Origin of the sequence: Paenibacillus kribbensis (assembly GCF_002240415.1) — a bacterium.
Classification (GTDB): domain Bacteria; phylum Bacillota; class Bacilli; order Paenibacillales; family Paenibacillaceae; genus Paenibacillus; species Paenibacillus kribbensis.
In genome coordinates this window covers 5,322,844-5,438,186 of the sequence record NZ_CP020028.1, presented here as the reverse complement: position 1 = coordinate 5,438,186, position 115,343 = coordinate 5,322,844, and the positions used below count along the sequence as shown (strand labels likewise).

Below are 115,343 nucleotides of genomic sequence, written 5' to 3'. Positions count from 1 at the left end.
ATTATTATGGACGGATTCGGACTGCGCGACAACGTGGAAGGCAATGCGGTTGCACAGGCCAACAAACCGAATTACGACCGGTATTTAAAACAATATCCTCATGCAACGCTGACCGCTTCTGGTGAAGCGGTGGGTCTGCCGGAAGGACAAATGGGCAACTCCGAAGTAGGTCACTTGAACATCGGCGCAGGCCGCACTGTGTATCAAGACTTGACTCGTATTTCGAAGTCCATTCGCGAGGGTGAATTCTTCAATAACGAAACATTGGTTAAAGCCGTTCAGCATGCCAAGAAGAACAACGCCAAGCTTCACCTGTACGGACTTCTGTCCGACGGCGGCGTGCATAGCCATATCAGCCATCTGTTCGCTATGCTGGACCTGGCGAAAAAAGAAGGATTAACCGAAGTGTACATTCATGCTTTCATGGATGGACGCGACGTTATGCCTGACAGCGGCGTAGGCTTCATGCAACAGCTGATCGCTAAAATTCAGGAAGTGGGCATTGGCCAAATTGCGACCGTACAAGGACGTTATTACGCAATGGACCGCGACAAACGTTGGGAACGTGTTGAGAAGTCTTACCGTGCAATCGTATACGGGGAAGGTCCTCAATATACTGACCCACTGGAAGCATTAAAGGAATCGTATGAAAAATCAGTGTTCGATGAATTTGTGGAGCCAACTGTTATTGTGAAGGCCGACGGAAGTCCTGTAGGGCTGGTCGAAAGCAATGACTCTGTTGTATTCCTGAATTTCCGTCCTGACCGTGCGATTCAACTGTCTCAAGTATTTACCAATGAGGATTTCCGTGGTTTTGACCGTGGGCCCAAATGGCCTAAGGATCTGCACTTTGTTTGCCTAACTTTGTTCAGTGAAACGGTTGGAGGCTTTGTAGCCTATGAACCGAAAAACCTGGATAATACGTTTGGCGAAGTGCTGGTACAAAACAACAAAAAGCAATTGCGTATTGCTGAGACAGAAAAGTATCCGCACGTTACTTTCTTTTTCAGTGGCGGACGCGATGTAGAACTGCCTGGCGAAACTCGTATTTTGATCAATTCGCCAAAAGTAGCTACGTATGATCTGAAGCCTGAAATGAGTGCGTATGAGGTTGCGGATGCAGCAGTGAAGGAAATCGAAGCTGACAAGCATGACGCAATCATCCTGAACTTTGCCAATCCCGATATGGTTGGACACTCCGGCATGCTGGAACCAACTATTAAGGCGGTAGAGGTGACGGATGAATGTGTTGGACGTGTTGTTGACGCGGTTAAAGCCAAAGGCGGCGTGGTTATTATCATTGCCGACCATGGTAACGCGGATATGGAAATTGATGAGCAGGGACGCCCGTTCACAGCTCATACGACGAATCCGGTTCCGTTCATTTTGACTGACGAAAATATCGTTTTGCGTGAGCATGGAATTCTGGCTGACGTAGCTCCAACGCTTCTGGATTTAATGCAACTTCCGCAACCTGCGGAAATGACAGGAAAATCTATGATTGCATCCCGCAAGTAAGCTTGATTTAATAAATATAGGCTTGACCAATAAATTATGATTCACAAAGGAGATTAAGTACAAATGACTATTATTTCTGACGTGTACGCTCGCGAAGTCCTCGACTCCCGTGGTAACCCTACGGTTGAAGTTGAAGTATATCTGGAATCCGGCGCTATCGGTAGTGCCATCGTTCCTTCCGGTGCCTCCACTGGTGCTCACGAAGCTGTAGAGCTTCGCGATAACGACAAATCCCGTTACCTGGGTAAAGGTGTTCTGCAAGCTGTTAAAAACGTGAACGAAATCATCGCTCCTGAAGTGATCGGCTTGGATGCTTTGAACCAAGTAGAAATCGACACTTTGATGATCAAATTGGATGGTACACATAACAAAGGTAAATTGGGTGCAAACGCAATTCTGGCTGTATCCATGGCTGTTGCTCGCGCTGCTGCTGAAGCTCTGGGCTTGCCGCTGTACACTTACCTGGGTGGATTCAACGCTAAACAATTGCCAGTACCAATGATGAACATCGTTAACGGTGGCGCTCATGCCGACAACAACGTTGACGTTCAAGAGTTCATGGTTCTGCCTGTAGGCGCTCCTACTTTCAAAGAAGCTCTGCGTATTGGTGCGGAAATCTTCCACAACCTGAAATCTGTACTTAACTCTAAAGGTTTGAACACAGCTGTTGGTGATGAAGGCGGTTTTGCTCCTAACTTCAAATCCAACGAAGAAGCTCTGTCCACGATTATCGAAGCAATCGAAAAAGCCGGTTACAAACCAGGCGTTGACGTATTCCTCGGTATGGACGTTGCTTCCACTGAGTTCTACAAAGATGGAAAGTACACACTGGAAGGCGAAGGCAAATCCTTCACTTCTGCTGAGTTCGTTGACCTGCTTGCTTCTTGGGTTGATAAATACCCAATCGTTACCATCGAAGATGGTTGCTCCGAAGATGACTGGGAAGGTTGGAAATTGCTCACTGAGAAACTGGGCAGCAAAATCCAATTGGTTGGTGACGACCTGTTCGTAACGAACACAGAACGTCTGGCTAAAGGTATCGAAGAAAACATCGGTAACTCCATCCTGATCAAAGTAAACCAAATCGGTACGCTGACTGAAACATTCGACGCTATCGAATTGGCTAAACGCGCAGGATACACAGCTGTAATCTCTCACCGTTCCGGTGAATCCGAAGACAGCACAATCGCTGATATCGCTGTTGCAACAAATGCAGGCCAAATCAAAACAGGTGCTCCTTCCCGTACTGACCGTATTGCGAAGTACAACCAATTGCTCCGCATTGAGGATCAACTGGGTGAACTGGCTCAATACCACGGCCTGAAATCTTTCTACAACCTGAAAAAATAATATTGCGCCAACATGCTGACGGTGTTTCAAGCTTTGTGGTTGATGATCACGAGGCTTGGACGCACGAAGCTTTTACGCAATGATCCAACAGACCTGCTCGCTACTGTGAGCAGGTCTGTTTTTGTTAATTGTCTGTGTATACGTGTATATAAGTAGATGAGCATGCAGATGTATCTTTGTAAAGGTTTGATCGGAGTCAATCGTCATAGCTGGTTGTTATCTACTGGAAGTTGTGGTAAAATGAAAGTAGTGTTTTGCGTTAATTTCCGGCTATTCATAACATGATATGGACATGTTTTCATAAAAGAGGCTGTGTTGTTTTGCAAAACAGATGTATACGCTCAGGGAGGTGGGATTTTTCATGGAAATCTTTTTGAAAGTGCTGCTCATTGTGTTCTCGATTGCTGTTATTGCGGTTGTTTTACTGCAAAAAGGGAAAAGTGCAGGTTTGTCCGGTGCCATCTCTGGCGGTGCTGAGCATCTGTTCGGCAAGACAAAAGCTCGCGGTATGGATTTGATTTTGCAACGCGCAACTGCCGTTTTGGGTGCGTGTTTTATGATTGTTGCCGTTCTGGTTGCATTTTTTGCAAAATAAGATAAATATCTACATTAAGCCTTCGTTTCACTGGAAACGGGGGCTTTTTTGGATTTTAGACAGGCAGGGATGCCGTCGATTAAATTCGTGTATACTAGGGTATGAGTATATAAGAGCCTTGTAACAGGAACAAGGAACATGCGGATTATTACTGAAAATTAAAGGTTGCCCGAGGTGGACAAAATTATGATAACAGAGCAACAACTACTTGATTTTATGCGAGAGACCGCATACAAGCCTATGACATACCAGGAGCTGGAGCAGCATTTTGACATTAAGGACGCAGAAGAGTTTCGCGAATTCCTTAAGCTCTTGAACGCACTGGAGGAAGATGGGAAAATTTTACTGACCCGCACAAACCGTTATGGTGTGCCGGAACGGATGGATTTGCAGCGCGGGCGCTTGCAGGCTCATGCCAAGGGCTTTGCTTTTTTGATTCCAGAGGACCGGGAGCACCCGGATGTATACATTCATGCTAACGATTTAAAGAGCGCGATGAATGGAGACACGGTGCTGGTAAGAGTGACGTCAAAGGGACCTGCGGGTGGCCGATTGGAAGGCGAAGTCGTGCGGATCGTGAAGCGCGCTGTGCTTCAAGTGGTGGGTGTGTTTCAGAGCCACGAAGCATACGGTTTTGTTTTGCCGGATGATAAGCGCATTAACCGGGATATTTTTATTCCAAAGGACAGCTTCAACGGAGCTGTGAACGGGCAAAAGGTCGTTGTGCGTATTGTGAGCTACCCGGAGGGACGGGCGGCAGCGGAAGGCGAAGTGCTGGAGGTGCTGGGTCACAAGGACGATCCAGGCGTCGACATTTTGTCGGTGATTCGCAAGCATCAGCTTCCGGAGGCTTTCCCCGATGAAGTGACAGCGGAAGCGGATCAGGCTCCCGACGCGATTACGGAGGAAGAAATTGTACGTCAGGGACGTCGCGATTTGCGTGATAAGATCATTGTTACGATTGATGGCGAGGATGCCAAAGACCTGGATGATGCGGTTAATGTAGAGCGTCTGCCGAACGGAAACTACCGTCTGGGCGTTCATATTGCCGACGTAGGGTATTATGTGCGTGAGAACTCCAAGCTGGATCAGGAGGCTTATAACCGCGGCTGTAGCGTTTATTTGGTCGACCGTGTCATTCCTATGCTTCCACACCGGCTTTCCAACGGGATTTGTTCTTTGAATCCGCAGGTGGATCGCTTGACTTTGTCCTGTGAAATGGAATTCAACGAGCATATGAAGGTTGTAAAGCATGATATTTTCACCAGTGTGATTAAGACGAAGGAACGAATGACATACACCAACGTTCGCAAAATCCTCGAAGAGGAAGATGCCGAATTGATGGAACGGTACAAAGATCTGGTAGAAGTATTCCGTACGATGAAGGAACTGGCATTGAAGCTGCGTGCTAACCGGATGCGCCGGGGTGCGGTTGATTTCGATTTTGATGAAGCGAAAGTGATTGTGGACGATGAAGGTAAAGCTGTCGATATCGTAAAAAGAGATCGTACGATAGCCGAGCAAATTATCGAGGAATTTATGCTGGCAGCCAATGAAACCGTGGCCGAGCATTTCCACTGGCTCAAGGTGCCTTTCCTCTACCGGATTCATGAGGACCCGGACCCGGAGAAGCTGCAAAATTTCATGGCGTTTGCCGCTAATTTTGGACACCAGATCAAAGGCCGTGGGAATTCCATTCACCCGCGTGCGTTGCAAACGTTGCTGGAGGACATTCAGGGCACGAAGGAGCAGACGGTGCTTAGTACCATGATGCTGCGTTCGATGAAGCAGGCGAAGTATGATGCAGAGTCTACAGGGCATTTTGGACTGGCTGCGGAGTATTATTCTCATTTTACATCGCCAATTCGCCGTTATCCTGATTTGGTGATTCACCGTGTCATTCGTGAGGTATTGGAGAATGGCGGGGCTTTGACAGATGAGCGTCAGGAATATCTGACTGCACGCATGCCAGATATTGCGCAGCAATCCTCCGAGCGAGAACGTGTGGCTGTGGATGCAGAGCGCGACACAGAGCAAATGAAAAAGGCTGAATACATGCTGGACAAGGTTGGCGAGGAGTTCGAGGGCATCATCAGCAGCGTAACCAGCTTCGGTATGTTCATCGAGTTGGACAATACGGTGGAGGGTCTGACGCGCTTGAGTGCGCTTACGGATGACTATTACCATTTTGACGAGCAGCATATGGCGCTAATCGGTGAACGCACCTCTAAGGTATTCCGCATCGGAGATGAGGTCAAGGTTCGTGTCGCCCGCGTCAATATGGAGGATTACACAATTGACTTCGAGCTTGTCGATATGAAGCAGCGGCAACGCCGTGAGCGGACGGGCGGCTCGGGACAAGGCGGAGGCTTTGCGCGTGGCGAGGGCCGCGGTAAAGGCCGCGATGGACGTGACCGCAAGGGCGGCAAGGACAAGGCTGGCAGAGAGCGTAAAGGCGGTCGTGAAGCGGCTGGGAAGCCTAAAGAGGCCGGCAGCGGAGGCATTAGCACCACAGGTCGCGCAGGCCGCGGTGGTGGAAACGGAGCCGGCTCGGCAGGCAGCTTTGGCTTTGGTAGTGGCAAGGGCGGATACAATTCGCCAATCGCCGGTACAAGCAAACGCCGGAAGAAGAAGACATCTGCTAGCGGTATTTTTATCGGCAGTGCAGCTACACCAGGCAGTGACGCCGGATCAAGCGGTGAAGGTGCCGGGCGTCGCAAACGGAAGAATAAAGGCGGTAGTGGAGGTAACGGCACCGCTGCATTTGTACGAAAAAAGAAGAAGTAATCAGGATAGACCGCTTATTGCTGGCTGAATTGATTGTTTCAGCGTGTAAAGCTGATTCTAGGGTATGTACGAGAGTGGCTTCCGTCTGCTGTGATAGATGGAGGCCACTTTGTTTTTGAAGTATGTAAATCATATGAATCGCGAGTGCAGGAGTGAGAGCTTGTCTTTCTTGCTTTTACCATCTGAATTTTGTTACAATATGTTTCTAGGTGGAGCTTGGTAGCCATCAGATGAAATGCTTGGATTTAGAAGTTGATTACGTTATTCAAAGGAGTGGTATTCATGGGTAAGAAGGCAGACGGGAAAGTGCTCGCCCAGAACAAAAAAGCTTCCCATGACTATTTTATTGAGGACACCTACGAGGCGGGCATGGTGTTAACGGGAACGGAGATCAAGTCCTTGCGGAATGGTCGATCCAACATCAGTGATGCTTTTGCTACGATCCGTAATGGCGAGATTCATATTCACAATATGCACATCAGTCCCTTTGAGCAAGGTAATCGCAACAATCCAACCGATCCGACGCGTACGCGTAAGCTACTGCTGCACAAAGAGCAGATTCGTAAGCTTATCGGTCTGTCCAAACAGGAAGGCTATACGATCGTACCGCTCAAGATTTACGTGCGCAACGGCTATGCCAAACTGCTGCTTGGATTGGGCAGAGGTAAAAAGCAGTATGACAAGCGGGAAACGGCTGCCAAACGCGATGCACAGCGTGATATCCAACGCGCTCTGCGTGAGAAGCAAAAAATTGCGAGATAGGTTGCTGCATTATCATGTATGGTACAAATTACGTGGATAAGCTACTTGTTCCTGTAATGGTGCTATTTTATCGAGCTGAAATGGCTTCATTCCGTTTCGTTATGACATGTAATATGGTATACTAACGAAGTAGTAAGTTTTCAAATGTATTTTGTGTTCAACTTGGTTCGACTGTTGAATCTCAGGATTCAGCTTCCGATATTATGCATGCTTATGCTCCGGTATTTCCGGATTAATCCGTGGAGCCCTTTTTTAATGAGGGGGCGTTTATGGATTCGACGGGGATAGTTCGAGCATGGGTAGCGGGTAGTGGGGACGCGTCCGCTTCATCAACGCTAAAGCCTATTAAACGGCAAACAACAAAACAACTACGCTTTCGCAGCTTAATAACCTGTGAGCGTGCTCCTCTCCTGCATCGCCCATGTGCCGGATGTAGGGGCTAACCTATAGTGGGATACGCTGTCACATCTCCGCCTGGGGTGTGCTGAAGAAGACAATCAGGCTGACCCAACGTACAGCCGGTTACGGGGCGGTACTCGGGTGACATCAAAACTGTGACTACACCCGTAGAAGCTTATGTGTCGTTATCTTCGGACAGGGGTTCGACTCCCCTCGCCTCCATATGGAAATTACAGCAAAACCCGCTGACCTGATGGTTAGCGGGTTTTGCTGTCTACGGAGACGCAGCGGGTTGACTCGTAGAATAAGCATCGGTGGTAAAGTCAACCGGAGTGCAACTTTATGTAGTTAGTAATAAGGAATATACCTCTCAAAATACTCTCTTAGGTTATCGTCACAAACATAGATGTATGTTCCTCTGATACCACGAGTTAGAAAAACCGCATATGTATTAAGAATGTAAGCTTTCAGTTCTTCAACAGTTATTCCATTCTTTACTTTGTTGTCGAAAAAATTATCCTTATTTATTTTTATCATATTGTCCAATTTATCAAAAACGAGATCTGGACCAATAATAACTCCGGCATAGTTTAAATCAAGTCCAGGCAATGTATAAATACTACCCATCTCTTTTTTAGCATTTAAATTGCTTAACCAACCGCCTGTCTGACTGTTCCATTTAATGTTAACACCGTCAATACAGATATCTACTAATTTGTTGTCTTCTTTACCTTTCCATTCCCAAGCATATCCTGTACAAAGCCTGCATAGCCCCATGTCTTTTTCCTTTACATCAAGGGCGTTCACCATATCGGAAAACGAGGTGAAAAGTTTAAAATCATAGTTTTCAAATGCAAGATTGTTAGTAGTTTTTTGATAAAGCACATCGTAGATGTAAGGGACATAGCTATCGCCAGCTTTTATTCGCATCTGTTCATCTAGCTCTATAGGACGAATCCCCCGCTTTCTTTCATACAGTCTTTCTTCAAATTGTTCGCGTGTTATGTCGGAAGGACTTGTACTTTGTTTTCCGTCATAGAATAGAATCTGGCAGTTGGAATTAGCCATAATCCAATCCAATTCATCGTGTGTTTTATCGAATCCGAGTCGGACATTCCCTGTTTTAAAATGTACGTAATACATTCCGAGATTTTTACCTCTTCTCAGTCGTTGGGCTTCATCGCAAATAATAATGTCGTAGTGTTGTTTGGTGACTTCCACTGGGCTGATAACGTCTTTTTTGCTCAACCCCTCCGTATTCTTAAAAACTTCTTGAATTTCGCTGCGAGTGCAGGGATTTGCATACACCAATGCGATTTTTTTATCTCTATAACGCTCATTGCTTTTTAAATAATGGAACAGTGAAGTGGCTACAACAGTTTTCCCGGTTCCCGCATCACCTCTTATGAGAATTGGCCTTGTATTGAAAGTCGGTTCATGTGGTAGAGTCTCACCTGAATCAATGGTGTGAACAATACTTGTTAAGGTCTTGTGTTGTTCTTCGGTTAGGGTAGTATGAGGAGAGTACTTATATGCATTTGAGTTAATGATCGTATTAAATTCTTTCGTTTTTACCAGCCCTTTTTCTTCAAGCTGGAACCATAGCTTATCAAAATGCCGTTCAAAATCATTCTTTCTTTGGTAATGCGGCTTTTGGCCGTCACTTCCATTTACAATATGAAACTTTTTATCAACCTTCATTAGTTTTATTAGCAGGTTTTCATAATGCTTGGCTGGTGTTTCCTCCATTGGTGATCCAGTAATTATATGCATTTTGTTAAAAAGGTATTTTTTATTCTTATTTTTTTGGGAGTTGCTAGCGTGTTCCTTCGCTCTTCTGATGGAGTTGTTGGTTTCACCAATGTAGGCCTCTTTACCATTTTCTAATATGTAGACGCAGTGATAGTCAAAAGGGATGTCCCATTCATCAAAGTTTTTATTGGTATAATCATAGGTTTCTATCTTAAACATAATTCCTCCTACTGGGGGTTAATTTGGGGTTCACGGTTCTTGTAAAATTATCTTTGCAAAATATTGTGTTGTTGTCAAAGTGAATGCTGGCAGTTATCCATATAAAGGGAGTGATTATACTAGCTGTATCCAAGTGCAGTTCTCGGTGCCTCCAATAGTTGGCTCGGACGATCATCCCCAGCCGAAAAGATTAGTAGTAGGTTAAGGCAAGTAAACGAGCTATACAACGAACCCTTGCTAGGGTGACATCAAAACCGTGACTACACCCGTAGAAGCCTGTGTGGCGATATTTTTGGGCAGGGTTCGACTCCCCTTTCCTCCATTTATACCACTAGAAAAAGCGACCTGCCTCGGTCGCTTTTTTGCATCTCCGTATGATTTAATTACCACACAATACTTCTTAATTATTTCGGCCAATTCCTCAAATACGTATTTGTGATTGACCATGTCTACCGTGAAGTCTTCGGCATATTTGGTTCGGCTGACTTTCCCTCCTGCCTCCAGATTCCCAAACACTTTTTTAGCAGTTCGTTTTCCCGCCGGAGCTGTTAAACGTAGCGGTTCTGATTCGCATATTGGGCTCGTCTTCCCCGCTGATCCAGCAGGCCCAATTCACCCATTCTCGCGATTTACACATTCAACGCTCCATCCGAACCTTATCTTGTATTCCCAAGTGAGCGTAATCTGTCGGTACGTCCAGTTTTCCTTAACGTGCGGGCGGATCGCCTCCATCTTTAGCTCCTCTGCACACGTCTTAAGCTTTTGACCTTTTATCGCCATGAAAAATGCACTGGTTAGTGTCAAATTTCTACCCGTAGGGATATTCATCCAATTAATTTCTAGCAAAAATGAACCAGGAAATATCTCCTAATATACACCGCAATTTAGGACGTTGAAAGGAGGGGGATATTGACGAATGATGACGAATTAGTTCGAAATTATGGGAAAGAGTCTTATATAATACTAATTTCTCCCCCTTGAAGATTATGGATAGACGCTGTAGTTTGAATGTAAGTCGCATTAGTTTGACTCATGTATTGTGACTTTTTTCTCATTATAAAGTTTGGATGTGTTTCATTAATATGATTACACGAGGGGAGGTGGATCGAGAAACTTGTCGGTATTTTGATAACGGTTCAATGGTGTATGCAACAAATCAAATTTGGGAGGATTGGAAATGAAAAAGAGGATTACAAATGTAATGAGTATTGTTTTATTGTTTTCTCTTGTAATATCTTTAATAGGATTGCAAGGTACTAAAATTTATGCTGCTGGTCTTTCGATCATCGACGGTGGAGGCTGGAATGAAACTGCGTATGTAGAATGGTCACCTGAAAGCAATGCGGAGGGATATAATGTATATGTTAAACCTGTAAACGCGTCAGATTCTTACTATCAACAAATTGATAGTGAATTAATCCGAAAATACCCTTCCTATTGGAGAGCTGATGCCGTAGGTCTTGCAGCTGGAGATTATGTAATGAAGGTTGAAGCCAGGCTGCCAGGCGGATCAACGGTAAGTGCTGTTTCAAAAAAGCTATCCGTAGCGTCATATGATAGATCCGGATTTGCTTTCTCATCAAAATCGCAATATGGCACGGGCTCGGGTGCTTATAATGAAGACGGAACACTTAAGAATGGTGCCCAGGTTCTTTATGTAACATCCAAGACTGCACAAACATTGACCCTCGATGTGAAAATCAATAGCTCAGGTCGTGTTCAAAAAGGTGTTGGTCTGGGCGAGATTTTGGCATTAAGACAAAAAGGCTATGATACAACACCACTTGCAATCAGATTTATTGGGAAAGTTACAGAAGATGACATGAAAGGACAACTGAATAGCAGTGGATATCTTCAAGTAAAAGGCAAAAAAAATTATTCGGAAATGAATATGACGGTTGAAGGTATCGGAGACGATGCTTATGCTTACGGATGGGGAATACTTCTTAGATATGTCGGAAATGTGGAAGTGAGAAATCTGGGTCTGATGTTGTTCCCTGATGACGGTATTTCAATGGATACAGGAAATGCGAATGTTTGGGTGCATAATAATGATATATTCTATGGATCTGCAGGAGGAGATGCTGACCAAGCAAAGGGAGATGGTTCCACAGACGTTAAAAATGGATCGACGTATATTACAATCTCTTATAATCACTACTGGGATTCAGGAAAATCAGCTTTGGTCGGCTTAAGTGAATCGTCAGAATTCTTTGTCACCTTCCACCATAACTGGTTTGATCATTCAGACTCCCGTCATCCACGTATAAGAGTGGCATCTGTTCATATATATAATAACTTCTTTGATGGAGTTTCAAAATATGGTGTCGGTGCTACAATGGGAGCTTCAGCCTTTGTAGAATCTAATTATTTTAGACATGCTAAATATCCAATGCTGAGCTCTTTGCAAGGTACGGATGCTTTAGGGGAAGGTACATTTTCGGGCGAAAACGGAGGTGTGATTAAGGCCTACAACAATAGTATAGTTGATGCTGCCAGTCTGATTTATGCAAACTCCAATAACGGGACAGCTCCGGCAAATAAAAGCTCATTTGATGCGTACTTAGCTTCGTCGAGAAATGAGACCGTACCAAGCTCATACAAAGCATTAAAAGGAGGGACAGCGTATAACAACTTTGATACAAGCGTTGATACTGGAGTAAATGGTGCTGACATTGATAATGTAAGCGATGTTGAACAAATTGTTACTGCAAAAGCTGGACGCCTAAATAACGGAGACTTTACATGGGAATTTGATAATTCCGTTGATGACACGTCGTATGCACTCAATTCAGCTCTAATGGCTAAAATAAGAAGCTACACAACTCAACTTGTGTCTGTAGGGGGGGATTCAATCCCAACGGAGCCAACGCCGACTCCTATTTCAGAACCAACTCCGGAACCAACACCAACGCCTATTCCGGAACCGACACCGGGGCCAACTCCAGAACCAACCCCAGAACCGACACCGACTCCTGTTCCGGTACCAACACCTGGAGAACGGGTTCATAACTTTACTATATCTGGAACTAATAGTTACTTATTTGATATTAAAGGGAATCTTTCGGCAAACAAGGGAACTGTAGAGTATAATGGTTTGACTCTAACTCAATGCTTAAAAATCGAGAGCTCAACCAGTATTGGGTTTACCACTACGGAAGCTTCAACATTAACATTGGTGTTTAGTTCAGCAGACGGAACAAAAATCAAGGTTGATGGAACCAGTTATCCAATAACTGATGGTATTGTCAGCGTATCACTTGCTCCTGGCGCACATACCATTACAAAAGATAGTCCTACAAATCTTTATTACATGGAATTGAAATAGATTATCTGATGAGATAGGGACCAAAACACCGAATTGATTTGCACATGTTTATGATTAATTTTGTGCCTTAACTTGCTCTAACTCTGATGAATGCTCAGGTCCTTTTCCGTAGCTGTATTGTTTACCGACAGACGCTCTATCGCTACTTGAACGAACGTATAATAGCCCGACCGTGTGAGGTCGGGCTATTGTTGTATAACTCTATTTTGCATGCTCATCTGGCTGATGAATACCAAAAATATTTCCTTCTGTGTCCATGTAATACCCTTGCCACGCCATTCCAGGCAGTGCATGCTTTGGCAGTGCAAGTTTGCCTCCAAGATTAAGAATTTTTGTTTCAGTAGAATCGTAATCTTCCACTCCCATAGTGCATGCATAACCATTCATAGCCTGACTAGGTTGGGGGGAAGCACCTTGACGCTGCATCAAAGCCCCGTTGATTCCGGGTTCATTTGCATCGCCTGTCACAGCTCCAAAATAAGGCGTTCCAGCATAGTCACTCCAATCCTCAAATGTCCATCCAAATACCTCGCCATAAAACTTCTTGGCACGTTCCATGTCATCTACATGAATTTCGAAATGAACGAGTCGGCCCATGATTTCCTCCTAGTTTTGACATCCTGCATTTTTCTAATATTATACTTCCCTATTTCGCTAAATATATAAAATTTAACTGATTTTTTTGTAGTTTGTACTAATAAGAGCCATGAACTCACCTTTCCCAGATGTACAGGACTCCATGCCTCGGTTTGGCTGAGATATTGGATATACGAATCGCCTTTGCCTTCCCCTTTTTTAAATATGGGCCTCAATAGAAGAAAGAGTACGAAAACCAGCATCTCTGCTTTTTACTCGATGTTTCAGATTACAGCATCCGTGTCGCGAAGTGAATGAGGCCAGTCGCCTTCCCAACGGTATTTATCTTTTAAAATTTTGGCACTCAATTCTAAACAAATATGCACTACCAGGTCTGGATAAAGTTGTTCCATTCTAGCTATTAGGTTGGCAGAATCTGTTGATTCTGTGAGATGATGCATAAAATCTTTCAAATAACATCGTGTAAATTTGATACCATTTGGATTGTAAGGTCTGTCATTTGGAGCATGCCCAGGGATGATGACTTCTGGTTTCAATGCTTCTAATGTGTCGAGATTATCAAGCCATGCCTGTCGATCCTCTGGGAATCGAGCATCAGCTACCCAAACATGTGCATCGGAGAAAACCAAATCACCAGCGACTAGCGTTTTAATGGATGGAATCCACAAAATGGCTTCATGCTCAGCGTCGCCTCGCATTAACCCCAGGATGTCTATTTGTTCACCATCAACTGTGAGATGCGGTTCTTCTATGCGTTCAATATTTACCACGGTTTTAGAGCCGTTATTACCCAGGACCTCAGTTCCCCAGTAATCGATTTTGAAGCTGAAAGCCGCATTAGCTTCTTCAGCTACTTCTTTGTATGCCATTACGCGTGCGTTTGGAAATGCTTCCTTGATTACACCCAATCCTAGATAATGGTCTGGGTGAAAATGACTGATAAAGATTTGTTTTAGTTCACGACCTGTTTCGAGTATTTCGGCCACTAAACGAAGTGCGTTGGAACGGCTAAATTGAGCATCGAAGAGTAACGCTTCAGTAGGACCATATATAATAGTCGAGCTTACACCGAACCCATCATGTTGATCGCTACTAATAAATACTTTTGTTTGTAACTGGCTTGTCATGTTGTATGCCCCTTTCTTTCGGTTAATAGTTTGTAAGAAAAAAATTCTTGGTGATTTCTTCTGGCCTTCCTGCACGTCCCATTGATTGTAACTTCTGCCCATTTTTGCGAGTTGTTACTCATAATATTACACCTTTTCCCAACAGAAATGTTTGAAGATTCTCATATTGGTGTGTGAAGCAATCCAAGGTTAATCTTTTTTTTGAAAAAGTATTGACACGGATAGAAAAATATTATATCTTTATATCAAGATAAATAAATTAAAGATATAACTGATCAGAACATTTTGAATATGGAGGTATACACATGCTTACAATTTTAAACAGAATTAATCAGCTTGCAAAAAAAGCACAAGAAGTCGGATTAACTGAAATTGAAAAGACTGAACAAACCGATCTTCGCAAAGAATACCTTCAAATTTTTCGGGGTTCTGTAAAAAGCATTCTCTTGAATGCTACGATCTATGATCCAAATGGAGATGATGTTACTCCTCAAAAACTAAGAAGAGAGCAGGCACAATTAGTTAAAGAATGAATTTAATTTTTGCCTAATATCTTTAATTAAGCAATCTTAAAACAAGTATAATTGGAGGATGATTTTATGTTGGCAAGTGGATTGTTACTGGTACGTTTGGTGGTTGGATTGTTATTGGTGGGGCACGGAGCTCAGAAACTTTTTGGCTGGTTTGGCGGCTATGGTCCAAAGGGTACCGGCGGTTGGATGGAATCGATCGGAATTAAGCCCGGAGTATTCATGGCAGTGTCCGCTGGGCTGATGGAATTGCTGGGAGGAGCTCTATTTGCTTTAGGACTGCTCACTCCGCTGGCTGCACTCTTAATTACGGTAACTATGCTCGGAGCGATTGTCAAAGTACATGGACCAAATGGAATCTGGTCAACAGCTAACGGCTATGAATATCCGCTAGTTCTTATTGCCATCGTAATCGGTATTGCGTTGACAGGAGCAGGTTCATATTCCATCGATGCAATACTTAAATAAAGCGTGAATGCAGGCTATTAAAAATTACCAAGCACGAAAAACAAAGGTTTCTACTATTAGAGGAGGGTTTCATATGTCACTTCAAACTACAGGTATCCATCATATTACAGCTTTTGCGGGTAATCCGCAGGCAAATGTCGACTTCTATGCCGGCATCCTTGGACTTCGGTTATTGAAGAAAACAATCAACTTCGATGCTCCTGAAGTTTACCACTTATACTTTGGTAACGAGGCAGGAAGCCCTGGAACCATCATTACTTTTTTCCCTGCACCAGGAACCCCCAAAGGGCGAATCGGAGGTGGCCAGGTGGGCATTACCTCGTATGTGGTACCGCCAGGTTCACTTGATTTTTGGCAGCAGCGTTTGGAAAGCTTTGATATTCAAGTTACGAAAACAAGCCGTTTTTCTGAACAATATCTTCAATTCGAGGATAATGAGGGCTTACGTCTTGAGCTTGTCGAACGTGAAGCGGGAGCGAACAGTACTTGGTCTTACGGTGGTATTTCGGCCGATAAAGCAATTAAGGGGTTTGGAGGTGCCGTGCTATTTAGCGTCAACCCACAGAAAACGATGGATGTATTGGAAAGCATACTCGGATTTACGAAAATCGGTGAAGACGCCGAATATGCCCGTTATCAGTCCGTAGGAGAAATCGGCAACATCGTGGATGTTCCGCTTGCCAAAATGGGTTTAGGCATTGGTGGAGCAGGCACGGTACATCACATTGCATGGCGTGCACAAGATTTCGAACAACATGAAGACTGGAGAAACACAGTCCAGAATTATGGCTATCACACGACTCCAATCATAGACCGCCAATATTTTAATGCTATATATTTCAGAGAAGCGGGCGGTATACTCTTTGAAATTGCTACAGATCCACCGGGATTTGCCAACGATGAACCTGCTGAAGCTTTGGGGCAAAAATTAATGCTGCCAGAGTGGTATGAACCAGAGCGGGCTCAAATCGAGGCGAACTTGCTTCCTATTGAAGTGAGAACATTAACAGGAAAATAAAGAGCACTCTTATGAAAAACACCCTTATGGGTGTTTTTTCCTTTGGTCATATTACACTGTGCTTAAGTTATTAGGTTGTTACTGTATTAATGCTCCTCCCACCTTTAAGAAGTGCTGAGCCTCTTGTGTTATCGTGTAAAGTTTTGCTTGATAGCCTTAATTTTCTCCTCCGTAAATACCCCTGAATCCAGCAAGTCCAGAATGGAGAGGACACCGCCGCGGGAACCCCAACTGCCTTCTTCAATGACCTGGAAAGATACCCACCAAGTCGGGGATGGTTCCGGTAAACCAAGTACTTTTGTCAAACTGCCAAGAATATTCTCAAGCACTTTTTTGCGGACGTCGTTAGGCCAGTCACCATCCATCACCAGAACATTGACGGTGATTACATCACGTTCAGGCTGATCCGACAGCAATTGCCCGCCAATTGCCATGTAATCTCTTGGACGTTCGGTGAAATGGACCTGGAACCCTTCTCTTGCTGGCGGACAATATTGACCTACCTCTGGAACGAGCACTGCATCCGTCAAGCCTTCTGCCAAAAGTCGACGCTGTTCAAGCGTTATGCGGCCTGCTGGATAATTTACATTGATTATGGTCATGATCGGATATCTCCTTATTGAGGTTTAACCAAGGGATGTCTTGAAACCTTTATGATATATGTACCCAAGGCATCATCTTGGCAAGCCCATTGATATTTTGTTGATATCGTTAATATAAAACGGTGCAAAACCCCTGTCAACACTAATTATTATAATAATATATATTTTTATAATATATAGATTGAGTGTGAAGCTGCTTCAAATGGGCTATAATTATGTCTAGTCTAATGAAAACATGACATACTACGGAGATTTGCTAGAGGTACTAGGAGGCATAATATATAATGGCGAGACAGTCAGGGAAAACCAATACAATGTTTGCGGTATTAGGAATTCTGAGTCTGGGTCCTCATACCGGTTATGATATAAAACAACATATGGAACAAAGTACTAGCTACTTTTGGAATGAGAACTACGGCCAGATCTATCCCAGCCTGGCAGAGCTACTGGATCGAAAGGACATTACGGTCGAGGTTATTCGTCAAAAAGGGAAGCCTGACAAGAAGCTCTACAGCATTACCGATCAGGGAAGGCAGACGTTGTCCAACTGGCTTTCTCAGCCCATGGAGCATGTGGTGATGCTCAAAAAAAATGAGCTGTTATTGAGGGTGTTTTTTGGCGGCAATTCTTCGCCTGAAACGATTATAAAGCACATACAGGAGTATAAAGAAAAGCTAATGGAAAGCCTGCATATTTTTGAAGAACTTGAACGTTGGCTTATCAACGTAGAGCATAAAGACCATAATCACAAATATTGGATGATCACAATGAGCTATGGTAAAAGTCAGTTCAGCAGCTTAATCAGCTGGTGCGATGAAAGCATTAAAGTATTGAGTTCTTAGCGCTGGTAAAATCCATATGTAATGAATAATCAGAAAGCATGCTGGAGTTTCCTGAGGAATAGTAAACTAATAGCGACATTTTTGTCGTTATCCTCGGACAGGGCCCCGACTGCCCCTCCATAAAGCTGCTTGCCAAGTTGGGCTCGCATCCTTATGGAGGAGGCTTTTCATCCCCGTAAGGAAGATTTAATACACACCATTTTGTACGCTGTAAATGAGTAGCTATTATTCCACCAGCTTTTCAGACTTCAGCAGCATTTCTCGCAACACGTGAGCGACTCGGCTTTTTCGGTTCGCTGCTTTCCTTTTGATCAGGTTCAATGATTTTTGGTATGCTGGATTATTTTTTTGATAAAAGAACTGCTTGGCTGCCAAACGCAGCGTCCTTCTTAACAGCAGGGCTGATGAGCGTGTCAGCTTGGAACGGAATCCCCTGTGTAATACTCGCAGTGTACTTTTGTAGACTTCCAAATCCGCGGATGGGGGGACAAGGGCGAGCAGATTTAAGGAGGAATCATTGAATCCGTAGGTTTCAAACATGATTTTCAGATTTTCCGTATTTAAAACGTTCCCTCTAAGGTAGGTTGGGTGTTCCTGATGATATCCGACAACTTCTTTGATGGAATAGAAAGGAACCCTTAGTCGATGCAGCCGGTAGCCAAGGTCCCAGTCTTCGAGTCCATAGAGTACAAATCGTTCATTAAAGCCGTCAATACGGATCAATTGGCTGCGCCTGATGGATACACAACGTGTAATCAGGAGCAGCCAGGGAGCTACATCTGTAGTGGCAAATTGCTTTTTAATATTGGGGGGAACTCTTGTGGGACTAACTACTTTTGACAATGCACCTGTATGATGAAGGATATCCTCTGTCGTTATGATCGGAATGATTTCATTCGCTGCTTCAAAGTCGGAATTCCATAGGCCTGATTGTGTAAGTATCCTCCGACAATGCTCTTTTTCTTCCGGAGAAAAGTCTGGGTGATAATGGGTAAAAGCATCGTCCCACGAGTGAGGAATGCCTGAAAGCACGGATTTGGGATATTTGCGGTGATAACGGCTCACGATTCTAATGAAATCAGGCAACACCAAAAAGTCAGCGTCACAGAAAATGATGTATAGCCCTTTTGCACGGCGCAGTCCCAAATTTCGAACGGCAGACCGACCGCGTTGTTCCGGATGGGACACATAGATAAGAGGATAGGATGCTTTGAAGCCTTCGACCATTTCTTTCGTTCCGTCTGTAGAACCGTCATCAGCTACAATCACTTCGAATAGGTGCTTTGGATAGGTTTGTGTTTCAAATGAGGCGAGTGTGAGCAGCAACTGCTGGACTCGATTATAGGTTGGAATGATGACGCTGTAGCGGATAGCCAATGTGATCTCCCCCTCCACCATTGATTATAAAAGCCCTTGGATAACATGAATAATAACAATATACTCAATGGATTTAGCGTGGTCTGGTCAAACACCTCCCAAGGTTCGAAATAGGCTTGGTCTTATTGCGGATGTGTCCTTCGAGCGTCACAAGAAAATGAACTACATGATTTGTTCATGCGATGCAAAGTGCCTGACCCCGTGTCTGAACGTATGATTTCGACAGGGCTCAGGCATTTTTTTTGATTTCTGCGTAGTGAGGATGGATGGCTAAATGGGATTAGCTTTTGGAATTTAGCTATGATGAACAAATTTTACCGGATTTGATGTATGATATGGTGGGATGTAGTCCTTTCGAAGGGGGTCATCATGGGAATTTTGTCGAGGTTTAGGGATATTATGAAGGTGAATGTCAACGCCATATTGGATAAGGTGGAAGATCCAGAGAAGGCCATTGACGATTATATGCGGAATTTGAGCAGTGATCTGGGCAAGGTGAGAGCGGAAACTACCTCGGTATTAGCCGATGAGGGAAGGGCGAAAAGAGCATGGGATGAATGCAGAGCCGAGATTAATAAGCTCCAGCATTATGCCAGTAAGTCCGTGAAAGCTGGAAATGAAGAGGAAGCTCGAAAGTTTCTGGAGAGAAAAGCTTTGCAGGCGCAGAAGCTGGAACAATTGCAAGCCTCCTATGACTTAGCTTCGGCAAACGCCGCAGGTATGAAACAAATGCAGGATAAATTGTTGTTCGATATGGGGCAGCTGGAGGCGCGGCGTGCCGAGCTTAAAGGGAAAATGGTGGTTGCCAAAGTACAGCAAGCCTTGAACTCCATGAGCAGCCAGGATTCTGTTTTCGAAGCGATGGAAGAGAAGGTGAGCAGGGCGTATGATGAAGCGATGGCGATAGCCGAGCTTCGGGCAGAATCGAAGGACAATTTGGATGACTTATTTGCGCAATATGAGAAGAGTACGAACGCTGAAGATGAACTGGCTGCAATCAAAAAGAAAATAAACAACAAGGAATCATAACAGTTTCTACAGGATAGAGGTGAGCAGATGCCGGTTATTGAATACAAATGCCCCAACTGCGGTAGTGGCATGGTCTTTGACGGTGAGACAGGGATGTTATCCTGTCATAGTTGCGGGAGAGAGGACAATATTGAATCCATTCCCGATCCTCTGATGAATCGTATTTTTTCAGAAAATGAGGTTCAGGAGTATCATTGCAATAACTGCGGAGCAGTGATTATGACTGAAATGGAGACGAGTGCAACGGTGTGCAGCTTCTGCGGTTCAGCCGTGGTTCTCGGTGATCGACTGACCGGGGAACTGGCTCCGGCGCAGGTGATTCCTTTTTCGATCAGCAAGGAAGAAGCGATAGATGCTTTCAAAAAATGGTGCAAGAATGGTCGGCTGACGCCAAACCGGTTCATGACAGCAGATCGGATCAAGGGGATAACCGGGATGTATGTGCCCTTCTGGTTATATGATTTACATAATAAAATTGAGGCTTATGGCGAGGGTATGAAAGTACGAACCTATACGAGCGGGGATTACGAGTATAAGGAAACGCAGCATTTTGATGTATATCGGAAAATCCGCCTGAATTATGTGAAGGTTCCGATTGATGCTGCGGAGAAAATGAATGACGAGCTGATGGATAAATTGGAGCCGTTTCCTTACGATCAGCTAAAACCCTTTAAAACTCCATATCTGGCGGGCTATATTGCGGAGAAGTACAGCTATAACGAAGAGGAGCTTTTCCCGCGAGTGAAAGACAAAGTGAAGGAATATATTGATTCTTATATTCAATCTACGGTGTCAGAGTATACGTCCGTGAACTACACGGAAAAGCAAATTGATACGACATTACAGCAAGCGGATTATGTCCTGCTCCCGGTATGGGTCATACACTATGATTACAACCAATTGGAGCATACGTTTGCGATGAACGGCCAGACGGGTAAAGTAGTTGGTAAGCCTCCGATTAGCAAGTTCAAGGTGACGGCCTGGTTTGCAGGTATCTTCGGCATTACTCTCTTTTCATTGAGGCTAATCACTTGGCTGATCATGGGAGGGGGATCTTAGTGAAAAGACTTAGAGCGATTGTTATCATTGCGTTGTTCTTCACTGTTTTTCTGGCTGTTCCGATGGAAATGAAGGGCGAAGCAGCTACGACAGACATGAAGCCGCTGATTTATGATGAAGCAGGACTGCTTAATCAGGAAGAGTATGACGTGTTGAACGCTATGGCTAATCAATACGGAGCCGAAAGAGAAACGGACATTATTATTGTTACTACTATGAATCCCGACAATATGGATGTTATGAAAATGACGCAGGATTTTTATGATGATCATGGACCGGGGTATGACAGGTCACATGGTAATGCGGTCATTTTAACGATGGATATGAGAAATAGAGAGGTGTACCTGGCCGGATTTTATAAGGCAGAACGGTATCTGGATGACGATAGGCTAGATAAAATACGCTATGAGATTACCCCGGATCTGACGAACGGCAACTATGGACTGGCATTTCAAAAGTATATTTTGAGCGCGCACAGATATTTGGCCATCCGCCCAGGGGTGAATCCGGACAGTATATTTTTTAAAGGCTGGCTTCATTTGGCGATTGCACTGGGATTGGCGTCTATTATCGTGGGCAAGATGGTTTCCAATTCTGGCGGTCGGGTTACGGTAAATAGGCAGACCTACGAGGATGCAAGCACTTCAGGGGTTCTGGAGCATCGGGATATGTACCTTCACACAACGACAACGAAACGGAAGATTGAAAAGAGCAGCAGTAGCAGCAGCTCAGGCGGTGGTGGCGGAACCACCAGTGGCGGTCATTCGCATAGCGGCAGCAGGGGATCATTTTAACTGAAGGGATGGATGCAGCATGGGGTTCTTTAGAAATCAATTTGCGAATGTTGTAGAGTGGGAAGAATTCAGAGATGATATGATTTTTTGGAAGTGGAGCAATCGTGAGATTAAAAAAGGCAGCAAGCTGGTTATCCGCTCCGGCCAAGACGCGATTTTTGTAAATAACGGCAAGATTGAGGGCATTTTTGAGAATGAGGGGTCGTATAGCATTGACTCTGACATTATCCCGTTTCTGTCTACATTAAAAGGGTTCAAGTTTGGATTTAACAGCGGCATGAGGGTGGAGGTTTTGTTCGTTAATACGAAGGAGTTCACTGTCAAATGGGGGACGCAGAATCCAGTGCTGATCCCGACTCCCCAGCTTCCGGGCGGTATGCCTGTTCGTGCCAATGGCACATTTAATTTTAAAGTGAACGATTATGTTACACTCATCGATAAGATCGCCGGGGTGAAAGAGAGCTATCTGGTTGAGGATGTGAAGATTCGGATTACTTCTGTGCTGGATCAGCTGTTAATGAAGTGGATCAGCAGAGAAGGGAAGGACATGTTTAATTTGCAAGCGAACGCTTCCGATATCTCGAAGGGTATTCAAGAAGACCTGGACATGCAAGTGATGGACAACGGTATGACGATTACCGGCTTCCATGTGATGAGCTTCAATTATCCGCAAGAGATCCAGGATATGATTACGAAGACAGCTTCTCATGAAATGATCGGTAATCTGCAAAAGTATCAGCAGGTGACAATGACGGATGGGATTGCATCTGGCAACGTAAAAGGCGGCGGAGCAGCTGCGGATATGGCGAGTATGATGATGGAGATGAATATAGCGAATGAAATGATGAAAAATGTGAACCTTGGCCAACAGCCACCGGCTGAGACTGGGCCTGTATCTGAAGCCCCCACTCCTTCTGGCGACCATAAAAAGCCTAATTTTTGCCCAAATTGCGGTACCAAAAACGAAGGAGCTAACTTCTGTCCGAATTGTGGGCAGAAATTGAGCGTGTAACTGATCATTTTTCGTGAAGAAAAGAGTGAGTTTCGAGGTTTGGATTGGCCCCGAAGCTCACTCTTTTTGCTGTCTGTTCTCCGTGTCTGCTTTTTAGTCTACGCATTTTCGTAAAATGCACCATTCCGCAGCTGGTCTACGAATTTCTGCAACCACATGTAGTACCGCTCTGCATGCTGGAGTTTATGCAGGTCCTGCAAAGCTTTCTCCCTCTCTTCAGGCAGGGTTGCTTCCGCCAGAATGATTTTGGATAGTCCTGGGATAGCTTCTTGAAGACTTTCCTCCATCACGTCAATTTCCCTTTGCAGCTTCGCTCCGAAGAAGTTCTGAAAGGTGCGAAAAAAGTCGGTCTCCGCCCAATAAAGGTCCTTTCGTTCCTGCTTTTCCTCCAATTTATATATCATTTGCGATTCGGTAAGAGAACGTACAGCGTAACTCATATTACTCTTGCTCATGTTCATAGACGTCTTCATCTCTTCCAGCGTCATAGGCCTATCTTCGAAATACATAATGCCATACAACTGGCCAAATGAATGATTGACCCCGTACAAATCCATCGTATTGGCAATTGCATCAATCACTTTCTCCCTCAATTCATTCCGGCAAGGCAACGCTGATTGATTCTGATCCTCCATAACCTCTTTACCCACAATCTCACCTCTACTATAAGGATGGGGTTTCCTTTTAATTCTTCATATTTTACATGACTCCCGTTATTTTAACATAACCAGGAATTAAATTTTTCAAATGTGCTGTACAATTATTTTTGTACATAAGAGAAAAAACGAACGTTTTGAAGTATTTTCGCATCAATGTAAAACAAAATTTGAACAACAAGGAGTGTGCGAAGTGCGTGTGAGACTATGGAGGGAGACAGAAGCGATTCTTTTCACCCTACCTGCTTTGATCCCACTACTGGTTTTTTGGCTGGGACCATTAGGATACATTGTTTATCTGAGTTTTACAGATTGGGATTTTATGAGTCCGGAAAAACGGTTTGTTGGTTTGGAGAATTACACCTATCTGTTAACGAATTCTGAATTTTATCAGTCTCTGAAAGTGACTCTGTTATTTGGCCTTGGGAGTGTTATACCAACGATTGTTGGTGGACTGGCGCTGGCCCTTTTAATGAACAGAAATATTAAATCGTCTGGTCTGTTTCGGACATTGCTGTTCTCACCCTGGGTCACGCCAACCGTAGCCGTCTCCATTGCATGGTCATGGATTTTCGAGCCCCGGGTAGGCCTCGCGAATCTTTTGCTCGGCTGGCTCGGAATTTCCCCGATTGGCTGGCTTCAAGATCCGAATTGGGCACTTGTAGCTGTCCTGATCGTTACGCTGTGGAAATCAATTGGTTGGTCAATGGTATTTTACCTGGTAGCCTTGCGTAACCTGCCATCCGATTTGCTGGAAGCGGCGTCGATTGACGGGGCAGGCAGCTGGGACAAATTCAGGAGTATCACCTTACCGTTGATTTCGCCAACAACATTCTTCTTGTCCATCATCCTTACGATTCAGTCGCTTCAGGCCTACGACCAGATTAATGTGATGACACAGGGAGGGCCGGCTGGGGCAACAAGGACACTGCTTTACATGTATTATCAGTCTGCGTTTGAATCATTCAATGTAGGCGAAGCTTCTGGCATTGCCGTCGTTATTATTCTGATTTGCGTATTGCTATCAGGGATATCCTTCCTGCTTGGCCGACGCCTGGTGCACTATTGATGAATATGACAGCTCTAAGTAAAGTAATCCGTTACCTGCTGCTTGGCATGATCAGTCTGACTGTGGCATTTCCTTTCTATTGGATGGCCATCAGCGGTTTCAAGACCAATGACGAGATATGGCAGTTCCCGCCAACGTTCTGGCCAGAAGCGTTCCGCTGGAGCAATTATATGGATGCATGGAATTCTGCCCCATTTGCTCGCTACATGCTGAACAGTACGTTTGTAGCAGCGGCGATCTGTCTGTTGCAGATTGTTAATTCCAGCATGATGGCCTATGCACTCACCCATATGCGTTTTCGCATGAAAGGTATACTCACTGGACTGATTCTGGTAGGCTACATGATTCCGAGTACAGCCGTCTATCTGCCTGGCTATCTGGTTCTCAGCGAGCTTAAACTGCTGGATTCCTATACGGGATTGATCGTAACCAACTGTGTCAGTGTTTTCTCCATTTTCCTGATCCGGCAGGCATTCCTGCAGGTGTCTCACGAACTGGTGGAAGCTGGACAATTGGATGGAGCTTCTCACTTCCGTATTTTGTGGACCATTATAGCGCCGCTGGTTCGCTCGACCTTTGCCGTGATGGTATTGATTACGTTCATCGACCAGTACAACAACTACTTCTGGCCGATGCTCATTACCAAGGACCCGAATCTGCAATTAGTATCGGCCGGTCTGCGCAGCTTTTTTGTGGAAGGAGGGGCCTATGGACTGGCGTGGCCGCAGATTATGGCTGCCAGTGCATTCACCATCGCACCGCTGCTTGTTATATTCATGTTTACCCAGAAAACGATCATGCAGAGTGTGAACATGACTGCTGGCGTAAACAAGAATTGATTTTTATAACCATTATATAGGAGGAATCACAATGGAGTTAGGCCAAGCACGTATGAAATGGAAGGAAAAAATAAGGCTCGGATGGAGAGGCGGCATGTCACTGGTGCTGGCTGCAAGTTTTGCCTTAATTACAGCGTGTGGTCCCTCAACCGCTGGTGGTCCAACCCATTCAGGTTCGGCTGCGAATGGAGCTGATTCCGCATCAAAGGGTCCAGTCGAGATTGAGTTCTGGTATGGCCTGGGCGGGAAACTGGGAGATAACATGAAGGAAAAAATCGACGCCTTCAATAAGTCCCAGAGCGAAGTCATTGTCAAAGGAATTGTACAAGCTGATTACACCGAGACGGAAAGGAAGCTGCAGGCGGCAATTGCATCCAAAAAGGTACCTGCGGCTGTACTGAGCTCTAATATCGAATGGGCTCACAAAGGCTATTATGCTCCAATGGATGAGATGATCGCAGCCGATCAAAGCTTCAACAAAGAGGATTTTGTTGAGACCTTTCTGAAACAGGGGCAGGTAGATGGGAAGCAATATTTCTTGCCGATGTACGGAACGACGCAGATCATGTATTACCGCAAGGACGCGCTGAAGCAGCATGGTATTGATCCAGCCAGTCTGACGACTTGGGAAGCCCTGGCCGATGCAGCAGCAAAGATGAGCAAACGTGAGAATGGCCAGACAACCTTCTATGGCTGGGAGCCGATGTGGGGCAGTGATAACATGGTCGACGCCGTGCTTAGCAAGGGCGGGAAAATCCTGAGTGATGACGGCAAGACGGTGATGATTGATTCACCGGAATGGATTGAGACTTGGGATCTGTTCAGCAAATGGATTCATGAGGACAAGATCATGGGTATTCACTCTGGTGGTCAAGGTTGGGAGTACTGGTACAAAACGATTGATGATGTCATGAAAAATAAGGCAGCAGGTTACACCGGCTCCAGTGGTGACCAGGGCGACCTGGACTTTAATGTCGTAGCAGCCATGGAACAGCCGGGCTGGAAGGGCATTGGTCAAGGTAAACCTGTAGCAAGTGCATTAATGGCAGGTATCCCCGCTGAAGCAAGCCCGGAACAGCAAAAAGCAGCGTATAAGTGGCTGACATATTTCTCTAAAACGTCGAATACAGCTTCCTGGTCCATGAATACGGGTTATATTGCGGTTCGTAAGTCTGCCCAGGAAGACCCTGATTTCAAAAAGTTCAGTGAGAAGAACCCGCAGATCAAAATTCCGCTCCAGCAGGCTTCTCATGCTTCTGCTCCGTTCCAGGATCCGACCGGAGGCAAGATCAATGATGCGCTGAAGGATGCGGCTGATCAAGTACAGATCAATAAAGTTCCTGCTGAGCAGGCTCTGAAGGAAGCCAAGGAGAAGGCCCAGAAGGAACTGGATCGGATAAAATAAGATCACCTCGGGAGAGCGGTGCAGACATGTACCGCTTTTCTGATCCAGTACGACAGCAGACAAGGAGTGTAAAATATGCCTGAATTAAACTTTGGGAACCGGTCTACCCCAATAGAGGCCATTCTGTTTGACAAGGATGGGACCTTGCTTGATTTTACAGCCATGTGGGGTTTCTGGACCGTTTGTGTGATGGAGAACTTCAGGGAGCGGCTTGTTGCTCGTGGGCTTCGATTCGCTAAAGATGAAATCCCTCATATATGGGGAACGTTCCATGATGAGCAAGGTGGAATGACAGGCTATGATGTACGGGGACCACTCGCCATGGGGACCATGGAAGAGGTTCGTGCGGTGCTGACATGGCATGGGTATCATGCAGGCTTGAGCTGGGCGGAAGCCAAAATCAACGTAAATGAATGTTTTTTACAAGCAGAATATGCAATCAGCAAGGAACGTCCTGTTCGGCCGCTGCCCGGAGTACGTATGTTTCTTGAGCTATGTCGCAGCCACGGAATGAAGATGGGGGTTGTGACGGCGGATGAGACGGATAGTGCGCTGCGCCATCTGGAATGGATGGGGATTGAATCTTTTTTTACGGTGGTTGTGGGTACGGATCAGGTTAAACGGGGAAAGCCGTTTCCTGATATGCTCCTGCTGGCTTGTGAGCGTCTCGGTATTCCAGCTGCACGATCTATGGTCATCGGAGATACAGATGGCGATATGGAGATGGCGCGCTCAGCGGGAGCGGCTTGGAAGGTCGCCGTCGGGAGCCCTGAACATATACAACTTGCCGATCTTACGGTGCGTTCGTTCCATGAACTGCTGGAAGCCGGGGTGAGCCGATGACGAGTCATTCTTATGTAGGAGGGGTTCTGCTTGCGCTAGCGATTGGATTGGAACTGAGTGGCACCATTTTAATGAAAGTATCGGGTGGTTTTGCTCGGTTGTGGCCTTCTATCCTCATGTTTGCCTGTTACGGAGCGAGCTTTACCCTGCTGAATTTTGCAGTAAAATATATGCCTCTTGGTGTCGCTTATGCAATCTGGTCAGGGGTAGGAATTACGCTGATTACTCTCGCAGGGCATTTCTTTTTCGGAGAGACTATGAAGGCGATCTCGCTCGTCTGGATGGGCTTCATCCTGATCGGTATTATTGGACTGAAATGGAGTTGATTTTGGATGGAAAATATAATTAAACCTGAACAACCGCTTGCCTGCTTTCAGGTCATTACCGATACGCATGTTACGGATCGTGTGGATCATATCCACAACCGTCATCTGGAGAAAGCACTGGCGGATATTACCATGTATAGCAGTGGCAGCAGCGGGATTATGCATGTGGGCGATTTGACGGATCGCGGGCTACCGGAGGAATACAGGCAGTTGCACCGAATACTGAGTATTTATCAGGAATCTTTGCCCGAGATACGATATACCGTAGGCAATCACGATATTGGGGATACCCTGTGGCAAGATCCGCCATTGGATTTGACCACAATGACCGAAGATGAAGTAGAGCGGGTTCTGGAGCATTCGGCAGCTACGGCTAAAGGAGAACCCGGCAGCACCGGGGAATCTATTTTACCTTTCACGTTATGGGAGAAACGATTGAACCAATTTGCAGTAGCCACAGGCATGAGAGGATCGTATCATGATCACTGGATTAACGGTTATCATTATATCTTTTTGGGGACAGAGCAGCCTCATCCCAAAAATTGTGATATGTCTGCTGAACAACTGGAATGGTTGGCAACGAAGCTGTCCGAAGATGCATCCCCTGATCGACCGATCTTTGTATTTCTGCATCAACCGCTGATAGATACAGTGGCAGGCTCGATGAAGGAGCAAGGCTGGTATGGAGTGACTCAGGATGCAGAGTTGAAGGCCATCCTGAGTCATTATCCTCAAGTGTTCCTGTTCTCAGGGCATACCCACTGGCAACTGGAGGCGAAGCGTACAATGTACGATGGTGGCGATCAGATGCCAACGATGTTTAATGCCGCTTCCGTAGGTTACCTGTGGACGGATCAGGATGAACCTCTTGAGGGTAGCCAGGGTCTGCATGTCGACGTGTATCATGATCGGGTTGTCGTTAAGGGGCGTGATTTTGTGACGGGAACGTGGATTGAGAATGCAGAGTATGTAGTTCAATTGCCCAAAATAAAGAAAACAGTCACCAATCATTTACAAAGTGACGATTCACTCTAAACAAGGATTGATCCATCTGAAAACCGCTCACTGAGCGGTTTTTTTGTCACATCTGACTGCTTATTGGAGCTTCATGTTCATTTTCAACTAACCGTAGATTGAAAAAGGTGTGCAGGATAAGGTACTATAGCTATATAGTATGCATTTATATTAATCAATTAGTTATTACATTAATAAAATATGGATATAGGAGCGACGAAGATGATCAAATTCCAGGATCAAATCATTGCGCGGTACAAGTTTGACGATGCAGGGAACGTCGGCAAGGATAGCGCAGGACAAGGCAATGACGGGGTTGCCTCCGGCACGAGTACACCTACGATTTCCAATGTTAGCGGAAGAGCGGCCTTGACGCTTGCAGGAGGTCCCAACGGCACATCCTATATCCGGCTACCTTCCGATCTGTTTAAAGATGTAAGCGATAACACTGGTGTCACAGTGACTGCCTGGGTCAACTTTGGCAGATTCACGGATATGTGGGAACGTGTTTTTGACTTTGGCAAATCCCATACAGGACCCTATATGTTCATGACACGGAACCTGCGCGGAACGCTGTTCGCCGGAGCAGACTTGTCCGTAGACCCGGGAATGGGCTTTGTCAGGGATGAGTGGATGCACGTAGCAATGTCCATAACAGGCACGGAAGGTGGCACATTAAGCAGTGCAGGACCGATGGTATATGTGAATGGCGAGGTAGTAGCGAACGGTTCTATCAGCCAAACGTCCAGCGGTAATTATGCCAAGCTGCGTAAATGGTTTGAGACGTTTGCAGAACCGTCCAACTACAGCAATAATTTTATCGGTCGTTCCCAGCACGCAGCAGATGTAGACTTTGCTGGCTCTGTTTCGGACTTTCGGATTTACAAAGCAGGCTTGTCCGCAGACGAAGTCATTGAGGTGATGTGCGATTCGTTGACGGACGAAGAGGTTGTAAAGCTGGCCCGCGACAAGTACTTGTCATTCCCAACGACGATTGTCACCGGGGATCTGACTTTGTCAACGGTCCTGATGGGCGGAAGGGTAAAAATCACCTGGAAATCCAGCCGACCGGATGTACTCTCTGACAATGGTCAGGTGCAGGCGATTACCTCTGCGCAGGGGGTAACAGTTACATCTTGCTTGACGAGAGGTCAAAGCCGGATTGAAGAAAGCTTTGAGATCTCGGTTCTTCCGAAAGAGCTGCCTCCGTATACGTTGAACATTCATGGGGACAAGGAAGTGCTGGATATCAGCGAAGTGATGTACGGCTTGTTCTATGAAGATATCAATAACGCGGCAGATGGTGGGATTTATGCGGAGCTTGTTCAAAATCGTTCCTTTGAATCCTTCGAGTTCGATACGTATTCCCATGCTTCCGGCGAATGCGGCTGCTCTACTGGACGTAACCGTAATCCACTGTTTGCCTGGTTCGGTGATACGGACAAGATGACTCCGCAGCATAGCGGCGGCTTAAATGAGTTTTTGGGTGTAAAAGACAAAGAAGTGAACGCTTATTATGTGACGGTAGAAGATGGAGCGACCATTCGAAATAAAGGCTTTGCGGACTCTAACCAGAATTGTGCCATGTCCATCCAGAAGGGGGATAAGTATGATTTCACGATCTGGGCGAAGGCTGAATCAGCGGGCATCATTACACTGCAATTGCAGGATTCGGATGAACAGGCGATTAGTGATTTGGTAACGGTGCAGGTGGAAGGCGGAAATACGTGGAAGAAGTACGGCATCGATTCCAAACTTGTGCTGACAGGCTCAGCTACGGCTCTGGGGCAACTGGCGCTTACATTTGCAGGGGATATTTCCATTGATATGGTTTCCTTATTTCCACAGGATGTGTGGGGTGCAGAGGAGGAAGGGCAATCTCCATCCGCACACGCCAATTTTCAAGGCAATCCCAACTACCGACTGAGAAAAGATCTGGTGAACGCGCTGGTTGACATGCATCCGAAGTTTTTGCGTTTTCCGGGTGGTTGTATCTCTGAGGGTTCGTTTATATGGGAAAATGTATATGACTGGAAGGAATCCATTGGCGATATCGAGCTGCGCAAGGAGAACTTTAATGTATGGGGCTATATGATGACGATGGGTCTCGGTTATATGGAGTATTTCCAACTGGCAGAGGACCTGAATGCAGCTCCGCTTCCGGTTATGGCCTGCGGCGTGCTCTGCCAAGCCCGTTCGGATTACGCTCATCCAGCGGGAGGCGCATTGAGAGAATACTATATCAAGAATTTCACGGATCTGATCGACTTTGCGATTAGCGTGGATTTTGAGCACAATGAATGGGCCGCCATGCGTAAAAAGATGGGTCATGAGGCTCCGTTCGATCTGCGTTATCTGGGTGTGGGGAACGAAAACTGGGGTACGGAATTCTTTGCCAACTTTGAGGTGTTCAAAACGTCCATTGACGAGTATATGGAGAAAAACTATCCGGGCTATGAGCTGCATATCATCTCCACGGTTGGCGCGCAGGCAGACGATGATGCCTATCAGCAGGGCTGGAAGTTCCTGAGTGGTAATATCACAGGTACGGCAAAGATTGCTTTTGCAGATGGTAGCCAAGTGATAGAAGAAACGGTGACCTGGTATGAGAAGCAAAAAGACTACATGGACACCATTGCGGATGAGCACTACTACCGTTCTAACGAGTATTTGTTGAATAATGTGGACCGCTATAATTACTACTATAGAGCTTATAACGCGGACGGTAGTATCAACTGGAAGGAGACGTCAAAGGTCTTTGTGGGTGAATATGCCTCAACGGATAAAAATACATTAGCGGGTGCAGTAGCAGAAGCGGCGGTGATGACGGGCTTCGAAAATAATGCAGATGTCGTCCGGCTGGCTGCCTATGCACCGCTGTTTAACAAGGTCCTGACAGACGGAACCTACAGATGGACCCCGGATTGCATTTGGTTCGATGACGAAACCGTATGGTTTACGCCGAACTACTATGTGCAGCAAATGTTTGCTCAGTATTTGGGCAATAAAGTATTGACCACCTCTTTCTCTACCTACAAAAACGGCAAGCCGATAGACCTTGTTCCCCATGGGGGAATTGAGATTGCGACAGGCAACGCGGAGGTTGTGATTAAGCGAGTGACCGTTACCTCCAATAAGGACGGCAGCGTGCTGGTGGATCAAGACTTTACCCAGGAGCTGAATCCAGCTTGGCGGGTGATTCCGGGTTCCGCAGGCTATACGGTGGAAGCAGGCAGAGGGCTTGTTCTCAAGGCCCAAGATAGCGGGCTGAACGGCTTGTACATCTTGAACGACCACTGGACGAATTACAAGGTGGAGGTGGTCGCTTCCCGCATTTCCGGTACGGATGGTTTTTATGTAGGGGCAGGGCTCACGGATATTTCTACCGAGAAAAAGAACGTCGTCGAATACGCCATCGGCTATGGTGGCAAGGCTACCGGCGTGAAGGTTTACAAGCAAGGCGTAGAAGGCTATACCTTGGGTGACTATTCTTCCAGTACAGCCGCAGGCAACCTGAGAGCAGCCAGCTATGAAGAGCTTGCTGACAACACGGATTACACCATCACAGTGAAATACGGCGGTGAAACAGGCGGCAGCCTCATCTGTTCTTACACCGACGGAGAGACAACCAGCAAAGTGCTGGATTACAAGCTGGAGGCTTATAACCGAGATGTATTCAACTCGGTGACCAAGGATGCTGAGCATGTATATGTGAAGCTTGTGAACGCCGACAACGTGGATAAGGCAACGCAGTTGAACCTTCAGGAATTAAGTGTGGAGTCCACCGCCAAGCTGATTACGCTCACTGGCGATTCCTCGCTTGTTCATGTGCCGAACGTGAATAAAAAGAATGACGAGAAGGTTGTGCCTACCGAGCAACAGATTCCGCTCGACACAAATTCTGTCCTTTTGCACTTGCCAGCTAACTCGGTGAATGTGCTGGTGTTGGATTTTAAAGCATAGGAAGCAGAGGGGTTAAAATATTACAATCCGTACAATAAAAGAGCGCGACTTCCGAATTCAATCGGCATTGCGCTCTTTTATTGTCTAATATAGCTACTGGTCTGAAGCGCAACAGGCACTTTCAGTGAAGGTACTTCATGAATCGTCCTTGCTTATTGTTTTTGTATAGATTTCTCGCGAAGAATACTCACAATCTGTTCGAGAGAATACTTATTATTTGCAATATCTACAATAAACTCAACGGCATATGAACGCTCTATCTTCAAATGATGTCCATTCAGCATCAGAAAAGACTTAACCGCAAGATAAGCGGTCCGTTTGTTTCCATTATGGAAACAATGGTTCTTAACCAAAGATTCTAATAAGGCCGCTGCCTTGTCAAACAATGACGGATACGCATCTTCACCAAACAAACTCTGCATAGGTCTATGTACAGCAGATTCAAGCAAGGCATGATCTTTGATTCCCGCCTGATCCGCGTCTTCCATTCTCTTCATCATATAATAGTGGCCTGCGACGAGTTCTTCTTTAGTTAGAAATTTTGTCATATTAGCGATCCTTTAAATCATCAAATATTGCTTTGTCCTCTTCAAATACATCATAAAATGCTTCCAGCACCTCAGGACGGACATTTTCAGGCAGCTCTAAATGACGAACTTTCCTCATTAAAACTTCGCCCTCGCCATTTTCAACGAATTCAATCTCATCACCTTGTACAATATTCATTTTCTCGGCAAGGCTTTTTGGCAGACTTACACCAAGGCTATTTCCCATACGACCTATCTTTCGGGAGTAACGTTTCGATAACGATTTTCCCTGATTCAACTTGATCGCTCCATTCATTTAAATGCTCCCCTTTCATATTATGATCGCATACTAAAAAGTTATACCTTATAACAGTTATAACTTTATGACTATGTATAGTTTATCATGTTTGAAAAGGAAACCACAACAAAAAAGACGCCCCTCAGAGCGTCTTCCACCTACAGTGGCACCTATAACTTCGGAAACAATTCGGAGTGGCACCATGAGACGGTTAGGAGATAGTAGCATTAGGAACATAAGTTGTATTTGTCCCTCGCTTTGGTGATTCCATCTGGCCAGAGTTGGGATATTGAGCTAATTTCCCTGACAGAGCATTACTGCGTTCTTCGGTTCACCAATTCACGCGGGTTGATGCCATCGTCTATGGTTAGCGGGATGCGCGCACCCTTGGCGATCTGCTCCCAAGGCACCATTTTAAAATTCTGATTCAACTTTTTGCCGTTCTGAAGATTCTCATCATCCTGTGCAACGAAGATACCGTGCGGGAAGTTCTTGCCTAATCCATAGCCGAGAACATCAATACCGTCTGTGAAAGAAGTTCCGTCGACTGTAGGGCTGGCGCTGATTGTAAAGTTGCTTATATAAGCATTGTCGCTTTGACGTTCATAGATCGCATAGCTGCTGTTTCCTTGGCTGGAGGCCATGAGATACCCCTTGCCGTCTTTGCCGTAATACAATGTAAGCCCCTCTATGTCATCTTGAAGTCGGCGTCCATCTGCAATATCAACACGTCGCAGCGGCTTGGAAGAACCATCCGGCTCGGCGTCGTATTTCCAAATGGCATGATCCTCTTCAGCGATGTAGACCGTGCCGTATTCATCATCAGCCACCATGCCCTCGGATTGCGTAGCCAGCTTGAACTGGCGGACCAGCTTGCCAGCAATTTTGCCGTTCCCGTTGTCAGTCAGCTCATATTGTTCAAATTCACCCTCTTTGCCCAACACGAGTGCGTAGAATTTGCCTGTCTTGAGGCTATGGTACAGGCTGAATCCGTACACTTCTTTCATAGAGGATTGAATAGGCTTATCAACCACGTTGGTCAACGTTCCGGATACCCCGTCAATGGCAAAGATATCTACGGTGTTGCTGGTGCGATTGGTGGCTCCTGCAATATCAATCGTCTTATCGCCCAGCTTAAATCCATAACGGATATCCACATTGTTCATTTTGCCGACTTTAAAGTTTTGCAGCTGCTTGCCTTCCAGATCATAGACCAAAATCCCGCCGCCTTTATTGGTGGCTACAATTCTGCTGTTCTCCGGATTGACCGGATTAAGCCAAATCGCAGGATCGTCGGCTGCGTCATCTCCATCCTCCACTGCTTCTGTTTCGACAGAGGGCATCACTTTATAGGTAGGAACAGCATCTTTAGGATCAGCATATTTGCTGTTTTCTGCCTTAAGCGTGGCAAGAAGCTTGGTAGGAAGATATATATTTCCACCGACCAGCTTGATTTCGCGATCCGCTTCCCCTGTTTGGCCAGCCAGGCGATATTGCTTCTCACCGACAGTAAAGGTTCCGACAATGCCATTTTTCAGCTTCACAGCAGCAGACTTGTCGTCATTGTCCCATGTAATTACAGCTCCTATTTTATCCGCTTGTGTTCGAAGAGATTCGTACCCGGTTGGCTGGGCCGCCCTCGCATGGGTCATTTCAGGTGATATCAGAATCCCTGTTAACATGGTTAATAATGCTAGTTTAGTAGCCTTCATATGTATGCTCCTTTTCTGAAGTCAAAATGATACAATCGGCTCATTATAAAGCAACAATATGAAAAGAATATAATGGAAATGTAAAGGCTGCGTAAACGTTCAATTGGCTGGCTTCCAGTATTGTTGTCTATAATTTTTGGGAGACATCCCGAACTTTTCTTTAAAGCATTTGGAGAAATAGCTTGCTTGGGAGAACCCTGTTTCCTCCGTAATTTGTTGGACGGACCAGTCGGTTTGCAGCAACAGACTGCGCCCCTGATCCAGTCGGTAATCCATTAAATATTCAAGTGGGGTACGTTGAAAAGCGGCCTTCATACATCTGGCAAGATAGTTTTGATGTACGTGGAAATGGGCCTCCAAATCTCTATTGGTGATTGTAATTTTGTAATTCTGTTTTAAGTATATTTCGATCTGTTCTGCTAATTTGGCGGAACTATTTTTATAATTCTCATCATATTCCAAATTCTTAAAAATATTCACAAACGTCTGCTGGGTCTCCCATAGAGCCAGCTTTCTAGGCTTTAAAGTAGAGGCTAACAAGTAATCCAATTTAGAAAACAACTCATGGGGATTGATTATTTTTTGAAATTTGGGTAAATGGATTGTTGTGTGCTCGGAATGAAAATGCAGCTCGGGAATGGGTGAGCTAGGTGTGATCGGGTTGGGTGAGGATTGCGCGCGCCACGTGCTGTTCGTTTGAAGATGAAACCAGTAAAAGGAGGTTTGTCCTGTACATGCTTCAATGGGAAAATGGTGTTTGTCCGGTTCAAGAATGAGTGCGTAATTTTCAGAAACTTTCCACGCTTCATCCTCTTCGCCGATGTGCAGCAGTCCTTCTTTGATGATAATAACGTCAAAATAGCCTAAGTTATAACGATTCGGATGCCAGTCCCCTTTTTGATAGGTAGTAAAATTCCCCTCAATGAAATAAGGCAATGGAGGAACGAGGAAAGATAGAAAGTCTGTTTTGCTCATGGAAGTCAGCTCCTTTGTGTGTGAAATCGTATAACTTTTAGTTAAAGATCGCGATTTTTTTTATAAATTCAGGTTGATAAAATAAGGACTGTAGCAAGGGAAGCCCAGGCTAGTCTGATCGTTATTATCATTACTTTATCCTTATTTTTTCAAAAATGAAAGCGTTCTATTTCCAAGAAGGGATGTTTATCCAATGAAAACGGCAAAGCCAGTGAAGCATGTCAGCGTTGATGATTTATTTTGGAAAAAGTATAAGCAGGTGGTAGCGGAAGAGGTCATTCCTTATCAGTGGAAAGCATTAAATGATGAATTACCAGATACAGAACCCAGTCATGCGATTGAAAATTTTAAAATTGCGGCCGGGGAATCCAGTGGGGAGTATTATGGAACCGTTTTCCAGGACAGTGATATTGCCAAATGGCTGGAAACCGTCGCCTTTAGCTTAAGGGATCATCCGAATCCTGCGCTTGAGGAACGGGCAGATGAAGTGATTGCGCTGTTGGGAAGAGCCCAAGCCGAAGATGGATATTTGAATACGTATTATCTGCTGAAGGAACCCAATAATCGCTGGACAAACTTAAGAGATAATCATGAGCTATATTGTGCAGGACATTTTATAGAAGCGGCTGTTGCTTATTATGAAACGACGGGCAAAACGAAGTTTCTTCACATCATGGAGAAATACGTAGATCTGATCCAGCAAATCTTTGGTACGGAAGAAGGGAAACGGAAAGGCTACCCGGGGCATGAAGAAATTGAACTGGCCTTAATCAAATTATACGACGTAACTGCAAAGGATCAATATCTCAAATTAGCGCAATATTTTATCGAGCAGCGGGGGCAGCATCCGATTTATTTTGCGGAGGAGAAAGAAAACAGAAAGCACATTCAAACAGAGCCTACCTGGAATGACGATAACAATATCAATTTTGGCTTGGGCTTCGAATACCAGCAGGCACACCAGCCTGTGCGTGAGCAAAAAGAGGCTGTCGGCCATGCGGTAAGAGCGATGTATCTATATATTGCGATGGCCGATCTGGCCGCGAAAACGGGAGATGCTTCCCTGTTACAAACCTGTGAAACGCTGTGGGAGGATGTAACGAACCACAAAATGTACATCACTGCCGGGATCGGATCTGCCGTCAACGGGGAAGCATTCACCTGCCAGCATGATCTCCCCAATGACACCATGTACTGCGAGACCTGCGCCTCGGTAGGGCTGGCTTTCTGGGCCAATCGTATGCTGCGCTTATCGCCGGACCGGAAATATGCCGATGTGTTGGAACGTGCGTTATACAACGGAACGATTAGCGGGATGGATCTGGATGGCAAACGGTTCTTCTACGTGAATCCGCTGGAAGTCAATCCGCATCAGAAATACAGAAAGGATCAGGAGCACGTAAAAACAGAGCGGCAAAAATGGTTCTTCTGCGCGTGTTGTCCGCCCAACCTGGCCCGCATGATCGCATCGGTCGAAGACCATATATACACCCAAACCGACGACACGTTGTATACACATCTGTATATTGCAGGCAAGGTGAACCTGAATTTATCCGGTCAAGCGGTTGAAATCACACAGACTCACCGTTATCCATGGGATGCAGATTTGAGCTTTTCCATTCATGTAACAGAGCCGACTTCATTTACATGGGCGCTGCGCATTCCGGGCTGGTGCAAACAGGCAGAGGTCAAGGTAAATGGAGAAGCCATTTCATTAGACCATCTGGAAAAAGGGTATGCCGAAATCCAGCGTATCTGGAATGACGGTGATGTGGTTTCCTTGCATTTGGCTATGCCGGTTGAACGCATTCGGAGCAATCCGCTGGTCTCCATGAACCAGCAGCAGATCGCCCTGCAACGGGGCCCCGTCGTATTTTGCCTGGAAGAAGTGGATAATGGGTCCAATTTGGCGGGATTACGATTGCCTAAGGAAAGCCTCATTACGGAAGAGTTTAGCGAAAACCTGCTGGGTGGAATTGTAAAGCTGACTACAGAGGGGTATCGGGTGAAAAGCTCAACTGCATTATATAGCTCGGAGCCTCCTGAGCTTGTTCCCCAGCAAATCACCGCCATTCCTTACTACGCTTGGTGCAACCGAGCCAAAGGGGAAATGCGTGTATGGGTCTATGAATCATAATTCATTCGCATGGGAGAGAAAAAATCATGAGCACGAGAATTGTGAGTACGGAACCACCCGAAAAAGCAGCCAGTACCGTTCCTTTTCATCGTAAGATCAGCTATTCATTAACGGATACAGCGGGCAATCTGCTATACTGTGTCATTTCCAGTTATCTATTATATTTTTATACGGATGTATTCGGTCTTTCTATTGGGATTGCCGGGACGCTGCTTTTTATCACCCGTTTTATCGATGCCATTGATGCCCCGATCTGGGGCATCCTGATTGACCGGACCAAATCAAAATATGGACAGAGCAGACCTTATTTTCTATGGCTATCCATCCCGTTTGCCGTGTTCATGGTTCTTACGTTTACGACGCCCAACTGGAGTGAGTCCGGGAAAATTGTATACGCTGCCATTACTTATATCATAGCCGGCATTCTGTATACAGGCATTAGTACGCCCATTACCTCCATTCTCCCTAACCTGAGTAATAACTCCAATGAGCGCGTCGTATTGAACTCCTTCCGTATGGTCGGGGGGAATGTGGGCTTCTTTATCGCCACGACGTTTACGCTGCCGCTGGTCGCTTTCTTTGGACAGGGGAATGATCAAAAAGGCTTTTCTTTAACGCTCATTTTATTCGGAATCATGGCGGTCATCATGTTCTTGATAGCGTTCGCCGATATGCGAGAAAATACAGCCGTTAAAACCAAATCGATTCCGATTGCCAAGAGCTTTGCAGCCATCAAACGCAACTGGCCCTGGATGCTCGTCGTCGCTGCTAACCTGTGCTATTGGATTGGCTTGAACATCCGTTCATCCACGCTCATCTTTTATCTGCAATACAATCTGGACAGCAAGGATTTGGTCCCTTTAATCAACGGGCTGACCTCTATACAATTAATCTCGATGGTTCTGATTCCGATATTCGCTAGAAAATTAAGCAAAAATTCGATCATGATTATCGGATTGGTACTGGCTGCACTGGGGCAGGTTGTGATTTTAATGGGAAGTGCCAACTTAACCCTAATCATTGCCGGCTGGATTATTGGTGCGTTAGGTTCAGGCTTTGCATGTTCAATGCCATTTGCGATGCTGTCCGATACAGTGGATTATGGGGAATGGAAAAATGGAATTCGCGCAAGTGGGTTCCTGACCTCCATCGGAAGTGCATTTTGTATTAAAGCGGGCAGCGGGATCGGGGGATTATTGCCAGCATGGGTGATGGGTAGCACAGGCTATATCGCCGGGAAGGTTCAAACGCCTACCGCATTGTCCGGCATTCAGTTTAGCTTTATCTGGCTGCCATTTATCATCTTCCTGATCGGGATCATTCCTATGTTCTTTTATAAAAAATTCGAAAAGAATGAAGCTTCCATTCAACAAGATTTAGTTGCAAGGAGATCAGAATGATTCATATAACATTTTATTGATAACATCACAGAGTGTTGTATTCTTGCTTGAAAGCCTGTTCACTAAGTTGAGCAGGTTTTTGTATTTTTTCTATTCAAAATGTGAGTAAAACTATTGACAGGATTTTCTTTTGGAGTGATACTTCAATGAAGGCTCTTCTGGTGAAGGGTTTTTTTCAATTTAAGAAAAAGAATGTGATGATATGAGTCAACTGAGTGTAAGAATGAGAACCCATGGCTTTCTGAACAAGCATTTTACAGGAGAGTCTATTGATTATCGACAGATTATTGCTCTGTTTATCCCGCTTCTAATTGATCAGGCCTTTATTGTGGGGCTTAATTTGGTAAATACTGCCATGATTAGCTCATCAGGGATGGCAGCGGTCAGTGCGGTAAATATGATTGATTCCCTGAATATCTTTCTGATTAATGTGTTTGTCGCGGTGTCCACCGGGGGAACGGTTGTCGTTGCGCAATATAGAGGAAGTGGCAACGACCTCATGGTCTCTAAGGCCGCATCCGGCACCATTTCCTCCGTTTCCTTGCTGGCCTTATGTATCAGTTTGTTTATGATTGCGTTGTATAATCCGATTTTGAGTGTCCTGTTCGGCTCTGCCTCACCGGATGTATTGGCCAACGGCAAGGTATATCTGCTCGGAAGCTGTGTATCTTTCGTTGGGATTGCAGTGGTTGAGGCGGTATGTGGAGCATTGAGGGGAATAGGGAAGACGAGAGCGTCTTTGGCGCTTTCTCTCATTATGAACCTTTCGTATGTGGTCTTAAATGTAGTATTTATCAATCTATTGCACATGGGTGTGCTGGGCATGACGATTGCGGTCAACGTGTCCAGATATGCGGCAGCCGTCTGCGCGTTGATCTACTTGGTCAGGGTAGATGATGATTTGCGTGTTCAGCTTAGAGATATGCTTTATTTTAATCTAGCGATGCTCAAAAAGATTCTGTTCATCGGACTTCCGTTCGCAGCGGAACAGATGTTTTTTAATGGGGGTAAAATTTTAACCCAGATTTTCATTGTAAACCTGGGGACAAATGCGTTGGCAACGAATGCCATTTGCTCTTCACTGGCCAACGTATTCCAAATTCCTTCGAATGCCTTGGCGCTTACCATTGTGACAGTGGTCGGGCAATGCATGGGTCGCCGTAATGTTGAGGATGCCCGCAAATTTACCAAATCGTTTATTTGGCTGTCGTCTTGTTCTTTTATTGTCATGGGCCTCATTCTGATGCCTTTGTTTAAGCCGATGGTGGGGCTGTTTCATCCGCCTGCTGAAATCGTAGATGACATTTTCACCGTCATGCTGATTAATACCTTGGCCCAAATCCCGCTTTGGTCCATCGCCTTTATTACACCCTCTGCGCTTAGAGCAGCAGGTGATTCGAAATTCACGTCACTCACCTCAATGCTATCTATGTGGTTGTGCCGGGTGGTGCTTGGATATATGTTGGGCATCGTCTTCAATTTGGGGATTGTCGGTGTCTGGCTGGCGATGGATATTGAATGGGGCGTGCGGGGGCTCGTGTTTCTTTGGCGTTTCCGAGGGAACAAATGGGTACAGCATCGTTTGATCGATTGAATAGGTCCACTCCTGTAAAATTGACTTCGGGATGAAGCATTTTATAGGAGTGGATTTTTTTCTGTAATTGAGTTTGACAAAGAAATGATGTCAATGGTTAAATTTAACTGGAATTTAAATTGACATCAGGGGTGTATCATTTGGAGGAACATGATTTAACGAAAAATCCATCTAGTGCAGCTCCGGGAGAGTATGCGACTCATGGCAGCTACGATCGACGAGAACCGGACAAGATGGCAGTATTATCGGAAACATACGGGGCCTCTATTTTTTTCAGAAGATGGGCGGCCTGGATAATTGATTTTATTCTTATCGTTTTCGGATATGAAGGACTGGTTTATTTTGTGGTAAAAAAGGCAGCTGCTGCGGAAACCCCAAATATGGGCATGGTATTGGGTATCTTCCTGATTGGCTCCTTCTGCTATTATTTATTGCTGGAAGGACTGACAGGCTATACGCTGGGCAAGTTTGTACTTCGTATTCAAGTTGTGAATGGAGAAGGAAGATCGCCGGGTCTGGTTAAATCGTTGATCCGCACCCTCATACAGCTGGTAGATACGAATCCGCTTTTTTTCTTGGGCTTGCCTGCCGGTGTATGTGTGCTGGCGACACCCAAAAAACAGCGGCTTGGCGATATGGCTGCGAATACATATGTGGTTAAGGTGCGGGATTTGAGAGCAGTGAACAGACAGAAAACAGGTATTTTCACAGGGGCAATCATCCTGATGACGATCATTTCGGTTATCTATGCTGCATTCTTTATTTCTTCGCTCATTACACAAATCGTGAAGCCCGAGGTATTTATCAGTAAGGATAATCAGTTTGCGGTTACAGCCCCGTGGAACTGGTCACGGGATGATACGATGAATGAAGATGCAGATATCTCGATTCAAAATAAAATTTCAGAAAGATATCTAATTGTATTGTCTGAACCGAAAAACGATTTCGACAGCAGTATGACTCTTCAAGAGTATAACCAGATCATCCAAGATCATATAGAATCGGGGCTTACGAACCCAGAATCGGGGAACGCTTCTAATATTGCAGTAAATGGATACCCAGCCATCGAATTTACCCTCAAAGGAGATGTGGAAGACATTCCAATTATGTATGACGTAACCACGATTGAAACACCTTCACACTATCATCAAGTGCTTGCTTGGACCTACGCTTCCCGATACGGTCGAGCCCAGCAAGAGCTGCGTAGAATTAGAGACAGCTTCCGCGAAATGAACATACAGTGAAGCGAACATGAGCAATTATATTTGAAGCTATAAGGGATCTGATTGAACGTGTCCTGTTCATTCGGCTCCAACGTGTCCAGAAAGATTGTTTCATACATGCCTGTCTTAAGAGCCTTCTTATTACGAAAAGGGCCACCCGGACCGCCACTATTCCCTTTGGCATTCTGATTTCCGGGGGGAGCACCGCCGGGATTGCCGACAGCGTTCTTGTTCCCCTTTGGCGCTCCCCTTGGATTAGGAGCGTTCCCTTTCGTTCCATTTGGAACGTTCCCATAGGAAGAGTCCAAAACGTTCCCTTTCAATTCATACTGCCAGCGGTCTACAGACTTCCATTTGCGGGCCCTGCCCTCAGGAATAGAAAGAGCGGCGGCGATGTCTTTTAGCTTCATCGTCCCGCCGCTCTCCAGCCACATTTGTTTTGCCTTGTCCCGCTCGGGATTGCGTTCTCTTGCCACTACATCATCACCACCCCCAACAAAAAAAGCAAGCCACATTGGCTTGCCTTTCTATAAACAATAACTTTTAAAAATTCAAATCAGTACTAATACGAACTCCGAGTTGTCCAGACATGTTAGAAGATCCAGATGTTAAATTGACATAGAACGTACCTACTGCCCACGGACCAGAATTTTCATTTACTATTTCGTTGTATGTTTCGCCGGGTCCTACTGAACCGGAGGCCTTTTGCTTGCCGCCTGGACTTCCCTGATTAATAGTAAAGGAAATCTTTTTATTCCCTGTGTTCTTCAAGTACATTCTTACATAACCATAATTGGCTTTAATGTCGAAATCAGCCAAATATGTAGTCCCACTTATTGGCCGATTTTCAATTCGTGGTGTAGTTGCATTTGGAGTAAACACATGGCCTCCATTTCCAGCCCCCAAATGAACTACTGGCGAATTCGCAGAGTCCGATGTTGCTGGAGAAGTAGCTGTAGCATCATCAGCAGCGAAAGCCGATGGTACAGTGAGCATACATGCAGCAACCAATGTAGCAGCAAAGAAGCGTTTAGTTATACCCTTCATAGTTTAAACTTACCTCCCAATTATATATTTGTACAATATATGGTAATGTGCAAATATATAATACTATTTCTTGAAGGTAAAATCTACTATTTATTTTCAAATATTATCTTTATTAGGTTTTTAGGTATTATTATAGAAACTGTTGGTATAATACTTATAATTCATCCTTTTGCAACTTAATATCCAATTCAATAAGCCGGTCCAAGTCCTGCACCGTCTGCATTTTTATATTACGAGCCTTGCAGGTCTTGTTAAACAGTAACAAGCAGATAGCTCACAGAAGCATCTGCTTGTTGTTAAATAAGCTGAATTTAAAAGATGAACATCAAAACGGAGTAGGCGGAATAGTGCTGTACAAGCGAAGCGGTCGCTTTCAAAGCTTTCCGTAGGAAAGCTCGCTTCGGAAGCATCACCTTCCCCGGATTTCTACCGAATGGAAGAACTTTATCCAGAAATCCGGGGGCGGTGGCGATGGGAAGCACTATCCGCCTGCGTAGTGGCGCTATAGTAGATTTATATAAATTATTTTATCCTACAATAGAATGTCTGATCACTCGCAATCCGGCGACCTTCGCCACCTTGCCTTGCGGGTGGGTTGTGAATCGAATCGTAACTTCATTCTTTTGGCTCGTCACGGACTGAGGAAGCTCATAGGTGAACGTTTCAAATTTATTCATTTCCTCTGATTCCAGCTTGCCTTCTCCTAACATCTGACCATCTGCGGTGATGTCAAAGTCACGATGGGGACGATCGGAGTCCTTCAGATAGGTTACCGCTAATTGGACAGGCTCATCCGGGAGGACCTTCATCACAAAAGAGAACCAGCCCCCAGGCCATGTATCGCGATATTTGCGGTTATAGATGGACCCCAGGCCTACATGTTCCCCAGTAAAGGCATGATCCCGTTCAGGCTGCATTTCCGCAGGCTGCACAACATCGACCGTACGTCGTTCCAGCTCCAGCTGGTACGCTAACGCGGTACGGTATTCTGCCTCCGCTAACGCCCATTCCTCCGTGGAGAAAAGGTCCCAGTAGACGGTATAAGAACGGTCATACATTTGATAAAACGGACGAAGCTGCAAGTCTCCGACATAGCCCAAGTCGTTCATACGGAATGTATTGGGCTCATTCTCGTGAGGAACCAGCTTGGAGGTCAATGAACCTGCCGAGCCGATCAGTACAGATGCCAGCAGGTGCTCCTCGTTGGCTTCCTGTGCCACAGGACCAAGATCTCCAGCCAGCACAAGCGGGCCGTACATAAAGGCAATCCGCCGCGGATTGTCCGACATTTCCTCGATTCTTACGGTCATAGGGATGTCATATTCGACCGTATCTCCCTCCTTCCATTCTCGTTCGATCACCACGTAGCTGGTAGGACAAGCCTCGGCGGTGAACGCTTCCCCGTTGATTTTAATGATCATGCCTTGTTCCGCCCAATACGGGCATCTCAGCTTGATTGTAAAGGATTGTGGCTTCTTGCTGATGACGCGCAGCGTTCCCCGTCCAGTTTGCGGAAAAAGCGTTTCTTGCTTGAGCTGTACATCCATCTCGTCCCACGTTACGGTAGAAGGGACATATTGATTGACATAGATCGTTTGTGGTGTATGAAAATAGATGGAAGTACCGTACATGGAGTGGCTTTCCATACCGGACCCGACACAGCATGTAAAATCCTCATATTGAGAATTGAAGGTCTTGTGCCCACCCATTTCGAGCGATACAAAGTAGCATACGCGCCCATCGACGGGCTGCTGTGAAGCCAAAATATGATTGAACATCGCTCGTTCATAGTAGTCGGCATAGGCTGCGTAGGCGTCCCATTCGAACATATGCCGCGTTAGCTTCAGCATGTTGTAGGTGTTGCAGGTTTCACAGGTGCCTTCGCCCAAACGGTCATTCAGCTTCCCCGGTTCACCAAAATGCTCATTATAGCTATTGCCGCCGATCACGTAGGAATGCTTGTGAACAACCCGATCCCAGAAAAAGCGGGAGAGGTTTGCATAGTGCGGTTTGCCTGTCACTTCATATTGCCGTGCAGCACCAATGATTTTGGGAATCTGTGTATTGGCATGTCGCCCTGCCAGCGTATCCCGGCTGTCTGCGAGGTCATTCAGTACCTCTCCATGATAAAAGCGTTCCGCCAGCTTCAAGAAGCGCTCTTCCCCGGAATGCTCTGCCAGATCGGTCAGCACCTCGTTCATGCCGCCAAATTCGCAATGCAGTACCCGCTGCATCTGCTCATCATCCAGTCCTCGGAATACGTCCTCCAGCCAGTCGCCGAGCTTGATTTCCATGGGGAGAGCTTTGGGATGATGAGCCAGCAGATGGGCGTCACGCAAGCCGGCAAACAGTTTATGCATCGTATATAGCGGCACCCAGCCGCCGTTCAGATCAAAGCCCTGGGAACGAATATCCCCTGCCTTTACCTCCTCAAAAATCTCTTTCCCACGCGGAATACCGGAAATGTATCCGTTTCCATGATTGTTTTGACATATTTCCAGCTCGTCGATGACATCGTTTACCCGTTCGAGCAGTCTTTCATCGCCTGTGGAGGCATACATCAGCGAACAGCCGGACAGGTAGTGACCGAGTGTATGTCCGCTGATGCCGCGTGCTTCCCAGCCCTCATAATGAGCGGCTTTGGGCTCTAGCCCCGCATATTCACGAAAACGCGATAACAAACGATCCGGTTCCAGACTGAGCAGATAGGCGGCATTCAGTTCCATCGCATGGTAAAGTGGACCGGAATCAATGCTTACTTTATGCAAGTCAAAAGCTTGTGCTTTCAAAATCATCGCCCCTTAGCTAAGATGAAAGTGTATATTTCTCCACTACATTAGCATTGCAATCGCGGTATGTCAGTAGCCTAACCATACAATGGGTGGACAAATCCGAACTTGAACCTAAAGAGGCGATAAAATGACTTATCTGAAAGTAAACGTGGATGCACCCGTTCAGCTGATCTCGGCAGGCGAGTTTATTTCCGAGGTGCCATGGAAGCATATGAGTCGTTCTATAGAGAACTTCGAACTGATCCTTGGCGTCCATGAGAAAGTATACATTCGGGAGGAACAGGAGCATTTTGAGATAGGAGAAGGAGATATGGTACTGCTGTATCCTGGCCGCACACATGGAGGATACCGGGAATCGTTGCCGGGGGTTAAATTCTATTGGTTTCATTTCGACGTTCCCGCAACTCCGAATGTATTATCTAACGAGGAAATGAAGCAGGAAATCCATACGATGGAGGGGCTTTTGCAGCGTCACGGCGTGGTGCGGGATATCTATTTACCACAATGTGTACGGGCAGGGAACGGGGATCGGATTCATATCATCGTCAATCAAATTTTACACGTAGCCAACTCACATTATCTCACACATCACAGTGCCAATTATTTGTTCACCTCGCTGTTGATTGAAATATCCGAGCTGGCTCTCGGTCGTCTGATCAACAGTCCTGTCAGCCCGCAGGGAAATGTGAGCTTTAACAAGATTATCGAGTGGACCCGGATTCATGCCGAAGAACCGCTGACGGTGACGGATATAGCCCGAAAATTCAATTACAACAAGGATTATATTTCACGTTTGTTCAAGCAAAATACAGGCATGAGACCCTTGGACTTCATTCACAGTATTCGGATTAACAAAGCCAAGGAGCTGATTTCTCGTACGGATATGAGCATTAGGCAGGTCGCAGAAGAAGCGGGGTACACGGATGAGAAGTATTTTATGCGTTTGTTCAAAAAGAGAGTCCATATGACTCCTTCGCAGTACCGGAATGCCTATCATAAAACATTTATGAACAATGTCTAACGTATTTCCGCTTGGATAGGGAAATTTTATAGATAAAACATGAGAGGAGAGTCGGCTAGAATAAATTTGTAAGCGTTTTATTTATAGATAGAAGGGAGGAGAGACATCCACCATGATTACTAGAGAACAGATTTATCTGGATGAGAGGCTGGAGACCAAATCGGCTGTGTTTGAATTTATTGCCCAGGAGGCGGAGAAGCTGGGTGTCACCGTCCATAGAGAGCAGCTGGTGCGGGATTTATGGGAGCGGGAGAACGTGTATTCGACGGGCCTTCAAGATCAGTTTGCCATACCTCATACACAGAGCGAAGCGGTCACAAGACCCGCGGTTCTGGTAATCCGATTGAAAAACAGCATTGATTGGGCGTCTCATGACGGTAAGCCTGTCCAGTATATTTTCAGTATTTTGGTGCCCAAAGGCTCTGTGGATGTATCCCATCTGCAAATTATTTCCTCACTCGCAACCCTGCTTTTGGAGGATTCCTTCAAAGAGGCGGTAGCGGGCGCCAAGAATGGCGACGATGTGTATCATTTGCTCGAACAGTATACAGAAGGGTTGGTGTCATAAATGAAAATTGTAGGCGTTACATCGTGTATTGCAGGTCTGGCTCATACTCCAATGGCAGCAAAGGCACTGGAAAAAGCAGCGGCACAACTCGGTCACGATATTAAAGTGGAGCAGCAGGGCGCACTGGGACAAGTGAATAAGCTCACGGAGGAAGAGATTTCAGCAGCGGACTTTGTACTGATTGCCTCGGATCAGACGGTGAAGGATGCGGAACGTTTTGAACATAAAAGAATTGTTCGCGTCAAAATCGGTCATGCGGTCAACAATGCGGAAGCGGTTCTCACCAAAGCGGTGGAAGCCATCTCTGCTCAAAAATAAGGCAAGGAAGGCGACGCGGGGAATCAGCAGCGTAGCTGACTTGGAACCATCCGATTAGCCGTTGGATTACAGTAGTATTCAAAATGGGGGAGAACATGATGAAAAAATGGCTGAGTGAAGCTAAAAAGCATCTGATGACAGGCATATCTTACCTGCTTCCGGTTATTATTGCAGGCTCCTTGATTGTGGCCGTGTGTAAAATTATCGGCCTGACAATGGGGGTCACCGACTTTGGCCCATACGCCGATAAGAGCGGCTTTCTTCATATTTTATATTTGGTCGAAAATGTAGGCTGGCGCGGAATTGGGCTCCTGAATATGGTGCTGGCCGGATATATCGCCTACTCCATAGCCGACAAACCTGCGCTTGCTGCGGGGCTGATCGGGGGCGTGCTGGCACAGGAGACGAACGCTGGCTTTCTGGGCGCGCTCATTGCAGGTTTTTTTGCCGGCTATATTACGCTGTGGGTGAAAAACAAGGTGAAGATCACAGGCCCGGCCGCAGGCTCTGTCCCGCTCATTATTTTGCCGCTGATTACCGTGGGTTTAACGGGAATTCTCATGTCCGTCATTTTGGGCGGGCCGCTGAGTGCGATTAATGAAGGGCTGGTCAACTGGATTAAGCATATGAGTGAAAGTGGAACCAGTACTCTGGTGCTTGCCTTGATTTTGGGAGCCATGATCGGGTTCGACCTTGGCGGTCCAGTCAATAAAGCTGCCTGGATGGCGGGAAATGCGTTATTCCTGTCAGGCGTGTATTTGCCCAATATTTTCGTCAATATTGCTATCTGTATCCCACCGCTGGGCTATGGTCTTGCAACCCTGATTTTGAAGAAGCGCTTTTCCAAAACGTATCGGGAGGCCGGAAAAGGCTCTGTCATCATGGGCGTTATCGGAATTACCGAGGGAGCGATTCCGTTTACGCTGCGTAACCCTGCCAAGCTGATTCCACTGAACATGCTTGCCTGCGCCGCAGGTTCCGCACTAACAGCTCTGCTGGGCGCACACGTCATCATGCCTCCGATTGGCGGTTTGTATGGCGCAATCTCCGTAGGTACTCCGTTTGCATATCTGGCTGGAGGAATCACAGGAGCGCTAATTATTGTAGCGGGTACGCTGCTCGTCAACTTCCGTGAGGAAGAGCAACAGTCTGAGACGAAGGAAGCGTCTGTCAAGAAAAACGGGGAAGATATTGAGCTGGTATTTGACTGATTTTACTAGATAGAAGATAGACAGCATGGAGGGAGATCGAGATATGAGCCGTACGAAAGTGCATGTCATTCCACATACTCACTGGGATCGGGAGTGGTATTTTACCACTTCCAGATCCAAGGTCTACTTGGTAAAGCATGTGAAAGAGGTTCTGGATGCGTTGGAAACGAAGGACGGGTTTAAATATTATCTTTTGGATGCCCAAGGGTCCCTGTTGGATGACTATATCAAATGGTGTCCCGAAGACGAGGAGCGCATTCGCCGTCTTGTGACGGATAAGCGCCTGATGACCGGGCCGTGGTATACACAGACAGACCAATTGGTGATTTCCGGTGAATCCATTGTGCGCAATCTGTATTATGGCATGGAGACAGCGCAGAAATATGGTCATGCGATGAAGGTCGGTTATGTGCCGGATGCCTTCGGCCAGTCGGCGCAAATGCCGCAAATTTATCAGGAGTTCGGCATTCGGCATTTTTTGTTCTGGCGCGGTGTGGCAGACAATACGAATCCAAAAACCGAGTTTTTGTGGAAGGGATCAGATGGCAGTCAGGTGTATGCCGTGCAAATGCCGTTCGGTTACTACTATGGAGGCAATATTCCAGAGGAACCGGGGGAGCTTGAAGCATATCTGGATAGTCAAATCGGTGCGCTGGAAGCGAAAGCATCCACGCGTCATGTTTATTTTCCCAACGGCTTCGATCAGGCGCCGATCCGCTTGAATCTGCCGGAACTGATCCGCACGTTCAACGAGCTTGACCCGGAGCGGGAATATGTGATGAATGAGCCGGAGCGTTTCCTTGCAGAGATTGAAAAGGACAGCAAGGGCCTTCCTGTACTGGAAGGAGAGCTTATGGAAGCCAAGCACATGCGTATCCATAAGTCTATCTTTTCGACACGCGCAGACCTTAAGCAGCAAAATAACGAGATCGAGAATCTAATCGTAAATACGCTGGAGCCGGTACTGTCGATCAGTCATGCACTGGGCCATGAATATCCACATCAGATTGTGAAGGATATATGGAAGCTGTTGTTTGAAAATGCGGCTCACGACAGCATCGGCGGCTGCAACAGTGATACAACGAACCGGGATGTGGCCTTTCGCTACAAACAGGCACGGGATATCGCGGAAAATCTGTTGGAGCTGCACAAGCGATGGATTGCCTCCAGGATCAAGCAGGAGGAGACATTTGCCTTTACCATCTTTAATACGTTGCCCTACCCACGCAAGGGAGTGACGGAAATCGATGCTTACTTGCCGGAAGGAGGCTTTGTCGTTCGGGATACGAACGGGCAGCAGCTTCCATATACGATCACGGAGAAAGTTGAACAGACAGACTACGTGCTTGGTCAGCATATTGATTTGAACCCGAGCAAAAAAGTGTACCTGCCTGAGCGTGTATTCCGTGCCAAGCTGCTGGTGGAGCTGCAGGAAGTACCTGCTATGGGGTATACGCAGATTGTTTTTGATTTCAGCTCGACCGGGGATGCCATAGCAGAACGCAGCAACGGGAGCTGCATTGAGAACGAATTCTATGCTGTAGCTGTACAGGATAACGGAGCACTGCGCATTACGGATAAAATCTCGGGACGTGTGTATGCGGATCAGATGGTGTTTGAGGAAAATGGAGATGACGGAGATTCCTACAACTATTCTCCGCCGGAACGTGACCTCACCGTTTCTTCGCTTGGTGCTGATGTAGAGACCATCACCTCGAAAAGTCCGGTAGCCGAAGAGCTGTCCCTTCGGATGAAACTAAAGGTTCCGCATGATTTGAATGAACGCGCCGCTGCTGTGACTTCCGCCATGCTGCCGCTACAGGCGTCGGTGTCCCTGCGGAAAGGCGAACGCCTGATACGCTTCTCGGTGAAGGTGGACAATCGGGTGCTGAGTCACCGATTGCGGGTGCTATTCGATACGGGGATTGCCTCCAGGCTATCGATTGCGGATCAACCGTTCGGGGTCATCGCCCGTCCGACGACGCTGGAGGAAGTAAAGGTATGGGAACGGGAACAGTGGACAGAAAAACCGATTACCATTGAAGCGATGCAAAGCTATGCTGCGCTGAACGACGGTTCCCGTGGAGTAGCCGTGCTGACCGAAGGCGTACGGGAATATGAAATCATAGGTCCTGACCATGATACAATAGCGCTGACGTTATTCCGTACTTTCGGGTTTATGGGCAAGGAAAACCTGCTGTACCGTCCGGGACGTGCTTCGGGAGAAAAGATCGTAGAAACGCCAGATGCGCAGCTGCTCGGCGAGCTTTCATTCACGTTTGCCCTGCATGTGCATGAGTCCGGGTTTGATGAGGCAGACATTGCTCAAGCGGCCAAGGAATATTTAACACCGTTGTCCAGCTACCAGCTATCTGATTTTCTGAACGGTCGGTTGATATTTGCCTTCCGGGACGAAGAGAGAATATTCGAGCAAAGCTACAGCCTGCTGTCTTTTGGCGAGGATTCGAGTGTAGTCCTGAGTGCATTCAAGAAAGCAGAGCACAGTGAGGGCTATATTGTACGTGTATTTAATCCATATTTGGATAAAAACGCGACCGCACGTATTACATTTGGCAAATCGGCCCGCTACGAGCTGGCCTCGTTGGATGAGCGCTCCAAGGGAGAAGCGCTGGCCTCGTCCGATGCGGACGGTGCACAATTGCCGGAATTGGAGCATTGCAAGCTGTTGACGGTACTGGTAACCCCGGAATCGAAGTAACACAGAAGCCAAATACGGCTATCGGAAAGGAGGTCTTGATTCTACATGATTTTTCCCTACAAACGCTTGAAAAAGATGTACCAGCTCGTCAGTGGAAACGATCAAGGCTGGTCTTGGACCACCAAAGCACTTGCGGAGCGGCTGGAAGTTACGGAACGGACGATCCGCGATGATTTTAAAAAACTGGCTGGCATTCTGAATGAATACGGAGCGCGTCTGGAATCCAAGAGGGGAATCGGCTATACGATCCTGGTTGATGATCCCGACAGATACCGATTTCTCGCAGAGGAAGGTCAGGAGGAAACGGAAGTAAATCAGCCGTTACCAGGAGCACCGGAAGAGCGCATACGGTATGAGCTGTTCAAGCTGCTGAATGCGGGGGAATATGTAAAGATGGAAGACCTCGCCGACGAGCTGTATATTAGCCGGGCAACCATGAATAATGATTCCAAGATCATCCGTCGGATTCTGGAGGATTATAGCCTCACCCTGCGTACCAAGCCGGGACATGGTGTGAAGGTGATCGGGGAAGAGAAGAATATCCGTTATTGTCTGGCTGAATATGCTGACGTCCGCGATGAAGAGGGACAACGCAGCGGTATGCCCTTGGGGCAACAACAGCTATTCCAGGGGTTGGACTTATCGCAAATCCGCACCATTATCCTAAAGCATTTGCGGCCCCATGGCATCAGGATGGCTGATTTGGCACTAAAGGATCTCATCACTCATCTGGCAGTCATGGTGCTGCGAGTGAAGGAAGGACATGGGTTAGAACGTTTTGAGACCGTGACAGGCAGTCAGCGGGATATGGAATTGGCTGCCACCATTCTGAGTGAGATGGAAGAAGCCTTTGACATCACCTGTCCTGCAGGAGAGCTGGATTATATTCTACTGCATATCGTTAGCAAAAAGATGGCGGAAACCGAGTGGGAGCGTCTCCAGTCTGACCAACTCTTTTTGGCAGTGCGCGGGATGCTGACATTTGTCTACGAACGCTTTACCTATGATTTGCGTGATGATGAACGGCTGTCCCGGGATTTATTTGTGCATTTGAAGCCGATGCTGACCCGACTGGAGCATGGCATGAACATGCGCAATCCGCTGCTTGGACATATCCGCAAATACTATCCGCTGGCCTATGAGATCACAGTGGGTGCGGTTAAAGAACTGCAAAAATCGTTTCCGTATGACATCAACGATAACGAAATCGGTTATTTGGCGCTTCATATCGGCGCAGCATTGGAGCGCAAATACAATATTCCCCATCGGCGTCGCAAAACGGTGCTGCTGGTATGCGGCTCCGGCTACGGAACCGCCCGCATTCTGGAATCCAGACTGCGTTCCCTGTTTGCCGAGCTGGACGTATCCCGCGTGGTCTCACTTCGAGAATATGAGGAAATGCCTGCCGTCGATGAAGATCTCATCGTATCGACCATTCACTTGCAGCAGCGCAAGAACAAGCCGTCGGCGGTGATCAGCCCGATTCCTTCGGAACGGGATATGGAGACGATGACGCGGATGGTGCGTGCCAGCGACGAGGAGCAGGAAATTTCACTGCTGCGGTATTTTGACAAGGAATGGTTTATGACCCGATCCGATCAGCCGGACAAGGATGCACTTATTGAAGAAATGAGCGGTATTTTAAAGCAAAAAGGGGTTGTGACCGACAAGTTCCTGCCAGCAGTCAAGGAGAGGGAGAAGCTGGGTTCTACTGCACTGGATCGAGGCATGGCTATTCCCCATCCCCTGGAGCTCAGTTCTAATCGAACGGTCGTAAGCGTATGCTTGCTGGAAAACCCGATCCGATGGGATGCCAACCATGAGGTCCACGTAGTATTCCTGCTGTCGATCTGCAAAGAGGACTATGAGCAGGCCATGGGAATCTATGATCTGTTTGTAGAGCTGATCCGTCAGGAGGAAACGCTGGAACGATTAAAGCATTGCCATTCCTTTGATGCCTTTATGCTAATCGCCCGCCAGGTGCTTGCGGTGAAGAGCAATGATTTTCATTGAGAGCTGACCAGCCTGTAGTCTCATGATATGAAGCAATATAAAAGAGATCGTTCGCGATCTCTTTTTTCGGTTCACTAGTGTAGCTTGGATGAGTGAAGCTCGATTAATAAAGCGAGTTGATCCAACGAAAATTTATGATTAACCATATCGACAGTAAAATCTTCAGCTGCTTTCTGATCCATTTTAAATTGAAAGTTATTGTAGCGCAAAAACATGAGTAATGCAGTAAAAGCCGTTCGCTTATTTGCATGATGGAAAGGATGGTTTTGTCCTAGAGATTCAAATAATGCGGCTGCTTTGCTGAATATTGTGGGGTAAGTATCTTCACTAAATGCCGATGATTGAGGACGTAGAACAGCAGACTCAAGCAAACGGATATCTTTGAAGCCGATTTGTTCGCTTTTACTGTATCTTTCAATCATGGCAACATGAATAGCTATAACTTCTGGAATGGTTAAGAAACGAATGCTACTCATCTATCCTTAAGTCCTTTGAGGGTTTCGTCATATGAATCCATTACTTGAGAAAGGGTTTCAAAAAAATCATCACTTAACCCCGAGGGCAGAGTTATTTTGTTCGATTTTTGTATGATGATTTGTCCGCTCGTGTGATCTACTTCAACCTGAACTGTATCTCCCAGGCCCAGTCCGAGCTGCTTAATGGCTTCTGTCATCGTAATCCCTAAGCTATTTCCGAATTTAGTAATTTTACGCTCCATTCCAATCACCTTACCCATATTTTGTCTTCCTTATTATATTTTTCAACTGTTATAACAATTATACATGTTCTCGTGGTATTTAAACATATCTTTTAATTCAGTTTTTATACCGGAGACCCAGTATCAGTCTTTTGCCGGGAATACCCGGAGGAATGCGGGCATATGTCAATCTGGCTACCAGCTAATCGAATGTACAAAAGCCCTTCCAGCCTCTCATGAGAGAAGTGGAAGGGCTTGGCTTTTGTTTATACCCGTTGCACAGTAAACTCGAATTCCAGCTTTTGATCGACTGAAATCTGGTAGACCATGGAACAAGCCTTTGATATCACTTGTCCCCCAGGAGAGCTAGATTATATTTTGCTGCATATTGTTAGCAAAAAAATGGCGGAAACCGAGTGAGAGCGTTTGCAGTCTGATCGGCTCTTTTTGGCGGTGCACAGGCTGCTGACATTTGTCTACGAGCGCTTTACCTATGATTTGCGTGACGATGAACGGCTGCGTGATGTACGCTAGCATCACGGCTATTCTTATTGTATCATCATACAACAAATCCATGAGGATGGAATGTCTGCACATGATTATCCAAGGTATTTACTTTAAAATCCGAACGATACTCCTATAATAATTTTTTCAACTGAGATATTCGGCCTTGTGACACGCCAAGCCATACGGCATATTCGCTCTGCTTGGCTTTTGGATGTTCACGCATGAGCTGTTGTAGACTTTTAAGCAATTGTAATGAAGACCGATGGACTTTATGTTCTTTATACGCAGGTTCCTTAACAGCAGGGGTAGGAACGGGACTAACACCTACGTTCCCCTTCATGTCGAGTATACATTGCTTACATAAAAGTGAACTTTTGAAATAGCTTAAATCCTGGGTCGAATTGCATAATTTACAGGAAAGCCCGTTATACTTTCCAACACCCATAAAACCAGATTCAGTATCCAGATAAAATTCTAAAGGGTCGCCAATTTCAATTCCCATCGAGGCCCGGATTTCTTTGGGAATAACAATCCGGCCTAACGTATCTAAAGGACGTGTCATACCTGTTCTCTTCATTTGATATCCTCCTAAATGATTTTGAGCGTATACGTACAGTTTTTACATATCAGGGAACCCTTAAAGTGGCTTAATTCTTCGCTTGAATTGCAAAATGTACAAGAGTGTCCCGAGTATTTGCGCAGGGCTATCGTCCTCGATTCAGCATCTATAAAAAATTCCACAGAATCATGCGGAACAATGTTACACGTAGTGAGTGTGTCTTTGGGGATTACCACTCTACCAAAAGACTCTAGATTTCTTGTCATTTTTGCGTACATCATCCAATGATCTCCTATAAAAGTATTTATTGTTGTACCAAAAGATGGTATATTGAAAACATACAAATACTCAATTATATTATAAGTTTTACAATTTTTGCTTTTGATTAAATTTGCACATTCCAAAGTTCATATTGAAAGGGTGGTTTATTCATGGAAATCACACCTATGATACGCGCAGAGATTGAAAGATATTTGAAACAGCAAGGCATAACTATGACCGAGTTTGGTCATATCACTGATTTAAATGTAGGTACAGTGAGTGGCATCGTCACAGGGAATCGTTCTATATCTGTTAATCAACTGGATCGTATTACTGCCGGGATGGGATTATCACCAGACTATTTTTATGAACGTTACATTGAAGAGTGCATCAAAGAATCACCCCTGAATTGGCGAAAAACAAGCCCATTTTTATATCGATGTGCGGAGCTTGGCCGTTTGGATTGCATACAAAGCGTTGTGAGTCTGTTGCTAGATACTCCTACCTACATACCATTACTTTTTGAACTGGCTGAGGACTTTTTCCAAAAAGCTTACCAGGACGCGGCGGCTCTCCTTTATGAAAATGTGGCTGAAAGTGAAAGAAAGCAGCATTCAGAGCGATTAGCAGTTTGCCAGTATCGACTGTTCATCATCCGGATAGGGAAAGATCGAAATCTTAACTTGAATGCGGCAACTAAGTTTGAGTCGTTTGTCCATCGTTTAAACGAGATAGATCAATTGGATGCTTTGAAAGATTTAGCAAACGTATATAGAGCATTGAGCTTGTGGGACAAGGTTACTGAATTTTCATATCAAATGGGCCAATTAGCACAGATTCAATATAATTTAGCTCATAACTCTAAGAGAATAGAAACAGAGCCGAAAAAAAGTCCAAGTAAACCGCTTTTTACCTACATAGCTTATTCTGAGTTGCTGTGTGCTAATGCTTGTGATGCAAGAGGAGAATATGAGCAGGCATTAGAACATATTCATTGTTATGCTGATCTAAGCTGGGTAAAGGAGAACGATCCTGAGTCACTTTATTGGAAGCGGCAATATCAGCAATGGGCAAAAATTAATACCTATGTTAATAGACTTATGTCTGGAGATATCAGCGTACTGCCGGATTACGTAGAGTACATGGCTGGTGAAAAAGAAATCTTCGCTGAACTTCTTAACATCATTGAAGCAGCCAACCGATATAATATGAATGTCGATCATATCCTTCAGCGCTTTGAACCCCAAATTGCAGCATATCGGGAACCATCATCTTCTGATACGTATACACAGCAATTCTTACCACAACAGTACGTTCGTTTTTGGTACAAATTGGCTAAATACAGCCTAAATAAAGGTAGATATCCATATGGTTTCAAATGTTTAATAAAGGCTTTTGAAAAAGCTGTTACAATTAATCACGGGCTACTTATTACCAATTGTGTTGGGCTATTTTCCCGTTTTAGTACACATGCGGCTCCTGAAACACAGACTCAGTTCCAATCCATGCATGAGGAGGTGTGGGATAGAAATGATAAAAAAGATGGCTTTAATCTTAGTGACGGTTAGCTGCTTACTGGTATTCGTAGTACCAGCTCAGAATCCGACTTCTGGCAGGTTAACACCGCAAGATCACGTTGGTGGAATGTGATACAAGTTATTCATTCAATACCTACTGACCAGCTTTCATGCTGGTCTTTTTTTGTTATATTTTGTGGTTTTTGAGTAAAAAATGATCATAATGTATTTGTTCATTACCTCCTAAAATGAGATTCACTAGGAGGTTGAAGGTATGAACGTAGATGAACCCTTAACGTTAAATCAACAGATGGAAAGTGCCCGGCAACGATTGCATGACCTGTACGAACAGTATGGTTTCGGACATGTTTGCGTACTTGAGCAGTCTATGATTTTGGACGAACTAATTAATCAGCACAATCGCATGTACCAGAATAAATAGGTTAACTCACTATGTTCAGTCAGAGACCACATCCTTCTTATGCAAAACTTTTACCCTTCCCACATAACGATCTTAATTATTCTATAAAATGCCTTGGATGATATTTATATACATTTTCTCATGTCATAAAATGTAATTAAGAAGGTAACAAAAAAGCAGCTCCTGCATCTGCAGGAGCAGTTCTCTGAACAATCACAATTATCTTTTGCGTATCCCTTTTCGATATCGATAAGAGCTATTTCGTTTACTTCTTCTTTTTGGAGAACCTTGATGGTCCTTAGGAGGCGTGTCCTTATCGTGTGTCTTTGCAACAAGAACAAGTTCAATAACAACAATGGCTTTGTCGAGCCAATCGAAGGTGTTGTTTATTGCTCCGCTCCAGTCTACGTGTGTTGCCCAGACAAAGGCGGAATGAATGAGTTCATTAATGTTGTGTTGCATGTACAAAACCCCTTTCAAATTTAATAGATTTGTTGTGTCTTACATCAAGAAACCGTAGGGGCCCTTTTGCAATCAGTTTTATTTTTCCACCTGAAAACTTGTAGGAATACGAGATTATAGGGTGCGGTAGTTGCGTTTTGTAACACCAATTATGTTTGACCCATGCTTTATCCCTTCTCCTTTTTAGGTGAATAAAAAAGTGCTGATAAGGTTTACGCTGTCACGCTTTCTCTCTAACGCCGGCCCATCATATTCAGTTCGCAAATATGAGTAATCTTTGTTGGAGTACAGCCCTAACTGGCGTATGCTTCTGCATACGACTCCCAGCGATCCAGCCACTAACGGCTTATCGCAACGTGTCCGATCCTTCGGGTTAGATCACTTCGTGCCGATTGAAAAACTGCGATCAGTGCCCGGCGATGCACTAATTCGTACTCCACTTTTTCAACCATCTATAGTCGAAAGCGACTTTGTGGTGGAGTTATGGTCTTGGTCATAAATATGTGGCCAATCAAAAAATCCGATTGGCCATTTCAACAGTCATACCTAAACAAAAATGCAGGATTCATCTTTCTACAAACCTTTTTCCGCTTCATAAAGTCTGTCAAAATCTCATAATTCTCATGTTAAATATCTTCAGATATTAGTGTTTGCTATTAGTGTTTGCGATGTGAGCCGAAGCAACCTGTATATTAAAAAATCCGATTATGGTGGCATAAAATGCCTTCTACAATCGATTGTAAGCAAAAAAAAGCCCTTTTGAACATGCCTAAATAGGGCATGCAAAAATAGACTTGTGCTTAATCTGTAAAATTCTGTTCTTCGCACCGATCCTAAAAGGCGGCAAAGAAAAAAAGTGCTTTTGGCTTCCAAATTTGGTATTCGGTAGCTTTGCGCCCAAATAATAATTCAATGCAGCTCTTCAGTAGAGCTGTCCCTATTCTCCGTTTGCTCATGCAACAGAGACAATTAATAGATTTCATATTGTCATCATTATAAATGATATTTAGCCCAATCAGCAAGTTTTTCCGGCAAGCCAATCAGAATAGCAAAAAAGTAACTCTTGCAGGCGGTGCAGAAGCTACTTATATATTTGTAAATCAATTTGGATTTTAAATAGGACTAAAACGGAAAAGAATGGTATATTAGAATCAAAAAAAGAAGATTATGGAGGAGAAGATTGTAGGTATATACTACCATGAAAATCATATGCAAGTTAAGAACGGGCCATAAGCAGTCAGTATTCAGTTAGTATTCAGTTAGTATTATTGTTAAAAGAAGGTTGGGTTTAGAGGAGGATAATGCATATGAGAATAAAAAAAGCTTTTTATGCTTACTCGAGTCAAAAGTTAGATCTTTTGGAAGATATAAGAACAGCGGTTAAAAAAATAAATGATTCATCGTCAAATAATATTACAATTACTACTTGGGAAAACTACTCTATTAGTGGAAAGTTTATTATAAGTGATATTTTGACAGCGATTCAAGAATGTGATTTGTTTATGTGTGATCTCACTTATCTCAATTATAATGTGCTTTATGAATTGGGTTATGCTATTGCTCATAAGAAGAAGATTTGGATATCACTTAACACAACCCATGTTAAGGCAACGTCCAATTATAAAAGTTTTAATCTTCTAACAACAATTGGCTATGCAGGTTATCAAAATGCAAACGAGCTTTTTGATAGATTTTTCACTGATATTCCTTATGAATATACTGATACACCAAATATAATTATCCCGGAGGGAGATGTGAACAAGAGCTTACTTTACCTTAAATGTGAAGCTAATACAAGTGCATCAACCTCTTTAAATAGTCTAATAAACAAGTTGCCGGTTCCCAAGAAAATAGATGATCCCTATGAAGGTAGTCAGCCGTTAAATTGGTATTTAAACTTGTTGCCAAATGCTTTTGGAGTGATTATACACTTTCACTCTATTGATAGTGAAAAAGAAAGCCAACTTGATGTTGCAAGAAAAGCGCTAATCGCAGGGATTTCTAAAGGAATGAAAATAAATACATTATTACTTGCGCATGCTCCCTTTCAACGACCATTAGATTATCATGATGATCTTCAAATACATGAAAATGCGATTGGATGCGAAAGTATAGTAAAAAAATGGTTGGAACCTATTACTGAGAAATATCGTGAAATGGTTGGAGAGCATAAAGACTATAAGGCAGAACAAAAGGCTGCAGGGAAATTATCCAGCTTTGTATTAGGAGATTATGTGGCTGAAAATGAAAATCAAGATTTAATGGAGTACTTCATAGAAACAGCTGAATTTAAAGAAGCATTAAATGCACAGCAAATTTTGTTTGTAGGAAGGAAGGGGACCGGTAAGACTGCAAACTTAATTAAATTAAAAAATATAATGTCCTTAGATAAAAGAAATTTTGTGGTTCCTATTCAACCTCAAGGACATGAATTTGAGGGCGTTTTAGGGATTATGGAGCAAATGCTATATAGTTCGGAGCAAAGGCATTTTATAGAGAGTATTTGGAAGTATTTGATTTATACTGAAATTGCAAGACAGTACTATGAATATTTAAACAATCAACCTCTTCATTATCAGAAAACTGAAGACGAAAAAAATTTTGAGGACTTTGTAGGATCTAATAAAAGACTTATTGATGCAGATTTTACACTTAGACTAGAAAATGTGGTTGGAGATCTTAAGGCAATCAATAAATCTGATAGTGTTGAACAGCAACGTTCAAAAGTCAGTGAATTTTTGCATAAAAACATGCTTCATCAACTAAGAACGCATTTAGGAAACGTTCTACGAAAAAAAGAGAGTGTTAAGATTTTAGTTGATAATTTGGACAAAGGTTGGAATGATAGTGCTAATCTAAGTAATTTAAGTGATCTACTTTTTGGACTTTTAAATGTTATCCATAAAATAACTGGAGAATTTCAGCGAAACACCTATAAACATGAACAAGTCAATTTATCTTTAATAGTATTTTTGAGAAGTGATATATTTTCAAGGATTATGAGTCATGCGCCGGAAAGAGATAAAATCGCGACGAAATATTTAAACTGGTCAGATTCAAAGTTGTTATTCCGGGTTATTGAGAAGCGCATTGATTATAGTAGCAATGGGATTACAAGCCCAGAAACATTTTGGAGAGATTATTTTTGTGAAACAGTCGACGGGGTTCCACTAAAGGAATATGTTCAGAATTTAATCATCCCCCGACCACGCGACATCATATTCTTATTTAAAGTAATTCTTCAGGAAGCAGTAAATAGAGGTCATAAAATAGTGGAGGAAGAGGATTTTAAAACTGCAGAATACGCATATTCAGAGTATGCGTTACAGTCACTTTTCCCTGAGAACGGAAAAAGGGTAAAGGATCTTGAATCAATCTTATATGAATTCGTTGGACAAAAGTCAATACTGACTCAGGAGGAAGTAGAAGATTGTTTGAAAATCAACTCAGAAGAAGATCTGGAGTTTTTGATACAAATACTATGCGAAATGACTTTTCTTGGACAAGAAGTAGGGCCAAATAAATTTGAATATTACAGTGACAAAAAGCCTGCAAAGATTACAAACAAACTTGCGCAGAGACACTCAGTGATTACTGGGCAATCCAAAAAGTTCAAAATAAATCCGGCTTTCCATGAGTATCTTGGAATAATAAAAGAATAAATCGGCATTAAGTTATTTAGACGGTAGAGGCAGTATTTTTTATTAGTCAGCCTTCAACAAATCATAGCGTAAAGCTCTTTCTGTGCTGTGATTTGTTGAGGAACATTGGTGAATTTGAGTACAAGGATTTAATTGAGTTGAGCTATTCGAACAGTTAATAGCACGGAAGACTTTGTCAAACTGATGGAAAATCCTGCGTGATTCTGAAGTGCTCAAGGGAGACAATTCATAACTCGTCATCTTCTCTATACATAGAAATGGAAAGGGTCACAAATGATGTTTGAGAAATTTTTGAATCATCTTCAGCAACTTGGTAAAGCCGATAAAACGATTCAAAATTATGTGGCTTCTTGGAATGCATTTGAGAAATGGATGCGTGTAGCCGATCCATTGGTAACGGATGCCTGTTATGCAACTCAGAAGGATATATCCGATTACAAAAGGTATATGTTAAAATCTGGTTGTTTAAATGGGAGTCCAGCTAAGCCATCGACCATGCAGTTCCGCTTCGTGCAACTGAATGCTATTTTTCGATTTTTTTGCTGAACGGGGGTATATACCTGATAATCCAGTTGGTCCGATTAAAAAACCGCCAGCAACTCGTCGGCTACCTAAATGGCTGACGAGAAATGAACAAAATGCTCTTTTGAGGGAGCTTCGGGATAATCGGCTGTATGATGCAAAGAGAGATACCGCGATTGTGCTTACCATGCTCCGGCTGGGACTCCGTGTTCATGAGCTGTGTGATTTGAAGCTTGACGACTTAACGAAAAGGCACGGCTTATATTCACGGTAAAGGGGATAAGGATAAGGAGCTATCGATCAACGTAGAACTGAGGGCTGCTATCCAAGCTTACCCTCAGAAGAGGGATGATTCGAGTCCATATGTCTTTGTTTCACAGCGATCAGCGAAGCTGAGCGTTAGAGCAATGCAGCATATGATCGGGAAGTACAGAAACAGGACTAGGATAAAGAACTTGCCCTGTCATGTGCTGAGACATACTTTTGGCCATGATCTGGTTGTAGCGGGTAATGATTTGCAAAAGGTGGCCATGCTGATGGGTCACTATAAAGAGGATGGAACTTCAAATATTATAGATGACCATTGGACTTAGAATAAATGAGGAGATTGATTTACAGTTGAATAACACTATAAGTGATTTTGGTAAGTTGAAATTTGAAGTAAGAGAGTTTTTAAAGCAGACATCTAGTTTTATAGAAGTTAATGAATTTCAAATAAAGGATATGGTGAAAGAATCACATTATGTAGTGACCCACGAAGGCGATGATTACGATTTCTATGGTATGGATACTGCATCGTATTGGTTTCCTATAACATTAAGAAATTCAATATTTGTTTCGCTCTATGCATTTTTAGAACATATTCTCATCAAGATCTGTAGAATTTTAGAGAAAACAAAAGGGCTTTCTACCAGTATTGAATCTTTTAAAAACGATACAAATATCAAAGGACCTACAATAGAGACGGCAAGAATGTATATTACGAATGTTGCAGGAATAAATTTTCCGAATCAATCACCTGAATGGAGGTATATGAAAAAGTGCACTATCTTGAGGAATTCAATAGTCCACAATTTTGCACATGTGAATGATAAAGTAGCTATGAAGCTTCCTATGAATGGGGTAACGACTAAAATTGAAGATGTGGCTAATGAGGTAGTAGGCTATAATTATTTTGAAGATTTTGGAGAAGGAGCTTCAAAATTTGGCTTTGAGAATAGTTTCTTCTTACTTTCTGGTTTCAGTGAACACTTTCTAAGATCATTTGCAATTTTGCTTAACAAATTCTTTCGTATGAACATCTCTTTACTAGACGGTAGATATGATAAAGAGCACGCATCATTCGATTTTAGAGTATGACATCATACAGAAAGGAAGAGACGTAGTTCTCAATCGCGGACCAGAAGCGCGATACGGCGCAATGAGATACGTGGTCAAATCGTTCGTGATGCGGACATGGGTAGAAGTGAGGAGCTGACTTCTTTCCGTGGGGAACATATCGTGGAGTGTTATGTGGATAAGACAACAAATAGAAAAATTTCTGGACTCTCGTAAATGAGAGTCCTTTTTTTTGCAGCAATGAAAGAACATTCCCCTTAGAGAGAAATTAATTTGCTAGGAGAATACCATTTTAATTCGGAGAAAGTGATCTCATTAGATTCTTTAAGACCCACTAAATCATTCTTAACGTTGTTCAAAACGGGGAAATTCTTAGGAAATGGGCTTATCGTTGTAAATCCGAATTTTGCTGATGGTGCCCCAATAAAGTCGTCTATTTGTTCGTCAAAAAAATCCTGCTTTCTACGAGATTTGTTTCTATAAGATACCAAAAAGACTTTTAGAAAATGTTGTTAATTAAGAGTTGGATTGAAGTATAGTAAATTTATCTGCTCTTACTTGGAACGAAAATAATAAAAACTGTCGTTATATAAATAGAATGAAATAGGGGGGATCAAATATGAAGAAAATAATCGAAAGACAATTGTTAGAATCAGATCTTACTAAATCGGCCAATGAATATAGCCCTACACTGCGGAATATATCTTCGGCTTTTATCTTCCAGTATGTATTGGTACCTGATGAAGCTAAAAATCCAGAATATGTCTATATACCCGAGGAATATTACAGTAAAGAACAAACGATTGAACTTGATGGCTTTATATCTCAATGGAATATGACATGGGAAATGGGACAAATACGAAATTTGTTTCATGAACAGGATATCCCCAAAAATTTGAGCTGGTTAAAACGATTCCGAGAAGAAAATATTTACTTAATACCGGAACTCAAAAAGAATCGGTTTTATGCGTATTCGCCACTGTATCATTTATTGCCAGCGCGGATCTTAATCGCCTTTGGTTTACCTCTCTTAAGATCCGGTATATGGCCCTATTCTCAGCGAAATTGGACTATTGAGCGAAACCTACCAATGGACTTTGATCTCAGGTTAGCAAAAGCATTCGCTTATTATGTGTGGCCTCTCCTTAATTCTCGTACAAAAATGGAATATTTTAGTGAGGACGAGCCAATCAAAGTGTTGGCGCACAATCTCGATTTTTGGCTGCCTTATGTAAATATGGTGATTGAGGAACGCTTGAAGCAATTTCCGCGAGCGGAAATCGAGAACGCGAAGCAAGCCAAGATGCTGAAAAAAGCCGAAAATAATGTTCCAGAAGCAATTTCCGTATACCGACCGCTCATAGGCGGTCAGATATGGGAAGGTGAGGAAGAAGCCTGGGACGTACTTATTGAAGTCGTCGAACGTGCTGATTCTCAAGGAATGCTAAGAGCTTTGATTGATGCCGTTAAATCAAATCGTGTTCAAGACGACTTTTCAAATAAGTGGTCGTATGAACGAGAAGATTTTGAACGAAAGCTTTATAAGAAACGATCCAAATACAGAGTGAAATTTGTAGAGCTATCCGATACGATCCCCGTTATAGGTCCATATAGCGAGGTGGACGAACGCATGTTTTGGCAGGATTTTATGACTATTTTAGATCATAAAGAAAAGCAGGTCGTGGTTATGCTGCGAAATGGTACTACGAATTTATCAGAGATTGGAAAAGAGCTGGGCTATGCCAATCACAGTCCCATATCAAAGGCATTACGTAAAATTCAAAAAAAGCTGCAAGATCTTGAAGAATAACAGGGAGGGATTATTTTGACAACAACGCTACTGGAAGACCAGTTCCTTAGTATGCTGGCGTGTGGAGCCGAACTGGAGCGAAAAAAGAATCGCGTCCGGCAAGCAGAAGGGATCGCTGTTGCTAAAAAGGAAGGGGTGAAGTTTGGTCGCCCCAGGAGACAGATCGGGCCGGAATTTATCCAGATATATGATAAGTGGAAATCCGGGAAGATTACTGCATCCGATGCCCTACGTGAATTAAGAATGGGAAAAACGAGTTTTTATAGGTATGTGGGGGAATATGAAAAAAATCGTACCTAAGTGAGAAAATTGTAATAAATTCATGCATGTATCTGATTCAGATCCTTTTCTGGCTTGCGAGGTACTATACTAGCAGATTGTTGATAGTATATAATATTATCATTCGGGTTGCTAAAAAGCTCCGTTATATGCAGGTCCTCCGTAAAAACGGAGGGAGGCGAAAATATGGAGACAGTAACAATTGTATCGAGCATTGTTATGATGATTTTTACATGCTTTAATTCTTTATTAGCGCTGTTAACGTATATCTGTTTGATTAAAAAACAGTAAGAGGATTACCCCACCGACCAAAGTTTGGTAATCCTCTTACTCTACTATTATTTTCTTGAGTCAACGGATTACCTACATATATACTACTTGCAGCTTCCCGATGTCTGAACCGTAGCCATTATAGGTTACGGTTTTTTTCTGCTTAAAATAGTTCGAATACAATTATGTAAGAACAATGTATTCGTCGTCTTCTATAGTTAGTATTGTATCACTATGTGTCAATATGAATCAATATGAGTCATTATGAGTCATTGTGTGCCATTATGAGTCAATTTGACTCAATCTGATAGAAACTGATTCAATCTGATAGAATATATTTTATCTTTCTCATATCAAATCGCACCTGAATATATATTGAACAACGAAAATATTTTGAAGGAGCTGAAGAATAGTATCCGTGGATTGAAATTTAATGACTGGTATATTCAAGAAAAAATTTTTCGAATATGTAAAGGAGTACAAATAATCGCCAACAGGGAAAGATTAATTTGAATAGGTGGTGAGTGTATGGAGAGGGTTGAATTTGTTTTGAACCAGCTTCGGGACATCATACCTGATGGAACGGGCTCGGAAAAAGAGATGGTTGCCGGCGGATATATTATTAGATGGATAAAAGAGAGTAGACAAAAGAATGAATTGACTTTGAAAGAAGTACATGACCTCATGGATGCATATGAACTGTTTCTTCAATTTGAAAAATAAACTGGAATCAAGTTATCCAAATTAGCCTAGGGGTGCATCCTCCGGGCTATTTGGGTTGTTGATCGTACAGCTGTTTATGTTTGTATTTTTTTAGGAAATAATTTAAGCAAAGGCGAAGGGGTGTGAGCTGAGAAAAATGGGTTGTGGTGAAGTGGAAAATGCAGAAAGATAGTGGGGGGATTTGCGGCTGGTCATTGAGTACGTGGAGCTTCCCTATTTGCTGACCGTTTTGGAGCTGAATCTAAAGAAGATGAAAGATTCTAATTTTAAGTTGGGCCATCTGTTTGAACTGCATTTGAAAAAGATACAGGATTGTGTAATCAAGTACCAGTACCGAGTGCGGCAGGCAATAAGAAAACGAGGAATCAAGGTTCTGGACCAGCATCAAATGGAGAATTGTATAATGGCCAAATATCTTTTCCGAGGGTATGTACATGACGCAAGGTTACTATGGGGCAAGGTTAAATCAGATACAGAAGTGCGGCTGGCAGCATATTTAGGGATATAGCCGAGATAGAATGATCTATGTGAAAGAGAGCGATACAAATCACTCTTTTCTTGCGTCAACTACAGGTAGTCGGTCTTATTATTTTCCTATTAAAAAATTTTCTTTGAAATTATTAGAGATGGAAATAATATCCGAAGGTATTTCGTTTTTTATGAAGAAATGTAAAGTAACAAATGATTTATGAATTAAATGTCATTTGTTGTGTATGTATGTAAAAAGGAGGATGAGTATTCATGTTCATTAGGAAAACGTAGAGCTTGGATTTTTCCATCAGCGTTGAAGGACGACATTACAAAAATTTTACATGTTTGTAGTGTACATTTGTTCCAGAACGAGGTAAGGTACTTATGTAAAAAAAAGAGAGGATGGAAGATGAATGAAATTTTTAAGCTTTAATGGTAAAATAAAAAAGACAATGTTATTGATTCCTTTGCTTGCCATGTCAGTATTCCCTAGTCTTACGGGCGCGGAAAGTGCTTCTAATGAGGAATTAGCCAAACAATCGATAAAAAATTATGTGGAAGCAGCCAAATCTGGAGATGCTTCGGAAGCAGCAAAATGGGTGATAGATACGAGATTTAAGAGCGAACAGGAACAATTGAAAGAGTATAAGGAATCAGTAAGTAATAACCCATTCTCCGATGTCAGCATCAAAAATATCGTTTCAGCTTCTGATGACACCTATACTGCTACGGTTGAATTAACTAGAAAAGATGATGGTTCAATCAATACAGTCACATACCCGATCATTAAAAAAGGTGATAGTTGGAAGGTGCTGGTAGGTGGGCAAGAGACAAAAAGTAAAAAGGTCGAAAAATTAATCCAGTCTCAATCAGAGGAGAATAATACATCGTCTGTCAAGCCTTTATCTACTGAACTTGCAAGTTATGGTGGTGATACTGTTTGGGTCAGTGCCGGTGATCACATTTATAGTGGTCGGTTTAACATGACTGAGGACAGAGTAGGTATTACGGGGTGGCAGCAGATTCCTGGAAGCCTGTCAAAGTGTGCTGTTCGATATAGTATTGTGGAAAAAGGTATTTTTAGTGATGATGCTTACGGGCAGACATTCCATACTGGTTTCAATTATTGGAATGGAGCGGCTTTTTATGAAACTGTATACACAGGGCGGCAACTTTCCAGTGTGTACTTAAAAGCTACAAATGAGGAACTTGGTAATTCTGTGAAATTAAGAGGGCACGTATACGGAAATTAAAATATAGGATGCAAGGGGATCTGAAGATTAGGAAATAGTTCTTCAGGTCTTCTTGCTACTATATGATCTATGGAGGTCACAAATGGTTTTGCTAAAAGATAGTTCTAGTAAAGAAGTAATTAGAGAGCAATATGAACAATTATGGAGTGAACTTTTACTTAGAGATGAAGAAAAAGCGGAACACGTTTTGAAAAAGATAGAATATGAGTTGCTGCCTACCCGTCAGAAAATTCTTAGACCATGGAAAAAAATCATATCCCCGTTTAAAACCCGTCTTATATGGATTATCCTCTTTAGTGTGATGGGACTCTATCTTTTAGCTTATGTCTTATTTATATTTGTATCTTTATGGATCGAAGATTATTAAAGACGTTTTCCGGAAAACCGGAAGCGTCTTTTAGTGTTACTTGTGCCAGTTCCTGCAGTTGGTTGTTTTTGTTCGAAAAACGAACAAATATATTTTCATCCTGGTATCTATCGGTTTACATGACCCAATCTGGCAGAGTATTTAGCTCCAGACGATAAAGGCGAAGTCACAGTATATGTGATCTGAATTGAATTTTTCATGAAAAGCATTGGGACAAGCCTGTTGCTTCAGAAGATTCTACTCGATATGTATACAGTAGTTGATTATGGACACCAGTTTTAATATAGTCGTAATTTATTAGAGAAATCAAGGGTGTTTCTGTAGCGATCCAGGAACACCCTTGATTTCATGGAGCTAGTTCAAACCCCGAAGGCTGGTTTTAACCAGCCTGAGTACCTGTAACAGACAGGCTGGCAAGAAAGGAGAGACCGGCATCCACTCAATATTTATTTATACCCGTTGCACAGTAAACTCAAATTCCAGCTTCTGATCGGCTGAAATCTGGTATTCCTCATGTACGGGAGCGCCCCAGCTATCGTCGCCGCCTACGCCCATCTGCTTGCCAGCTACAGTGACAACGGTGTAATACACGTTGGGCAGTTCATACAGATGGTATGCACTTTCCAGCTCAAACGCTGTATACGGCGAAATATTGCATTCCACAGGCGCGGTGGCAGGTGCGGTAATGCGAATGCCTCGCCGGGAATCGTCGGTAATATCGACACGGCGAACGCCTGTACGGTTGCCGGATTCCTGTGGCACGACATAGCCGGATACGTTATCCGCAGCTTCGTTGCGGAATACGCCAAGTCTCGCGCCGAAGGCACGGTCGATGTAATTCTCCTCCGGTCCCATCGCGTACCAGTCCAGATGGCGGTAGTCCGCCGGAACCTTGAACGAAAGGGCAAAGATCGGCAGGTTAGGCAATCCTGATACGCCTTCATAGGTGGATTTTACGTTCAGACTGCCATCGGCCAAGACGGTATAGGCTACCGATACTTGTACGCCTGCATGAATGCTTAATGTGTAGCGGAATGTAACGGTCACACGGTCTGTCTGCTCTTCCGTGACCTCGATGCCCACACATTTACGTGTCAGACTCGCAGCGAACCAGCCCCCGGCTTCAAAGCCCAGCGCGGTTCCCCGATCATTGTCCGTGGTTGCACGCCAGAACAACGGGGCAGGAGGCATAGCGATCATCTCGCGTCCGGCGTAACGCAGCGAGGTCAGACTGCCTGCTCCTTTGGAGAACATGATACTGAAATCTGTGCCGTGAACACCGATATTCACATCGCCATGTACCACTCGCAGAACACCACCCGTAGTGGCTTTCAGCGGTTTTGAATCTTCCACGATGAAAATATGCTGTCCAAAGGCTACTTCATGCCCGGCCTCAGCCCAGAGCGTGGCTTCCTTCAAAACAAGCGCCGTGTGAATGACATATTCCCCAGGCTTCCCGTCTGTACTTGGGAACGTCAGTGGAATATAGGCTTCGGTCTGAGCCGCCACATCCACATGACTCACATTTCGTGCGATCTCTTGGCCTTCATGCAGCAAGCTGTATACCAACTCGTAATCGCTCGTTCCCTCGAACAGGTTTTCGTTGCGAATGGTTACGCCGTTCCGATCAGGGCTGAGCTTCAGATTTTGGTACAGGAATTTGACCTCCTGCATCTTCGGCGAAACCTTCCGGTCCGCATAGACAATGCCGTCCGTACAGAAGCCGTAGTCTGTGGCACGATCGTCAAAGTCGCCGCCGATAGCGAGGTACTCGCGTCCATAGCGATCTTTTTTCATGACCGCCTGATCAATGTAATCCCAAATAAAACCGCCTTGATACAGCTCGTATTTGTTCTCCAGCTCGGTATATTTGTGCATGCCGCCTACGGAATTACCCATCGCATGCATGTACTCGCAACTGATATACGGTTTTTGCGGATTGTCGTTCAAATACTGCTCGATATCAGCGGGCTTGGCGTACATCCGGCTCTCCATATCGCTGGTGTCATCGTACGTACGGTTGTGGAATACGCCTTCGTAGTGCACTAGACGGCTTGGATCGGCGGCGCGGAAATAGTTGGCTACGTTGCGCAGCACTTCACCCGCGTATGATTCATTGCCGCAGGACCAGATCAGAATGGACGGATGGTTTTTATCCCGTTCCAGCATGGAAATGGCACGATCCATAACAATATCCTGCCATTCGGGCAGATTGGCGGGAATATTCCAGGAAGGCTCAACTGCGCCGAGCTTTTGCCAGGAGCCATGTGTCTCCAAATTCATCTCGTCAATTACGTATACCCCGTACTCATCGCACAGCTCATACCATAGGGTCTGATTCGGATAATGAGAGGTACGGACAGCATTCATATTGTTTTGCTTGAGTGTTCGGATATCCCACAGCATATCTTCACGGGAAATGGCACGTCCGGTGCGTGCGTTAAATTCATGTCGGTTTACACCCTTAAAGACGATGCGTTTGCCGTTCAGGTGCATGACCTTGTTGAGCATCTCGAATTTGCGGAAGCCGATCCTTTGCGGGATAACCTCCACGAGTGTTCCATCGGCATCATAAATTTGAATGAATAACGTGTACAAATAGGGCTTTTCCGCGCTCCAGCGCTGTACTTGCTCCAGGCTTGCAGACAGCAAAGCCTTGCCATCTGTAAAGTCGGCCTTCAAAGAGGCTACTATCTGGCCAGCAATATCCTTCACATCGACGGTTGCATAGGCCGTTGCCGGTTTTTCCAGGCTCAATTCCAGCTCCAGCAGACCCTGGGTGTAGGAGGCATCCAAGTCAGCCTTCACATGCAGGTCGCGTACGTGAACATGAGGAATCGTGTACAGATATACGTCTCTGAAAATGCCGGAAAAACGCCAGAAATCCTGATCCTCCAGCCACGCTCCGGTACTTCTTTGATATACCTCTACCGCCAGCTTGTTTTCGCCGGCTTGCAGGAACGGTGTCAATTCAAAATCAGACGGTGTAAAGCTGTCCTCGCTGTAGCCGACAAAGCTTCCATTTAACCACACATAAAAGGCCGATTCGACGCCCTGAAAAGAAATAAACACAGGTTGCCCGTCGGAGCTCATATTTTGCGGTAAAACAAAGCTTTTAATATAGCTTCCTACCGGGTTGTGATCCTCTGGAATATGCGGTGGGCGAACGTCCGAATGTCCGTCCCACGGATACATCGTATTCACGTATTGCATTTGGCCGAAACCTTGCGTCTGGATATGGCCCGGCACCTGGATATCGCTCCAGCCGCCATACTCAAAGCCAGGGGCATAGAATTCCACCGGACGACTGGCCGGGTTCGTTGCATAGTTGAACTTCCAGTTCCCATTCAGGCTATGGCGCCAGGCCATATCGGCCTGGTGCTCTGCTTCCTGAAGCGTGGCGTAATATTTATGATCGGAATAGGCTGGCAGCCGATTTACCGCGAACTTGGTCACATCGGTGAGCCAGTCCAGACTGGGGATACGGATGGTCAAGGCGAACACTCCTTATTTTTAAAATGAAATGAAGGTATCGGTGATCCGTTCAAAAATCTGTTATTTTACCGAGCCAACCATGCCCGCTACAAAGTGCTTCTGCATCAGGAAGAATACCAGTGCAGTCGGCAGTGTGGACAGGACGATAGCGATCATGATGACACCGTAATCAGGTGCATAGCTGGAGCCGAGGTTCGAGATCAACAGCGGGATGGTTTGATTCTCGGGCGTTTGCAGCACGATCAGAGGCCAGAGGTAGTTGTTCCAGCTGGACATGAACGTGATGATTGCAGCAGCAGCATAGGTTGTTTTCATCGTAGGCATGTATACCCGGAAGAACAGACCCAACTCGGACAATCCATCCATACGGCCTGCTTCAAGCAGATCCTTCGGAAACATCTTGGTGCTTTGGCGGAAAAAGAAGATCAGGAACGCCGTAGTGACGGTCGGAATGACAACAGATGAGAGTGTATCAATACCGATCCAAGGCATCACATTGGAAATACTGCCGAACATCCGGTAAAGCGGGATCATGATCGCCGCAAACGGAATCATCATCGACATCAGCAGAATATTGAAGACCACGTCTTTGGCTCTACTTCTGTAAATTTCAAAGCCATAGCCGGCCAGGGATGCAATCAGCATAGCCAGCAGTGTAGTTGAGATTGAGACTTTTGCAGAATTGCTTAGTGCTGTAACGATATCCACCTTTTCCAGCAGACTATGCATATTATCCATGAGATGAGAGCCGGGCAGGAGCTTGCCTTTCGTCACATCGACCGACAGGTTGGTGGAACTGGACAGCATCCACAGGAACGGGAAAATGGAAACGAACGATACAATGATCAGAAAGGCATACGTAAATAATCTTTTCGTTTTCATCATTTTTTCTCACCTGCCACTTTGAACTGGATAATCGACAAGATAATGATCATGATGACGATGGAGTAGGAGACGGTCGCCGCATAACCAAAGTCGGATGAATACTTGAAGGACAGGTTGTAAATATATTGCGAAATAGAAGATGTCGCGTTGCCTGGTCCACCCTTGGTAATATTCATAATTTCATCAAAGAGCTGAAGTGTACCAATGGTCGATGTAATCGAGGTGAACAGGATAATCGGTTTAAGCAGCGGAACAGTAATGCTGAAAAACTGTCGGATCGGGGAAGCACCGTCAATACGGGCTGCTTCATAGATGGAACTGTCAATATTTTGAAGACCGGACAGGTAAAAGATCATATTGTACCCGGTCCAGCGCCATGTGATCGCGATAATAATCGTAACCTTGGCCCAGAAGGGGTCCGTAATCCATTGGATCGGCGTGCCGATCACGTGCAGATTCAGCAATAGGGAATTGACCAGACCATCAGCCGAGAACAAATACTTGAATACAACGGAATAGGCTACCAGCGATGTAATACAAGGCAAGAAGATGGCTGTGCGAAAAAAGCCTTTGAATTTCAGATTTTTATCATTCAGCAATACTGAAATGAACAGTGCCAGAATAACCATCAAAGGCACCTGGAAAATTAAATAGATAAACGTATTTTTCACGGCGGTTATAAACATGCTGTCCGTAAACAGACGCTTGTAGTTATCAATACCGTTAAAGGTCAGATTAGACCCTGTACCTGTCTTGAAAGACAAGATAAGCGCCTGAATCATCGGGTAAAAATAAAAGGCCGCAATCATGATCACTGCGATGGATATGAACAACCATCCTGTCATACCTGCTTTGAGACGTGTTGTAGTCATTTTGGGCGCGGCTGTCTTCATAACCATATCAACTCCCTATACAGCATTAAAACCTTGAACTCGCAAGCCCAAGGTTTTAAGTGCTTATCGTTTTATTGTTTAGCCTTGGCTACATGGACTGTCTTATTTAAGCTGTGCTTCTGCCTGTCCTTGAGCATCTTTCAGAACTGCGTCTACATCTTTGCCGTTCAGGTAGTTTTGAATCTCAACGGTCATGATGTCCTCAATGGCATACGTATGCAGGCCATAGTTGACTTTTGGAACTTGTTTGGTCCATTCTGCGAATTTCTTGTAAACTTTGTCGCCACCGAAGTACGGATCTGCCACGTCATAAGCTTTACCGCTGGAAGCTGCGTTTAATGAACCGACAATTCCAATTTTGCTCAGCATATCTTGATACAGCTCTTGATCTGAACCGAATGTTTCTTTCAGGAAATCAGCAGCGGTATCTTGACCGTCCGAGTTGAGGACATACCAGGAGCTGCCGCCGAGACTGGAAGCATTCACGGATTCAGGTACATTTTTCAATTTAGGGAAAGGAACAACAGCCCATTTACCCGATTGTGAAGCTTCTGCTTTGATCGAAGGCGTAATCCAGTTACCTGTAGGTACAGAAGCAACTGCACCGCTATTGAAGGCTGCCAGGAATTGACTCCAGTCGGCATTCATTTTAACAATATTTGCATCGAACAAGGATTTGTACGTCAAGAGCGCTTCTTTCAGAGCTGCATTGCCTGCCAGGTTTGGTGTTTTACCGTCTTCTTTCAGGTACCAAGAACCTGCGGATTGGATCATACCACGGATCAGACCGAGGTCGTTCGGATCTTGAGTGAGCATTTCTTTACCTGTTTTTTGTTTTACGGCTTTACCGATTTCAATGAATTTGTCCCAATCAATATTGGTCAGATCAGCTACTTTGTAGCCGGCTTGTTCCAGATAGTCCGTTCTTACATACAGACCCATAACACCGGAGTCGAATGGAACACCATACTGCTTGCCGTTGTAGCTGGTTGGTCCGATTTTGTAATCGGCGAAGTCGGATGCTTTGATCGAGCTGCTCATATCATGGAAGGAATCCGGATAGGCTTGCAGGAAGTTCTGTGCCCGGTAATCCTCGATCAGAACCACGTTTGGCAATCCCTTGGTAGAACCGGAGTTGAGGCCGGCATTCATTTTTTGTACGATATCATTTTGAGCATATTCAACAATGTTTACGTTTACATCAGGATGTTTGGCAACGTAGCGATCTTTTGCCAGCTTCAGGGCCGCGATATTGAAGTTCGGGTCCCAAGCCCAGACGGTGATTTCTTTTTTGCCTGAATCTGTGGTCGTAGCTGCTTTCTCAGTATTGCTGGAACACGCAGATAGCAAGATCAAGCTTGCGATCAGCAAAAGAAAAGACATTTTTTTCATTTCGTTCAACCCCTACTCTTTTTTTATAAGCTGCTCATCATGTAAAGCTTTTTGAAAGCGGTTACCTTATTTATGAATCTAGTTTATCATCCTTGCTTTGTGGGTAGTTAGGAATATCTTTATACGGATTTGTCTTATTATTATCAATTATCAAAAAAGGCACCGCTTACATTTGTACTTTTTTTGGATTTAGGTATTTTTTATAGCACCATTCCACCCACTCCGTTTTACATGCGCATTTTTTAAGTTCAGCCTATATTTTTTATAGGTATTCGGATTTTATGGTGGTATTTATCTAAAGACTTGATTTGTAGCGGTATCTTAGTACAATGGTTTTATGACTACTCAAAAAATAATAAATGATGAGCTCAGAGTCAAAATATTTAAGGCATTAGCTGATGAAACAAGATTGGACATTATACGAACTCTATACGTCAGCAAAAAGGAGATGAATTGTGGAGAAGTAGGACACATTCGCGATACTACGAAATCGAATACTTCGTACCACTTGCGTACTTTAAAGGAGGCGAAATTGATCAAGGTACGAAAAGAAGCTCAAGCGAAGTATATGAGCATCGATTTGGAGACATTTCAAACTTACTTACCCGGATTTCTGGATACGTTGTAGAAAGAAATTCTTTTTATCGTTCGCTATGAAGGGAATACAAAAGACGCGGCCTAAGAGGAACCGCGCTGTTGAGGGCTAGTGTTTGCTTTATCTCCACGAAGGATCATGCAAGTACTTGTTGCATAGGCCACAAGACTTTGGTTCTCGTCAAAAAATTTATTTTTAATTCAATGGTCGTAAAACTCTCCTCCGGTTGAAGGGTTGTCCCGAAAGCCACGCCTATCGCAATGTCTGCAAGCGTACTTGTTACGCCTCCATTTAGTGTTCCTTGGGGATTGGAGTGGCTTTGGGTCGCCTCCATCTCAAACAGGACTTAACCGGTGGCAATGGCTACAGGTTTATCCTTTCTGTATTCAATCGAATAGCAAAGACGTATCCTGAGATTCATAAATATGAGCCGCGCACGTGTCCAGTAACGCTTGAAGCTTCCGATATATGGCGCCGCCGAGACTTAGCCGCTCTTCTCTAATGCCATTCTTATATTCGATAAAAGCTTGCATTGTTCGTTCAATGGTTTGAGTCCTGCTTGATCCTTGCAAGAATCCTCTATATTGATCCCCGCAACGCCTATATCCGCAAGTTTCAATACATTCTCGACTATCGTTTTCTCATCTTTTCCATAACCCGACTCTATGTCGGCAGAAACAGGGATGTTTACATGATCCAATATCGTTTTTATGCGATTTAATATTGTGTCAAATTCAATCCTTTCACCATCTGGATAACCCAAGCTTTTTGCTATTCCCCAACTGGTCGTACCGATAGCTTTGAATCCGGCTTTCTCCAGAGACAACGCAGAAAACAAGTCCCATGCATTTCCTAACAATAAAAGCTCGTTTGATTCATGTAATACTTTAAACTCCTGAATTTTGCTCATACCTTTAGCCCCTCTGCACCACTGAAATTCTTTTTAGTGAGTCCGAACGATGATCATACCCAAATGATACTGACCAGTTCTCGATAAATGCTTGCCGAGCAACTTGCCCGCATATCGGTTACCCGTCACGCTATTGGTACCGAAGACGAAGCTTTTCTGGGCTCCACATCCTCCCCAGCGTTATGATGTCTTCCTCACCCCACGATCCAAAACAACGATAGTAAAAGCCATGACGATAACCAGACCGGCCGAGGTCATAATGGAAGACAAACCGGCATTGTTCAAAACGAATGCACCTAGAACGGCTCCCACGCCGGAAGAGGAGTTGAACACGGTCGTATACACGGCTGACGCCGGGATAGCCGCCGCCCCACCTGTTCGCAATACCCATGTCTGGATACCAATAAAAAGTATCGAGATTGCCGTGCCCCAAACAACGAGCAGAGCCAGTACTGGCCATACCCCGGAGCTGAGCCCGAACGTGCCCAGACCAATGAGCGATATGCACATAAGCAGTAGTGATACGGCGATAACCGTCTTCATGAAGCGGTCGATCAGCGCCCCGGTAAGCACATTTCCGAGCAAGCCGGCGACCCCGAAGCCAAAGAGCAGAGCGGCGATCATAGCGGGAGCAATGCCAGGGACGTTTCTCAGATACGGCTCGATGTAGGTGAACGCTCCAAAATGCGCAGCTACCGTGAAGATCGCCACCGTATAGACACGCCACAGCCTCCCACTACGCAGCACACTGGCCAGGGTGGCGAATCCGACCGATCCTTCGGCCTTTATTTGCGGCAGCACGATGGCCATTAACAGCGCCGTGAGCATGCTGGCCGCGAAGAGGATGCCAAATGCCAAACGCCAGCCCCACGTCTGTCCGATCAGGTTGAGCAGCGGAACACCCAGCACGTTTGCAATCGACATGCCGCCGAAAACGATCGAAGTCGCAAGGCCCTTCCGGTTCGGAGGAGCCATCTGTGTCGCAAGCGCGGCCACCATTGCCCAGAAAACGCCATGCGATAGCGCCCCGATAACCCGCGCCAGCATCAGAACCGGAAACGAATGGGCGATCATCGCAAGTCCGTTTGCGGCAGCCAGCACTAACATTAGCCCGATTAGCAGCGGCTTCCGCGGGAAGTGGTTCGGCAGTACGGCGGACAGCAACGCGCTGCCTGCACCAATCAGCGCATAGGCCGTCACGATGAGCCCTACCGTTGCGGGACTGCGCCCAAGATCGGAAGCGATAAACGATAGCAGTCCGATCGGAGCGAATTCAGTGGCAACAATAGTAAACATGGCAATGCCGAGAACAACGATCGCCAGCCAGCTGCGAATGCTAGCTTTCGACGGTTCGGCTTGATTCAAAGCAACCTTAGACATAGTATCCCTCCGTATTGATCAGCCACATTAAATACCAATTGGTACATAATCGAGATAAAAGAAAAGCAGCAGGCAGCTGCTCGGCAAACGACAAGGCAAACGCCGATACAAGCGCCCCGACCGTTGATATGTCGAGTTGCAATTCAGCCGCTACTTCTGTAAGCAGCCCAACAATAACAAATTCGCTCGTCCCCAGCACAAAGGTTAATAGAAACAAATTCAACGTCAATAACTTTTGGTGTCTTGTCAACACTACCACTCTCTCTCCCCCTCCTACGCCTAAACTAAGCTCTCTCGACGGCAATCTGCACCTCCGCGACATAAGCTTCAGGATCGCCTGTCTGTTCATGAGGGATGCAAATTTCGCGCCGCGGTTCGTTTTCGATCATTCCATAACCATTTCGCTCAATCCACAGCGCCAGTTCCGTGCTTGCAGTGCAGCGGCTCGTCGTCCGGCAATGATGGATCAGCGTGGCCATTAGCGGAATGCCCGGCAACCGTTGGACTGCAAAGGGCGGCCGGCTTGGCATTTTGTCGGCTAGCAGCCGAGCTGCTTCAATGTCCATATCTTCATCGCTTTCCTCAGAGCCATGCCACAAAATGGTCTGCGACAAGGACGTTCGACCGGCATTGCCCAAATAATCGTCCAGTTGCCGAAACATCTCCGGAATTTGTCGAAAACAAGTTCTTTGCCGATAAGACACCACCAATTGCGGTTCCACTTCTTTCAGCACGACATCATGCGTCCCCCCCTGTTTTCCCTCATGCTCGATGGCGTCTAGCCGTTCTTGAATGCGAACCAACTTGACCTGCTCTTTGTCCACAATGGACTGAATCTCGTGCTGCTTGATCCGGAACATCCCTCTGATTTGCTCAAGCGGAATTTGCTCGTCGATCATCCGGCGAATTTGCTCCAACGAGAACCCCAGTTCTTTGTAGGCCAAAATGCGGTGAAGCTGAAATAACTGATCGGCAGTGTAGTATCGGTATCCAGAGTAAGGATCGGTATGGGCCGGCTTGAGCAAATTCAGCTGGTCGTAGTACCGAAGCGTCTTGACAGACACTTGGCTTATCTTCGAAAACTCGCTGATTTTGAACATAAATGCACCCCTTAATATCCAATATTGCGCTTCTGCTCACTTCTTCCGAAGTATAACTTTCCCGTTAAGGGGAGAGTCAAGCAGACGGCGAAAAAAGAAAATTTAGAACAGTTCCACCGCCGTTATCTTGTCCATCGACTGAGCGGATTTCCGAACAGAAAAAAAGCCGCACATCAATGTGCAGCTGGTACAGCTGGCTCTAGGGCCGACCGGTCCGCCAAAATCTTACATATAAAGTGCATAGTTGAGGCCGAGATAGAAAATGCTCAGGCCGTCCATCTCTGTCGTACGATTATAAGTCATGGGAATCCTCCTTGGAGATTTGTTTCCTTCGAGACCGCGTTTCAGTTCCGGTGGATGAAGTCTGCAACGAGACGTCCAATTTCATCAGGTGCGTCTTCCAGACAATAATGACCCACGCCTGTAAGCCGATGAACGGGGGCGTCAGGGAACAACTCCGTGAACAGCGGCAGAAAATGTTCAGCATGTAGCGTGCGGTCAGACTCTCCCCAAATGGCCATTGCCGGCTTCGTGCGAATCATGCGAACGACTTCAGCATTAGGTACTTCAAACTGATGCGCGCCTGTAGCATACCCTTTCGCCCAGCCGATTGCGCCGAGACAATCGGACGGATCGGCGAAGCGCGAGCCGTAAGCGGCCAGCCAGGTGTCGGTAATCAGGGCATGGTTCTCGAAACCGTTCAGTTTGAGCGTGCTGAGAATATTAAAACCGAGTTGGCCCAACACGGCCTCGAGACTTCCATCCTTCTCCGCCTGAACAACCCATTGGAACCAGGGCGAGACGCCGACATTGGCGGTCAACCTGTCTCCGAGGCTGGACTGGCCGAATGGTGTCGGCCCATTGGTCGAGATCAGTCTGCGGATGCGATCCGGATGTCGGGCGGCGAGTCCCATCCCCACTGGCCCGCCAAAATCGTGCATAATCAGCGTGATATCCCGCAGGTCGAGCGCAAGCACAAACCGTTCAAGATTGTCGATATGATCTTGCAGCCAGTAGCTACGGTCCTGAGGAGTCGCACTTTTACCGAACCCCATATGATCAGGGACAATGACACGGCAATCCGAGCTCAGGACCGGAACGAGGTGCCGAAACAGATAGCCCCAGGTTGGCTCGCCATGAAGACAAAGCACGGTCTCACCTCCGCGTGAACCTTCGTCAACAAAGTGCATGGCAAACCCGGGAGCGTCAGTGAAGTGCGGTGTGAATGGGTAGGTACTATCGCAATCCGAATGCGGATCGCGGTTGAGGTTATAAGGATACAGCATGAGAAATGTTCCCTCCTTAGAATTGACTCAGAAAATCTGGCTGGATAAAACAGTAAAAAATCTTCCTTCGGTCAATTGACGAGCAGCATGATGGCGGTCAGTGGCATGTGCCAGTTCGCCATTAGATGTCTAAGCGGTGGGCGTCAGATGACGGGTAAACGTCCAGAATAATAGTGCCAGTAAGCTGATGGCCGAGCCTAATAGGCATACACCAGTCCAACCAGCCCACGCATAAACGAACGTCGAGATGAACGAGCCGACAGCGCTGCCGAGGGAATAGAAAATCATATATCCGGCCGTAAGCCGGCTATGAGCCTCGGGGCGCACACTGTAAATCATGCTTTGATTCGTGACATGTACGGCCTGTAACCCAAGATCGAAGACGATTACGCCAGCAATCAAAGCCCACAGGGAATGAATAGTAAACCCAATTGGCAGCCAAGATAGGGACATGATGAGCAGCCCGATGCCGGTAACCTTCTGACTCCAGCCGCGATCTGCCATCTGCCCTGCCCGGGCCGCACCCAACGCTCCGGCGGCGCCAGCTAGACCAATCAGACCGATCTCCGTATGGGAGAGTGAAAAAGGCGGTTGGCTGAGTGGAAACACCATCGGCGTCCACAAGACCGAAGTCGAGGTAAAAATCAGAAAGGCGATCAAAGCGCGAATGCGCAAGATTGGCTCCTCCACAAACAACATAAAAACCGAACGCAGCAATTGCGGATAAGCGATCGTTTCCTTCACCTTGTCGTGCGGCGGTAGCACACGAAACAACATAACAGTGATGAGCAGCGTCAACGCTGCTGAGAGGAAATAGATCGCCCTCCAGCCCGCGAGATCGGCCATGAACCCCGCGATGGTCCGCGCCAGCAAAATACCGATGACAATGCCGCTAGTTACCGTCCCTACTACACGGCCGCGTTCAGCCGGCGCTGCCAATACGGCCGAGAATGCAACCAGCACCTGCGTGACCACCGCGAGTAACCCAACCAAAGCGCTGCTGATAAAGAGCAGCGTGCTGTTTGGAGAGAAACCGACAGCGGCGAGCGCCGCAACGGACAATGCTGACTGACCGACGACCAACCGTCGGCGGTTCAGCAAATCGCCAAGGGGGACCAGCAATAGAAGGCCAAGTGCATACCCGATCTGGGTGATGGTGACAACAACCCCGACAGTTGACTCACGGATGCCGAACTCGACTGCCATCGCGTCAAGCAGTGGCTGTGCATAATAAACGTTCGCTACAGCAAGCCCACAAGCGACAGCAAACAACAACGAGAGCACACGCGACAGCGATGAATGGGACGTGGAAGCACGAGCATCGGGTTTACTCGAGGAAGCCTTCCCGGTACTCCAGTTTTCTCCCGCACCTCCCTCCATTATGTCTTGAAGGTTGTTCATATCCCTTCACACCTTTCTGATTGGATTGACCGGGGTTAACCTTATTCAGTTACATACCGAAAAGTATATTATATCGATCGGTATATAACTGAACGAAGTGAAATATATATTATTTATTCGCAATTTGTCAAGGATAAATTGAAAATATTTGACTATTCCTTCACCGTTAGATATGATTTTAATATACTGAACGATATAAAAAGGGAGGGGATAGCTTATGGTTCGCCCTCGGGAGTTTAATGAAGAGCAAGCACTACATTCCGCGATGGAACTGTTTTGGGAAAAGGGCTACGAAGCGACCTCATTAAGCGATTTAACGGCAAAAATGGGCATTCAACGGCCTAGTCTCTACGCCGCATTCGGAGATAAGAAAGAGCTTTTTGAAGCCGCGCTTCGCAAATACAATCAATTTCATGCTTCTTATGTGCGCGCACGGCTACAGAGCGTACCGTCCGTTAAAGAAGCGCTGCGTGCTTTCTTTGAGGGCATTGTGGCAGAAGCGTACGGAGAAGTGCCAAATCGGGGATGTTTTTGCCTGAATGTCATGGTCGAATTAGCGCCACATGATGCCAAATTTGAAGTGCTGACAAGAGAGCACCAGTTGTATTTGGTAGCGACTTTTCAGGAGACCATTGAACGGGGGATACGATCCGGTGAACTCGGGGATCATGTGAATGCCAAAGCACTCGCCCAGACATTCGTCGTTTCAATGATCGGGCTTACCGTGTTGATGAAATCCCGCCCCGATCGAACATTTGCGGACAACGCTGCAGCAACCATTATCGCCTTGCTGGAGTAGATCGTTTGTTTCAATCAGGCGGATTTTATAGTGGTATTTTTCTAAAGACTTGATTTGTAGCGATATCTTAGTACAATGGTTTTATGACTACTCAAAAAATAATAAATGATGAGCTCAGAGTCAAAATATTTAAGGCGTTAGCCTTTAAAGGAGGCGAAATTGATCAAGGTACGAAAAGAAGCTCAAGCGAAGTATATGAGCATCGATTTGGAGGCATTTCAAACTTACTTACCCGGATTTCTGGATACGTTGTAGAAAGAAATTCTTTTTTTTTTTCATTATTTCAATAATATTTGAACTATAGAACTAACTGCAAAGGGTGAATAGAATGATCCAATTAACTGCTTTATTTTTCCTCATCATGTTTGTTATTGGTACAGATACGTTTTTGATTTCTCCGCTCATCCCCACTCTTCAGAACTTGTTTCATATCCCGACCGAATATTCCGGTTGGATGGTGGGGTCTTATGCTTTAGGTTATGCCATTTTTGCACTGATTGCTGGACCGCTTTCCGATGGATGGGATCGCAAAAAAGTAATGCTTTCCGGCATGGTCTGCTTCTCGGTTTCAACCATGTTATGCGGCTTTGCCACAGGTTTTTGGTCGATGTTCTTCTTCCGTTTTTTAGCCGGAGTCAGCGCAGCATTTACGGCGCCTCAAGTCTGGGCCTCGATCCCTGCTCTGTTTCCAACGTCAAAAATCGCCAAAGTATCAGGAATCGTCATGGCAGGCTTGGCTGCTTCCCAAGCGTTCGGCATCCCTATTGGAAGTCTGCTTGCCTCAACCCATTGGTATTATCCTTTTTTTACAATTGGTGCATGTGCATTACTGGTAGCGGTATTCATCTTCTATGCTTTGCCCGAAATGAAACCGAATCAAGGCCAAAAAACCAAGACTCCGATTTTCAGTAGATACATCCCACTATTGAATAGCCGAATGGCGAGAAAGGCTTTCCTCGCTCATTTCTTATTTCAATGTGGATTCTTTGCTGCCTTTTCCTTCATTGGAAAATGGGTGACGGATCGCTTTCACCTCTCAATTGATCAAGCGGGGTACGTGATGTTTTTTCTTGGTCTCGGGAATATAGTCGGGAGCTTCGGCGGTGCCTATGTGATCAAAACGTTAAACCGTTTCAATACGCTGGTTGTGGGCTTTCTTGTCTCTATCGCATGTTTTATTATTTTGCCTCACTTGCCATCGGTTGCGGCTTTCGAAAGTGTTTACTTTTTCATATTCGTTAACATGGGGATCGCTTTTCCCCTAATATTGGGAATGCTGAATTCACTAAATCCGACCATCCGCGGCACGATCTCTAGCTTGGCCAATTCAATCATGTACGCTGCGACAACGCTCGGCTCTTGGATCGCAGGCCTGATTTACGCGACTTTTAACGGTTTTTCCGCCGTAGGCATGTTTGCGGCTATATGCTTTGCCGGTTCGTTATTATCTTTCATATTCAGCGGTATTTTGACCAGTCATGCGAAAACAAAGAAGGAGTTTACATCATAAATGCATAGAAGAAATTCTTATGGATATTCTTATAGCCAACCTCTACAAACACGATAGCAGGGAACAGATCTGAGACGGCATTCGAGTCATTAATCGTTTAGGCAGGGGATACTCTTTTGAAGCCCTACGAGCCAAAATACTCTTTACAGAGGGACTTAAAAAGCATTTTTCCACCTTGATCGAGAAATTGGAGAAGGGCCAGCTATAAGTCCTTCTCCACCATAAAATCCGAATACCCTTTTTTATGAGATAGGAGGGGCGGGTTTTACGATCAGTGGCAGTGTCAATTTCACTTTGGTGCCCTCGCCTTTTTTGCTGGAGATGGTCACGCCATACTCTTCTCCATAGAGAAGGGTGATGCGATTGTGTACATTCTGGATGCCGATGCCAGTGAACAGTTGGCGCTTGCTCTTGGGATTGGGCAGTCCATCCTTGGCCGCATGCCCGTCCAAATCCATACCGTCTCCATCGTCGACCACCTCGCAGATCAATGTATCCTCCGTTTTGGACACCAATATATAGATGTGCCCTGCATTTTTCTCATTAAATGCATGGAAAAAAGAATTTTCGATAAAAGGCTGAATAATCAGCTTGGGCACATGGTACTCCAGACAATCCGGCGATATAAAATAATTTACCTGTACCCGCTGTCCATAGCGCACATGGTTAATGAACACGTAGTTTTGCATGTTGGCCATTTCCTGCTCGATCGTGATGGTCTCACTCACGTTGCTGATCGTATTTTGCAGCAGGGAAATAAGCGCGTTGATGGTCTCGGCGGCGGTCTCCTTGTTTCCTTTGAGCACCAGCATTTTGATCGAAGCCAGTGTATTGTACAGAAAATGAGGATTGATTTGTCGTTGTAGGGCAGCAAGCTCTGCGTTTCGTTGTTCTTTTTGCGTCTCCAGCAGCTTGCGAATATAGTCATTCAGCTCATCCAGCATGTAATTATAGGCATGACTCAGTTGTCTGACCTCATAGCTGCCCGTTACCGGGATATAGTTGTCAAAATTTTTCTCGCGGACCGTCGACATTTGCTTGACCAGTCGTGTCAGTGAACGAATCAGGCGACGGGAAATCAGAAAAACAATCAGCAAAGCAATCAGCACGATGACAATGCAGATGAATACAACGGATTTGACGTCAATGATCTGTCCAATCGCGATTTGTCTGTCGATCATGTTAACCAGATAAAAATCATACGAAGGAATATAGTTGGAAAGAACAATACTTTCCTTGCTCATCACGTTCGCATTCACGTAATTTAGCCCTTGCTCATTGATTTTCTTCGCGTAGCCCAGCAGCTCACGGGAGTGTTGTCCGATCAAGTCCTGACGGTTGCTCGACACGATGAGCCCTGACTTGTCCAAAATAAGAACATCATTGCCGTTGCTTGTAAAGTTGTTATAGAAGCGGCGAAATTCCGGCTCGCGAATGGCAATGTAGATCATGCCATATAAAGTACCGCTGGTGCGCTCCATAAATGCTTTCGAGGCGATAATATAAGGTGTCGGTTTCTGTCCGGTATTATTTATCTGTCGACGAAATAAATCAGTATCCAACTGATACATAAGCCGTGTCGGCTGTGCCGCACTTCGGGCTGTAATGACACTGTTCTTAAGCTCCTCCGCAGTTACCGGCCAATAGGACGAGTCAGAATAGAAGCTTCGGCCATTCATGCCCGTTACAGCGACACCGACGTCATAGGCGTCGACATTGGATTTAATCTGCTTCATCTGCTGTGCCATACCGAAGTAGATGCGTGCCGAGTTAATGGAGTCGGATTGGCTACCAGTCAGGTAGTTTTTGACCGTCCCGTTTTCCGAGGCATGGGTTACGGCATTCACAATTGAGTCATTGAAGGACTCGAAGCTGGACTGAATCTGGCTGAGTACCTTGGCATTCGTAATACTGAATGTCTCGGCAAAGAGTCGTTCAGACATGCGAATCGTCACCAAAGAGGTCAGCAACGACACCGCAGTGATGCTGACCACCATAACGATAAATATTTTGAAGAACAGGCCCTGATATTTGAATTTATGAAGATACCTTTTCATATTCAATCTCTTTTCTGCCGCAGATATGCGCTTGCTCTCTAATGGAGATGTTCCCGGCGGTATTGACTGGGTGAGTACCCCGTCACCTTTTTGAACACTTTGGTAAAATAGCTAGGGTCTGAATAGCCGACAGTGCTGCTAATATCGGAAATGGGCATGATACCCGACCGCAGCAGTTCAGCGGCCTTCTCCACGCGAATTTTGTTCAGATACTCACTGAAACCCTCTGTATGATGGGTTGTAAAATAGCTGGACAAATAGGAAGGGTTAAAATGAAAATATTGTCCAAGTGTCGTCAAATTGAGTGTTTCAGCATGGTGCTCCTCAATATATTCCAGCAGTTTTTTCATGCTTGCGCTGCCGCCTTGCTGCGTTTTAGCCATGATTTGCCTGTTTGCTTCCTCTAAAAAGGTCTCCAGCAATCGCACAGCTTCATGTACGTGAGGCGCGTCATTAATCGTTTTGAAATAGGAATATTTTGCTGCATCCAGCTCTTTCATATCATATCCCTGATTCCCAAGTAAAATGGTAATGTTGAACACAATATTCCCGAGAAGCGATTTAAATTCAAAAGCAGTAGAGTTATAGTTGCGTGACATGGCTGCTACATAGGATCTCAAGTCCTGAAAAGCTGCATCAAAATGCTCGCGTTTCATCTCCTCTGTGAATTGCTTCAAGTTAAACGAGCTGTTCACTTGAACAGGTTGTGGGAGCTCATCTTCCATCAGCAGCGCTGTTTCCGGGAAATAAAAGCGATAGCTGAGCAGCTTCGGCAATTCATCCTGATAGACCTCACTTATTCGATTAAAGTCATCAAACAAGTGGCTGACCGCCCAGCCTATCTGTGGATCGGCTTGCTTCGTCTCCTGAGCCACCTCTCTGACCGCGGCCATCCAGGAGTCTGCCTCCCGCGGATCAAGATTGGCTAAAACTACAGCCGCATGGGCATCGGACGGCAATAGTCGGAGTACGATTTGTTCACAGGCAGCTGCCACCCGATCCGTAAGCCTGGAAAATAGGTCTGAGGCAGAGTAGGAGCGGCCTGTACCCTGCTGTGCGGCTTGCTCCATACCTATAAGCGCAAAACGCGTATATGGAAATGTCTGCTTCAGCAGTTCAGTGTCATAGTCTATGCTATAGCCGGAAATGAGCTTTTCGATCACATGATCCATCGTAATTGGATTATCTCCGGCATCTGCCTGATATTGAATGGATGGAATTTTGCGAGCCGTCCGCTGAAGGACTTGCAGCAGCTCATCCGTGTCCAGCTTGGGCTTTAAAATATAGTCAGCAACCCCTTGCTGAAAGGTGGAGCGCACGTAATTAAACTCGCCGTAGCTGCTGAGCACAATGACTTCGATCTCCGGATAGTTCTGTTTAACGATACGCGTCAGCTCCTCACCGTCCATGATTGGCATCACGATATCCGTGATGACAATATGAGGGCGCAAGGTTTCAATCAGCGCCAGCGCTTCTTTCCCGTTGGAGGCTTCGCCTACAATCCGAAATCCGTACTTTTCCCACGATAAATGGTGCTTGATTCCTTGCCGTACCAATATCTCATCATCCACAATCAAAATGTTGCATAGCTTATTCATGGCAGCACGCTCCGTAATTATACCTATTCAAAAAAGACCGCATTAACGCGGATATGTTGTATCAACTGAGGCATATGTTTGACAACGCTCCCAACTTGGTTCAAATATAAAGCATTTAATCTTTACATGCTAACATAAACCAGAAGGGAAGCCAAAAAAATCTTAACCAAGCCTATATTTTAATATCGGCTGGTGGCCCAACGAGTATTACATGGAGAAAATGCTGTATATATGTGAAAAAGCAGCGGAAAAGCAATCCTGCTTCTCCGCTGCTTCCTATGACCAGCCTCATCTCGTTGTTCACGCATCACCCATCGTTTACGAAGCTCGAGTGATTGGTTTTTTCAGGAATATCCCGTATGAAATCGCTCCCATAACGAGCAAGGATGCTCCCAGTAAAAATACATTATTAAAGCTTCCGGTTGTATCCAAAATGTATCCGGTTGCAATAGGTGCTAAAGCAGCCCCTAGAAATCCACCAAAGTTTTGAATAGCGCCCAGCGATGCGACTTGTTCCCTCGGAGCAATATCAGCTGCCAACGTCCAGATGACGCCTGAAGGCAATTGGGAAGCAAAGTAACCGATAGAGAGAAGGACGATGCTGACCACTGTACTGTCGATATAAGGAATCGGTGCTACAGATGACGCCGCCAAAATAGCACCGCCAACAATTGGTATCTTGCGTGAGGTTACAGGAGCAACCCCCTTGCGGATGAAATAGTCGGAAATGAACCCGCCCAGCAATACACCAATAATGCCGGCAACAAACGGAATGGATGCAATCCATCCGGTTTCCTTCAGCGTGAAGCCTTGTTCCTTTTCCAGATAGCTTGGCAACCAGGTCAGATATACCCAGATTGTAAACATGATGCCGAAATTACCGATGATCATAAACCAGGTGCTGGAATTCTTGAAAAGAGAAGACCATTTGGCTTTTGTCTCTGGTTGAGCCGCATCTGATTCCGTCGCAGGAACAGCGTCTGCAGTCATATCGTTCTGGTTGATGGCCTGTTTTTCGGCAAAGGTCGGATCACGGTAGACTTTCAGCCAGATCAGCATAATAATCAATCCAATTGCACCGACGAAGATAAACATGCCTCTCCAGGTCATGGTTAGCATAAGCACAGTCAGCAGGGGCGGAGCAATAGCATTGGCAATTTGCGAGCCTGTATTAATAATAGAGGTTGGGAGTCCTCTTTCACTTTTAGCAAACCATCTTTCGGTTACTTTAAGCCCTGAAGTGAAGAACGGAGATTCCGATACACCGAGCAGCATACGCATGGCATATAGCAGAGAATAGGAATTTACAAAAGCACTGACGATGGTTGCAACTGACCACAGTCCGGAAGCCCATGAGAACATTTTCTTCGGACCGAAGCGGTCAACAAGCCATCCTGCCGGGAGATTAGCCAAGGCATAAGGCCAGAGAAAGGCAGACAGCAGTAGACCCATCTGTGTAGAGGATAGTCCAAATTCCGCTGCGATGGTCGTATTCGCGATACTTAAATTAGATCGGTCCAGATAGTTGACGACGGCCCCGAGCAGAAGCAGTAAAATAATGCCCCAACGCAGGCCCACCTTTTTGGGTTGCCCTCCAGGTGTTACACGGGTATTCTCGATTTTGCTCATGAAAGCTCACGCTCCTTGATCTATGATGTATACGTTTACATTTTTACTAGTCATCCAATTCATTTCGAGAATTTCTTAGCTCTGTTTGATATGGGCGATTCACAACGATGCTTGCAGCTTTCGGAAAATCCGAAGGCCAGCTATTGATCGTTGTGATGCCGCATATCCTGCTAATGCGATCTATACAGGCTCAGCCATTTGGGATTTTATATGGAACGCGCCGCCGCAACTGCCTCCAGAAATTCCTTGGCAGCCGCCGTAACTTTACTGTAATCCCCGTCTTTTTGCGCAGCCTTGGTGATATAGCTTCCTACGCCAACTCCGATGCAGCCAGCTTGCAGCCATTCATGCACATTTTGCGGAGTTACACCTCCAGTAGGGGCGATGGGAGCTTGAGATAATGGAGCGGTAACCGATTTTACATATTGCGGGCCTAACACTTCGGCTGGGAAAAGCTTGACGATGTCAGCTCCGGCCTCTAATGTTTCCAATACTTCCGTCGGGGTAAAAGCGCCACTAATCGTCACGGCCTGATAACGGTTGGCCATTTTGATCATTTCGGGATTGAGCTGCGGGCTTACCAGAAGCTCTGCCCCCGCAAGAATAGCCGCTCTTGCCGTTTCGGCATCCAATATGGTTCCAGCACCGACAAGAACGCCTTCTTCACGATATTTTTCTGCCAGTGTTTGAATGACATGAAGCGCATTTGGCACGCTCATGGTGATTTCCAGCGCCTTAATACCGCCTTTTACGGCTGCTTCTGCTACGGCCAGAGCCTCTTGCTCGCTGTCCAAACGAATGATCAGCACAATGCCTGTGTCTGCTATTTTCTTGAGATTATTGAACTTCTTCCACATCAACGTATCCTCCTAATCGTTATACAGCCGTTCACCACGGTACCCCAACTGGTTGGACAGCTTTAGCGCTGTTTCCTTGACCAGCTTGACGATCATACTCTCGCGCTCCGGCGTCATGGTAGAGTACATACTCGCCACACTAATCGCTGCCACCGGCTGATTCCATTGGTCATATATCGCAGAACCGATGCAATACATTTCCAGATTGTCTTCCCTGTCATCAATGGAGTAGCCACGCGCCCGAATTTCCGCCATATCCTGCAAAATTTCCTGTAGCGTTACCTTCGAGTATTGTGTTTTGGCCGGAATTTCTCCATCTCCCAGAATAAACTGGATCTTTTCCGTTGGTAACGCTGCCAAAAGTGCTTTGCCGATTCCTGTGGTGTGTATGAATCTTCGCGAGCCTAGCTTTGCTGTCGGTCTCATAACAGAGTAATTTTCCGCCTTATCCAAATACACGATCTGCCCTTTATCCTCGACTCCAAGAAAAACAGTGCTGCCCGTCTGTCTGTTCAGCTCCTGCAACAGCGGTCTGGCCAGATGGGGGATGCCCATATTGGATAAATAAGAAATACCTGCTTCAAAGGCACCAATGCCCAAACGATAAGTCTTCAGGCGCGGATCATCCAGCTCAATAAAGTTTTTATAGAGTAATGTCTGCACCAGTTCGAAGGCGCTGCTTTTGGGCAGCCCCAACGTCTTGCAAATTTCGTTCAGTGTCAGAGGGGAACTGCTATTGGATAACAGGACCAGAAGATCGACAACCCTTTCGGCTGATTTATTCAGCTTAAAATTTTCCATGCAATCTCCTTTAATTTTCGGTTCGCATATACGAACCGTGTTCATTAATTCGAACTTTGGGTTTATTATAGTACAGCCTGACGAAAGAGATCAATAACCTTTACAAAATATTTTATTTATGTCGATATGGGATTGAATTTCTTATGAAAACGTTATAATCTAAATAAAAAATAAATTCAATATTGCGAATATGGTTCGCATATGCGAACAAAGAAGGGTTTTGAGCAGCTCCTTGATGTGTACCCTATAGGTGGGGCTAATCTAACGATTGAAACCGTATACATTTAAGGCCTTAATTCATGAAAATGTGCGACAACCCCGAAATACAGATTGCGGGTTATAAGGAGGAATTATGGATGCAACCTACAGCTATATTTTTAATCGGGGCTGCCAGTTCAGGTAAATCAACGATTGGCAAGCTCATTGCTACAGAATATCATTTTACTTATTTGGATAAAGATATCATCTGCAACAAGTTCACGGGCCTACTGCTGGAGTCCAAAGGATACTCGCCTCATGAGCGTGACGGCAACACTTTTTATAGCGATACGATCATGCCTCTTGAATACCAGACCCTGCTGGATGTAGCCAATGACAACCTTCAATTGGGTCGATCCGTTGTTTTGGATGCACCGTTTCTCGGTTATTTTTCTAACAAAGATTACATTAGGGAATTAAAAGAAAAATACGACTGGCATCATGTCAGACCGCTTGTATTACAGGTGGATGTGGATTTTGATATATTAAAAGAAAGGATGAAAGCCCGTGGATTGGAGCGGGATGAATGGAAATTTGCCCACTGGGATGCTTTTGTGGAAGGAATCCGTGCCAGAAGGTGCCTATGGGAAGACATTGACATCCGGCATTTTGATAATAGTCCTGCTGAAGTAGACAAGAACAGGCTGCACAATACACTTTCCTTCAAAAATACAGCAACCTCTTTGTAGTTCAGGTTTGGCGAAAACATAAGAAGCGCCCCTCGGAGTGGAAGTCATCGTATGACTTCCTCCAAGGAGCGCTTTCTTCTTTTATACAGTCCCCCACGTCCGATCCCCTGCCAAATATTTTTCAGTCAAAATAGATAGCAGTTGAATACCGACCTCATTATGTCCTCCCTCAGGAAGGATGAGGTCCGCGTATTTCTTGGAAGGCTCAATGAAGGCCTCATGCATAGGCTTAACCGTAGTCAAATAGTGATCGTGGATCGAATGGATGGTGCGGCCGCGCTCCTCGATATCTCGAAGCACCCGACGAAGAATACGCACATCAGGGTCAGTATCCACAAACACTTTAATGTCGAGCAGGCTGCGGAGCTTTTCGTCAGACAGCACGTGCAGACCCTCCAGCATAACGATATGATTCGGCAGAAGCTCTACCGTCTCATCGGTGGAACGAGCATGAACCGTAAAGTCATACACTGGCGCTTGAGTCGCTTGTCCTTTTTTCAGACATTGGAGATGCTCGATAAGCAAGTCATTGTCAAAGGCAAACGGATGATCATAATTGACCAGAGCACGCTCGTCATAGCTCAGATGTGAATTGTCTTTATAGTAGTTATCCTGAGATATGAAAGTCACTTTATTAGATCCCAGACGCTCAACGACAGCACGTGCTACCGTCGATTTACCGGAACCTGTACCGCCGGCAATACCAATAATAAGCATGGCGTTTCACTTACCCTTCCCTAAATGTATCCCGATACAACTCAAGTATTGTAGCACAATGCACACTTTTTTTCATCACTGTGGAGCTTTGTATTTCTTCCATTTTCGTAGCTTGGCCCTGAATGTTTTAAAAGGTGCCACAGACCACTTGCGACTGTCCTGCTATGAAGAGTCCTTCTTGAATGAGTGGTCAATCCAATCCAGCCATTTTTGCTCGGTTAGCTTGAATCGTTGGCGGAAGGGTTCTTATTTGGATTGTTCCAATACTGGCATTTCGACACAAGTATAATGTTCGTTTTTTGAATGAAAACAAGTCAGCTACAGGAGTTGGCATGAGATCCAAATTGCTTCGGAACACGAACAATTGTGCCGTGGAAAATGCCAGGCACGAGTAACGCTAAAAAAGACGTTCCCGGTTTTCCAGAAACATCTTTATTCATTCCGATCATCTGACCAGCATAAGAATTCACAAACTGACTAATTATATATTTTAATTAATCTCACTTTTATGAAGTATAGTTTCTCCCAATCAAAATTTTTACATGCAGCAGACATATATCCAAAGTTCTGGCGTCTACTGCTTTGATTCTCCCCGTATCACCATAAAGAAAATCCCCTCTAGAGGGGGGATTTTCTTTATTTTTTCATAATGAGCTCAAGGAGTTCAGTTTTCATATTTTGGATGGCATCCTCTTCTGGCATACGGATAAATTTGCTTAATCGTTTAATATCTTGATCGAAATATTGAAAAATTGCATTCATGGCTTCTACATCAGATTCTGTTTGGGCAAGTTTTACTAATTTCATAAACTCATCATCTGACATAATTCGCGAAGAGCTTTCTTTTTCCATTTGTTCACCGCCTGCTGAGTGATTTTAAGTTCTCTGGCAACTTGGGCTTCTGTTTTATCATTTATGTAAACTTCATAGATGACTTTTTTGCTTACTTCACACGTTAATTTATTAATATAAAATTTTATCATTACCTTGTTATCAGATTCCTCAGAAAAAGAGGGGTGAAAAAGGTTAGGATTACATTCCATAGATACTTCACGTTTCCGATCACGTTTTTCCCTATACTGCATTCGCCAAGCGATTCTATAAAGCTCGCGTCGATAATGTTCAATGGCACCCATCGGAAATTTACCTCCCTTATATTCTTATACGTGTATATAAGGGAGGGAGTTATCAAATTCCATTTAACAACCATTAAAAAAACAAATGTTCCTATATAGCAAAAAAATATAGTTTCCTATTGTTTTTTGATTGTTTAAATCCGGCTGAAGTCCCATGAAAAGCTCTGATAAAAATAAGTTTTAGACCTAAGAGCGCTCGCCTTGATGCGAGATCCAAATTGCCTTACAGTAACCGGCTTGCTTAGCTTCACTTTTGGATCGATGATAATTGCCTACAAAGGCACTCGCAGTCAGTTCGATTTACAGATGGAACTATCATCAATAATTGAAAAGTCTAGCATATTATTATAAAATCATGGTAATATTTTTTGATAATAATGGTATATTATATACATATGATTTTATAAGGAGGACTTTATGAAAATACAAAAAAAATACGTTCTAAGTTTCATAATAATTTTCGTAGTAATAGTTGTTGCAGGAGCCATTTTTGCGTCTAAATCGACTATAACCTTTAAAGATGCAGCTTTGGGGCAAGTGAATCTGGAAGAGATTGATACAATTGAAATCATTAAATCAGATGATAATTCTACAAATGAAAGAAAGATAACTGTGTCAGATCCTAAAGAAATTCATCAAATAATAAATGAATTTTCGCGGGTACAGTTAAAAAAATCCAATTCAAGTACCCCCTCGCCCGACTCGTACTGGATCACTATAAGATCAAAACAAGAAAGAAAACTTGGATTAACTATTTTAGGAGAGAAAAATATAGTAATTTATAAATACAATTCAGCCAATCCTAAAAATAGCATTGTTTCATACGAAATAATTAGCGGGTATAATGGGAAATTGATACAAAATTTGTTCAAATAAATTTTGGTTGTAGAAAAATAAAAAATTACCGCTTGCCTTGGTTTGAACTGTGACCCGTAAGATGGACACTTTGAAGAAAGTGACCCACTTACGGGTTATTTGTGTTTTAATCGAACAATAAAGAGGATTGTGAGGTAACATTCATGAACAATAAGTGAGGTGCTTCAAAGATCTTCAGCGAACAAGAGATAAGACAGCTCGAGGCTAATCCAAATGTGAAAAAAGTGACGGACAAATCCATTACTTACACCCCGGAGTTCAAGCTGGAAGCGGTAAAGGCTTATGAAGCTGGAAAGATGCCGATGGATATTTTTCTTAGGGCAGGCTTTGACATAGATACCATTGGACGCAAAAAGCCAAAGAAAAACTTTCATCGTTGGCGAAATATCTATGCTGCTCATGGGGAGGCATCTCTTTTGGAGGAGCAACGCGGGAAAGGAGGGCAGACCGCAAGCAAGCAACTTGTCCACAGAAGAAAAACTGAAGCGTGCCGAAGCGCGCATCAAGTTGCTCGAAGCGGAGAATGACTTCCTAAAAAAGCTCGAAGCGCTCGAAGAGCAGAAGATGCAGAGGAAACGTTGACACCCTCCGAGCGCTATCAGATTATCAACCTTACAATCCGACAATATGACCTAAAGCGCATGACACACTACCTGTGCAAACTGTCTCACATCAGTGCGAGCGGATATTACCGCTGGCTTCATGCCGAGGAGAGACGCCAGTTGCAAGCTCGCGCAGATGAACATGACTTAGCGCTCATCAAGAAGCATCTTGATGCCCTACATGGGAGCGTAGGTGATTAAAATGAGGCTTGAACGGGAAAACGGTGTTGTTATGAACCACAAAAAGATCCGACGGATCATGCGAACGTACAAACTTGTGGCCACGATTCGACAAGCTAACCCATACCGTAAAATGGCCAAGGCGACTCAGGAACACCAGACATGTCCCAATCTGCTAGAACGTCAGTTTGACCAAGAGGAACCAGAAAAAGTATTGCTCACAGATATCACCTATTTACACTATGGTCACGGGCAGTGTGCCTACTTGTCTTGTGTGAAGGATGGGGCAACAAAGCAGATACTTGCTCACTATCTGTCACCTTCTCTGGAGCTCGTCTTGGTGGAGCGGACGCTGCAGTTGTTAATTGAACGGCTTGATGGCAATGTTCATCCTGAAGCTATCTTACACTCTGACCAAGGTATGCACTATACTCATCCCAAAATCCACCTCCTGGTCCGTAAAGCAGGCTTCAGGCAGTCCATGTCTCGGAAGGGAAATTGTTGGGACAATGCCTCTATGGAAACATTCTTCGGTCATATGAAGGATGATCTGGAATACAAATCGTGCGCAACCATTCAAGAATTACGGGCATACATCGATGACTACATTGCTTACTACAACTCAGGCCGCTACCAATGGGCATTAAAAAAGATGACTTCTGACGAATTCAGAAGTCATCTTTTGGCTGCCTAAGCGGAGGCTTTGTTCAAAGTGTCCTCAATTGGGGTCACAGTTCAGTTTAAGACAAGCGGTTCTATGATGACTATTAAAGAACCATCCATCCACCGCTGGTAGAATGAACTCGAGTCACTACACCTTTACCAGTAATGAATCTGATTCCCTGTGTTTGGTATTCAATAAATGGGAATTTAACTTCAATCATATCATATCTTCCTTGATTATCCACCAAAAAGTCTTCAAGATATCCCATTTGCCAGTAACCCGTATAAACCAAATCTTTGAGAACTTCCTTTTCGTTAGGAACCAAACTCGCCAGAATAGAGGCAATGCCTGCTGCCAAACTAGGTGCAGTGTATTTAAAAAACACAGCCCCCAATATAGAGAGCGAAGCACTTAACGCATCGGCCAAAGCATTAGTATTTTGCTCTACAAGACCCTTATCATAAATATTTCGTTGTGCTCTTTGCGTTTTTCTAACCTGATCCAAATTCAAAGTGAGGGTAGCAGCGTATTCTCTTGTAAATGCCATAATAATTATCTCCTTTTAATTAAATTTTTTTGTCTAATTAGACTTGAGAGCTGCGCGCTTTATTTGCTTCTCGTAATATAGGGAAAAAAAAGAAGTATTTTTACAACGCATTCGTACTTTTTTTATTTAAAGAATTCCTGTAGCCGAAGCGTACTTCTATTCTAAACAGAATGCCCGTCTTCCCTGGCCTACTTTCAAACAGTTTTAATCGATAAGCACGAGATGGAGCGTAACGGTTCATGATGTGTGTATGCCTTCTTTGATTTGGCCCACAGCTCTTACACTCCGTGGGCTACGTGAAACGAACGACAGGAACGTAGAGCGCCTTGGCCGGGACGCTCTCGCCCGGCCAAGGCGCTCTAGTTATCGGCGCCAGTAGCATGAGTCCTGATGCCTTCTTGGTCCTCATCCCTGGCTTTTTCCCTTCTACGCAGCTACAACACTTCAAATCCTTTTCTGCCGCTTGCTCTAATCCTCCCAATCCGGAAACTCCCCTTTGATTCAGGCGTCAACTTATTGGAAGAAGATATGAAGACCAAAATAGATAGTACAGCCAACAAAAGGATAGACATTTGCATACTTTAACTTGGAGCATTCAACCACCTTGGATAGAGCGGTCAACGCCATGTATAAGAAAATACCGGCAGATAGTGAAATGGCTATTCCTGAAATAGCTCCAAAACTTTCAAGTCTGCCAATAACTCCAGCAGCAACCACACTGACTTCTTAAAATTCACCAACATTCCTGAGAGAACGGAAATGGCTAGCAAGGCACTAGCAACAAGGACATATGCCATCAGGGGCTTACCTCTCCTTTCTCACTTTCTAAATCGAAAGTATGAACCACCTCAATAAACTTGACGGTTCAGGTCATCCCGGTTCTGAAAGCTGGTTTGGTGTAATCATTTTTTTATTTTGAGTTCAAATCCATAAATAATTTCCATCATGGCCTGCTTGTCATTTTCTTTAGCTTGTGCGATCAACTCATATAAATGAACTTGGCTCATTTTCGCCCTCCTGTTGAGCTGTTTTTAATGGCCTCAATCAAATTCCCCATCGTCTCACTCAGTACGTCTATTTTTTTCTCAAATCGAATAAGCAAATAAAAGGTTACTCCTATTGGAAATCCAACATTTGCAATAATTTGCACCCAAGATGGTACATCATCCATCTGATTCCCCTTCCCTTCTACTTATGGCTTCACGAAATTTTTTTAAGGCACCCTTCTTCGTTTTGGAGATGCTCTGCTGAGATACGCCTAATTGATTGGCAATTACTCTATCCTTCATATTCCGCACAATGGAGAGATTCAGCACTTCGCGTTCTCGCTTCGTCAGGTTGATAAACGCGGCATACAAAGACGGATCGCTAATCTGATTTTCCAGTTTTTCAAAGGAATGATCTGAATATTCAATGCTGTTTTCAGTGGGATGAGTCATGTAATCTAATTCATCCAGGATTAGCGAAAACCGTTCACTATGTTTCCGACTCTTCTTATCGAAATTGATTGAATTATGATGTAGTAAACTTGAAATATATCCGACAAATCTTTTTCCATATCTACCTGGCTATCTTCTGAATCTTCCAGAGAATCATTACGGAGCAAGTAGCATCCCCCCTTATAATATAAAGAGATGTGAGTGGAAAAAATACAACCTAACAGAATGTTTGTTCTTGATTAGTTATACCATTTATTATAACCTCAACCATATTAAACAAAATATATGTATTCTAGACGAATAGGTAAGATGTTCTCAAGAGAACATCTTACCTTCCAATTTTTCAACAGTTAACACCCAATATTTCAAACATTTCCTACTCATTTGAATTGATATCCAGGAAGGCTAATTGCTTCAGTGAACCTCACCAAACTTCGTCTAACTTTAAATGCTTGTACACCTGTAGTTCCAGAAAGGTGGGTATGGGAAAGTACAGCGGGGTTTCCTGTAAATTGTGCAATTTAGCTGATAATTTAACCTATTTCAAAAGTTCACTTTTATGCAAGCAATGTATACTCGATCTGAAGGGGAATGTAGGTGTTAGTCCCGTTCCTGTTCCTGCTGCTAAGGAACCTACGCATAAAGAAAATAAAGGAATTCGGCCTTCGTCACAACAAATGGTTGAAAGTCTACGGAAACTCATGCGTGAACATCCAAAAGCCAAGCAGGGTGAATACGTCAAATGGCTTGGCGTGTCACAGGGTCGTATATCTCAGCTAAAAAAATTATTATAGGATTAATTCGGATTTGAAGCAAACACCTTGATGATTGTGAGCTGTTCGGAGATCCCAATTCACTTGTTTTTCGAACAATCACACCATAAAAAAAGGCCCGGCATGTGGTGGTTCTCGTATTATTAGGTCAACCAGAAAAGTTTGGTTGGCCTATTTTAATGGGTGTCTCAGGAATAAAGGGCCATAGAAAAAATAGCGGACACCAGCAAAGATCAGAGCTACTACGATGATAAAGGCCACTCTCAATATGACGGCCTTATGTCTCATTGCAAAAATAAAAAAAACAGCGATTTTTGTGATTTTATGAAAATGCACTTGGTGTGTTCACGAAGAAGGATGCAAAATTAATAGAGAATTTAAGACAAAAGATAAGTAATTAGGCATATTTTAATATTTTTTTATAAGTCTATAATTATTGGAGGTAGTGATCTAACAATGCATTGATGTAGCTACGGAAAGTTTTTCAATAAGTTTGGTACCCATAATTATTTTATAAGGAGGATGTTACATGAAGTCAGATTTGATGAAAAAATGTGCAAATGTAATGCTGAGCAGCTCGTTGGCGCTGTCTTTATCGTTACCGTTATTAGGTCATGCGTATGCAGATGGAAGTTTACAGGTGAGTGATAACTTTGAACAAGGTGAAGCTCAAGGCTGGAAAGTAGATTCGGGGAACTGGTCTGTTGTCAAGGGAGGGGATGGCTTCACATACCAGCAATCTGGTCGAAGTGAAGGCCGTTCTGTTAAAGGCGATGCTTCCTGGACGAACTATAGTGTGCAAGCAGATGTGTATGTAGACGATTTTAACGGCTCCAACCGGGTGTATGTTGCAGGCAGATACACAGATGCCAAAAACTTCTATGCGGCTTCGCTGTACAACAAGAAGGGCGGGGCTCTGGAAATCCGTAAAAAGGTAAACGGTTCTATGAAGACACTGGCTACCAACAAAAAGTACAAGCTGGAAACAAATACGTGGTACAAAGTAAAGCTGGAGCTGTCTGGTTCGGAAATTAAGATGTACGTCAATGATAAACTGGAGTTGACTGCAAAAGACTCCAGCCTGACTGCGGGAGCTGTTGGCTTGGTAACCTCCAAGGCATCCGCCCAATTCGATAATGTGATTGTATCGGGTACTGCCTCTGGAGGGGGTACAACTACACCGTCTGCGAAACCGGAGCCAGGCAAAGATCAGCCAACTCCTGGTACGAATGACAACGCAACCTTCAAAAACAGCTATAATTTGACCGGCTTCTCGTATGGTAATACAGGCGGCGGTAACATTGCGGAAACCGATGCCAATTACAAAAAGGTTTACAACGCTGTGGATCTCCACGAAGCACTGAAAAAAGGCAGCAAAGTCAAGGTTATTGAGATTATGAACGATCTCGATCTCGGTTGGAATGAGATGCCAAGTGCTGCCAAGGCAAACCCTTTTAGTCCTCACAATGCTGTACAGACACATCCTGTGCTGAAGAAAACAGGCGTGAGCAAAATCTATATTCAAAACTTGAATGGAGTCACTATTTTCTCGGCCAAGGGCGCTAAAATCAAACATGCCGGCTTCGTCATTAAAAACTGCTCTAATTTGATTTTCCGTAACCTCGAATTTGACGAGCTTTGGGAGTGGGATGAAGCAACCAAAGGCAATTATGACAAAAATGATTGGGATTATATTACTGTCGAAGGTGCAAGCTCCAAAGTATGGATTGACCATTGCACATTCAACAAAGCCTATGACGGTTTGGTAGATGTGAAAAAAGGCAGTAACGGAGTTACTATTTCCTGGTCTCTGTTCAAAGGAGATGACCGCAGCCCCAACAGCTGGGTAACCCAACAAGTCAACGCCATGGAAGCAGACAAATCCTCCTACCCGATGTACGCTTATCTGAGAAGCAGTGCCGTAGGATTGAGTAAAGAAGATATCATTGATATTGCAGCAGGACAAAAGAAGGCGCATCTGGTGGGTGCTACGGAAATGGCAGCCGACAATCCGGATCTGGAAGTGACGCTGCATCATAATTACTATCTGGATATTCAGGACCGCATGCCACGTTTGCGTGGCGGTAATGCTCATGCCTATAACATCGTTATAGATGATGCCGGATTGGCCAGAGCCAAAAAAAGAATTACGTCCGACATGGCCAAAGCAATTTCTGCCAAAGGATACCATTTTGACGTCGTAGGCAACGGTGCGATTTCAACTGAAAATGGCGCGGTACTGCTTGAAAAATCGTATTTAATTGATGTATTTTCTCCAGTTCGCAATAATCAGAAAGATGCTAAAAAAGCCGACTATACAGGTAAAATCAAAGCAGAGGACGTCATCTTCTCGGATAAAGGCACCGTATTCAGAGGAGGCAGCGAAGAAGCAAACAGCCCGTTAGCTCCGTATCCTGCAAAGGCCATTGATTTCTCCTGGAATGGGTTCACAAAATTGCCATATAGCTATACAGCCGAAAATCCTGAAAACCTGGTTGCTCAATTGCAGGGCAAAGATGGAGCAGGTGCAGGCAAGCTGAATTGGTCCAAAGAAAACTGGCTCAAAACAGCATACAATGCAGCCGTTTCGAAAAATGTACAAGCGGTGGAAGATTCAGAATAAGCATTTAAGGATTTTGCAAAATCCTGATTCACGAAGAAGCAGCTAGGACAGATATGCTCTGTTCCTAGCTGCTTTTTCGTTAAGCGCATTTAGGCTGCAATCGGCATGTTTTTAACCGATAACAACAAACGAGGATACGCCAGGAGGTACCGTTCTAACCCGGAATAACGTTCCATCGTCTCTAAAGGTGCGCAGAATAAAAGTCTGGTTCGTAGGTGTGCGGACTCTGCTGAATCGGGCAGTACCAAAACTGTCGAAGCCTGCAGCTTGCACAAAGCTTCCATTTAGACGCCGGAGTGTAGCGAAAAATCCGGTTGTGTTAAAAGGTACACCGTCAGTGTTAGCCCAGATGACCGTAAATCGACGGAAGGTTTGTGTAGGACTCACATTGCGATATCTCGAAGCAGGAACCTTTCTGCCCGTAGATTTCAGCGTTTGTGGAGGACGAATGGCCACTTCAAATCAACTCCTTTTGTTGTGATGAGATATTAGATGCACACAAAGGAGTTTTAGACTGTGCCATAAACTACTTTTAAAAAATAGGTTTATATCGAACTCAAAATAGCACTACATGTACATTATAGTTCGATTTATGACCTCATCAGGCCCAATCGCGCCGCAGCGTGAAGAGTTCTCTCAATGCATCTGTCGACAGCTCGGTAATCCAGCCCTCGGTACTGGAAATGATTTGGTCGCTAAGCTGCTGCTTGCTCTCCAGCATTTCGTCAATGCGTTCCTCCAGTGTGCCCAGCGAGATGAATTTGTGCACCTGTACGTCCTTCGTTTGTCCCATCCGATAGGCGCGGTCTGTGGCCTGATTTTCGACAGCCGGATTCCACCAGCGGTCGAAGTGGAAGACATGGTTGGCCGCTGTCAGATTCAGTCCCACACCGCCAGCCTTGAGTGACAAAATAAATACAGACGGCTGTTCTTCAGGCGGCAGCGTGTGAGACTGGAATTGATCAATCATCCGATCGCGTGCAGTTTTGGACGTGCTGCCGTTCAGATAGAGCACAGGCTCTTGCAGTTCTTGAGCGAGTACCTGTTGAAGCATCCGTCCCATACCAATATATTGCGTGAAAATAAGGCAGCGCTCGCCTTCCGCCCGCAGTTCCTTAACCATGGACAGAATACGCTCAAGCTTGGATGAACGGCTGATAAGCGCTTCGAGCCCGGATGGACTATACCCGGAAGCATCGACATTCAGAGCCGCTTCCCTGGTCAAAAGGACTGGGTGATCACAAAGCTGCTTTAGCTGGGTAAGAGCGGACAGAATGGCTCCTTTTCGCTCAATGCCCTCCAGCTTCTGCATCCGTTCCATCAGCTCTTTGACAATCTGGTCATAGAGCGCTCCCTGCTCGGAGGTGAGGTGAATATAGGTTTTCATCTCATTTTTATCAGGCAAATCAAGCTGTATAGCCGGGTCTTTTTTCTTGCGCCGCAGCATGAAGGGCTGAACCAGCTTTTGCAAATCCATCGTGCGCTGCTCGTTATGTTCTTTCTCAATCGCATTCATGAACCGATTGCTGAAAGCGCGTGAGCTGCCCAAATAGCCGGGATTGATAAAATCATAAATAGACCATAGCTCGGACAGCCGATTCTCAATAGGTGTCCCGGTCAGTGCTATACGATGACGTGCAGGGAAGCTGCGAACGGCGGTGGATTGCTTGGTTTGCGCATTTTTAATGTTCTGTGCTTCATCCAGACAAATCGAATCCCAGGTCATGCCTTGGAGCAGCTCTTGATCAAGGGTTGCTGTCGCAAAGGAAGTTAGTATGACATCGGCTTGCCGGGCCTCTTCGCGGAACAAGTCCCCCTGCTCCCGCTTGCTTCCATAGTGCAGCAGGACCTTTAATGAAGGGGCGAAACGGCCAAGCTCCTTTTGCCAGTTGCCCAGCACCGAAGTCGGGCAAATCAGCAGGGAGCTGGAGCGGACGCCCGTCTCCGCGGCCATCTCCTGCAGATGCAGCAAATAGGCGATAAACTGCACCGTCTTGCCAAGCCCCATGTCATCTGCCAGGCAGGCGCCCAGTCCAAAGCGGCGCAAAAAGGCAAGCCACGCGTAGCCATCCCGCTGATAGGTCCGCAGCTCGGCTTGCAGCCCGTCCGGCGCGTCCAGTGCAGGCCACTCCGACTGCCGTCCAAGCTGGCTGATCAGCTTCAGCAGATGCGCGTTCAGCTCGACCTCCAGTCGGAAGCGTGCCGCATCCTCCGGCTGCCCGCCCGAGGCGTCGTCTTCAGGCTCATCGGCATTGCCGAGCAGGTGCAGCTGCAGGATGTCCTGAAAGGACAATCCCTGCGTGCTGTCGATCCCGGCCATGGCCCGGCGAATCTGCGCGAGCAGCGCGGGATCGAGCGCGATCCATTGCCCGCGGAAGCGCACCAGGCGCTCGTTGCGGGCCACCAGTTCGGCGAACTCGGACTCGCTTAGATCGGCATCGCCAATGGCCACGCGCCAGTCGAACTGGACAATCGAGTCCAGTCCGAACAGCGAGCTGCCCTTCGCGCCCGGTCCCGCGCCTTCGCCCGCGCGGACCTTGGCCCGCAGCTTCGGCTTCTTGCGGGTGGCTGCCTCCCACCAAGCCGGCAGCAGCACCTGCCAGCCGCCCTCCAGCAGATGCTGGCTGTCGGTCGTCAGGAATTGCCATGCCGCTTCATCGGTGAGCGGGCGATCCAGCACGTCATCGCGGCTTCCGGTGCGCAGCCCGGCTGGCAAAATGGCGCTCAAGCGCTCCAGCCATCCGGCTGAGCGCTCCCGCACTTGCGCCGTCCACGCATCGGGCCATAGGCCGGACGCGTATCCGTCATCAGCAAGCTGTACAGGCACCAGCCGTGTCGTGTCCTGCTTGTCCTGCAGCACAAGCTTGAGCTGCCAGGACGACTTGTCGTCCTCCGGCACTGGCTCCAGCAGCTGCAGCAGTGGGCGAAATGGCGCCGTATCCGCTTTCCAGCCGATGGCAACAAGCCATGCCTGTGCATCCAGACCTTCGGGCACCGAGCGCCTGGGGGCGAAGAGGATCGGATACTCTCTTCGCAAATCGGCGGCTTCCGCTTCGGTGCCATACCAGCGCTGGGATACAGCGGCCGAGAACGCCGCTGCGACTCCTTCGCGATCGTCCTTTTCCAAGCTATCCAGAAGCCGGGCAAGCTCTGTTAGATGGGCGCTCTCCGGCATTAATTCGGACTCAGAAGCCTCTGGTGCACCCTGTGCTCCCAGTGATTCCAGCGATTCCGAATCCCAAATCCATTGCAGCTTCCCTGCCTGAAATGCTGTGAAGCTGGGCACGTAGGCTTTCGCCTCAATGCAATGGGCTAGTAGAGGAATGGAGCGCAGCCAAGGGGCATGGGCCTCGTCCCAGATCCATTCGATATGCTCCAGCAGCTCGCCTTCTGCCAGAAAAGGAATCACTTGCTCCGAGGGAAGGACGATAATATCAGTGCCCTGAACGTGTTGCACCTCCAGCTCGGTTCCATAAAACGAAGCTTCATGCCAAGCAAACAAGCGCTGCTTTAACATTTGGCCGGAAATGCTATAGTTCATGGAGGAGTCCCCATAGATCAACGCGTCTCCATAAGTGGTCAATCGGATGTGTACCGTGATCGTTTCGGTATATTGGCTCATGATAACAATTTCCCTTTCCGCAGTTCCTCCTGTAGCGCCCGAAGGCGGCTGTGGCGGCTGGTGAAGTTGGTGAAAAACAGCTCCCAGCGCGGCTCTTGCTTCATTTTCTTGTATAGCTTGAACAGCCGTTTCAATAGCTTGACCGCTGCTTTATAGCCGGCTCTGTTTTTTTCCAGCACATATCGTTCTACCGCTTGATGATAGAAGGGGAGCAGCAGCTCCGGTGCGTTCTTCTCAATGGGCTGCACAACGCTTACGCGAAAACTCAATGGCTCGCTGCGTATACTTAGCTGATAGTCGATCCATTGTCGCCATTTTTCATGGGCAAGCAGTGTTTCTTCATACATTCCCCCGGCAAAAGGAAGCATGCTGACCAGCGTATCCCACATGTCCGCTTCTGCTTCTGGAAGGTGTTGCAATACCAGATTCCAATCATGCATATAATCTTGCAAATGATCGTCCCGATGACTGTGAAGTAACGGACCGATATGCCGTAGTCCATCCTTGAGACGCGTCCAGTCTTCGGCTTCACGCAATGCGTGTAAAAATAAAAGCAGCTGATTCGAAGAGATTTTCAATGGAAAAGCCTGTTCTGCCTCTTGGAGCAGCGTCCAAGCCGCAACATCCTGTGATTGATAAATATGCATCCAGCTTTGGGCCAGCATCCAGGGAAGTCGTGCCAAAGTCGCACCCAGCTCCTCCTCAGCCGCCTGTAAATGCTGTAATTCCTCTGCATATATGCCGGGAGTTGGCCGTTCGGGCCGCATCCAGCGGAGCCAAAACCAATAATACGCGTCTGAAAAATAAGTGCCATTACGCGATTCTGTCAGCATTTTGCGGCGCAAATAGGCCAAGGTCTCTGCCATACGGGCTTCTTGCTTCGGCTCGCCCGATAGTGCAAGCGGGCTCTCGAAATCACGCTCGATCGCTTCTTTAAGCTCATCTGCGGCAATTTGCGTGTAATATCCCATGTAGGAATGAGTGGGGTAGCCCGGCATCGAGGACTGAGGCACCAGCTTTTCCAGCACACGCAGATGGGCGTGCAGTCCATATAACTGTTGCATGCCGGGTAAAAGCGGCGGCTTCACAGCATAGATCGAGGCTAGGGCGCTTTGGACAAATTGGGAATTTTGAGTATTCACAGGGTTGAGGCCGATGCACTGATCGAACAGATCATGCCATTCTGAAATGGGCATGTCCGGTATCCGGCTGGCTGTTTTAGTAAGTGCGTTTCTGGTTGCTTCCTTGCGATCTAGTGACAAGCTTGACCGGGAAGGAGACGGGGGGCGTATGTCAGCTTTTGCAGCCAGCCGAGTAAAGCCTGCTGAACGAGCGTTCACCAATGCATGTACAGAGCGTTCCTGCTCATTCGCGTAATTCAGCAGTACAGCGATCATATGCTTGCAATTGGTATGAACCGGACACGTACATCTGCTGGCAGCAAAAGCGTTCAAGTGAAGATCTACCTCGTAGAGCTCGCTTCCATCCACCACAGCCGCAATTTGCTCGCCATCAGGCATGGCGAATTCCTTTACCCTTCCTTGCTTAAAATATTGAAAGCCTCGTTTGATCGTTACATCATTAAAATGGTCAGCGACGTTTTGGATAAGCTGCTGCCACTGTATATCATCCATAAGATAGGTTGGTTTCATATGCATTAGTCTCCTAAGAGAGAAATAGTCGTTTCGATTTTAACTTAGATTCTAGCTTAGATGGTAGCTTAACTCTTCTATTATATCAGTTCACGCACGGAAATTGAGGCGAAGGGAGCAGATGAAAAGTTTTCATGCGGGTTGACATGCCTTCTTCTCAAGCGTACGGTAAGGGGGCCAATGAGCAGGATATGTACGGAGTCGTGAAGCCGCTGTCGAAGGAGTTTATTATTATCGGCATTCGTGGAGATATCCCTATGGGCGGAGGATTTCAATATTATGAGCTGAATTATGAGCTGAAAAGCCTGGGTCATCCGCTGCGCGAGCAGTTTGACCGGGCTATTGAACGGCTTCAGGCGTTCGTACAATACGCTACCGGCCAATATCCGGTTGATCCTGACAAACGGTATTTCCTTGGTTTCAGTCAGGGAGCGATTTTGTCCATGTCACTTGCGCTCACGCTGGGCAATAAGTTGAAGGGAATTGTGGCACTGAACGGCTATGTGCCTGATTTTGTGAAGACAGAATATGCGCTGAAAAGCACAGAGGATGTATCCGTATTTATTTCTCACGGCGAATATGATTCCGTATTTCCGGTGAGCATCGGACATGAGACGGCAGCGTATTTCCAGACCCGGACACCTCAATGTACATTCAAAACATACCCGACCGACCACGGTGTTTCCCCTGATAACCAGCGGGATGTGCTCCAATGGCTGCGTGAGGATGCGGGAATCTCGTATTGATGGCAGTATATACGTATAGTAAAGTAAAGTAAAAAGCCCCTTACGTTGCAGCGTAAGAAGGCTTGAGTCAACAGCAAGGTTGGGGAGCAATCCCCTTCCTGCACCCTATCATCTTATGCTTATCTTACCCTCTTCATTCTCCGTTGTAAATTATATTTTACAAATTTGAGTAACTATAAAGGAGGCATCAGTATGCAAACTGTTACCCTTATCATCGCTGTGGTCGGTCTGGTTATATCACTGGCTGCTCTATCACAAGCTATCAAGAATAGGAGGTAATCGCTTTGGCAAGGAATGCGCTATCCTTTAGATTCCCGGAAGAGTTCGCTACGATGAAAGTCGAATGACATTATAAAATATCGAGTTATATACATTATGTTCTTCTAATAATATGGGAGGTGTATAAAATGCGATGGGAAGAAGTTAAAGAACGTTTTCCCAACGAATGGGTCGTATTTGAGGCAACTGGAGCCTATTCCAAGGATGGTCAGCGTGAGTATTGTTTTTTTCATACCTCTCGTGCCAAGGTTATAGCAAAAGAACGCTATGCTATGGAAGTACGACCAGGTACCTGTTAGAGTTCTAGAATAGCTGAAATTGCAAAGCCAATAAGGCTTTATTTACGTATGATAAACGAATTAAAAAAACTGGTGGAACAGGTCCACCAGCCAGCCAATTCATTCATTCTATAAGGAACCTCTTTTTGTAAACTCGCAAAAATGCTCCTCCAGCATGCTCAAAGAAAGCTCAGCAGTGGAGGCCACCACGATATCCGCACCCTGCATTTGTGAAGGTGTTCCTACACCAACCGCAAACATCCCGGCACCCTTGATCGCCTGAATTCCCGCCTGCGCGTCCTCTATGCCGACACAGTCTGCAGGCTGAACGCCCAGATTGGCAGCTCCGGTCAGGAAAATTTCCGGGTCCGGCTTGCCGTGCCGAATGGCGGTGACATCCACAACACTGTCAAAATAGCGCGTCAGCTCCAGCCGATCCAGGATAAACGCTGCATTTTTGCTGGCAGAGGCCAGCGCTATGCCGATCCCGGCGTCATGAAGCTCTGTCAGAAGCGATTTAATGCCCGGCAGTACGTCCGAGGGCGTTACAGCCGATATGAGCCGCTGGTACTCGGCGTTTTTTCGTGTGGCCAGCTCTTGCTTGTCTTCGTCTGTATACGCCTCGGACAGATTGCCGCGGGCCAGTATTTTGTCGAGCGATTCCGTACGGCTGATCCCTTTTAGCTGCTCATTAAATTCCCGGTCAAAAGGAATACCCAGCGCCGCCGCCAAGCTTCCCCATGCCTGGAAATGATATTCGGCGGTATCTGTAATGACTCCGTCCAGGTCAAAAATCACTGCCTTCATTTGGTTTCCCCCTGTCTCCTGGTTTATGAAACATTGCTTGCCATTAACGGTTGCCCATTGGTGATGTGTGTCGGCTGTCCGTACAGCTCCAGCGTCAAGGGTTCTCCGTCCAACAGTGTAATGACGACTTCATTTTCCTGTACGAGAATACTTAGCAAGCGACCGCGATAATTGATTTTAAACGTATATTTGCTCCAGCCCTGGGGCAGGAAAGGCGAAAAGCTCAACGTTTCACGATACGTTCTCATCCCGGCAAAGCCCTGCACGATCGCCAGCCAGCTTCCTGTCATGGACGTGATATGAAGTCCGTCTTCGGTATCGTTATTATAGTTATCTAGGTCCAGACGTGCCGTCCGTTTATACATCTCGACTGCTTTTCCCTCCATTTTGAGCTCGGCGGCCAGCACGGCATGAATGGATGGAGACAGACTGGATTCATGAACGGTCATCGGCTCATAAAATGCAAAATTGCGTGCTTTTTCCTCCAGCGTGAACTGATCGCCGAAGAAGTACAGTCCTTGCAGCACATCGGCCTGCTTGATGAAGCAGGAACGCAGGATTTTATCCCATGACCATTTCTGATTGAGTGGCAGGTTGCTGGGATCAAGGGACGATACAGGCTGCAAATCCTTATCCATAAAGGTATCGTGCTGTACGAAGACTCCCCGCTCCTCATCATAGGGATAATACATGCGGTTGATGATATCCTGCCAATGCCCAAGCTCATCTTCTGCAACAGCCAACTGCTGCAGCTTCTCTGCCGAAATCTGAGGCAAGACGGATAGCGTATATTTCAGAACCCATGCAGCCAGTGTATTGGTGTACCAGTTGTTGTTCACGTTATTTTCATATTCGTTCGGCCCGGTAACCCCGTGGATCATATACTGCTGACGGCTTTTGGAAAAATGGACCCGGTCAGCCCAGAAGCGGCTGATTTCGACCAGTACATCTATGCCATATTGGTGAAGATAGGACGAGTCACCCGTATAGTTGGTGTAATTATAAATAGCATAGGCAATGGCCCCGTTACGGTGAATTTCCTCGAAGGTAATCTCCCATTCGTTATGGCATTCCACGCCCGTAAAGGTGACCATGGGATACAATGCTCCCCGAAGTCCTTGCTGGGCCGCGTTATGCTTGGCGCCATCCAGTTGATGATAGCGGTACAGCAGCAGATTTCGGGTCACATCCGGGTCGGCAAGCGCCAGGTACATAGGTACGGCATACGCTTCTGTGTCCCAATAGGTGGCACCGCCATATTTTTCACCCGTAAAGCCTTTGGGTCCGATATTCAGGCGTGAATCTTCACCGTAGTACGTAGAGAATAGCTGGAAAATGTTGAAGCGTATCCCCTGCTGAGCCTCCGCATCTCCCTCGATTTCGACATCTGCTTTATCCCAGCGTCTGTCCCAGGCTGCGATATGCTCTTGCTTGAGTGATGCGTAGCCTTTGTTTACCGCTTCCACGGCGATGCGCTCAGCCTGTGGGATCAGTGCATCCTTTTCCATATCTCGCGAGGTGGTGACGGCCACAATCTTTTGCAGCTGAATGCTGTCACCGGGAGCGACGCTGTATTGATAGTGCCGTGCAGCATACAAAAAGCCTTCCTCCGTCGTCTGCTGCTCCTGTCCCTCGGTCACAATGCCCATGGTAGCGTTTACGGTAAAGCGGGGAACACCAAAAGGATTATCGATCGTCGTTGTGGAAAGGCTCATGAATGGCTCTTGAACCTCACGCGCCTCCTCCAGCCAGAAAACCTCATCGTAGTTGCTGTCCTCATTTTTCATATTGCCGTCCAGATAGGGGACAAGCTCAATCTTGAGAGGCTGTTTGCTTATATTCGTTACCCGGTAATCAATCAGGCATAGCTCGCGAGTGGTAATGCTTAGAAAACGCTCTGTAGTGATACGAACCTGACCGTTCACGGTGCAGGCCCGCCGCAGGATACCCTGCTTCATGTCCAACTCCTGCACAAAATCACTGACATGCGCAGTAAATAAATCCACCTCCTGCTGATCCACGATCAGACTGATGCCGATAAAGTTCATCGCATTGATGACCTTGCCAAAATATTCAGGATAGCCGTTTTTCCACCATCCGACCTTTGTCTTGTCGGGAAACCAGACACCGGAAATATAAGTCCCCTGATGATGATCGCCTGAATAGGCCTCTTCAAAATTCCCGCGCATTCCCATATATCCGTTGCCTATGGACGTGATGCTTTCCTGTAATCGCATGTGTGTGGTATGTAGTGTGCGGGTTGTCAGCTTCCAGTTATCTACGTCGAATAATCGGTTATACACCATGATTGCGTACCCCTCTCGGAAAATGAGATCGTTGCTGTAATGAAACCAATATATGAGCGAGTTCAGTATATAGTGCAACCGTTTGCCCTGTCAACGCAAAAAAACTGATTCTATGGATGTCCATAAAATCAGTTTGGGCTCATTCCTCAGGGGATGGCAGTGCTTGGCAGGATTTGCGTTCTACGATTCGGTGGGGAACGATGATGTGTTTGGTCAATTCCTTGGGGTTTTCGATTTTCTCAATCAGGTTTTTGGCAGCCTGATAACCAAGCGTGAAGATGTCGATATCCACTGAAGTAAGCGAGGGGCTCATCAGCTCGGCCAGCATCAAATTATTAAAGCTCACCATGGATAGCTGCTCCGGCATGGACACACCGAGCTGAGAAAGCATTTTCTGTACTGCCATGGCTATCAGATCGTCGTTAACGATCATGGCGGTCGGCGGCGGGGAAACCTGCAATAACGTCCGCATATCCTCCAGATCAAAGGGCTCCCTGACCACATATTCGTCCGGTAGAGGCAAGCTGGCCTCTCTTAGCGCATCCTGATAGCCTCGGTGTCTTTCGATATTCACGATGCGTTCATGATCTCCGCCCACATAAGCGATGTGCTGATGATTCAGTCCGGTCAAATAAGAGACCACATCCTTGGCGGCCTGGTAATTATCGTTGTCTACATGGGTGGTTTCGCTGACAAATTGCTGAGGCTTGCCGATGACGGTATAAGGTATTTTTTCTTTATGCAGATACTCCACAACGCTATCTTCTTGCTTGGAATACAGGACAATGTAGCCGTCAACGCGTCCTGTCCGCGTCATCAGCTTTACGCGGGATAGCAGCTCATCGCTTGTTTTTCCAGTGATAATCGACAGTGTATAGTTGTGCTCATTTACCCATTCGCTGATACCGCGAAGGCTCTCCGGGAAGAACGGATTTTGAAAGATCGCCACATCCGATTCAGGCATGATAATGCCAATCGACTGTGTGACACGGTTGGCCAGGCTTTGGGCTGAATAATTGGGCTCATACCCAAGCGCCTTCATTTCCTTGCGGACACGTGCCTTGGTGGCCTCGCTGATTTTTGGGCTGTCTTGAATGACACGGGATACGGTGGAAGTAGCAACATTGGCACGCTTTGCGACATCTTTGATGGTTACTGCCATCGTCTTCGTCTCCTTTTGCTATCTCAAGCAGGAAATATTATGTTCTATCATACGATATTGCTTGAAAATCAACAAATTCGCGGCTTTTTTTGAGCGACATATCGTCATTAGCGGAGATATTCAGGAATTAGGGTATTGCCAATAGAAAGCGATATCATTATAATAATCGTGCAACCGATTGCATTATATTTATAGGGTACGAACAACGCTGTACATACTATAAGGGATGGAGATTGAAGGAGCATGAAAAAACTTCTATCATTTGATTTTTGGCAAAAGCTTGGGAAAGCACTGCTTGTAGTTGTCGCTGTCATGCCAGCAGCCGGGATTATGATTTCGCTGGGTAAAGTCGTAGCGATGTTGGCTGGCGATATCCATTTCTGGTTGACTGTCGGCGGAGTTATGGAGAATTTGGGTTGGGGCATTATTAATAATTTGCACATTCTGTTTGCTGTGGCGATTGGCGGCTCCTGGGCTAAGGAACGGGCAGGCGGGGCTTTTGCTGCCTTGATTGCTTTTATCCTCATCAATGTTTCAACAGGGACGATTTTGGGCGTGTCCTCGAAGATGCTGACACAGGAGGGAGCAACCACCCAAACCCTCTTTGGTGCAACCATTCCGGTCAGCGGCTATTTCACCTCTATTTTGGGCGCACCTGCACTGAATATGGGGGTGTTTGTCGGCATCATTTCCGGATTCGTCGGGGCAGTGGTCTATAACAAATACTACAATTACCGCAAGCTGCCGGATGCTTTGGCCTTTTTTAACGGCAAGCGCTTCGTTCCGTTTGTTGTCATCTTCTGGTCCGTTATTGTCAGTGTGATCATGTCTGCCTTTTGGCCGTTTATCCAGGGAGGGATTAACTCGTTTGGCGTTTGGCTCGCGACCTCGGGTGAGTCCGCTCCTTTTGTAGCTCCATTTGTCTATGGTACACTGGAAAGACTGTTGATCCCTTTTGGACTTCATCATATGCTGACCGTTCCCATTAACTATACTCAACTTGGTGGCGTTTACACGACACTCACGGGTTCCGGGGCGGGAAGCGTCGTGGCCGGGCAAGACCCGTTATGGCTGGCATGGGCGAGTGACCTGAGTGTGCTTCACGGCACCGATCCGGCAGCCTATAATCAATTGCTGGAAGGCGTGACGCCTGCCCGCTTTAAGGTAGGGCAGATGATCGGCGGAGCGGGAATCCTCATGGGACTGGCGGTGGCTATGTATCGCCGTGTAGACAAAGATAAGCGCGGCAAGTACAAGTCGATGATTTTTTCAGCAGCCGCAGCCGTCTTTTTGACCGGGGTGACAGAGCCGCTGGAATTCATGTTTATGTTTGTGGCACCTTTGCTGTATGTGGTTTATGCTATTCTTACCGGAATTGCGTTCGGAATGGCCGATATTATACATTTGCGTTTACATTCGTTTGGTATGATTGAATTGCTGACCCG

Annotated in this window: 98 protein-coding genes, 1 other RNA gene and 2 pseudogenes (2 of these 101 only partly in view); 55 read left to right on the top strand and 46 right to left on the bottom strand. The window is 45.4% G+C overall.

All coding sequences use genetic code 11. From position 1 onward, the window contains the following. The 6 genes from gpmI to ssrA form a co-directional block, all read left to right on the top strand. Nucleotides 1–1,518 carry the 3' portion of a 2,3-bisphosphoglycerate-independent phosphoglycerate mutase gene (gene gpmI / locus B4V02_RS24275; protein WP_094156754.1) on the top strand. 27 nt of this gene lie to the left of the window's left edge, so the window shows 1,518 of its 1,545 coding nt (coding positions 28–1,545); the start codon falls outside the window, past its left edge; its stop codon occupies nucleotides 1,516–1,518. Nucleotides 1,519–1,581: 63 nt separating this feature from the next. Next, nucleotides 1,582–2,868: a phosphopyruvate hydratase gene (eno, locus tag B4V02_RS24270; protein WP_007428159.1), complete on the top strand. Its 1,287-nt coding sequence runs from the start codon at nucleotides 1,582–1,584 to the stop codon at nucleotides 2,866–2,868. 361 nt (nucleotides 2,869–3,229) lie between these two features. Continuing rightward, the gene (gene secG, locus B4V02_RS24265; protein WP_007428160.1) at nucleotides 3,230–3,463 is read left to right on the top strand and encodes a preprotein translocase subunit SecG; all 234 of its coding nucleotides are present in this window, start codon (nucleotides 3,230–3,232) and stop codon (nucleotides 3,461–3,463) included. A gap of 186 nt (nucleotides 3,464–3,649) precedes the next feature. Further along, entirely contained in the window at nucleotides 3,650–6,250 is a 2,601-nt protein-coding gene (gene rnr, locus B4V02_RS24260; RefSeq protein ID WP_094156753.1) for a ribonuclease R, read from the top strand. A gap of 282 nt (nucleotides 6,251–6,532) precedes the next feature. Beyond that, nucleotides 6,533–7,012, top strand: coding sequence for an SsrA-binding protein SmpB (gene smpB / locus B4V02_RS24255; protein ID WP_007428162.1), 480 nt, complete (start codon nucleotides 6,533–6,535; stop codon nucleotides 7,010–7,012). Nucleotides 7,013–7,271: 259 nt separating this feature from the next. Continuing rightward, nucleotides 7,272–7,636: a transfer-messenger RNA gene (gene ssrA / locus B4V02_RS24250) on the top strand. Between the two features lie 123 nt (nucleotides 7,637–7,759). Here the strand turns inward: ssrA and B4V02_RS24245 are convergent. Continuing rightward, nucleotides 7,760–9,382, bottom strand: a complete 1,623-nt coding sequence (locus tag B4V02_RS24245) for a DNA/RNA helicase domain-containing protein (RefSeq protein WP_094156752.1) — start codon at nucleotides 9,380–9,382, stop codon at nucleotides 7,760–7,762. Nucleotides 9,383–10,559: 1,177 nt separating this feature from the next. Here B4V02_RS24245 and B4V02_RS24230 point away from each other — a divergent pair. Continuing rightward, nucleotides 10,560–12,710, top strand: coding sequence for a pectate lyase family protein (locus B4V02_RS24230; RefSeq protein WP_094156749.1), 2,151 nt, complete (start codon nucleotides 10,560–10,562; stop codon nucleotides 12,708–12,710). A gap of 201 nt (nucleotides 12,711–12,911) precedes the next feature. Here B4V02_RS24230 and B4V02_RS24225 read toward each other — a convergent pair whose 3' ends face one another. Both B4V02_RS24225 and B4V02_RS24220 read right to left on the bottom strand, forming a co-directional pair. Continuing rightward, nucleotides 12,912–13,307: a VOC family protein gene (locus B4V02_RS24225; protein ID WP_094156748.1), complete on the bottom strand. Its 396-nt coding sequence runs from the start codon at nucleotides 13,305–13,307 to the stop codon at nucleotides 12,912–12,914. Between the two features lie 263 nt (nucleotides 13,308–13,570). Next, on the bottom strand, nucleotides 13,571–14,434 hold the full coding sequence (locus tag B4V02_RS24220) for an MBL fold metallo-hydrolase (protein WP_094157081.1): 864 nt from the start codon (nucleotides 14,432–14,434) through the stop codon (nucleotides 13,571–13,573). A 305-nt stretch (nucleotides 14,435–14,739) separates the two neighbouring features. On the opposite strand from B4V02_RS24220, the gene B4V02_RS24215 reads away from it, so the two are divergent. The 3 genes from B4V02_RS24215 (at nucleotide 14,740) to B4V02_RS24205 (ending at nucleotide 16,450) form a co-directional block, all read left to right on the top strand. Beyond that, on the top strand, nucleotides 14,740–14,967 hold the full coding sequence (locus B4V02_RS24215) for a DUF896 domain-containing protein (RefSeq protein WP_094156747.1): 228 nt from the start codon (nucleotides 14,740–14,742) through the stop codon (nucleotides 14,965–14,967). A gap of 66 nt (nucleotides 14,968–15,033) precedes the next feature. Then, a complete protein-coding gene (locus B4V02_RS24210) occupies nucleotides 15,034–15,432 on the top strand; it encodes a DoxX family protein (RefSeq protein WP_094156746.1) in 399 nt (132 codons plus the stop codon). A gap of 73 nt (nucleotides 15,433–15,505) precedes the next feature. Next, nucleotides 15,506–16,450: a ring-cleaving dioxygenase gene (locus B4V02_RS24205; RefSeq protein WP_094156745.1), complete on the top strand. Its 945-nt coding sequence runs from the start codon at nucleotides 15,506–15,508 to the stop codon at nucleotides 16,448–16,450. 128 nt (nucleotides 16,451–16,578) lie between these two features. Here the strand turns inward: B4V02_RS24205 and B4V02_RS24200 are convergent, their stop codons facing one another. Further along, entirely contained in the window at nucleotides 16,579–17,052 is a 474-nt protein-coding gene (locus tag B4V02_RS24200) for a tautomerase family protein (protein WP_094156744.1), read from the bottom strand. Nucleotides 17,053–17,336: 284 nt separating this feature from the next. Here B4V02_RS24200 and B4V02_RS24195 point away from each other — a divergent pair, with 284 nt between their 5' ends. Then, nucleotides 17,337–17,894, top strand: a complete 558-nt coding sequence (locus B4V02_RS24195) for a PadR family transcriptional regulator (protein ID WP_094156743.1) — start codon at nucleotides 17,337–17,339, stop codon at nucleotides 17,892–17,894. A 225-nt stretch (nucleotides 17,895–18,119) separates the two neighbouring features. On the opposite strand, the gene B4V02_RS24190 is transcribed toward B4V02_RS24195, so the two are convergent. Then, nucleotides 18,120–19,271, bottom strand: a complete 1,152-nt coding sequence (locus tag B4V02_RS24190; RefSeq protein ID WP_094156742.1) for a glycosyltransferase — start codon at nucleotides 19,269–19,271, stop codon at nucleotides 18,120–18,122. Nucleotides 19,272–19,640: 369 nt separating this feature from the next. Between B4V02_RS24190 and B4V02_RS24185 the strand changes: the two genes are divergently transcribed. The 4 genes from B4V02_RS24185 to B4V02_RS24170 are packed head-to-tail and all read left to right on the top strand — an operon-like array spanning nucleotide 19,641 to nucleotide 23,165. Beyond that, nucleotides 19,641–20,300, top strand: a complete 660-nt coding sequence (locus B4V02_RS24185) for a PspA/IM30 family protein (protein ID WP_094156741.1) — start codon at nucleotides 19,641–19,643, stop codon at nucleotides 20,298–20,300. A 27-nt stretch (nucleotides 20,301–20,327) separates the two neighbouring features. Next, nucleotides 20,328–21,359 carry a TFIIB-type zinc ribbon-containing protein gene (locus B4V02_RS24180; protein WP_094156740.1) on the top strand — a complete coding sequence of 344 codons (1,032 nt, stop codon included), beginning with the start codon at nucleotides 20,328–20,330 and terminating at the stop codon, nucleotides 21,357–21,359. Beyond that, a complete protein-coding gene (locus B4V02_RS24175) occupies nucleotides 21,359–22,153 on the top strand; it encodes a TPM domain-containing protein (RefSeq protein WP_094156739.1) in 795 nt (264 codons plus the stop codon). The genes B4V02_RS24180 and B4V02_RS24175 overlap by 1 nt, the downstream gene beginning before the upstream one ends. A gap of 19 nt (nucleotides 22,154–22,172) precedes the next feature. Continuing rightward, the gene (locus tag B4V02_RS24170; RefSeq protein WP_094156738.1) at nucleotides 22,173–23,165 is read left to right on the top strand and encodes an SPFH domain-containing protein; all 993 of its coding nucleotides are present in this window, start codon (nucleotides 22,173–22,175) and stop codon (nucleotides 23,163–23,165) included. Between the two features lie 98 nt (nucleotides 23,166–23,263). Here the strand turns inward: B4V02_RS24170 and B4V02_RS24165 are convergent, their stop codons facing one another. After that, a complete protein-coding gene (locus tag B4V02_RS24165; RefSeq protein ID WP_094157080.1) occupies nucleotides 23,264–23,800 on the bottom strand; it encodes a GbsR/MarR family transcriptional regulator in 537 nt (178 codons plus the stop codon). A 214-nt stretch (nucleotides 23,801–24,014) separates the two neighbouring features. On the opposite strand from B4V02_RS24165, the gene B4V02_RS24160 reads away from it, so the two are divergent. The 7 genes from B4V02_RS24160 (at nucleotide 24,015) to B4V02_RS24130 (ending at nucleotide 33,280) form a co-directional block, all read left to right on the top strand. Next, nucleotides 24,015–24,890: a carbohydrate ABC transporter permease gene (locus B4V02_RS24160; protein WP_007428177.1), complete on the top strand. Its 876-nt coding sequence runs from the start codon at nucleotides 24,015–24,017 to the stop codon at nucleotides 24,888–24,890. Next, nucleotides 24,890–25,729: a carbohydrate ABC transporter permease gene (locus B4V02_RS24155; protein ID WP_094156737.1), complete on the top strand. Its 840-nt coding sequence runs from the start codon at nucleotides 24,890–24,892 to the stop codon at nucleotides 25,727–25,729. Before B4V02_RS24160 ends, B4V02_RS24155 begins: the two co-directional genes overlap by 1 nt. A 31-nt stretch (nucleotides 25,730–25,760) precedes the next feature. Next, nucleotides 25,761–27,134: an ABC transporter substrate-binding protein gene (locus tag B4V02_RS24150; RefSeq protein WP_094156736.1), complete on the top strand. Its 1,374-nt coding sequence runs from the start codon at nucleotides 25,761–25,763 to the stop codon at nucleotides 27,132–27,134. Nucleotides 27,135–27,209: 75 nt separating this feature from the next. After that, nucleotides 27,210–27,977, top strand: coding sequence for an HAD family hydrolase (locus B4V02_RS24145; protein ID WP_094156735.1), 768 nt, complete (start codon nucleotides 27,210–27,212; stop codon nucleotides 27,975–27,977). Then, the gene (locus B4V02_RS24140) at nucleotides 27,974–28,303 is read left to right on the top strand and encodes a DMT family transporter (RefSeq protein ID WP_094156734.1); all 330 of its coding nucleotides are present in this window, start codon (nucleotides 27,974–27,976) and stop codon (nucleotides 28,301–28,303) included. Before B4V02_RS24145 ends, B4V02_RS24140 begins: the two co-directional genes overlap by 4 nt. Nucleotides 28,304–28,309: 6 nt before the next feature. Then, nucleotides 28,310–29,338, top strand: coding sequence for a metallophosphoesterase family protein (locus B4V02_RS24135; RefSeq protein ID WP_094156733.1), 1,029 nt, complete (start codon nucleotides 28,310–28,312; stop codon nucleotides 29,336–29,338). Nucleotides 29,339–29,539: 201 nt separating this feature from the next. After that, a complete protein-coding gene (locus tag B4V02_RS24130) occupies nucleotides 29,540–33,280 on the top strand; it encodes an alpha-L-arabinofuranosidase C-terminal domain-containing protein (protein ID WP_094156732.1) in 3,741 nt (1,246 codons plus the stop codon). A gap of 152 nt (nucleotides 33,281–33,432) precedes the next feature. On the opposite strand, the gene B4V02_RS24125 is transcribed toward B4V02_RS24130, so the two are convergent. The 4 genes from B4V02_RS24125 to B4V02_RS24110 form a co-directional block, all read right to left on the bottom strand. After that, nucleotides 33,433–33,828, bottom strand: a complete 396-nt coding sequence (locus B4V02_RS24125; RefSeq protein WP_094156731.1) for a type II toxin-antitoxin system death-on-curing family toxin — start codon at nucleotides 33,826–33,828, stop codon at nucleotides 33,433–33,435. Between the two features lies 1 nt (nucleotide 33,829). After that, complete coding sequence (locus B4V02_RS24120; RefSeq protein ID WP_094156730.1) at nucleotides 33,830–34,123, bottom strand: AbrB/MazE/SpoVT family DNA-binding domain-containing protein; 294 nt, start codon at nucleotides 34,121–34,123, stop codon at nucleotides 33,830–33,832. 296 nt (nucleotides 34,124–34,419) lie between these two features. Then, a complete protein-coding gene (locus B4V02_RS24115; protein WP_094156729.1) occupies nucleotides 34,420–35,817 on the bottom strand; it encodes a phytase in 1,398 nt (465 codons plus the stop codon). 99 nt (nucleotides 35,818–35,916) lie between these two features. Next, entirely contained in the window at nucleotides 35,917–36,792 is an 876-nt protein-coding gene (locus B4V02_RS24110) for a helix-turn-helix transcriptional regulator (protein WP_094156728.1), read from the bottom strand. A gap of 193 nt (nucleotides 36,793–36,985) precedes the next feature. Here B4V02_RS24110 and B4V02_RS24105 point away from each other — a divergent pair, with 193 nt between their 5' ends. From B4V02_RS24105 to B4V02_RS24090, 4 genes are all read left to right on the top strand, one after another. Beyond that, nucleotides 36,986–38,929 carry a glycoside hydrolase family 127 protein gene (locus tag B4V02_RS24105; protein ID WP_094156727.1) on the top strand — a complete coding sequence of 648 codons (1,944 nt, stop codon included), beginning with the start codon at nucleotides 36,986–36,988 and terminating at the stop codon, nucleotides 38,927–38,929. 26 nt (nucleotides 38,930–38,955) lie between these two features. Beyond that, nucleotides 38,956–40,329: a glycoside-pentoside-hexuronide (GPH):cation symporter gene (locus B4V02_RS24100; protein WP_094156726.1), complete on the top strand. Its 1,374-nt coding sequence runs from the start codon at nucleotides 38,956–38,958 to the stop codon at nucleotides 40,327–40,329. Nucleotides 40,330–40,531: 202 nt separating this feature from the next. Then, on the top strand, nucleotides 40,532–41,923 hold the full coding sequence (locus B4V02_RS24095; RefSeq protein ID WP_094156725.1) for an MATE family efflux transporter: 1,392 nt from the start codon (nucleotides 40,532–40,534) through the stop codon (nucleotides 41,921–41,923). A 140-nt stretch (nucleotides 41,924–42,063) separates the two neighbouring features. After that, nucleotides 42,064–43,167: an RDD family protein gene (locus B4V02_RS24090; RefSeq protein ID WP_208618693.1), complete on the top strand. Its 1,104-nt coding sequence runs from the start codon at nucleotides 42,064–42,066 to the stop codon at nucleotides 43,165–43,167. Here the strand turns inward: B4V02_RS24090 and B4V02_RS24085 are convergent. From B4V02_RS24085 to B4V02_RS24075, 3 genes are all read right to left on the bottom strand, one after another. After that, nucleotides 43,089–43,661: a phage terminase small subunit-related protein gene (locus B4V02_RS24085; RefSeq protein WP_244188402.1), complete on the bottom strand. Its 573-nt coding sequence runs from the start codon at nucleotides 43,659–43,661 to the stop codon at nucleotides 43,089–43,091. The two genes, B4V02_RS24090 and B4V02_RS24085, sit on opposite strands and share 79 nt — an antisense overlap. A gap of 28 nt (nucleotides 43,662–43,689) precedes the next feature. Then, on the bottom strand, nucleotides 43,690–44,193 hold the full coding sequence (locus tag B4V02_RS24080) for a hypothetical protein (protein WP_094156723.1): 504 nt from the start codon (nucleotides 44,191–44,193) through the stop codon (nucleotides 43,690–43,692). Nucleotides 44,194–44,720: 527 nt separating this feature from the next. Further along, on the bottom strand, nucleotides 44,721–46,982 hold the full coding sequence (locus B4V02_RS24075; RefSeq protein WP_094157079.1) for a glycoside hydrolase family 127 protein: 2,262 nt from the start codon (nucleotides 46,980–46,982) through the stop codon (nucleotides 44,721–44,723). 130 nt (nucleotides 46,983–47,112) lie between these two features. Here B4V02_RS24075 and B4V02_RS24070 point away from each other — a divergent pair, with 130 nt between their 5' ends. From B4V02_RS24070 to B4V02_RS24045, 6 genes are all read left to right on the top strand, one after another. Beyond that, nucleotides 47,113–48,006 carry a helix-turn-helix transcriptional regulator gene (locus B4V02_RS24070; RefSeq protein ID WP_094156722.1) on the top strand — a complete coding sequence of 298 codons (894 nt, stop codon included), beginning with the start codon at nucleotides 47,113–47,115 and terminating at the stop codon, nucleotides 48,004–48,006. Between the two features lie 112 nt (nucleotides 48,007–48,118). After that, the gene (locus B4V02_RS24065; protein WP_094156721.1) at nucleotides 48,119–48,574 is read left to right on the top strand and encodes a PTS sugar transporter subunit IIA; all 456 of its coding nucleotides are present in this window, start codon (nucleotides 48,119–48,121) and stop codon (nucleotides 48,572–48,574) included. Then, complete coding sequence (locus B4V02_RS24060; protein WP_007428194.1) at nucleotides 48,575–48,892, top strand: PTS fructose transporter subunit IIB; 318 nt, start codon at nucleotides 48,575–48,577, stop codon at nucleotides 48,890–48,892. Between the two features lie 98 nt (nucleotides 48,893–48,990). Further along, complete coding sequence (locus tag B4V02_RS24055) at nucleotides 48,991–50,103, top strand: PTS fructose transporter subunit IIC (RefSeq protein ID WP_094156720.1); 1,113 nt, start codon at nucleotides 48,991–48,993, stop codon at nucleotides 50,101–50,103. Nucleotides 50,104–50,146: 43 nt separating this feature from the next. Next, nucleotides 50,147–52,822, top strand: a complete 2,676-nt coding sequence (gene mngB / locus B4V02_RS24050; RefSeq protein WP_482811887.1) for a mannosylglycerate hydrolase — start codon at nucleotides 50,147–50,149, stop codon at nucleotides 52,820–52,822. Between the two features lie 45 nt (nucleotides 52,823–52,867). Continuing rightward, nucleotides 52,868–54,835 carry a BglG family transcription antiterminator gene (locus tag B4V02_RS24045; protein WP_094156718.1) on the top strand — a complete coding sequence of 656 codons (1,968 nt, stop codon included), beginning with the start codon at nucleotides 52,868–52,870 and terminating at the stop codon, nucleotides 54,833–54,835. A gap of 74 nt (nucleotides 54,836–54,909) precedes the next feature. Here B4V02_RS24045 and B4V02_RS24040 read toward each other — a convergent pair whose 3' ends face one another. The 3 genes from B4V02_RS24040 to B4V02_RS24025 all read right to left on the bottom strand — a co-directional run bounded on the left by B4V02_RS24040 (nucleotide 54,910) and on the right by B4V02_RS24025 (nucleotide 56,616). Continuing rightward, nucleotides 54,910–55,311 (bottom strand): type II toxin-antitoxin system death-on-curing family toxin, encoded by a 402-nt coding sequence (locus B4V02_RS24040; protein ID WP_094156717.1) that lies wholly within the window; start codon nucleotides 55,309–55,311, stop codon nucleotides 54,910–54,912. Beyond that, the gene (locus tag B4V02_RS24035) at nucleotides 55,308–55,571 is read right to left on the bottom strand and encodes an AbrB/MazE/SpoVT family DNA-binding domain-containing protein (protein ID WP_094156716.1); all 264 of its coding nucleotides are present in this window, start codon (nucleotides 55,569–55,571) and stop codon (nucleotides 55,308–55,310) included. The genes B4V02_RS24040 and B4V02_RS24035 overlap by 4 nt, the downstream gene beginning before the upstream one ends. A 598-nt stretch (nucleotides 55,572–56,169) precedes the next feature. Further along, the gene (locus tag B4V02_RS24025) at nucleotides 56,170–56,616 is read right to left on the bottom strand and encodes an AbrB/MazE/SpoVT family DNA-binding domain-containing protein (RefSeq protein ID WP_068502702.1); all 447 of its coding nucleotides are present in this window, start codon (nucleotides 56,614–56,616) and stop codon (nucleotides 56,170–56,172) included. Nucleotides 56,617–57,029: 413 nt separating this feature from the next. Here B4V02_RS24025 and B4V02_RS24015 point away from each other — a divergent pair, with 413 nt between their 5' ends. Further along, nucleotides 57,030–58,427, top strand: a complete 1,398-nt coding sequence (locus B4V02_RS24015) for a helix-turn-helix domain-containing protein (RefSeq protein WP_094156713.1) — start codon at nucleotides 57,030–57,032, stop codon at nucleotides 58,425–58,427. A gap of 223 nt (nucleotides 58,428–58,650) precedes the next feature. Then, nucleotides 58,651–58,818, top strand: coding sequence for an aspartyl-phosphate phosphatase Spo0E family protein (locus tag B4V02_RS24010; RefSeq protein ID WP_094156712.1), 168 nt, complete (start codon nucleotides 58,651–58,653; stop codon nucleotides 58,816–58,818). 198 nt (nucleotides 58,819–59,016) lie between these two features. Here the strand turns inward: B4V02_RS24010 and B4V02_RS24005 are convergent, their stop codons facing one another. Beyond that, nucleotides 59,017–59,259, bottom strand: coding sequence for a hypothetical protein (locus tag B4V02_RS24005; RefSeq protein WP_094156711.1), 243 nt, complete (start codon nucleotides 59,257–59,259; stop codon nucleotides 59,017–59,019). A 1,307-nt stretch (nucleotides 59,260–60,566) separates the two neighbouring features. On the opposite strand from B4V02_RS24005, the gene B4V02_RS26890 reads away from it, so the two are divergent. The 11 genes from B4V02_RS26890 (at nucleotide 60,567) to B4V02_RS23950 (ending at nucleotide 69,954) form a co-directional block, all read left to right on the top strand. Continuing rightward, the gene (locus tag B4V02_RS26890) at nucleotides 60,567–62,921 is read left to right on the top strand and encodes a P-loop ATPase, Sll1717 family (protein WP_244188401.1); all 2,355 of its coding nucleotides are present in this window, start codon (nucleotides 60,567–60,569) and stop codon (nucleotides 62,919–62,921) included. Nucleotides 62,922–63,194: 273 nt separating this feature from the next. Next, complete coding sequence (locus B4V02_RS23995; protein ID WP_094156710.1) at nucleotides 63,195–63,467, top strand: phage integrase N-terminal SAM-like domain-containing protein; 273 nt, start codon at nucleotides 63,195–63,197, stop codon at nucleotides 63,465–63,467. A 239-nt stretch (nucleotides 63,468–63,706) separates the two neighbouring features. Then, entirely contained in the window at nucleotides 63,707–64,036 is a 330-nt protein-coding gene (locus B4V02_RS23985) for a tyrosine-type recombinase/integrase (protein WP_094156708.1), read from the top strand. 25 nt (nucleotides 64,037–64,061) lie between these two features. Next, nucleotides 64,062–64,802 (top strand): hypothetical protein, encoded by a 741-nt coding sequence (locus B4V02_RS23980; RefSeq protein ID WP_167383785.1) that lies wholly within the window; start codon nucleotides 64,062–64,064, stop codon nucleotides 64,800–64,802. A gap of 96 nt (nucleotides 64,803–64,898) precedes the next feature. After that, nucleotides 64,899–64,997 (top strand): hypothetical protein, encoded by a 99-nt coding sequence (locus B4V02_RS27055; protein ID WP_425270779.1) that lies wholly within the window; start codon nucleotides 64,899–64,901, stop codon nucleotides 64,995–64,997. A 403-nt stretch (nucleotides 64,998–65,400) separates the two neighbouring features. Further along, nucleotides 65,401–66,591: a hypothetical protein gene (locus B4V02_RS23975; protein ID WP_094156706.1), complete on the top strand. Its 1,191-nt coding sequence runs from the start codon at nucleotides 65,401–65,403 to the stop codon at nucleotides 66,589–66,591. 15 nt (nucleotides 66,592–66,606) lie between these two features. Beyond that, entirely contained in the window at nucleotides 66,607–66,891 is a 285-nt protein-coding gene (locus B4V02_RS23970) for a recombinase family protein (RefSeq protein WP_094156705.1), read from the top strand. Between the two features lie 777 nt (nucleotides 66,892–67,668). Beyond that, complete coding sequence (locus tag B4V02_RS23965; protein WP_094156704.1) at nucleotides 67,669–67,863, top strand: hypothetical protein; 195 nt, start codon at nucleotides 67,669–67,671, stop codon at nucleotides 67,861–67,863. Nucleotides 67,864–68,065: 202 nt separating this feature from the next. Next, nucleotides 68,066–68,371 (top strand): YhjD family protein, encoded by a 306-nt coding sequence (locus B4V02_RS27285; protein ID WP_482811892.1) that lies wholly within the window; start codon nucleotides 68,066–68,068, stop codon nucleotides 68,369–68,371. Nucleotides 68,372–68,747: 376 nt separating this feature from the next. Next, the gene (locus B4V02_RS23955; RefSeq protein WP_094156702.1) at nucleotides 68,748–69,587 is read left to right on the top strand and encodes a nuclear transport factor 2 family protein; all 840 of its coding nucleotides are present in this window, start codon (nucleotides 68,748–68,750) and stop codon (nucleotides 69,585–69,587) included. 82 nt (nucleotides 69,588–69,669) lie between these two features. Beyond that, the gene (locus tag B4V02_RS23950) at nucleotides 69,670–69,954 is read left to right on the top strand and encodes a hypothetical protein (protein ID WP_094156701.1); all 285 of its coding nucleotides are present in this window, start codon (nucleotides 69,670–69,672) and stop codon (nucleotides 69,952–69,954) included. Between the two features lie 450 nt (nucleotides 69,955–70,404). On the opposite strand, the gene lacZ is transcribed toward B4V02_RS23950, so the two are convergent. From lacZ to B4V02_RS23930, 4 genes are all read right to left on the bottom strand, one after another. Next, nucleotides 70,405–73,449 (bottom strand): beta-galactosidase, LacZ type, encoded by a 3,045-nt coding sequence (gene lacZ, locus B4V02_RS23945; protein WP_094156700.1) that lies wholly within the window; start codon nucleotides 73,447–73,449, stop codon nucleotides 70,405–70,407. A gap of 60 nt (nucleotides 73,450–73,509) precedes the next feature. Next, nucleotides 73,510–74,334, bottom strand: a complete 825-nt coding sequence (locus tag B4V02_RS23940; protein ID WP_094156699.1) for a carbohydrate ABC transporter permease — start codon at nucleotides 74,332–74,334, stop codon at nucleotides 73,510–73,512. Then, on the bottom strand, nucleotides 74,331–75,227 hold the full coding sequence (locus B4V02_RS23935) for a carbohydrate ABC transporter permease (protein ID WP_007428202.1): 897 nt from the start codon (nucleotides 75,225–75,227) through the stop codon (nucleotides 74,331–74,333). Before B4V02_RS23935 ends, B4V02_RS23940 begins: the two co-directional genes overlap by 4 nt. Nucleotides 75,228–75,329: 102 nt before the next feature. After that, a complete protein-coding gene (locus B4V02_RS23930; protein ID WP_094156698.1) occupies nucleotides 75,330–76,619 on the bottom strand; it encodes an ABC transporter substrate-binding protein in 1,290 nt (429 codons plus the stop codon). A 337-nt stretch (nucleotides 76,620–76,956) separates the two neighbouring features. Here B4V02_RS23930 and B4V02_RS23925 point away from each other — a divergent pair, with 337 nt between their 5' ends. Then, the gene (locus B4V02_RS23925) at nucleotides 76,957–77,247 is read left to right on the top strand and encodes an ArsR/SmtB family transcription factor (protein WP_043890662.1); all 291 of its coding nucleotides are present in this window, start codon (nucleotides 76,957–76,959) and stop codon (nucleotides 77,245–77,247) included. Nucleotides 77,248–77,350: 103 nt separating this feature from the next. Here the strand turns inward: B4V02_RS23925 and B4V02_RS23920 are convergent, their stop codons facing one another. From B4V02_RS23920 to B4V02_RS23890, 7 genes and pseudogenes are all read right to left on the bottom strand, one after another. Then, nucleotides 77,351–77,548: a PaaI family thioesterase gene (locus B4V02_RS23920; protein WP_244188400.1), complete on the bottom strand. Its 198-nt coding sequence runs from the start codon at nucleotides 77,546–77,548 to the stop codon at nucleotides 77,351–77,353. Nucleotides 77,549–77,701: 153 nt separating this feature from the next. Next, a pseudogene (locus tag B4V02_RS23915) lies at nucleotides 77,702–78,124 on the bottom strand (isocitrate lyase/PEP mutase family protein); the annotation flags it as partial. Nucleotides 78,125–78,304: 180 nt separating this feature from the next. Continuing rightward, a complete protein-coding gene (locus tag B4V02_RS23910) occupies nucleotides 78,305–79,504 on the bottom strand; it encodes an MFS transporter (RefSeq protein ID WP_094156697.1) in 1,200 nt (399 codons plus the stop codon). Beyond that, nucleotides 79,497–79,763 (bottom strand): MFS transporter, encoded by a 267-nt coding sequence (locus B4V02_RS27140; RefSeq protein WP_094156696.1) that lies wholly within the window; start codon nucleotides 79,761–79,763, stop codon nucleotides 79,497–79,499. The genes B4V02_RS23910 and B4V02_RS27140 overlap by 8 nt, the downstream gene beginning before the upstream one ends. A 25-nt stretch (nucleotides 79,764–79,788) precedes the next feature. Next, nucleotides 79,789–80,604, bottom strand: a complete 816-nt coding sequence (locus tag B4V02_RS23900) for a MerR family transcriptional regulator (protein WP_094156695.1) — start codon at nucleotides 80,602–80,604, stop codon at nucleotides 79,789–79,791. Nucleotides 80,605–80,948: 344 nt separating this feature from the next. Beyond that, on the bottom strand, nucleotides 80,949–81,890 hold the full coding sequence (locus tag B4V02_RS23895) for an alpha/beta fold hydrolase (RefSeq protein WP_094156694.1): 942 nt from the start codon (nucleotides 81,888–81,890) through the stop codon (nucleotides 80,949–80,951). 129 nt (nucleotides 81,891–82,019) lie between these two features. Next, nucleotides 82,020–83,291, bottom strand: a complete 1,272-nt coding sequence (locus tag B4V02_RS23890; RefSeq protein WP_094156693.1) for an MFS transporter — start codon at nucleotides 83,289–83,291, stop codon at nucleotides 82,020–82,022. A 217-nt stretch (nucleotides 83,292–83,508) separates the two neighbouring features. Between B4V02_RS23890 and B4V02_RS23885 the strand changes: the two genes are divergently transcribed. After that, nucleotides 83,509–84,090, top strand: coding sequence for a TetR/AcrR family transcriptional regulator (locus B4V02_RS23885; RefSeq protein ID WP_094156692.1), 582 nt, complete (start codon nucleotides 83,509–83,511; stop codon nucleotides 84,088–84,090). A gap of 328 nt (nucleotides 84,091–84,418) precedes the next feature. After that, nucleotides 84,419–85,600, top strand: a complete 1,182-nt coding sequence (locus B4V02_RS23880) for an MFS transporter (RefSeq protein WP_094156691.1) — start codon at nucleotides 84,419–84,421, stop codon at nucleotides 85,598–85,600. A gap of 242 nt (nucleotides 85,601–85,842) precedes the next feature. Here B4V02_RS23880 and B4V02_RS23875 read toward each other — a convergent pair whose 3' ends face one another. The 5 genes from B4V02_RS23875 to B4V02_RS23855 all read right to left on the bottom strand — a co-directional run bounded on the left by B4V02_RS23875 (nucleotide 85,843) and on the right by B4V02_RS23855 (nucleotide 92,542). After that, nucleotides 85,843–87,657, bottom strand: a complete 1,815-nt coding sequence (locus B4V02_RS23875) for a sensor histidine kinase (protein ID WP_094156690.1) — start codon at nucleotides 87,655–87,657, stop codon at nucleotides 85,843–85,845. 38 nt (nucleotides 87,658–87,695) lie between these two features. Continuing rightward, entirely contained in the window at nucleotides 87,696–89,255 is a 1,560-nt protein-coding gene (locus B4V02_RS23870) for a response regulator transcription factor (protein ID WP_094156689.1), read from the bottom strand. Between the two features lie 318 nt (nucleotides 89,256–89,573). After that, nucleotides 89,574–90,884, bottom strand: coding sequence for an MFS transporter (locus B4V02_RS23865; protein WP_094156688.1), 1,311 nt, complete (start codon nucleotides 90,882–90,884; stop codon nucleotides 89,574–89,576). Nucleotides 90,885–91,090: 206 nt separating this feature from the next. Further along, on the bottom strand, nucleotides 91,091–91,741 hold the full coding sequence (locus B4V02_RS23860) for a bifunctional 2-keto-4-hydroxyglutarate aldolase/2-keto-3-deoxy-6-phosphogluconate aldolase (protein ID WP_094156687.1): 651 nt from the start codon (nucleotides 91,739–91,741) through the stop codon (nucleotides 91,091–91,093). 12 nt (nucleotides 91,742–91,753) lie between these two features. Next, nucleotides 91,754–92,542, bottom strand: a complete 789-nt coding sequence (locus B4V02_RS23855) for an IclR family transcriptional regulator (protein WP_007428221.1) — start codon at nucleotides 92,540–92,542, stop codon at nucleotides 91,754–91,756. Nucleotides 92,543–92,898: 356 nt separating this feature from the next. On the opposite strand from B4V02_RS23855, the gene B4V02_RS23850 reads away from it, so the two are divergent. Further along, a complete protein-coding gene (locus tag B4V02_RS23850) occupies nucleotides 92,899–93,489 on the top strand; it encodes a P-loop nucleotide/nucleoside kinase family protein (protein ID WP_094156686.1) in 591 nt (196 codons plus the stop codon). 81 nt (nucleotides 93,490–93,570) lie between these two features. Here the strand turns inward: B4V02_RS23850 and udk are convergent, their stop codons facing one another. The 3 genes from udk to B4V02_RS23835 form a co-directional block, all read right to left on the bottom strand. Then, complete coding sequence (gene udk, locus B4V02_RS23845; protein ID WP_068502652.1) at nucleotides 93,571–94,206, bottom strand: uridine kinase; 636 nt, start codon at nucleotides 94,204–94,206, stop codon at nucleotides 93,571–93,573. Nucleotides 94,207–94,842: 636 nt separating this feature from the next. Next, nucleotides 94,843–95,058: a helix-turn-helix domain-containing protein gene (locus B4V02_RS23840; RefSeq protein ID WP_244188399.1), complete on the bottom strand. Its 216-nt coding sequence runs from the start codon at nucleotides 95,056–95,058 to the stop codon at nucleotides 94,843–94,845. Beyond that, nucleotides 95,010–95,342, bottom strand: a complete 333-nt coding sequence (locus tag B4V02_RS23835) for a hypothetical protein (protein ID WP_094156684.1) — start codon at nucleotides 95,340–95,342, stop codon at nucleotides 95,010–95,012. The genes B4V02_RS23840 and B4V02_RS23835 overlap by 49 nt, the downstream gene beginning before the upstream one ends. A 417-nt stretch (nucleotides 95,343–95,759) precedes the next feature. Here B4V02_RS23835 and B4V02_RS23830 point away from each other — a divergent pair, with 417 nt between their 5' ends. Beyond that, the gene (locus B4V02_RS23830; RefSeq protein ID WP_094156683.1) at nucleotides 95,760–96,218 is read left to right on the top strand and encodes a DUF5301 domain-containing protein; all 459 of its coding nucleotides are present in this window, start codon (nucleotides 95,760–95,762) and stop codon (nucleotides 96,216–96,218) included. 170 nt (nucleotides 96,219–96,388) lie between these two features. Beyond that, nucleotides 96,389–97,694: pseudogene (locus B4V02_RS23825) on the top strand (IS3 family transposase). A 73-nt stretch (nucleotides 97,695–97,767) separates the two neighbouring features. Here the strand turns inward: B4V02_RS23825 and B4V02_RS23820 are convergent. From B4V02_RS23820 to B4V02_RS23805, 4 genes are all read right to left on the bottom strand, one after another. Further along, a complete protein-coding gene (locus B4V02_RS23820; protein WP_094156682.1) occupies nucleotides 97,768–98,211 on the bottom strand; it encodes a hypothetical protein in 444 nt (147 codons plus the stop codon). Between the two features lie 902 nt (nucleotides 98,212–99,113). Beyond that, nucleotides 99,114–99,218 carry a helix-turn-helix domain-containing protein gene (locus tag B4V02_RS27280; RefSeq protein ID WP_482811886.1) on the bottom strand — a complete coding sequence of 35 codons (105 nt, stop codon included), beginning with the start codon at nucleotides 99,216–99,218 and terminating at the stop codon, nucleotides 99,114–99,116. After that, complete coding sequence (locus tag B4V02_RS23810; protein WP_094156680.1) at nucleotides 99,215–99,382, bottom strand: YvrJ family protein; 168 nt, start codon at nucleotides 99,380–99,382, stop codon at nucleotides 99,215–99,217. Before B4V02_RS23810 ends, B4V02_RS27280 begins: the two co-directional genes overlap by 4 nt. Next, on the bottom strand, nucleotides 99,375–99,719 hold the full coding sequence (locus tag B4V02_RS23805; RefSeq protein WP_244188571.1) for a sigma factor-like helix-turn-helix DNA-binding protein: 345 nt from the start codon (nucleotides 99,717–99,719) through the stop codon (nucleotides 99,375–99,377). The genes B4V02_RS23810 and B4V02_RS23805 overlap by 8 nt, the downstream gene beginning before the upstream one ends. A gap of 1,233 nt (nucleotides 99,720–100,952) precedes the next feature. Between B4V02_RS23805 and B4V02_RS23795 the strand changes: the two genes are divergently transcribed. Then, on the top strand, nucleotides 100,953–103,046 hold the full coding sequence (locus B4V02_RS23795) for a pectate lyase family protein (protein WP_094156677.1): 2,094 nt from the start codon (nucleotides 100,953–100,955) through the stop codon (nucleotides 103,044–103,046). Nucleotides 103,047–103,157: 111 nt separating this feature from the next. Here the strand turns inward: B4V02_RS23795 and B4V02_RS23790 are convergent, their stop codons facing one another. From B4V02_RS23790 to B4V02_RS23780, 3 genes are all read right to left on the bottom strand, one after another. Beyond that, on the bottom strand, nucleotides 103,158–103,502 hold the full coding sequence (locus tag B4V02_RS23790) for a hypothetical protein (protein ID WP_094156676.1): 345 nt from the start codon (nucleotides 103,500–103,502) through the stop codon (nucleotides 103,158–103,160). Between the two features lie 145 nt (nucleotides 103,503–103,647). After that, nucleotides 103,648–106,668 (bottom strand): DEAD/DEAH box helicase, encoded by a 3,021-nt coding sequence (locus B4V02_RS23785; RefSeq protein ID WP_094156675.1) that lies wholly within the window; start codon nucleotides 106,666–106,668, stop codon nucleotides 103,648–103,650. Next, entirely contained in the window at nucleotides 106,665–108,320 is a 1,656-nt protein-coding gene (locus B4V02_RS23780; RefSeq protein ID WP_094156674.1) for an SWIM zinc finger family protein, read from the bottom strand. The genes B4V02_RS23785 and B4V02_RS23780 overlap by 4 nt, the downstream gene beginning before the upstream one ends. Nucleotides 108,321–108,454: 134 nt before the next feature. On the opposite strand from B4V02_RS23780, the gene B4V02_RS23775 reads away from it, so the two are divergent. Together B4V02_RS23775 and B4V02_RS26220 are read left to right on the top strand one after the other, a co-directional pair. Beyond that, nucleotides 108,455–109,066 (top strand): alpha/beta hydrolase, encoded by a 612-nt coding sequence (locus tag B4V02_RS23775; RefSeq protein ID WP_094156673.1) that lies wholly within the window; start codon nucleotides 108,455–108,457, stop codon nucleotides 109,064–109,066. A gap of 407 nt (nucleotides 109,067–109,473) precedes the next feature. Then, entirely contained in the window at nucleotides 109,474–109,644 is a 171-nt protein-coding gene (locus B4V02_RS26220; protein ID WP_167383784.1) for a hypothetical protein, read from the top strand. 108 nt (nucleotides 109,645–109,752) lie between these two features. Here B4V02_RS26220 and pgmB read toward each other — a convergent pair whose 3' ends face one another. The 3 genes from pgmB to B4V02_RS23760 all read right to left on the bottom strand — a co-directional run bounded on the left by pgmB (nucleotide 109,753) and on the right by B4V02_RS23760 (nucleotide 113,898). Beyond that, complete coding sequence (pgmB, locus tag B4V02_RS23770) at nucleotides 109,753–110,430, bottom strand: beta-phosphoglucomutase (RefSeq protein ID WP_094156672.1); 678 nt, start codon at nucleotides 110,428–110,430, stop codon at nucleotides 109,753–109,755. A gap of 23 nt (nucleotides 110,431–110,453) precedes the next feature. Then, complete coding sequence (locus tag B4V02_RS23765; protein WP_094156671.1) at nucleotides 110,454–112,736, bottom strand: glycoside hydrolase family 65 protein; 2,283 nt, start codon at nucleotides 112,734–112,736, stop codon at nucleotides 110,454–110,456. Nucleotides 112,737–112,875: 139 nt separating this feature from the next. Further along, nucleotides 112,876–113,898, bottom strand: a complete 1,023-nt coding sequence (locus B4V02_RS23760; protein ID WP_094156670.1) for a LacI family DNA-binding transcriptional regulator — start codon at nucleotides 113,896–113,898, stop codon at nucleotides 112,876–112,878. A gap of 243 nt (nucleotides 113,899–114,141) precedes the next feature. Between B4V02_RS23760 and B4V02_RS23755 the strand changes: the two genes are divergently transcribed. Beyond that, on the top strand, nucleotides 114,142–115,343 hold the 5' portion of the coding sequence (locus B4V02_RS23755; RefSeq protein WP_094156669.1) for a PTS transporter subunit IIBC. The gene runs 463 nt beyond the window's last position; 1,202 of the gene's 1,665 nt are visible here — the first part of the coding sequence; its start codon is at nucleotides 114,142–114,144; its stop codon lies beyond the right edge, outside the window.

What these genes read in the sequence shown, in the direction of transcription:
- B4V02_RS24210 (WP_094156746.1), top strand. Translation starts at nt 15,034, where the DNA reads ATGTTGGCAAGTGGATTGTTACTGGTACGTTTGGTGGTTGGATTGTTA.
- B4V02_RS23910 (WP_094156697.1), bottom strand. Translation starts at nt 79,504, where the DNA reads ATGTCTAAGGTTGCTTTGAATCAAGCCGAACCGTCGAAAGCTAGCATT.
- B4V02_RS24095 (WP_094156725.1), top strand. Translation starts at nt 40,532, where the DNA reads ATGAGTCAACTGAGTGTAAGAATGAGAACCCATGGCTTTCTGAACAAG.
- B4V02_RS23860 (WP_094156687.1), bottom strand. Translation starts at nt 91,741, where the DNA reads ATGTGGAAGAAGTTCAATAATCTCAAGAAAATAGCAGACACAGGCATT.
- B4V02_RS24220 (WP_094157081.1), bottom strand. Translation starts at nt 14,434, where the DNA reads ATGACAAGCCAGTTACAAACAAAAGTATTTATTAGTAGCGATCAACAT.
- B4V02_RS24070 (WP_094156722.1), top strand. Translation starts at nt 47,113, where the DNA reads ATGACTTATCTGAAAGTAAACGTGGATGCACCCGTTCAGCTGATCTCG.
- B4V02_RS24205 (WP_094156745.1), top strand. Translation starts at nt 15,506, where the DNA reads ATGTCACTTCAAACTACAGGTATCCATCATATTACAGCTTTTGCGGGT.
- B4V02_RS23955 (WP_094156702.1), top strand. Translation starts at nt 68,748, where the DNA reads ATGAAATTTTTAAGCTTTAATGGTAAAATAAAAAAGACAATGTTATTG.
- secG (WP_007428160.1), top strand. Translation starts at nt 3,230, where the DNA reads ATGGAAATCTTTTTGAAAGTGCTGCTCATTGTGTTCTCGATTGCTGTT.
- B4V02_RS24155 (WP_094156737.1), top strand. Translation starts at nt 24,890, where the DNA reads ATGAATATGACAGCTCTAAGTAAAGTAATCCGTTACCTGCTGCTTGGC.
- B4V02_RS23935 (WP_007428202.1), bottom strand. Translation starts at nt 75,227, where the DNA reads ATGAAGACAGCCGCGCCCAAAATGACTACAACACGTCTCAAAGCAGGT.
- B4V02_RS24080 (WP_094156723.1), bottom strand. Translation starts at nt 44,193, where the DNA reads ATGAAGGGTATAACTAAACGCTTCTTTGCTGCTACATTGGTTGCTGCA.
- B4V02_RS23895 (WP_094156694.1), bottom strand. Translation starts at nt 81,890, where the DNA reads ATGCTGTATCCTTATAACCTCAACCGCGATCCGCATTCGGATTGCGAT.
- B4V02_RS23920 (WP_244188400.1), bottom strand. Translation starts at nt 77,548, where the DNA reads ATGGAGGCGACCCAAAGCCACTCCAATCCCCAAGGAACACTAAATGGA.
- B4V02_RS23995 (WP_094156710.1), top strand. Translation starts at nt 63,195, where the DNA reads ATGATGTTTGAGAAATTTTTGAATCATCTTCAGCAACTTGGTAAAGCC.
- B4V02_RS23795 (WP_094156677.1), top strand. Translation starts at nt 100,953, where the DNA reads ATGAAGTCAGATTTGATGAAAAAATGTGCAAATGTAATGCTGAGCAGC.
- eno (WP_007428159.1), top strand. Translation starts at nt 1,582, where the DNA reads ATGACTATTATTTCTGACGTGTACGCTCGCGAAGTCCTCGACTCCCGT.
- mngB (WP_482811887.1), top strand. Translation starts at nt 50,147, where the DNA reads ATGAGCCGTACGAAAGTGCATGTCATTCCACATACTCACTGGGATCGG.
- B4V02_RS24005 (WP_094156711.1), bottom strand. Translation starts at nt 59,259, where the DNA reads ATGCAACACAACATTAATGAACTCATTCATTCCGCCTTTGTCTGGGCA.
- B4V02_RS24040 (WP_094156717.1), bottom strand. Translation starts at nt 55,311, where the DNA reads ATGAGTAGCATTCGTTTCTTAACCATTCCAGAAGTTATAGCTATTCAT.
- B4V02_RS23865 (WP_094156688.1), bottom strand. Translation starts at nt 90,884, where the DNA reads ATGAGCAAAATCGAGAATACCCGTGTAACACCTGGAGGGCAACCCAAA.
- B4V02_RS23975 (WP_094156706.1), top strand. Translation starts at nt 65,401, where the DNA reads ATGAAGAAAATAATCGAAAGACAATTGTTAGAATCAGATCTTACTAAA.
- B4V02_RS23780 (WP_094156674.1), bottom strand. Translation starts at nt 108,320, where the DNA reads ATGAAACCAACCTATCTTATGGATGATATACAGTGGCAGCAGCTTATC.
- B4V02_RS24025 (WP_068502702.1), bottom strand. Translation starts at nt 56,616, where the DNA reads ATGAAGAGAACAGGTATGACACGTCCTTTAGATACGTTAGGCCGGATT.
- B4V02_RS24100 (WP_094156726.1), top strand. Translation starts at nt 38,956, where the DNA reads ATGAGCACGAGAATTGTGAGTACGGAACCACCCGAAAAAGCAGCCAGT.
- B4V02_RS24140 (WP_094156734.1), top strand. Translation starts at nt 27,974, where the DNA reads ATGACGAGTCATTCTTATGTAGGAGGGGTTCTGCTTGCGCTAGCGATT.
- B4V02_RS23835 (WP_094156684.1), bottom strand. Translation starts at nt 95,342, where the DNA reads ATGGGTGCCATTGAACATTATCGACGCGAGCTTTATAGAATCGCTTGG.
- B4V02_RS26220 (WP_167383784.1), top strand. Translation starts at nt 109,474, where the DNA reads ATGCGATGGGAAGAAGTTAAAGAACGTTTTCCCAACGAATGGGTCGTA.
- B4V02_RS23965 (WP_094156704.1), top strand. Translation starts at nt 67,669, where the DNA reads ATGGAGAGGGTTGAATTTGTTTTGAACCAGCTTCGGGACATCATACCT.
- B4V02_RS24150 (WP_094156736.1), top strand. Translation starts at nt 25,761, where the DNA reads ATGGAGTTAGGCCAAGCACGTATGAAATGGAAGGAAAAAATAAGGCTC.
- B4V02_RS24245 (WP_094156752.1), bottom strand. Translation starts at nt 9,382, where the DNA reads ATGTTTAAGATAGAAACCTATGATTATACCAATAAAAACTTTGATGAA.
- B4V02_RS23890 (WP_094156693.1), bottom strand. Translation starts at nt 83,291, where the DNA reads ATGAACAACCTTCAAGACATAATGGAGGGAGGTGCGGGAGAAAACTGG.
- B4V02_RS24165 (WP_094157080.1), bottom strand. Translation starts at nt 23,800, where the DNA reads ATGGAGGATCAGAATCAATCAGCGTTGCCTTGCCGGAATGAATTGAGG.
- B4V02_RS23875 (WP_094156690.1), bottom strand. Translation starts at nt 87,657, where the DNA reads ATGAAAAGGTATCTTCATAAATTCAAATATCAGGGCCTGTTCTTCAAA.
- B4V02_RS24085 (WP_244188402.1), bottom strand. Translation starts at nt 43,661, where the DNA reads ATGTGGCTTGCTTTTTTTGTTGGGGGTGGTGATGATGTAGTGGCAAGA.
- smpB (WP_007428162.1), top strand. Translation starts at nt 6,533, where the DNA reads ATGGGTAAGAAGGCAGACGGGAAAGTGCTCGCCCAGAACAAAAAAGCT.
- B4V02_RS23765 (WP_094156671.1), bottom strand. Translation starts at nt 112,736, where the DNA reads ATGGTGTATAACCGATTATTCGACGTAGATAACTGGAAGCTGACAACC.
- B4V02_RS23940 (WP_094156699.1), bottom strand. Translation starts at nt 74,334, where the DNA reads ATGATGAAAACGAAAAGATTATTTACGTATGCCTTTCTGATCATTGTA.
- B4V02_RS24230 (WP_094156749.1), top strand. Translation starts at nt 10,560, where the DNA reads ATGAAAAAGAGGATTACAAATGTAATGAGTATTGTTTTATTGTTTTCT.
- B4V02_RS24065 (WP_094156721.1), top strand. Translation starts at nt 48,119, where the DNA reads ATGATTACTAGAGAACAGATTTATCTGGATGAGAGGCTGGAGACCAAA.
- B4V02_RS23840 (WP_244188399.1), bottom strand. Translation starts at nt 95,058, where the DNA reads ATGGAAAAAGAAAGCTCTTCGCGAATTATGTCAGATGATGAGTTTATG.
- B4V02_RS23925 (WP_043890662.1), top strand. Translation starts at nt 76,957, where the DNA reads ATGACTACTCAAAAAATAATAAATGATGAGCTCAGAGTCAAAATATTT.
- B4V02_RS24110 (WP_094156728.1), bottom strand. Translation starts at nt 36,792, where the DNA reads ATGAGCAAAACAGACTTTCTATCTTTCCTCGTTCCTCCATTGCCTTAT.
- B4V02_RS23820 (WP_094156682.1), bottom strand. Translation starts at nt 98,211, where the DNA reads ATGGCATTTACAAGAGAATACGCTGCTACCCTCACTTTGAATTTGGAT.
- B4V02_RS24225 (WP_094156748.1), bottom strand. Translation starts at nt 13,307, where the DNA reads ATGGGCCGACTCGTTCATTTCGAAATTCATGTAGATGACATGGAACGT.
- B4V02_RS23880 (WP_094156691.1), top strand. Translation starts at nt 84,419, where the DNA reads ATGATCCAATTAACTGCTTTATTTTTCCTCATCATGTTTGTTATTGGT.
- B4V02_RS23855 (WP_007428221.1), bottom strand. Translation starts at nt 92,542, where the DNA reads ATGGAAAATTTTAAGCTGAATAAATCAGCCGAAAGGGTTGTCGATCTT.
- B4V02_RS24185 (WP_094156741.1), top strand. Translation starts at nt 19,641, where the DNA reads ATGGGAATTTTGTCGAGGTTTAGGGATATTATGAAGGTGAATGTCAAC.
- B4V02_RS24125 (WP_094156731.1), bottom strand. Translation starts at nt 33,828, where the DNA reads ATGACAAAATTTCTAACTAAAGAAGAACTCGTCGCAGGCCACTATTAT.
- B4V02_RS27055 (WP_425270779.1), top strand. Translation starts at nt 64,899, where the DNA reads ATGGGTAGAAGTGAGGAGCTGACTTCTTTCCGTGGGGAACATATCGTG.
- B4V02_RS23850 (WP_094156686.1), top strand. Translation starts at nt 92,899, where the DNA reads ATGCAACCTACAGCTATATTTTTAATCGGGGCTGCCAGTTCAGGTAAA.
- B4V02_RS24180 (WP_094156740.1), top strand. Translation starts at nt 20,328, where the DNA reads ATGCCGGTTATTGAATACAAATGCCCCAACTGCGGTAGTGGCATGGTC.
- B4V02_RS24200 (WP_094156744.1), bottom strand. Translation starts at nt 17,052, where the DNA reads ATGACCATAATCAATGTAAATTATCCAGCAGGCCGCATAACGCTTGAA.
- B4V02_RS23950 (WP_094156701.1), top strand. Translation starts at nt 69,670, where the DNA reads ATGGTTTTGCTAAAAGATAGTTCTAGTAAAGAAGTAATTAGAGAGCAA.
- B4V02_RS24010 (WP_094156712.1), top strand. Translation starts at nt 58,651, where the DNA reads ATGAACGTAGATGAACCCTTAACGTTAAATCAACAGATGGAAAGTGCC.
- rnr (WP_094156753.1), top strand. Translation starts at nt 3,650, where the DNA reads ATGATAACAGAGCAACAACTACTTGATTTTATGCGAGAGACCGCATAC.
- B4V02_RS24105 (WP_094156727.1), top strand. Translation starts at nt 36,986, where the DNA reads ATGAAAACGGCAAAGCCAGTGAAGCATGTCAGCGTTGATGATTTATTT.
- B4V02_RS24120 (WP_094156730.1), bottom strand. Translation starts at nt 34,123, where the DNA reads ATGAATGGAGCGATCAAGTTGAATCAGGGAAAATCGTTATCGAAACGT.
- udk (WP_068502652.1), bottom strand. Translation starts at nt 94,206, where the DNA reads ATGCTTATTATTGGTATTGCCGGCGGTACAGGTTCCGGTAAATCGACG.
- B4V02_RS24135 (WP_094156733.1), top strand. Translation starts at nt 28,310, where the DNA reads ATGGAAAATATAATTAAACCTGAACAACCGCTTGCCTGCTTTCAGGTC.
- B4V02_RS23810 (WP_094156680.1), bottom strand. Translation starts at nt 99,382, where the DNA reads ATGGATGATGTACCATCTTGGGTGCAAATTATTGCAAATGTTGGATTT.
- B4V02_RS24145 (WP_094156735.1), top strand. Translation starts at nt 27,210, where the DNA reads ATGCCTGAATTAAACTTTGGGAACCGGTCTACCCCAATAGAGGCCATT.
- pgmB (WP_094156672.1), bottom strand. Translation starts at nt 110,430, where the DNA reads ATGAAGGCAGTGATTTTTGACCTGGACGGAGTCATTACAGATACCGCC.
- B4V02_RS23900 (WP_094156695.1), bottom strand. Translation starts at nt 80,604, where the DNA reads ATGTTCAAAATCAGCGAGTTTTCGAAGATAAGCCAAGTGTCTGTCAAG.
- B4V02_RS23760 (WP_094156670.1), bottom strand. Translation starts at nt 113,898, where the DNA reads ATGGCAGTAACCATCAAAGATGTCGCAAAGCGTGCCAATGTTGCTACT.
- B4V02_RS27280 (WP_482811886.1), bottom strand. Translation starts at nt 99,218, where the DNA reads ATGAGCCAAGTTCATTTATATGAGTTGATCGCACAAGCTAAAGAAAAT.
- B4V02_RS23885 (WP_094156692.1), top strand. Translation starts at nt 83,509, where the DNA reads ATGGTTCGCCCTCGGGAGTTTAATGAAGAGCAAGCACTACATTCCGCG.
- B4V02_RS24055 (WP_094156720.1), top strand. Translation starts at nt 48,991, where the DNA reads ATGAAAAAATGGCTGAGTGAAGCTAAAAAGCATCTGATGACAGGCATA.
- B4V02_RS26890 (WP_244188401.1), top strand. Translation starts at nt 60,567, where the DNA reads ATGAGAATAAAAAAAGCTTTTTATGCTTACTCGAGTCAAAAGTTAGAT.
- B4V02_RS24195 (WP_094156743.1), top strand. Translation starts at nt 17,337, where the DNA reads ATGGCGAGACAGTCAGGGAAAACCAATACAATGTTTGCGGTATTAGGA.
- B4V02_RS24115 (WP_094156729.1), bottom strand. Translation starts at nt 35,817, where the DNA reads ATGAAGGCTACTAAACTAGCATTATTAACCATGTTAACAGGGATTCTG.
- B4V02_RS24170 (WP_094156738.1), top strand. Translation starts at nt 22,173, where the DNA reads ATGGGGTTCTTTAGAAATCAATTTGCGAATGTTGTAGAGTGGGAAGAA.
- B4V02_RS24045 (WP_094156718.1), top strand. Translation starts at nt 52,868, where the DNA reads ATGATTTTTCCCTACAAACGCTTGAAAAAGATGTACCAGCTCGTCAGT.
- B4V02_RS24215 (WP_094156747.1), top strand. Translation starts at nt 14,740, where the DNA reads ATGCTTACAATTTTAAACAGAATTAATCAGCTTGCAAAAAAAGCACAA.
- B4V02_RS23930 (WP_094156698.1), bottom strand. Translation starts at nt 76,619, where the DNA reads ATGAAAAAAATGTCTTTTCTTTTGCTGATCGCAAGCTTGATCTTGCTA.
- B4V02_RS24060 (WP_007428194.1), top strand. Translation starts at nt 48,575, where the DNA reads ATGAAAATTGTAGGCGTTACATCGTGTATTGCAGGTCTGGCTCATACT.
- B4V02_RS23785 (WP_094156675.1), bottom strand. Translation starts at nt 106,668, where the DNA reads ATGAGCCAATATACCGAAACGATCACGGTACACATCCGATTGACCACT.
- B4V02_RS23830 (WP_094156683.1), top strand. Translation starts at nt 95,760, where the DNA reads ATGAAAATACAAAAAAAATACGTTCTAAGTTTCATAATAATTTTCGTA.
- B4V02_RS23775 (WP_094156673.1), top strand. Translation starts at nt 108,455, where the DNA reads ATGCGGGTTGACATGCCTTCTTCTCAAGCGTACGGTAAGGGGGCCAAT.
- B4V02_RS24015 (WP_094156713.1), top strand. Translation starts at nt 57,030, where the DNA reads ATGGAAATCACACCTATGATACGCGCAGAGATTGAAAGATATTTGAAA.
- B4V02_RS24130 (WP_094156732.1), top strand. Translation starts at nt 29,540, where the DNA reads ATGATCAAATTCCAGGATCAAATCATTGCGCGGTACAAGTTTGACGAT.
- B4V02_RS23870 (WP_094156689.1), bottom strand. Translation starts at nt 89,255, where the DNA reads ATGAATAAGCTATGCAACATTTTGATTGTGGATGATGAGATATTGGTA.
- B4V02_RS24035 (WP_094156716.1), bottom strand. Translation starts at nt 55,571, where the DNA reads ATGGGTAAGGTGATTGGAATGGAGCGTAAAATTACTAAATTCGGAAAT.